A 107,915-nucleotide genomic window follows, 5' to 3' on the forward strand; every position below is an offset into this window, starting at 1 on the left:
CCGCGCCGCCACTGCTCACGCAGCCTTCCTCGCGGCGCGCTTCGCCTGGTGCGCCGAGGCCGCCTCACGGACCCAGGCGCCGTCCTCCCACGCCTGGCGGCGCGCGGCCATGCGCTCGCGGGCGACCGGGCCTTCGCCCTTCACCACCGCGTAGAACTCGTCCCAGTCGATCTCGCCATAGTCGTAGCCGCCCTTGGCCTCGTTCCACCGGAGGTCGGCATCGGGCACCTTGAGCCCGAGATACTCGGCCTGCAGGACGCTGATATCGACGAACTTCTGGCGGAGCTCGTCATTGGTCTCGCGCTTGATCCGCCAGCGCATCGACTGCGCCGTGTTGGGGCTGTCGGCGTCGGGCGGCCCGAACATCATCAGGCTCGGCCACCACCAGCGGTCGAGCGCGTCCTGCGCCATCCTTTGCTGCTCGGGCGTGCCGTTCGCCATCGCCATCATCAGCTCATAGCCCTGGCGCTGGTGGAAGCTCTCCTCCTTGCACACCCGGACCATCGCGCGGGCGTAGGGGCCGTAGCTGGTCCGCTGCAGCGGGACCTGGTTCATGATCGCCGCGCCGTCGACCAGCCAGCCGATCGCGCCGATGTCGGCCCAGGTCAGCGTCGGATAGTTGAAGATGGTGCTGTACTTGGCCTTGCCCGAGTGCAGCGCCTCGATCATCTCCTCGCGGCTGGTCCCCAGCGTCTCCGCCGCGCAGTAGAGATAGAGGCCGTGCCCCGCCTCGTCCTGCACCTTGGCGAGCAGGATCGCCTTGCGCCGCAGGCTCGGCGCCCGCGTGATCCAGTTGCCCTCGGGTAGCATTCCGACGATCTCGCTGTGCGCATGCTGGCTGATCTGCCGGGTAAGGGTCCGGCGATAGGCCTCGGGCATCCAGTCCTTGGGCTCGATGAACTCGTCGGCCGCTACCCGCGCCTCGAAGGCGGCAAGCAGCTCGGGATCCTCGATGGCGCGCACCTCGGCGCTCTTGCTGAGCTCGGTCGTGTACATCGCCCCCATGTAGCGACGCCGGGCCGCGCATTCAAACCGGGCGGCGCGGGTTGCGCGGGGTGCATCGCGGGCGCAGGACGGCGCGCATGAAAACCACGCAGCTCCTGAACTTCGCCTTCGACCGCTGGATCGCCGGCGATTCCGCCAGCCTCGTCCCCCTCGCTTCCGCGCTCGACGGGGCGACGGTGGCGACGACCGGCTCGGGCGGGCTCGATTTCGCCGCCATGCTGCGCCACGCCCGCGAGGTCGGCGGCCCGGCGCTGCGGCGGCTGAGCTTCCACGAGCGGGCGCGCATGCTCAAGGCACTCGGCCTCGCGATCATGGCGCGCAAGGACGAGCTGTACGAGCTCAACTACCAGACCGGCGCGACCCGCAAGGACGGGTGGATCGACATCGAGGGCGGCGCCGGTACGTTGTTCAGCTTCTCGTCCAAGGGCCGGCGCGAGCTGCCCGACGCCAGGGTGCTGCTCGACGGCCCGCTCGAGCCACTGGGCAAGACAGGTACCTTCGTCGGCCAGCACATCTACACCTCGCTGCAGGGCGCGGCGGTCCACATCAACGCCTTCAACTTCCCCGTCTGGGGCATGCTCGAAAAGCTCGCCCCGACGATCCTCGCGGGCGTTCCGGCGATCGTGAAGCCGGCGAGCGCGACGGCCTATCTCACCGAGGCGGCGGTCCGGATCATGGACGAGGCGGAGATCCTTCCGCCCGGCGCGCTTCAGCTGATCGTCGGCGGGGTCGGCGATTTGTTCGACCATCTGACCGGGCAGGACGTGGTGAGCTTCACCGGTTCGGCGCACACCGCCGCCAAGCTTCGAAGCCATCCGGTGGTGATGCGCGAATCGGTCAAGTTCGTCGCCGAGCAGGACAGCCTCAATGCCTCGCTGCTCGGCCCCGATGCCGCGCCCGGAACCCCCGAGTTCGACCTGTTCGTCCGCGAGGTGGTCATCGAGATGACGGTGAAGGCGGGCCAGAAGTGCACCGCGATCCGTCGCGCCATGGCGCCGGTCGAGCATCTCGACGCGGTCGAGGCGGCGATCCGCGACAAGCTCGCGTCCCTGAAGATCGGCGATCCGCGTGACGAGGCGAGCCGGATGGGCGCGCTGGTCAGCACCGCGCAGCGCGACGATGTCCGAGCCAAGATCGGCGAGATGCAGGCCGCCGGTGCGAGGGTGGTGGCGGGCGACCCCGACGCGGAAATCGGTCCGGACGGCGGCGCCTTCTTCGCGCCGGTCCTGCTCCGCGCCGACGACCCTTGGGGCTGCGAGGCGATCCACGACGTCGAGGCGTTCGGCCCGGTTTCGACCGTCATGCCCTACCGCGACCTCGACGACGCGATCGCGCTCGCCAATCGCGGCAAGGGCAGCCTCGCCCTGTCGCTGTTCACCCATTCGCCCGAGGCCGCGCGCGACTTCGTGCTCGGCGCTGCGGCGTTCCACGGGCGCATGCTGGTCATCGACCGCGACAACCACCAGGAATCGACCGGCCACGGCTCGCCCCTCCCCGTCCTCGTCCACGGCGGCCCCGGCCGCGCCGGTGGAAGCGAGGAGATGGGCGGGGTGCGCGGGGTGAAGCACTATATGCAGCGCACCGCGATCCAGACCTCGCCGGCGATGATCGCGGCGATCAGCGGCCAGTATATCCCCGGCGGCCCCAAGCATGTGATCGAGGGTTCGCACCCCTTCCGCAAGCACATGCGCGACCTCCACGTCGGCGACACGCTGCGGACCGCGAGCCGCACCGTCACCCTCGAAGACATCGAGCATTTCGCCCACTTCACCGGCGACACCTTCTACGCCCACATGGACGAGGAGGCGGCGAAGGCCTCGCCGATCTTCGGCGGCCGGGTCGCGCACGGCTATCTCATCCTCAGCTTCGCCGCCGGCCTGTTCGTCGACCCCGCGCCGGGCCCGGTGCTCGCCAACACGGGGCTGGAGAACCTCCGCTTCCTGACCCCGCTCTATCCCGGCGATTCGATGCGGGTCGAGCTGACCGTCCGGTCCAAGTCGCTCAAGAGCGAGGAAACCGGCGTGGTCCGCTGGGCGGTCGAGATCTTCAACCAGAAAAACGAGCTGGTCGCGACCTACGACCTGCTGACGGAGAATCTGCCTTAAAGCATGTCCGGAAGCGACCCGGAAGAGACGCACGGACGCAAATCCAGCCGTCACCCTGAACTCGTTTCAGGGCCCATGGTGAAAGCGACCGGTCGGTAAGTCGATGGGTGCTGAAACAAGTTCAGCATGACGGAGCGGGGATGTCTGCTTACGACCCGTTGCGGACATTCGGTGAACGGGGCAGGAGTTCTGAATGGGCAAGCGTTCAGGCGTTCCGCATACGGACGAAGAATTGGCGGCTCTGAGTTTAGAAGAGCTGCAAACCGAGCTTCAGCGGTCGAGGATGCGCCTTTCAATTCCTCAGTCCACAAAGATGTCGAAGCAGTGGCATAAGCGAATTCATTGGCTCGAAAGTGCCATCGCGAAGCGCGTCTGAGCGTCCGCTATCCACCCAAAGCAGACATTTTTCGAGCGGCATGAAGAAGGGTGTGGGACCGGGCGGTCTCGATTTTTAACCGGAAAAACGAACCGGTCGCGAGCTACGGCCTGCTGACGGAAAATCGGCCGTAACCGCTCGTCATCCCGGCGAAGGCCGGGATCTCAGGTGGCGAGGATGTTGCGGCTAGTCTCGCGGGGCCCCGCCTTCGCCGGGGTGACGACCAAGCGTGTTTAGCGCCGTCCCAGCCCGGCGATCGCCTGGTCGACCAGCGCCTTGTCGGCCTTGCCGTCGCCGCGTTCGGCGATGAGGCGGGCGGCGGCTCGGGCGGCGGCGTCGGCGGTCGTGGCGCGCAGCTCGGCGAGCGCGGCGCGCTCCTCGGCGGCGATCTTGTCCTCGGCGATCCGGCCGCGGCGCTCGACCAGCGTCTCGGCGTCTTCCTTCGCCTTGGCGAGGATCTGCTCGGCCTCGTGGTGCGCGCGCTCGAGGAGGTGCCTGGCATCCTCCGCCGAAGCCTGGGCCTTGACCTCATATTCGGCGCGGATGGCCTGCGCCTCGCGTCGCAGCGCGGCGGCCTCGTCGAGCTGCTCGCGGATCGCCGCGATCTTGCCGTCGAGGCTCTTGCCGATCGCGCCCGGCACCTTCTTCCACAGAAGGATGACGATCACGACGACCATCGCCAGCGCGACGATCCCCGGCGCGGCGAGCCCGAAGGCGGTCGCCTCGGCATGCTCACCCGACGGCGCCTCGGTCGATGCGACGTGCGGCTCAGCCATGGACCAGCTCCTGCGAAACGGCGGCACGGGCGGCGGCCGGGTCGACGGCAAAGCCGGCCACCCGCTCGACCATCGCCTGGGTCGCCTCGGCCGCGACCGCCTCGATCTCGGCGAGCGCCGAGCGGTGGCTCTCCGCGATCCGGGCGAGCGCGTCCTGGCTACGACCCTCGATCGAGCGGTCGGCCTCGGTCACCCGGGCCTCGGTCGCCTGCGCGGCCGCGGCCTTGGCGTCGGCCGCGAGCTTGGCGGCGTCTGCCCGGCTCTTGTCCATCGCCGCCCGATATTCTTCCTCGAGCCGGTCGGCCGTCTCGCGGGCCTTGCCGGCTTCCGCGAGATCGCCGGCGATCTTGGAGTCGCGCGCGTCCACCGTCGACTGGATCTTCGGCAGCATGCCGACACCGATCACGACGAAGATCGCGCCGAAGAAGATCGCCAGCCAGAACAGCTGCGATGCATAGACTTCGCCGAGCTGGCTGATCTGAGGCATGGCCGACCCTACCGAGCTTCTATCCGTCGCTTAGGCGACGAACAGCAGGATCATCGCGACGACGAACGCGAGCAGGCCGAGAAGCTCCGACGCGGCGAAGCCGATGAACAGGCGGCCCTGCTGGCTGTCGGCGGCGGCCGGGTTGCGAAGCGCGCTCTCGAGGAACGAGCCGAACACGTTGCCCACCCCGAGGGCGGCCATGCCGACGCCGATCGCGGCGAGACCGGCACCGAGAAGCTTGGCGGCGTTTGCGTCCATGATGTGTAACTCCTGTCTGAAAGGCTTAGTGAAGGTTGATGGCGTCGTTGAGGTACAGCGACGTCAGAAGCGCGAAGACATAGGCCTGGATGGCGGCGACGAGCAGCTCGAGCAGCGTGATGCCGATCATCAGCACGAAGCTGGGGATCGAGACGACCAGCGGCACCCAGCCCGCCGAAGCGTTCATGCCGTTGACGACGAAGCCGGCGAGCACTTCCATCAGGATGTGCCCGGCGGTGATCGCGACGAACAGCCGCAGCCCAAGCGAGAAGGGCCGCATCAGGAAGCTGACCAGCTCGATGGGGAAGATGGCGGCGGCCATCGGTCCCTTGACGCCGTGCGGCACGAACAGGCTGAAGAAGTGGAAGCCGTGCTTGGCGAAGCCGACGATCAGGACGATCGAGAACGACAGGATCGCGAGGATCCCGGTGACCGTCAGGTGGCTGGTGACCGCGAACGGATGGTAGCCCGGGACCAGCGCCACCGGCAGCATGCCGAGGATGTTGGCGAACAGGATGAACATGAACAGCGAGAAGACATAGGGCACGAAGCGACGGCCCTTGGGCCCGATGTTCGTGTCCATCATGTTGGTGATGAAACCGGTGAAGCCCTCGACCGCGGCCTGCCAGCGGCCGGGCACCAGCTCGCGGCGCATGCCGCCCATCATGAAGATCCACAGCGCGACGAACGTCAGCGCCATCCACAGCGCCGAGTTGGTGAAGGCGATATTGTGACCGGCAATCGTCCAGTCGCGACCGAACAGGGGTTCGATCATGAACTGGTGCATCGGATCGATCTTGCCGCTTTCGGCCGCCACGCTTTAGTCCCTCTACGCGTTTGGCCGGCGCGCCCTAGGGCCGCCGGTTCGCAAGCTTGAAGATGCTCCAGAAGCCGCCCACGGTGCCGAGCACCAGGAAGACCACCAGCAGCACATGCCCAGTGTGGAACAGCCGATCGAGCACCCAGCCGATCAACGCTCCGCCGACGAGACCGCCGATAAGGGTCGAAAGGACACGCTGGCCGAGCTGCTCATTGGCATCCGCGGCCGGCGCCCTGCCGGTCCTCACCGCTTCCTCCCGTTTCGCCTTCTGCAAGCGCTGTTCAAGCGCATCCAGCCGGGCGTCCGGGTTCAGCTTCGGGTCCTGCCCGGGCTCCTCGACTGCCATGATCCGTGTCTCCCCTCATGTGCGCGCCCGGGTCCGGATAAGCCGGTCGGCGGCGCGAAGGCGGTCAGGAACATGGCGGCGTCCAGGGGCCCGCCAAGGCGCCGCCCCTTTATGAACCGGGCGCGCGCTAGTCAACCGCGAGTCTGGCCGGTTGGACCAACGGACGGTAGAAGTAGGCGCATGCGCCGAGTGTCGATCGTCCCGCTTCTCCTCGCAACCGCGGCTTGCGGGCAACAGGCGGAAAGCCGCAACCGCGCCGAGCCGGTGCGCGCCACCGCCGAAGCGCCACGGGCCAGCGGGGCGCGACCCGACGCGGTGGCTCGTGCGCGGGCGCCGTCCCCGGCCAGCGCCCGGTCGGCCAAGGCGGTGAGCATCGACGACGATGCTCCGCTGCTCGACTTCCATTATGCGTGGCCCGCCGAGGCGAGCGCCATTCCCGAGCTCGCGCGCCGCTTCCGGCTCGATGCGGAGCGGACCAAAGCCGCGGCGCTCACGGCCGCGGCGCAGGACCGGAAGTCCGCGCAGGCCGACGGGCGCGAGTTCCACCAGCACCTGCTCCACCGCGACTGGACGATTGCCGGCGACAGCGCGTCGCTGCTCTCGCTGCGCGGCTCGATCGAGACTTTCACCGGCGGCGCGCATGGCAGCCATGGCACGCTCTCGCTGCTGCGGAACCGTCGCCAGAACCGCGAGGTCGGGATCGAGACCCTGCTCGCCCCCGGGCAAAGCTGGTCCGGGGCGATCCGCGCCCCCTTCTGCGTGCTGCTCGACCGCGAGCGGGCGAAGCGTCGCGGCGAGCCGGTCCGCAAGGGCGACCTGTTCGGCGACTGTCCCAAGGCGAACGAATTGCGGCTGCTGCTCGCCGATGGCGACGGGGATCGCCGCTTCGACCATGTGCTGGTGGTGGCCGACGAATATGTCGCCGGCCCCTATGCCGAGGGTCGCTACGTGATCCCGTTGCCGATCACGGCCGCGATGGCGGCGCGGATCCGGCCCGAGCTGCGCGCCGAGTTCAGGCCTCAGCCGCCGGTGCAGTAGCTCGGCACCGGCGCGGACTCGCCCGGCTGGCGGCGGCGCCAGACATTGTCGGAGAGGAGATAGGCCTCGCCCACCTGCACGCGGGCGAGCAGGGTGCAGCCGGCGGTGATCCCGACCTCGGCGGGCGAGACTCCGCGCTGGGCGGCAAAGCGGGCGTAGAGCGTGCGCCGGCGGATGTTCACCCCGTCGGTCGCCGAGCGGACGATCCCGCCCTGCGGCTGCACCGTGCCGAGGAACCCGTCATAGCGTTCGCCCACCTGCCCGGCCAAGCGGGCGGCGGCGATCACCGGCGAGTTCTGGGCCGGCGCCGGCCCGGCGAGAAGCGCCACCGCACCGGCCGCCAGGAGCAGCGCCCTGCGCATCAGCGGTTCGTCCCGCCACTCGGCGGAGTGGTCGTCGTGGCTGGCGGCGTGGTCGCGCCCGGGAAGGCCTGCGGGTTGGAGTTGATGAGGTTCTCGACGTCGCGCTGCAGCCGGACCAGCACCTCCTGCCGGATGTTGACGTTGAGGTTGATCTCGATCGGCTTCTCCGGGGTCTTGACCGAGATGCAGCCGGCGAGGGCCGGCGCCAGCACCGCGGCCGCGACGCCGCCCCTGATCAGCTTGTTCATCGCTGGGTTCCATTGTCGTTGGGGGTGGGAGTGACCGTCACCTGGGTGGTGGCCGGCGGAGTCTGCGTCTGCTGCTTCTGCTCGGTGATGTTGCGGACGTCGGTGGCGATGCCCGGCACCTGGTCGAGCGGCCGCGGCAGCGCGTCGCCGATCACCGAGCGCGGGTCGCGCAGCGACTTGGCGGTGGCGATGAGGGCGCGGAAGGGTCCCTTGATCGTGACGTTGAACTTGAGCGGCAGCTTGCGGGTGAAGGAGCGCAGCAGGTTCGCCGACCCGCTGGTCCCGAGCGAGACTTGGTCGATCGTCAGCCGGGTCGCGAATTCACCGGCCAGGTCGCCGTCGAGGCGGATGATCATCGAGCGATAGTTGATGTCCTTCAGCGCATCGAAGGCGAACTTGGCGACGAACCCGAGGTTGGCGCGGTTGACCGCCCCGGCGAAGCTCAGGCTGCCGCCCGGCGAGCGCGAATCGAGCCGGCCGCCGACGATCCGCCCGCCATTCTCGTCGAAGATCATCGGCAGCACGCCGTCGAACCGGCCGGTCGCGCCGATCCCCTGGTAGTTGAAGCTCTGAACGAACCGGTTGGCGTCCAGCCCGACCACCTCGAAGGTCAGCCGCTTGGCGGTCGGCCGGCCGAAGTTGAGCACCGTCTCGCGGAGGTTGAGCCGGCCGCCCATGAACGGCCAGGTTCCCCGCTCGACCCGCACGAGCTGGTCGCGCAGCAGCTGGAAGCTGATGTCCCCGTCGAGCACCTCGATGCCGGGATTGATCGAGGCGACATGGACCTTCTGCCCCGGCGGGGTGTGGAGGCCGAGCAGGTCGTCGAAGTGGACGGTTCCGGTCAGGCCGCTGACCGGGCCGAACGGCGCCGCCAGGTCCATCCCGGCGGTCGAGAAGTCGCCGGTCGAGGTGACCTGCTCGCCCGCCCAGCGGATCCGCCCCTCGCCCCGCAGCGTGCCGTTGACGAGCGCGATGACACCCTCGGTCAGGCGGGTCAGCTGGTCGGGCTGGAGCTGGTTGCCGAAGGTCAGGCCGGGCACCTCCAGCAGCGCCTGTCCGCTCCCTGCCGCGAGGTGGTGCTCGATCCGGACGTCGGTCACCCGCACGCCCGTTCCCGGGTGGCGCAGCGAGCCGGCGGCGCGGATGAGGTCGCCGCCGAGCGTCAGGTGGAAGTCGTTGCTGTCGAGCGGGAAGAAGCGCGGCGCCGGGTCGCGATCCGAGACGGTGAGCCCACCGTCGACGCTCAGCGTCGAATTGCCGAAGCGGAACGCCGCGTCCGACTTGCTGATGAGCAGCGGCACCTTGCCGATGATCCCCCGCCCGTTCTGGTAGGTGCCGCTGATGACCGGCCCGGCGAACTGCCCCTGCAGCCGGTCGGCGGCGAGCTGGACCGGCGCCTGGGGGTTGCCGAGGCGGATCGCCGCCTGCTCGAGCGCGAAGCGGTTGCCCTCGGCGTAGCGGGCGGTGGCGGCGGTGATCAGCGCGGGCGAACTGCCGATGTGGCCGGCGAGCCGGAGGTTGCGCGTCTGCGCCGCGACATGGGTCGTCCCGCCGGGCGCCTTCCACACCAGCGCCGGCCCGGTCGCGCACAGCGGCAGCGCGGCATTCTCGAGCCGGATCGAGCCCGTCTGCACCAGACGGAAGCTGGCGGTCACGCAGCCGCGTCCGAAGGCGAAGCCGCCGCCCGGGTTGAACGTCCCGGCGACCGGCACGCGCAGGCCCTCGATCCGCCCGCCCGAGCCGAGCGGCCCGTCGAGCGTCACCACGGTCGCAAGATCGGTGCTGTTGCCGGGTCCCGGTCCGAACCGCACCGGCTCCAGCGCGAGGCGCGAGCCGGCGACCGCATAGGGCTGCATTTCGAGGACACCACTCAACGGACCGCCGCCGCGCGGCTGGCGGACCGTGAGCCGAGCGGTCGGCAGTCCGCCCCCGCTCGTCGCGACATCGCCGTCGATCCGGATTCGGCTGCTCGGCCAGTAGTAGGTGACCCCGTCCCCTCCCGAGACCCCGATGTGCGCGCCCGCCGGACTGTTGGCGTTGGCGGTCTCGATCCGCACCGCGCCGCCGCCGGGCATGTTGACGAGGCGCAGCGAACCGTTGGCGTCGAAGCGCTGGAAAGTGCGGCTGAACGCCCCCGCGATGTTGGTCGCGATCGGCCCGACCGGCGTCCCCTTCGCCGCGTCGAGCGCGCCGGTCAGGCTTCGCACCACGGCGGGGTCGAGCGAGGTCCCGGTCGCGCCATAGTCGGCGACCAGCACCGCCCGGCCCTCGTTCGCGCTGAGGAAATAGCGACCCTTGAGCCGGGTCGAATCGGCGACGATGCTCGCCATCCGGGCACGGCGCGCGTTGAGGTCGATCGCCCCGCGGGTCGCCGCCGGGCTGCCGTCGAAGCTCAGCTTGCCGGCGATGTCGGCCAGCCCGTTGACCCCGGTGACGAGGCTGGCGACCTGCATCCGTCCCTGGCCCGTGTAGCTGCCGAAGCCTTCGGAGAAGCGGGCGTCGACGTCGAACAGCGGTTGCTGGAGCGCGAGCCGGCTCTTCGGACAGGCGAAGCGGTCGGCGGCGAGCGGGCCGACGATGCGCGGCCGCCGGGCGTCGATCGACACCGCGACATTGGCGTGCATCCCGACCAGTTCGCAGGCGCCCGGCGCGATCCGCGAACTGGCGGCGGCGAGCCGGCCCTTGAACCCGCCGGTGAGATTGCCCGTCCCGGCGACCGCGATGCCGAGCGGCCCGTACGGGGTCTGCAGCGAGACGCTGGTGTCGGCGACATCGACCGCGATATCGGGGAAGGCGAATGGCTTCTTGGAGGTCGAAGGCGCCGGGAGCAGCTTGTCGAGGTCGCCCCAACTGACCCGGTTGCCCGCGACCAGCTTGCCGTTGAGGCGGACGCCGCGGGCGACGATCCGGTAGACGCGCACCGTCCCGTTGAGGCGGATGCGCATCTGCACCCGGACCCGCTCGGCGGTGAGGTCGGGCCGCCGCAGATCGCCGATCACGAGATTGCTGATCTCCTGCGTGCGCAGCCCGATCTTGTCGAGGTGGTAGGAGGCGCGCACTCCGCGCTTCTGCATCTGGCGGGCGAGGATGTCGGTCGCGATCGGCTTCCGCTCGAGCCAGGCAGCGGCGATCATCAGCCCCGACAGGATCAGCAGGCCGACGAGGATGCGCGAGACGATCCGCCCCATGCGGCGGCGATGGCGGACGACGACCACCTCCTCGGCGTCGCTCTCCGCAACCGCCCTCTCGCTCTCGTCCACCGCCATGCTACGCTTGTGAACCCCTTATCGGCAACGTCGTTCCGCGAGCGGCACGAGAGGCGTTGCTCCGCGATCGCGTCACCATTATCCTATATCACCATGGGCACCATGCCGAAGGCGTCCGAGGGACATCGCGCCCGCCTTCGGCAACGGCTGCTCGAGGGCGGTGGCGACGCATTGCTCGACCATGAGCTGGTTGAATATCTCCTGACGCTCGCCATTCCCCGCCGCGACACCAAGCCGCTCGCCAAGCGGCTGCTGGCAAGCTTCGGCGGGCTCGGTCCGCTGCTTTCCGCAAGCCCGGACGCGCTCCGCCGCGAGGGACTTAGCGACGGGGTGGTCGGCGCGCTGAGGATCGCGCAGGCCAGCGCGCTGCGATTGCTCGAGACGCGCGTGGAGGGGCGCCCGCTACTGTCGAGCTGGGATGCGCTCGGCGATTATTTGCAGGCGGCGATGGCGCACGAGAGCGTCGAGGAAGTGCGCGTGCTGTTCCTTAATGCCAAGAACATCCTGCTCGCCAATGAGGCGATGTGGCGCGGCTCGATCGACGAGGCGAGCGTCCATGTGCGCGAGGTCATCAGCCGCGCGATCGCGCTCGGCGCGGCGGCGATCATCCTCGTCCACAATCACCCATCGGGCGATCCGACCCCGAGCCAGGCCGACATCCGCCTGACCCGCGACATCATCGATGCCGGGCGGCACATGAAGGTGACGGTGCACGATCATGTGATCGTCGGCGCGACCGGCCGGACGAGCCTGCGAGGTCTGGGGCTGATCTGACCGGGCGGTCAGCGGGCAATGCGATCCGGCCGGTGGGGAACCCGCACCACCTCGCCCTTGATCAGCTTGGAAGCGAGTTGGCTGCGGGCGCGGCGGGCGCCCTCGCTGCTCATGCAGACGAGGCGCACCCCGCCCGAGGTCAGCGGCTCAAAGGTCGAGATGCCGATGCCCATTTCCTGGCATTTCGCCGTGACCGCCCGAGGGGTCATGTTCAACAGCAGGACTCGGCTCATCGACTTCTCCAATCATGGACGGGTTCGCCACGGCGTCCCCGTTGCGCTCTGCCGCGGGCGCGACGAGTTCGCGCTCCTGCTGGCGGGCGTAGAAATTCTGCTCCAGGCGGGTCAGCAGCGCTGCGCGCCGATCCCACTGGAGGGCGCTCCCCTCGTAGCGTTCACGCGCATGGGCGGTCTCGGCGGCAGCGGCGCGCTGCCGGTCCGCGGCCGCGTTCTCGTGGCAGGCCGACGCGCTTTCGTTCGCCCGGTTGGCGAAGTGCAGGCGCTGATCGCCCGCACCCTCGGCACCCGAACGGCGCCGCGGAACGACCGGCTCGTCCCGGTCGGGTGACGACGCCATGCTCATCGGCCCGGGGCGAAGTCGGCGCGACGGCGATCGATCAGGCTGCCGTAGAAGCCGGCCAGCGCCCGGTTGGCCTGACGCTCGGAATGGCCAGTCGCGAAGTCGGCGCGCAACAGCGCGACCTGCTGGCGATGGTAAAGATAATTGAGGTCCACGTCGGGGCTCCTGGCTTTCTTCAAGCGGGAGCGCGATGGTCTCTCAGCCTGCCGTTGCTCGTTCACTCGGCGGTCAGGTAAGTAACAGATAGGCGCTGCGGGCCCAAATACAAGCGAGTAGCGAGGCGGTCGGATGATCTCCGCGCCCGATTGTTCGCTTGGGGACTGCTCAGGCCGAATTCGAACGCGATCTTCTATTCGGGAGCAAGAAGTGCCGCTCCTTGTCGAGATGAGCGCGTCAGGCGGTCAGGCGCGGGCGGCCGGACGTGGTGACCACGGTGCGGCCATGCTCCAGCAGCATCTCGCCCGCGCGGTCGGTCGCCCGCTTGGTGTCGGCCGCGAGCTTCTTGACCTCCTGCGCCACGACCGCAAAGCCGCGCCCGGCCTCCCCCGCGCGGGCCGCCTCGATGGTCGCGTTTAGCGACAGGAGGTTGGACTGGCGCGCGATCGAGCCGATGGTGGAGACGATCGTCGCCAGCTGGTCGAGCGTCAGCTGCAGCTTGCCACGCTGCGCCTCGAGTTCGGAATGGACGCGCTCGGTCTCCTTCAGCCGGGTCTGGACCTCCTGCTCGAGCCGAACCTGGCGGGTCACGTCGCTGGCGATCTTGATCACCTTGCGCGGCCGGCCCTCGGCGTCGAGAATCGGATTGTAGCTCGCCTGGATCCATACTTCGCGGCCGTCGCGGCCCTGCCGGCGGAAGCGTCCGGCCTCGAATTCGCCGCGACCGAGCCGGCGCCAGAACTCGGCATAGTCGGCGGTACTGGTCACCTCCGCCGGGCAGAGCAGCCGGTGGTGCCGGCCGACCACCTCTTCCCGCCGGTAGCCGAGGCTACCGAGAAAGTTCTGGTTGGCGTCGGTGACGATCCCGTGGAGGTCGAACTCGACCACCGCCTGCGACCGGTCGATCGCCCGCAGCCGGCCCTCGGTGTCGGCTTGCTTCTCCTTCTCGCCCGTCACGTCCATCGCGAACTTGACGATCTTCACCGGGCGTCCGTCGGGGTCGAGGATCGGGTTGTAGGTCGCCTGCAGCCAGACCTCGCGCCCGTCGGCGGCGATCCGCTTGTAGACGCCGGAATCGAAGGCGCCGCTGCCGAGCTTGCGCCAGAACTCGCGGTAGCCCTTGGTCTCGGCCTGCGCGGCGGTGCAGAAGATCCGGTGGTGGCGGCCGACCACCTCCTCTTCCGAATAGCCCATGAGGGCGAGGAAGTTGGCGTTGGCGCTGAGGATGGTGCCGTCGAGCGCGAACTCGATCACCGCCTGGCTGCGATCGATCGCTTCCGAGCGGGCCTTGTGGTCGGCCTCGTGGCGGCGGGTGGCGGTGATGTCGGTCGCGAACTTGACGATCGCCACCGGCTTCCCCGCCGAATCGAGCACAGGGTTGTAGGTCGCGCGCAGCCAGACTTCATGGCCGTTATGGGCGATGCGACGATATTCGCCACTATGAAACTCCCCCCGCCGAAGCCTCCCCCAAAACTCGGCATAGGCCGAGCCGGTACGCTCGATTTCGCTGCAGAAGAGGCTGTGATGGCGGCCGATCACCTCCGCCTGATCATAGCCCATCAGCGCAAGGAAGTTGCGGTTAGCGGCGACGACGTGACCGTCGAGGTCGAACTCGACTACGCACTGCGAGCGGTCGAGCGCCGCGAGCATGGCGTCGGCACTATCCTGACGCGGACTGTCGTGAAGCTCTTCGCGATCGATCAGGCTGATTGGTTTCACGCTGCTACTCACCTCTTCGACGGAAAGTTATAAACCGAAGTCGTTAACGGAAGGTCGCCTACAGCTCGCTCGTTGGCTGATTTCTCCTGAAAAGAGGTGCCTTGCGCGGTTCCCTAGAAGCAGTTGCCGAGCGGTTCGATTGCGACGGCCGCCCGCCCCTGCTAACCGGCCGCCCCATGGTCCCCCGCTACTCCCGCCCCGCCATGGCCGCCATCTGGCAGCCGGAAAACCGCTACCGGATATGGTGGGACATCGAGGTGTTCGCGGCCGAGGCAATGGGCGAGACCGGCATGATCCCGGCCGAGGACGCGCAGAAGATCAGCGCCGCGCGCGAGGGCTGGGCGATCGAGCCGATCGACGTCGAGGCAATCGACAAGATCGAGTCGGTGACCAAACATGACGTGATCGCCTTTCTTACCTGGGCGGGCGAGAAGCTCGGCCCCGAACGGCGCTGGCTGCACCAGGGCATGACCTCGAGCGACGTGCTCGACACTGCGCTGGCGGTCCAGCTGACGCAGGCGACCGACCTGCTGCTCGCCGACCTCGACGAGTTGCTCCAGGTGCTCCGGCGCCGGGCCGAGGAGCACAAGCTCACCCCGACCATCGGCCGCAGCCATGGCATCCATGCCGAGCCGGTGACCTTCGGGCTGAAGCTCGCGCAGGCCTATGCCGAGTTCGACCGCAACCGCATGCGGCTCCGCGCCGCCCGTGCCGAGGTGGCGACCTGCGCCATCTCGGGCGCGGTCGGGACCTTCGCCAACATCGATCCGCGGATCGAGGAGCATGTCGCGAAGCGGCTCGGCCTGCTTCCCGAAGCCACTTCGACCCAGGTCATTCCGCGCGACCGCCATGCGATGTTCTTCGCCACCCTCGGCGTGATCGCGTCCTCGGTCGAGCGGCTCGCGGTGGAGATCCGGCATCTCCAGCGGACCGAGGTGCTGGAGGCGGAGGAATATTTCGCGCCCGGTCAAAAGGGCAGCTCGGCGATGCCGCACAAGCGCAATCCGGTGCTGACCGAGAACCTGACGGGCCTCGCCCGCGTGGTTCGTGGAGCCGTCACCCCTGCGCTGGAAAATGTCGCGCTCTGGCACGAGCGCGATATCAGCCATTCCTCGGTCGAACGTTTCATCGGGCCGGACGCGACCATCACGCTCGACTTCGCGCTCAGTCGCTTGACCCAGGTTGTCGACAAGCTGCTGGTCTACCCGGAAAGGATGCAGAAGAATATCGACCGGATGGGCGGCCTCGTTCATTCTCAAAGGATACTGCTGGCGCTCACCCAAGCCGGGCTCAGCCGGGAGGAATCCTACGCCATCGTCCAACGCAACGCGATGAAGGTGTGGGAATCGGACGGGAGCCTGTCGCTGCTCGAATTGTTGAAGGGGGACCCGGAAGTGACTGCTCGCCTGTCACCCGAGAAACTCGAGGAAAGCTTCGACCTTGGATATCATCTCAAGCATGTCGACACGATTTTCGAGCGGGTCTTCGGGCGGAGCTGAGCGGGTGGACGGAGTCCAGAACGACGGACTGCTCCTGGTCCTTTCGCCGGACTGGATCATCCGTCGCGCCTCCGAGAACGCCCACAAGCTGATCGGCCGAAGCCATGTCCAGCTGGTCGACGAGCCGCTGTCCAAGATTTTTCGCGCCGATCCGCTCCACTCGCTCCGCAACCAGCTCGGGCGACTCGGCGGCATGCCCGGCACAATGCGGGTCTACGACACGCTGCTGACCGACGCGCTCGACCGCTACGACGTGGCGATGACGAGCGACGAGCGCAGCGTGCTGTTCGAGGCGGTGCCGACGCAGTCCGATCCGGGCGAGCTGCTGGGTTCCGTCGGGCATGTCGCGGCGCGGCTCGACGGCGTGAAGCCGGAGAAGATCTATCTCGAAGGTGCCCGGCGGCTTCGCGCGCTGCTTGGCTACGACAGCGTCGCGCTGGTCGGGATCGGTGGCGATTGCCTCGGCGAGTCGCTGCGTGGCGGATTGAACGACGCGACCTGCTCGACCCAGCCGGCATGCAGCATCGACGATCATATCGTCGCCGTCGGTGACCTGGAAGGGCCGGTCGTCCCCGTCTTTCCTCGATTGAAGGATGGCCAGTCCGCTCCGTTCGCCACCTTGCGGGTGTTAGGCGACGAGGTCAGCGACACGCTGCTCGCGGAAGAGGTCAAGGCCGTGCTGCAGATCCCGGTGCGAGTCCAAGGCCGGGTCTGGGGCGCGTTCGTCTGCCAGCACCGCCGGCCGCGCCCGCTGCGGTTGGAGGAACAGGCGGCGGCCGAGCTCTACGCCCAGTTCTTCGCGCTGCACCTCCAGGCCGCCGGCAAAGCCTAGGCTCCGAGCATATCCTTGATGCGGGTGAAGAAGCTGCGGCTCGCAGGGCATTCCTCTCCCGTCTCCGTATCACGAAACGCCGCAAGCAGTTCCTTCTGCTTGGCGCTGAGCCGGGTCGGAGTCTCGACATGGATGCGGGCGACCAGGTCGCCGCGTCCGCGTCCGTTGAGGATTGTCATGCCGACACCGCGCTGGCGCAGCTGCTCGCCCGACTGGATGCCTGGCGGGATTTTCATCTCGACCGGCTTGCCGTCCACGCCGCAGATGGTCATCGCGCCGCCGAGCGCCGCCGCGGTGAAGCTCACCGGGCAGTCGGCCACCAGCGTCGTGCCCTCGCGCTCGAAGATTGGATGCCGCTTCATGTGGACGAAGATGTAGAGGTCGCCCGCGCCGGCGCCGCGGATCCCCGCCTCGCCCTCGCCCGCGACCCGGATCCGAGTACCCTCGTCGACCCCAGCCGGAATTTGGACGTTGAGCGTGCGCTGACTCAAGGTCCGCCCCTCGCCCTCACACGCCAGGCATGGATCGGCGATCACCTGTCCGCTGCCCTGGCAGCCCGGGCAGAGCCGCTCGACCATGAAGAAGCCCTGCTGCGCGCGGACCTTGCCCATGCCGCCGCAAGTGGAGCAGGTCGCCGCCCGCGCGTCACCGCGCGAACCGCGGCCCTCGCAGCCTCCGCACCGGGCCAGCGTCTCGACCTCGAGCCGCGCCTCCTTGCCGGCAAAGGCTTCCTCGAGCGTCAGCTCGAGATCGTAGCGAAGATCGGCACCCCGACCGGCGTTCTGGCGCTGGCCGCGCGGGTCCATGAACTCGCCGAAGATCGACGAGAAAATGTCGGAGAAGCCGTCGAAGCCCTGCTGGCCGAACGGGTTGCCGCCCCCGCCGCCGTTCTGAAACGCGGCATGGCCGAAGCGGTCATAGGCGGCGCGCTTCTGCGGATCCTTCAGGCAATCATAGGCGGCGGTGATTTCCTTGAACCGCGCCTCATTGTCCTTGCAGCCGCCGGTGCGATCGGGGTGGCACTCCATGGCCAGCCGCCGGTAGGCGCTCTTGATCGTTCGGTCGTCCGCCGTCCGCTCGATCCCAAGCAATTCGTAAAAGTCGATCTGAACCATGTTACGCCACATCCCCCCGGATGCGCGCCGCCCCGGCGCCGAGCGGGGTGCCGGACGCTCCCGGAACCCCGATCTTCGCCGGGACGACTACGTTTTTCAACGCCTTAAGCCTTCTTGTCGTCGTCGACCTCGGAATATTCCGCGTCGACCACTTCCTCCTGCTGGGCCTGTCCGGTCTCCGCCTCGGCGCCGCCCTCCGGAGCGCCACCGGCATTACCCGCCTGCTGCGTCTCATAGATGGCCTGGCCGAGCTTCATCGCGGCCTGCGCCAGCGCCTGGCTCTTGGTCGTCATCGCCTCGGCATCGCCGCCCTCGACCGCCGACTTGGCCTCGGCAATCGCGGTCTCGATCTCGGACTTCACCTCGACCGAGACCTTGTCGCCATGCTCGGCGAGCTGACGCTCCGTCGAGTGGATGAGGCTCTCGGCCTGGTTCTTGGCCTCGGCCGAAGCCCGCCGCTTCTTGTCGTCCTCGGCGAACTGCTCGGCCTGCTTGACCATCTGCTCGATGTCATTGTCCGAGAGGCCGCCGGACGCCTGGATGCGGATCTGCTGCTCCTTGCCGGTGCCCTTGTCCTTGGCCGAGACGTTGACGATGCCGTTGGCGTCGATGTCGAAGGTGACCTCGATCTGCGGCACGCCGCGGGGCGCCGGCGGGATGCCGACCAGGTCGAACTGGCCGAGCATCTTGTTGTCCGCCGCCATTTCGCGCTCGCCTTGAAAGACGCGAATGGTAACGGCGTTCTGGTTGTCGTCGGCGGTCGAGAAGGTCTGCGACTTCTTGGTCGGGATCGTCGTGTTGCGATCGATCATCCGGGTGAAGACGCCGCCCAGAGTCTCGATGCCCAGCGACAGCGGGGTGACGTCGAGCAGGAGCACGTCCTTGACGTCGCCCTGCAGAACGCCGGCCTGGATAGCCGCGCCCATCGCCACGACTTCGTCCGGGTTGACGCCGGTATGCGGCTCCTTGCCGAAGAACTCCTTCACCACTTCGCGGACGCGGGGCATGCGAGTCATGCCGCCGACGAGGACGACCTCGTCGACCTGCTTGGCGTCGATCCCGGCGTCCTTCATCGCCTTGCGGCAAGGCTCCAGCGTGCGGTCGATGAGCTCGGCGACCAGCTTCTCGAGGTCGGCTCGGCTGATCGTCTCCACCAGGTGGAGCGGGGTGGTCGCGCCGCCTTCCATGCGGGCGGTGATGAACGGCTGGTTGATCTCGGTCGTCTGCGCCGACGACAGCTCGATCTTGGCCTTCTCGGCGGCTTCCTTGAGCCGCTGCAGCGCGAGCCGGTCGGTGCGGAGGTCGATGCCTTCCTTGGCCTTGAAGCGGTCGGCGAGATAATCGACGATCTTGGCGTCGAAGTCCTCACCTCCGAGGAAGGTGTCGCCATTGGTCGACTTCACCTCGAACACGCCATCGCCGATCTCGAGGATCGAGACGTCGAACGTGCCTCCGCCGAGGTCATAGACCGCGATTGTCTTGCCGTCGTCCTTCTCGAGCCCGTAGGCGAGCGCTGCCGCGGTCGGCTCGTTGATGATGCGGAGCACCTCGAGCCCGGCAATCTGCCCGGCGTCCTTGGTCGCCTGGCGCTGCGCGTCGTTGAAATAGGCAGGAACGGTGATCACCGCCTGGGTGACGGTCTCGCCGAGATAGGCCTCGGCGGTCTCCTTCATCTTCTGCAGGGTGAAGGCGCTGATCTGCGACGGGGAATAATCCTTGCCGCCGGCGTTGACCCAGGCGTCGCCGTTTGAGCCGCGGACGATCTTGTAGGGCACCAGCTCGGTGTCCTTTTTCGTCACCGGGTCGTCGAACCGACGGCCGATCAGCCGCTTGACCGCGAAGATGGTGTTGTCGGGATTGGTGACCGCCTGACGCTTGGCCGGCTGGCCGACAAGACGCTCGCCATCCTTGGCGAAGGCGACGACCGACGGGGTCGTCCGAGCGCCTTCCGAATTCTCGATGACCTTGGGCTTGCCGCCCTCCATCACCGCCACGCAGCTGTTGGTGGTGCCGAGGTCGATCCCGATCACTTTCGCCATAGTTTCTAACCCTCTCACTAGCCCCCGGGCGCCCCGTCAGGCACGCCCGTCCAATTCAAGTTTCGGGGGCGATATAGGTGCGGTTCCTTGCCCGACAAGGAGTCTGCCCGCGGCCACGAGTTGCACGGCGCGCCGCTCCGTACCATGGGGCGGCGATGACACTCGCCGACCGGATCCTGTTCATCGACGCGGAGGCCTTCGTGCTGGACAAGCCGGCCGGGCTTCCCGTCGACACGCCCAGGCGCGGCGGGGACAGTGTCGAGAAGCACCTTGGCGAGCTGAGGATGGGCTTCATGCGCCCGCCCACCCCGATGCACCGGCTCGACCAGGATACCTCCGGTTGCCTGTTGTTCGCGCGCAATCCGAGCGCTCGCGCCGAGCTGCAGCAGGCATTCGAGGGCCGGCAGGTCGAAAAACACTATCTGGCGGTGATCGCCGGCGAGGTGGTCGACGCGGAAGGCGAGATCGACCTCCCGCTGGCCAAGAAGAGCAGCGCGGAAGCCGGCTGGCGCATGGTCGGCGACCCCGCCGGGCAGCCGGCGCAAACCCGCTGGCGGCGGCTGGCGGTGCGCGACGGGCGGAGCCTGGTTGAGTTCGTCCCGGTGACTGGCCGAACGCACCAGATCCGCGTCCATGCGCGCGAGGCGTTCGGGGTCGGGATTGTCGGCGACCGGGTCTACGGGACGCCCGGCGGCGCCATGCTGCTGCACGCCTCGCGGCTGGCCCTCCCGCGCCGGGTGAAGGACGGAATCGACGTTAGCGCGCCGTTGCCGCCGCACTGGGGCGAATGGCGCGATGAAGCTTGAGGAGGTCCACATTCCGGAGACGGCACTGAGCGAACGCTTCCTCGCCGCGACCGGGCCGGGCGGGCAGAACGTCAACAAGGTTGCGACAGCCTGCCAGCTGCGGGTGGACGTGTTCCGGCTGGGCCTGCCGCCGCATGCCTATGAGAAGCTGAAGAGCCTAGCCGGATCGAAGCTAACCAGTGGCGGAGAGCTGATCATCACCGCCCGCAATTATCGCACGCAGGACGCCAATCGCGAGGACGCCCGCCGCCGTCTCGCCGAGCTGATCGCCGCCGCGCACGAGCGGCAGGCGCGGCGGCGTCCAACCAAGCCCAGCCGCTCGGCCAAGGCGAAGCGGGTCGACGGCAAGAAGCAGCGCAGCGCGGTGAAGGCCGGGCGCGGCCGGGTCCGCGCGGACTGACCCCACAGGACCGTCATCCCCGCGCAAGCGGGGGGACCCAGCTTCTTTTCGTCGGGAGCAGCCGGTCTGCTCGATAGCGGCAAGGGAACTGAACTCCCGCGTTCGCGGGAGTGACGGACCGAGGATGCGTGACTACATGCGCGCCATGTACGACTTCAACCTGTCCGCCGCCGACAAGCCCACGCTCTACCGCGATCTCGCCGCCGCGCTTGAGAGCTTGGTCGCGGGCGAGCCCGACCCGATCGCCAACATGGCCAATGCCTCGGCCCTGATCATGCAAAGCCTGCCCGACCTCAACTGGGCGGGGTTCTACCGCAACGTCGGCGGCGAGCTGGTGCTGGGACCGTTCCAGGGCCGCGCGGCTTGCATCCGGATCCCGTTAGGCAAGGGCGTGTGCGGCGCCGCCGCGACGACGCTGCAGGTTCAGCGGGTCGATGACGTTCATGCTTTCCCCGGACACATCGCCTGCGACGCGGCCAGTGCGAGCGAGCTGGTCGTCCCGATCGTCCGCGACGGCAAGCTGCTCGCCGTGCTCGACCTGGACAGTCCGAAACAGGCCCGCTTCGACCCGGAGGACGAAGCGGGCTGTGTGGCGATTAGCGCTGTGCTGGCGCGGGCGCTGTAGCCGGGGCGGCGGCCTCGATCACCGCCGCTGCCTGCGGAGCGACGGCTGCCGGTGCCGGAGCACTGGCGACCTCGATCGCGATCGGCTCCTTAGTCAGTGCTTTCCATTCGGATCCCTGAGCCGCGATCGCGCTGTGACCCGTTACGAACAGGCCCCCGATGACGCCCGCGGCGACCACCGCGCCGACCGTCGCGCCGGTGTTGCCGTCGCCCGCGACACGGTGATGCCCGGCGAGCGGGATGGTCCGGCCATTGAGGTTGACCGCGTCGAGATCGAACTCGAGCTTCGCCGACTTGCCGAACACGCCCTTGCCGCTGCGCATGCTGATATGGCCGGTGGCCGGGGTCCCGCGCGGGATTACGACATAATTGCCGAGCATGACGTCGCGCGCGACCTTGAGCGAAATGGTATCTCCTTGCTTGACGTGCTTGGAGTTCATCTCCGAATCGAGGGTCAGCCAGACGTCGCTGTTGCTCGGCAGAAGGGAGCCGCTGCCGACCGCGGACGGCTGCTGGACCATGATCGGCACGGCCGGCGCGGCGGCGACGGGAACCTGCGCGGCGACGGCGGTCGAGAACAGCGCCGCGGCGACGCCGCCGGCGAGATACTTATGGATGATCATTTTTTCCCCCAAGTACAACTAGTGCCCGACGGATCGGGCAAGTCGAACTATGACACCGCTCCGTTATGAAACAAGTAAATGGTGAGGTTAACCGGCGTTAACGCGCCTCGATCAACTCAGCAGTTCCATTCGCTCTTCGTCGATGCTGCCGGGGATGATCATCACCGGGCATGGCAGTTTGCCGGCGTCGTTGCCGGTGAAGTCGGCGACCAGGACGCCCGGCGAGCCCGCGGGAGCGGCTCCGAGGACGAGCGCGTGGATGTCGTCGCGAGTGCCGATCAGCGCGCGGACTTCCTGGACGGGGTCGCCGGTGCGCACGCTGATGATCGGCTTGATGCCGGCGGCGTCGACGATCTCGCCGACCGACGCGGCGACGCTCGCCTCGATCCGCAGCCTCTGCTCTTCCTCGATCGCGGCCTGGACCCCGCCCCACTGAACGAAGTCCTGCGCCTCCATCACCGCCAGGATCTCGATCGCCCCGCCGGTCTTGACGGCGCGGCGGGCGGCGAAGCGGAGCGCGGTGCGCGCCTCGGCGCTGTCGTCGATCACGACCAGATAGGTCCGCTTGGCTGGCTCCCCCATGGTCCGGGAGACTGCGCATAGTCGTGCGCAAAGGGCAAGCCGCGAGCTTCCCGCGCCGGCACGTGCTTGACCCGGGCTGGCGCATGGTCTTTGTGCCCATGCGTTTTCCAGTCAGGCGAAATCAGTCATGCCCATCGAACTCAAGATGCCCGCCCTCTCTCCGACCATGGAAGAGGGCACGCTCGCCAAATGGCTGGTCAAGGAAGGCGACGAAGTGAAGTCGGGCGACATCCTCGCCGAGATCGAGACCGACAAGGCGACGATGGAATTCGAAGCGGTTGACGAGGGCAAGGTCGCCAAGATCATCGTCCCCGAGGGGAGCGAAGGCGTGAAGGTCGGCGCGCCGATTGCCATTCTCGCCTCCGACGGAGAGGATGCGAGCGCCACTGCTTCGGCTGCCACGCCCGCCCCGGCACCGGCTGCCGCCGACGAAGCTGCGGCCGCGTCGGCTCCCGCTCCGGAACCCGCCGGGGCGACGGCATCAGCGCCGCCACCGACGGCACCCGTCGAGACTCCCGCCGCGCCGGCCCAGCCGGCCGCAGCACCTGCCGCTTCGGGCGACCGGGTGAAGGCCTCTCCCCTCGCCCGCCGGCTCGCGCAGGCGCAGGGGATCGACCTGTCGACCATCACCGGCTCGGGCCCAAACGGCCGCGTCGTTCGCGCCGATCTCGGCTTGGCCGCCGGGGGCGCTGCGGCCAAGGCTTCGCCAGCGGCCGCCGCGCCGGCTCCAGCGGCGGCTGCCGCCGCTCCAGCGCCAAGCCCCGCGGCTCCCGCCGGGATCGCGCCGGAGATCGCCAACATCCCGCACGAGGCGGTCAAGCTCAGCGGCATGCGCAAGACGATCGCGCGCCGCCTGACCGAATCCAAGCAGCAAATCCCGCACATCTACCTGACGGTCGACGTGCGCCTCGATGCGCTGCTCAAGCTGCGCGGCGAGCTCAATGCCGGGCTGGCCTCCCGCAACGTCAAACTCAGCGTCAACGACATGCTGATCAAGGCGCTCGCCCTGTCGCTCCTCGAAGTGCCGGAGTGCAACGTCAGCTTCGCCGGCGACCAGCTGGTCAAGTTCAGCCGCGCCGACATCGCGGTGGCGGTCAGCATTCCGAACGGGCTGATCACGCCGATCGTCGCCGACGCGGGCTCCAAGGCGATCAGCAAGATCTCGACCGAGATGCACGACCTCGCCAGCCGCGCAAAGGACGGCAAGCTCCAGCCGAGCGAATATCAGGGCGGCACCGCGTCGCTGAGCAACATGGGCATGTTCGGGATCAAGCAGTTCGAGGCGGTGATCAACCCGCCGCAGGGCATGATCATGGCGATTGGCGCGGGCGAGAAGCGGCCCTACATCGTTGACGACCAGCTGGGGGTCGCCACCATCATGACTGCCACTGGCAGCTTCGACCACCGCGCCATCGACGGCGCCGACGGGGCGAAGCTGATGAAGGCGTTCAAGCAGCTGTGCGAAAGCCCGCTCGGCTTGGTCGCGTGAGATGAAGTGGCTGACCGCGCTACTGCTCGGCGGTCTGGTCGGCTTCATCCTGCCCATGGCGTTCGGCGGACAGGAGGGCGACTGGCTGCATAGCTGGGCCGGGGCCGGCACGGTGCGTCCGCTTCCCGGTTCGCCCGGCTTGCTGCTGTCGATTCCGGCGGCGCTGCTGACCGCGGTTGCCCTCCGACTTTTCTTCAATTGGCACCGAAACTGACGGGAATGCGGGCGCCCCTCATCCGCACCACGGCCATGCCGACCGACACCAACCCCTATGGCGGGGTGTTTGGCGGCTGGCTGATGGGGCAGATGGGGCTCGCCTGCGGCTCGTTCGCCTCGCGCCATACGGGCGGCAAGGCGATCCTCGTCGCCGCCGACGAGCTGACCTTCCCCGGCGCGATGCAGGTCGGCGACGAGCTCAGCGTTTATGTCCAGCCGGTGAAGCAGGGCCGTACGTCGCTCCGCCTGCGCGCCGAAGCCGTCGGGCGGGAGCGCGACGGCGACCGGGAGACGCTCGTCGCCACCGGCCTCTTCACCTTCGTCGCGCTCGATGCCGAGGGTCGGCCGCGCGCCATTGAAGCGGCATGATCCCGGCCAACGACGATCCGCTGCCCGACGGTCGCCGCGCGCTGCTGCAGCGAGCACAGATGGCCGGCGGGGGGCTGCTCGCCCTAGTGGTGCTGCCGGTCGGGCTGGCGCATTGGCTGGTGGGAACGCCGCTGCTGGTCGCGCTTGCGATCGACGCCTTCTGGCTGATCCTGCTCGTGGTGCTGATCTTCCGCCGCGAGACCGATGCGGAGGGGCTCGGCTGGGCGGGCATGCTGGCGCTGTTCACCGCCACCCCCGCGACGCTAGTGCTCGCCCTACTTTACGGGATCGCCGCTTCGTGGTGAGGCCCGAAAAACGGCTACAGGAGATGCGCGCATGAAGATCGACGGAATCGCAGCGGTAGTGACCGGGGGCGCGTCCGGCCTGGGCGAGGCGACCGCCCGCGAACTCGCCTCGCGCGGGGCTAAGGTCGCCATCTTCGACCGCGATCCGGACAAAGGGGAGAAGGTCGCGGCCGAGATCGGCGGCGTCTTCTGCGAGGTCGACGTGACCAGCGACGAGAAGGTCGCCGCCGCCTTCGCGAAGGCGCGCGAGGCGCACGGGCAGGAACGGGTGCTGGTTAACTGCGCCGGGGTCGCCAACGCGGTGAAGACCGTCGGGCGTGACAAGGAGACCGGCGCGGTCAAGATGTACCCGATTTTCCAGTTCGAGCTCGCCATCCAGATCAACCTGATCGGCTCGTTCCGCTGCATCGCCCACTCGGCGGCCGGGATGGTTGACCTCGATCTGCTCGAGGATGGCGAGAAGGGCTGCATTATCAACACCGCCTCGGTCGCCGCCGAGGACGGGCAGATCGGCCAGGCCGCCTATTCCGCCTCCAAGGGCGGGGTGCTGGCAATGGCGCTGCCAATCGCGCGCGACCTGATGGGCGAAGGCGTCCGGGTCAACACCATCCTCCCGGGCGTGTTCAAGACGCCGATGGTCGCGATGATGCCGGAGAAGGTACAGGACGCGCTGGGCGCCCAAGTGCCCTTCCCCAAGCGGCTCGGCAAGGCCGAGGAATATGGCAAGCTCGCCGCCTTCATCGTCGAGACGCCCTATCTCAATGCCGAGAGCATCCGGCTCGACGGCGGGATCCGGATGGCGCCGCGCTGAGCATGGCCGACCGCGCGCTGCTCACTGCGCTGGCCGAAACGGCGCGGGCCGCTGGCGAGGAAATCCTTGCCCTCGTCCGCCGCGGCTTCGAGATCGAGCAGAAGCGCGACCAGTCCCCAGTTACCGTCTGCGACCGCGCCGCCGAGGCGGTGATCCTCGACGCGCTGGCGCGCCTCGCTCCCGACGTTCCGGTGATCGCGGAGGAAGAGGTCGCGGCCGGGCGCATCCCGCTGCACGGCGACACCTTCTTCCTCGTCGATCCGCTCGACGGGACCAAGGAGTTCGTGCGTGGGGGCGACGACTACACGGTGAACATCGGCCTGATCGAAGCCGGCGCGCCGGTGCTCGGGGTCGTGTTCGCACCGGCGACCCAGATCCTGCACGCCGGCCGGGTCGGGGACGAGGCATGGGTCGAGACAATCGCCGGGCGCGCTGCGATCCGGACCCGGGCGCGGCCGGAGCAGGTGACGGCCGTCGCCTCCAAATCGCATCTCACCCAGTCGACCGTCGACTATCTCGCGGCGGTGGGGACCGCCGGGCATGTCTCGATCGGCTCGAGTCTGAAATTCTGCCTTCTCGCCGAGGGCCGGGCAGACCTCTACCCGCGACTGTCCCCGACCAGCGAGTGGGACACCGCCGCCGGCCATGCGGTGCTGCTCGCCGCGGGTGGCCGCTGCGATGCGCCGGAGGGCGGGCCGCTGCGCTATGGCAAGCGCGGCTTTATCAACCGCGGGTTCCTGGCGACGGGCGGGTGGGAAGCCCCATCGCTCGCCCCTTTCCTGGCTGACTTCGCCGGCGGCGGGGACCGGCCGCAAGGCGTTTAGCGCCGGCGCCGGTCGCCGGTGCGAAGCAGTTCGCTCCAGAACGGCTCATTTGCCTTGCGATCTACGGGCGCGCAGTGAAGCTGCAGTGCCCCGGCATGACAGCGCGCGCGGGCGATGTCGGCCCGCAGCCGATGGCAGGTGTCGCTGTCCACACCGCCCGCCAGAAGATGGTCGACGGTCCTTCCCGCCTGGCGAAGCGCGACCTCGAGCTCGGCCAGCCACGCCGCGAAACTCTCCTCCGGTGATCCTGCCTGTGGGTTGCCCATGTCCATCGTCCGCTGCACGCCCCATCAACTCCCCGCGTGGTTGATCGCAGCCGAACATTCGGTCCGCAGCGGACGGGAAAGCGAGTGACAACTCCGGATTGCCGACTAATCTGGTCCGGCTCGGTTTGGTTGACATGGGGGTGTCATGACCGCTGCGACTTGGGCCAAGGCCGCCAATGATTTTTGGGGCGAAGCGCCCGTCCTTCTCGCCGCCGATTCGCTGCTGTCCGAACAGCGGGCGCGCCGAACGCTGGAAGCCAGTGGGCTGCGCATCACCGGCCCGGTCGACTTGCTTGCCGCGCCCCAGCGGTTGGCCGAGCAGGCACGTGCCAGCGCGGTGTGGGTAGAGCTCAGTGTCGACGGCGGCGCACCGATGGACCGGCTGCTCGAGCGGCTCGACCAGGATGTGCGCGACGGCCGTTATCCCGCGGTCGTCTCCGCCCCTGTCGAGCTGATCGACGCCGTCCTTGCGATCGCCTCGGGCGCCGATATCCAGCTGGTCGTCGACGGCAGCGAGGCCGAGCGGCTGACGGCGCTGGCGATCGCGCGCTCGGGTGCCGGTCGGGCGAGCAGCGTCCATGACGCCGCTGCGGACTCCCAGTCGAACCGGCTCCGCCAACTGTCGGACGAGGTCAGCCGGATCGCCGCGACCCTTGCCCGACTGTCGACCGGGCCGGGGGCCGTCGGGCTGGCCCCGATCGCACTGGCGCCGCCGGGGGATGCCCCTCCCTCGGTTCAACCCGAGCAGCTTCGTGCAATCATCCGAGCGCGCCGGCTCCGCGCAAATTATTTCAGCGCAGACCTGTTTGCCGATCCCGCGTGGGACATGCTGCTCGACTTGCTGCAGGCGGAGATCGCGCAGCATCGGGTGCCCGTGTCGAGCCTGTGCATCGCCGCGGCGGTTCCGTCCACGACAGCGCTCCGCTGGATCAAGACGATGACGGACAGCGGCCTGCTCCATCGCCGTAACGACCCGCACGACGGACGGCGGGTGTTCATCGAACTGGCGCCCGCGACCAGCCAGTCGATGCGCCGCTATTTCGCCGAGGTCGGGAAGATGCTGCCGATCTGAGCGGCGATAGCTCGGGCGCGCACGACGGTTCGGGCGGACGATGGTGGGCGCTGACGGGTTCGAACCGCCGACCTACTCGGTGTAAACGAGCCGCTCTACCAGCTGAGCTAAGCGCCCGACATGCGGAAGCGCGGAAATAGGAGGTTTTGCGCCCCCGTCAACTCGGCGGGGACCGCAGCGCTTGGGCATGATGGCGGGGCTGCCCTGCTCGTCTGGAATGGCGCTGCGAGTTCCACTCCCTGCGTCGGTGCCGCGAACGTGGTGCCGAGGCCAGGGCCGGCATCGTCAGAGCGTGCGGAGCAGGCGAACGGCGACCGCCCCCCACGGCGGATCGCTGATGACGAGCTGTCGGGCGCCGACCCCGACCGGGAGCAGGTGGAGCTTGCCCGCCTCGCGGCCGATCAGGCGACCGAACAGGAAGCGGCCGGCCGGTCGCGGAACCAGCACGTCGCGGTTGAGCGCCTTGCCGAAATCGTCCGGGCCCAGCCGGTCGCACCAGATCTCGTCTCCCGTGCGATACTCGCCAATGCTGCCCGCGACGGTGATCGCGACCTGGCCCGCGGCGGGTCGCGGCGCAACGAGTTCCACTGTGCGCCGGGGGGCCGCAGCGCCGCTTCCACCCAGCACCGCGACGACCGGCACCTCCTGCCGTTCCGGGTGATCGACGAGGTCGCCGGCATCGACCCCCAGTGCGTCCGCGATGCGGTTGAGCCAGCCGACCGACACGGTCCGGGTGCCCGTCTCCAGCCGACCGATCGTCTGCGCAGTCGTCGGTGGCCGACAGCGATGGCCGACTTCCTCGAGAGTCAGTCCCTTCGAGCGGCGGACTTCCCGGATGCGCGTGATCATAAGACCCCCAGATATAACCATATCGGTTTTCCTCTGTCCTACAGATTTGCCATTGTGGCAACCCCCTCCTTCCTCGATTCGCGGAGATGGGAATGGCACGACGGGACCATGGCCGATTGCTGGTAGAACGCGCCCTGGACGGCAATGACCGGGGAGGGCGCGCAGCGAAGCAGCGGGCGATCCCCGCCCGCTCGGTCACGGTGAACCTCGCCGAATCCCCGCTTGGATGGCTGTTCGCCCACAAGCAGATCAGCGAGCGCCAGTTCGATGCCGGGGAGCGGCTGCGGGACGACTATGAACGCTCGCAGCTAGGGGCTCGGATCACGATGGACTGGAGCGGCGCGCCGCTTGCGCAAAGCCGCGGCGGCAGCGCGGAAGCGCTCGACTCCACCAGCGCGCAGGTCGAGGCCAGGCGGCGGTTCGATGCCGCGCTGGCCGCCGCCGGACCGGGCCTGTCGGACATCCTCTGGCGGGTGGTGTGCAGCGGCGACGGGATGCGTGAAGCAGAGACGGCGTTGGGCTGGCCGGCGCGCGCGGGCAAGCTGGTGCTTTCGCTTGCCCTCGATCGCGTGGCGGACTTCTACCGCATCGGTTGAGGCCGGCATGCTTGCGGGTCTGGGGACGAGCCGTCATTCTGCCGACCCACCGGGCTAATGAGCATCGGCCCTTTACAGGAGCGTTGTTCGATGATCGTCTATGGCTCGCCGCTGTCGCCGTTCGTCCGCAAGGTGCTCGCCTTCTGCGCGGAGAAGGGGATTGTGGTTGAGAACCGCCCGACGCGGATCGGCGATACCGACCCGGCATTTCGCGCCGCCTCGCCGTTCGGGAAGATGCCAGCGCTGGTCGACGGCGACTACGCCCTCGCCGACAGCTCGGCGATCATCCACTATTTCGAAGCGCTGCACCCCGAGCCGGCGCTCATCCCGGCGGAGCCGCGGGCGCGCGGCAAGGTCGTATGGTTCGAGGAGTTCGCCGACACGATCCTGTTCGGCTGCGGGCAGAAGATGTTCTTCAACCGGATGGTTGCGCCGCGCTTCCTCGGGATCCCGGGTGACGAAGCTGCCGCGGCGAAAGCCGAGGCGGAGGAATTGCCGCCGATCCTCGACTATCTCGAGACGGTCGCGCCGGACGGAGACGGCTATCTGGTCGGCAATGCGCTGACCCTCGCCGACCTCGCCGTGGTGAGCCCCTTCGCCAACTTTGCCCATCTCGGAATTCGGGTTGACGAAGGCAGCCATCCGCGGCTCGCCGCCTATGTGGCGCGGATCCTGTCCCGACCCAGCTTCGCCGCCTCGATCGAGAAGGAGCGCGCGACGATCGCACGCTTCGCAGCCTAGGCTGCACCGGAACGGACCTGTTCTCGCGACAGCCGGTCCGAAGCGGATCCGAAGCGGGCTGAGGGCAGCGTGTGGGCGCGCTAGCCTTGTCGCATGCGGTACCAGCCCGCCCTCCCCGCCACTCTCGCCGGCAGCCACGCCGCCCGCGCCTTCTTCGCCGACTGCTTCGCCGGCCTGACCAGCGAAGCACTATGGGTCGCCCACCTCGACAACAACACCAGATGTATCCACCTCAGCCATCATCCGGGAGCGGAAGCGATGGTCGAGCTTCCAATCCGCCAGATCATCGCGGACGCGGTACGCTATGGCAGCACCGGTATCGTTCTCGCGCACAATCATCCGAGCGGCGACGCGCGGCCCAGTGCCAGCGACCGCGCCGCGACCCGCCGCCTCGCCTGCGCGGCCGAGGCGATCGATCTGACCCTGCTCGACCATCTCGTCTTCGCTGGAAGCGAGTGCAGCAGCTTTCGCCGTCTCGGCCTACTTTGAAAGATTCAATTAGAAGGCGAAACGGTCTGGCAACGAGGCGCGCCACGCGATGATCCCGCCAAGACGAGACCTGACTTTAGTAGGATCGATCGTGCGCCGGAGCGTAGCCGCGCCAGCCTAAAAGCCAGGGTACACACAGAGGCTTGATGCAAACGGCACCAAGCCGCTTCAGGCTGCCGGGGCCTCGCGGCAAGGTTTGATCTTTTCCGGCACCGGCTTGGCCGCGGTGGCGGCGAAGGCGGCGAAATAGCTGTCGGTGCCCTCGATCCGCTGGAAGCGGGTCATCGACAGCCCGACCGCGCCGAACTCGCAGCGCAGCAGGTCAGGGGGCGTGCCATGGCGACGCGTCGGGCGCTCGGCGTCGACCACCACGGCCTCCCCACCCCTCTTCAGCCCGTCGCGCATGTGCCAGAGGAAAGCGTAGGGGCTCTCCACCTCGTGGTACATGTGGACCATGAAGATCCGGTCGAAGCTGCCCGGCGGCAGCTTGGGATCGTCGGGCAGCCCGAGCCGAACCGCGACATTGTCGAGGTTCTCGCGCTGAACCCGCTCGGCCAGCGCGTCGCGGGTTTCCGGGACGATGTCCTCGGCCAACACCCGCCCCTTGGCGCCCACCACGGGCGCGAGCCGGACCGTGTAGTAGCCTTCGCCGGCGCCGATGTCCGCGACCTGCATGCCCGGGCGCACCCCGGCCATCTGCATCACCATCTCGGCCTCGCCGGCGCGATCGCGGGCGTCCTCGGTCGAGAAGCTGTCCGAGACGATCGGCGCGACCGCGCGCTCGGCTGCGGGAAAGCCCTGCCTCGCCGTCGGTCGTGCCTGGCACGAGGCGAGCCCCGCCAAGAGCGCGAGCGTAGCGAGGGCGCGTTCGTTCAAGCCGCTATTCGACATCCTCGACCTCGACCTTCTCGCCGGTGACCCGCTGCGACAGCGCCGCGGCCATGAACCGGTCGAGTTCGCCGTCGAGCACGTCGCCCGGCGCGGTCGAGGTAACGCCGGTACGCAGGTCCTTCACTAGCTGATATGGCTGGAGGACATAGGAGCGAATCTGGTGGCCCCAGCCGATGTCGGTCTTGCCGGCGTTCTGGGCGTTGGCCTCGGCCTCGCGCTTCTGCAGCTCGGCCTCGTAAAGACGCGCCTTGAGCTGCTTCATCGCCTCGGCGCGGTTCTTGTGCTGCGAGCGCTGGTTCTGGCAGGCAACCACGATCCCCGTCGGGATGTGAGTGATCCGCACCGCGCTGTCGGTCGTGTTGACGTGCTGCCCGCCCGCGCCCGACGAACGGTAGGTGTCGATGCGGAGGTCCTTTTCCTCGACGGTTATGTCGATGTCCTCGTCGACTTCCGGATAGACCCACACGCTGGCGAAGCTGGTGTGGCGCCGCGCCGAGCTGTCGTAGGGGCTGATCCGAACCAGCCGGTGGACCCCGCTCTCGACCTTGAGGTTGCCGTACGCGTTCTCGCCCTTCACCAGCAACGTCGCCGACTTGATGCCGGCCTGCTCGCCCGAGTGGAAGTCGACCAGCTCGACCTTCATGCCATGCCGCTCGGCCCAGCGCGAATACATGCGCTGGAGCATCGAGGCCCAATCCTGACTCTCGGTTCCGCCGGCGCCGGCGTTCACCTCGACATAGCTGTTGTTGGCATCCGCCTCGCCCGCCAGCAGAGCCGCGACCTTGTCCTTCTCGGCCCGGTCGGCGAGGTCGGCGAGGCTGCGCACCCCGTCGTCGACCAAACTGTCGTCGCCTTCCACTTCGGCCATCTCGATCAGCTCGACCGTGTCCTGAAGCTCGGTCTCGAGCTTGCGGGTGGCGCCGATCGCCTCGTCCAGCCGGCGCCGTTCGCGCATGACTTCCTGGGCCGCCTTGGGATCGTTCCACAGCGACGCATCCTCGACCTTGGCGTTGAGCTCCTCCAGCCGACGCAACGCGCGGTCCCAGTCGAGGAAGCGGCGCAGCAGCGCGGTCGCGGCGTTGATCTGGTCGACGTGGGCTTGCGCTTCGGCGCGCATGGGCTTCTCCGCAGCTACCCGGCGGGTGCCGGGGCAAAACATGTCGTCACCCGACACCCGGCCTCGGCCGGGACCCGGGCGATCCTTCGCGGACGGCCTAGTAAATCCCGCCCTGCTTTTGCAAGAAGTCGCTCTCGTCCGACTTGGGCCTGGTCGCGACCGCGACCGCCGGTGCACGGCGCGGCCGGGCCTCCCGCGGCGCCGACGCGCGCCGGGTCGGAGCCTCGGCGGCCGACGCGACCTCCTGCCTCGTTCCGACCGTCCGCCGCGGCTCGGTCTCGGGCTGGAAAGCCTCCCAGATGACTTCGCTCTTGGGATCCTCGTTGACCGGGAACGTGCCGTAGACCTTGCGCCCGCTGGCGCGGTCGATCCGCACCATCCGGATACCGGGCGGAGCAATGAAGGGCACGGCCGGCTGGTCCTTGAGCGCGATCTGCGCCCACTGCTTGAAGATCGGCGCGGCAGTCCGTCCGCCCTGCGCATAGCCGCCGAGTGAGCGGGGCTGGTCGAAGCCGAGATAGGTGCCGCTGACGATCTCCGGCGTGCCGCCGACGAACCAAACGTTGGTCGGGCCGGAAGTCGTGCCCGTCTTGCCGAACAGCGGCCGGTTCAGATCGCGCAGGACGGTCGCGGTGCCGCGCTCGATCACGCCCTCCATGATGTGCACCATCTGATAGGCGGCCATCGGGTCGAGCAGCTGCCGGGTGCGCGAGGGCGGCCGCGGCATCGCCTTGCCGTCCCATTCCGCCATGTTGCAATTGTCCATCACCGCGCAGCGATTGTCGCTGCGGAAGATGACCTTGCCGTCGCGGTTCTGGACATAATCGATGGTGGTCTGGGTCACCGACCGGCCATGGTTGGCGAGGATCGCGTAGGCGTTGACCAGCCGGGCCACGGTGGTCTCGCCGGCGCCGAGCGAGAAGGCGAGATAAGGCTGGTAGTTGCCGACCCCGAGTTTGGCGGCGGTCGCGACGACCTTGGGCATGCCGGTCTGAAGCGCAGCGCGCAGGGTCATCAGGTTGCGCGACTGTTCGACACCCCAGCGCATCGTCTTGGGTCCGGCATAGCTGCCATCGAAGTTACGGAAACATTTGTCGGGCAGACCCGGACCCTGGGTCGCGCAGAGCGGCGCGTCGAGGAGGATGCTGGCCGGATTGAGCCCGTTCTCCAGCGCCGTCTCGTAGACGATCGGCTTGAACGAGGAACCCGGCTGGCGGAGCGCCTGGGTCGCGCGGTTGTAGCTGCTGTTCTGGACGTCGAAGCCGCCCTGCATGGCGAGCACGCGGCCGGTGCGGACCTCCTGCGCGAGCATTCCGCCGCCCACTTCGGGCAGCGAGCGCAGCGCGAAGGTCGAACCGCCGACCCGCTTGACGATGATCACCATGCCCGGACGCAGGGAGCCGTAGGCCGCGCCGCCGACCCCGCGTTTCGGCATGACCGCGTTGCTGGCCGGGAGCGATCCGGTCGAGCCGTCGGGAAGCCCGATCTGTGCCGCGCCGCCTTCCTTGCTCAGCACCACCGCCTTGTACCAGTCGGGATAGCCGGTGCCGACCGGCGCCGAGAGCAGCTGCCCGCGCCAGTCGCGGTCCATGTCGATGCTGAGCTTGAGATCGGTCCAACCGCGCCCACCGTCGTAGCGAGTCATGCCGTCGCGCAGCGATTGCGCCATCGCGGTCTGCATCGCCGGGTTCATCGAGGTGCGCACCCACAGGCCGCCGCCGTAGACGCTGTTCGGTCCGTCCTTCGCATTCTCGCCGAACTTCTTGATTAGGGCGCGCCGCACCTCTTCCATGAAGTAGCCGCCCTGGTCGGCGAACACGGCATTGCTGCCGTACCGGACGGTGTCGAGCGGCTGCGCCTGCGCCTCCTTCCACTGTGCTTCGGTGATGTAGCCGTTCGCCGCCATCTCCTTCAGCACATAGTTGCGCCGGTTCAGCGCCCGTTGAGTGGCACGATCGGGGTCGTAGTTGCTGGGGGCCTTAGGCAGCACGGCGAGATAGGCGGCCTCGGGCAGGGTCAGCTGGTCCACGTCCTTGTTGAAATAGGCGCGCGCCGCCGCCTGGATCCCATAGGCGTTCCGGCCGAGGAAGATCTGGTTGAGGTAGAGCTCGAGGATCTGCTGCTTGCTGAGCGTCGATTCGAGCCGGAACGCGAGAATCGCCTCGCGGATCTTGCGGCCGACGTTGTAGCTGTTGTCCTGCAGCAGCGCCTTGGCGACCTGCTGCGTGATGGTCGAGCCGCCGCGTGCCCGTTCGCCCGTGGTCGCCTTCTTGCGCGCATAGTCGAACACCGCTCCGACCAGTCCGGGATAGTCGATCCCGCTATGGGTGAAGAAGTTCTTGTCCTCGGCCGAGGTGAAGGCCTGGACGATCAGCGGCGGGATCTCGTCATAGGCGAGCTCCACCCGACGCTCGCGCGCGAAGGTCTGGACTGGCTGCCCGTCGTAGCCGCGCACGTTGGTGGGAAGCGGCGGCTTGTAGGCGAGCAGGGTTTCCTCGCTCGGCAGCCCCGAGGCGAAGAAGATCCAGGTCGCGGTGACCAGCGCCCAGCCGAGTGCGATCGCGATGACCAGCGCCTTGAACCAGCCTCGTTGCCACTGACGATGGTACCAGTCGCTGGCGCGGCGGGTCGGACCGGTGAGGTCCGGGAAGCGGTTCAAGGTGAAGGCAGCCATGGAACGCCTGCTCTAGCCGCTCCCGACAGGCGGATAAAGCGGCTCTCTTCTAACGGCTTGCGACGGACTGGCGGGCGAGCTCGGCCTCGATCGTCTCGGCCAGTGCGGCGGCGATCCGCTCCCGTCCTTCCGGCGAGGCAAGCATCTTCTCGTCGTCGACGTTGCTGAGGTACCCGGCCTCGAACAGCACTGCCGGTGCCCGCGCGCTGCGCAACACCCGGAACGAGGCGAAGCGGTGGGGATCCGGGCGGAGCGCGACGCTCGAGGCGGCGGCACGGCGGACCAGCCGAGAAGCAAAGTCGGCGCTGTCCTCCATCTCATCATGGACGGCGAGCCCGGCAAGCAGCGCGCGGACCGACCCATCCGCCTCGGTCGACACCGGCTCGCCGGCGTTCTGGTGGGCGGCGAAGCGTGCGGCATCGGCATCCGAGGCCACGTCAGACAGCGAATAGACGGTGGCGCCACGTGCCAGCGGGTTGGGCGCGCTGTCGGCGTGAATGGAGAGGAACAGCCCGGCCCCAAGCCGCCGAGCGATCGACGCGCGCTCGTCCAGCGTCAGCGTGTCGTCCGCGCTGCGGGTCAGGGCGATCCGCACCCGCCCGTTGCGCGCGAGCCGATCGCGCACGGCCTCGGCGAGCGCCAGCGTGACCTGCTTCTCGCGGAGGCTGCCGGAAACCGAGGTTGCGCCCGGGTCGTGCCCGCCGTGACCCGCGTCGACGACGACCAGGGGTCGGCCGGCAACCCGGGCCTGGATCACGGCGACGCCGGACACGGCGGGCGCAAGCGCGAGGGTCAGCGATCCTTGCCGCGCTTCGCCTTCGGCCGCCGCGGCGTGAGCCCCCGCCGCGCTCGACCGCGCACTGCCGGACAGGGCTAGACTGACGACGAGCGCGGCCGCGGCGATGCCGCCGGCAACCCACCAACCGCGATGTCTCAACCGTTCCGTCACGCCCCGCCCCTAGTTCCGCATCGCTTATAGCACGGTTAACCTGCTATTTAGCATGGATTTCAGGATTTCCGGCAAAGCTGCGACGCTCAGCTTGTCCTTGACCTGCGTCAATGCTAGTCCAATGTTGTTCCGACGGCATTCGCCGGAACCGCTCACTACGGCGATTTTCCGTCCGTTTAGCGGTGTTTTGCAAGGTTGACGCTGCATGAGGTCCAAGACGTTCCGTACCCCGCTCCTCGTCGAGCTGGACGGACGTTTCCCGGAAGGCACCGGGGCGATCGCTGCAGCAGAGGCACACTCAGATACAATCGCCATCCGCCGCCCTAGCGCGCCGCCGATGGCCACAACTCGCGCGCGCCGCCCGGCCTCCACGCCCGCCGCGCGCGCCCGGAGACAATTCAATGACAATGCGCATGCTGATCGACGCGCGCCACCCGGAGGAAACCCGGGTCGCCGTCGCCAAGGGGAACCGGATCGAGGAGTTTGACTTCGAGTCTGAGGAGCACAAGCAGCTCAAGGGGAATATCTATCTCGCCAAGGTGACCCGCGTTGAACCGTCGCTCCAGGCGGCGTTCATCGAATATGGGGGCAACCGCCACGGCTTTCTCGCCTTCAGCGAGATCCACCCGGACTATTACCAGATCCCGAAGGCGGATCGCGAAGCGCTGCTTCGCGAAGAGGCCGAGCATGCCGCCGAGGAAGAGCGGTTGCGTGCCGCCGCCGACGACTATGAGCCGATTGACGGTCACCACGACGACGACGGCCTCGACGACCGCCCGGAGGAACCCGGCGATGAGCTCGAGGGGGACGACGATGCGGCCGAGCGGCCGAGCGAGGTCGGCACCGGATCGTCCCGCTCGCCGGTGGACGAGAGCGCCGCGGACGAGCTCCGCAAGAAGCGTCAGGCACTGCGCCGCCGCTACAAGATCCAGGACGTTATCCAGCGCCGTCAGGTGCTGCTGGTCCAGGTCGTCAAGGAAGAGCGCGGCAACAAGGGCGCGGCGCTGACCACCTACTTGAGCCTCGCCGGCCGCTATTGCGTGCTGATGCCCAACACGTCGCACGGCGGCGGGATCAGCCGGAAGATTTCCAACGGCGCGGATCGCAAGCGGCTCAAGTCGATCATGGCCGACCTGCAGTTGCCGCAGTCGATGGGGCTGATCGTGCGCACCGCCGGCCTCCAGCGGACCAAGACCGAGATCAAGCGCGACTTCGACTATCTCGCCCGTCTCTGGGACGAGATCCGCGAGAACACGCTGAAGTCGAGCGCACCGGCCCTCATCTACCGCGACAGCGACCTCATCAAGCGCGCCATCCGCGACCTCTATCACCGTGAGATCGACGAGGTGCTGGTCGAGGGCGAGGACGGCTATCGCGCGGCGCGCGGCTTCATGAAGCTGCTGATGCCGAGCCATGTGAAGCGCGTCCAGCTCCACGCCGAACCGACCCCGATCTTCCAGCGCTACGGGGTCGAGGACCAGCTCAACGCCATGTACCAGCCGCTGGTGCAGCTGAAGTCGGGCGGCTACCTCGTCATCAACCCGACCGAGGCGCTGGTCTCGATCGATATCAACTCGGGCCGCTCGACCCGCGAGCACAATATCGAGCAGACCGCCTTCGCCACCAACCTCGAGGCGGCGAACGAGATCGCTCGCCAGCTTCGCCTGCGCGACATGGCCGGACTTGTCGTCATCGACTTCATCGACATGGAACAGAACAGCCATGTCCGGAAGGTCGAGAAGGCGATGAAGGAAGCGCTGAAGAACGATCGGGCGCGCATCCAGATTGGCCGCATTTCCAGCTTCGGACTGATGGAGATGAGCCGCCAGCGGCTCCGCACCGGCGTTCTCGAGGCGTCGACCAAGGCCTGCCCGCACTGCGAGGGTACCGGTCTGATGCGCACCGCCTCGTCGGCGGGGCTGAGCGCGCTCAGGATCATCGAGGACGAAGCCGCCCGCGGCCGCGGCGAGCGGATCTGCCTGCGTGCGGGCCGCGAGGCCGCGATCTACGTGCTCAACAAGAAGCGCGCCGAGCTGGCCGACATCGAGGCGCGCTACGGCGTTACGGTTGAAGTGCTGGTCGACGAGACCTTCGAAGGCGCCCGCATGACCGTCGACAGCTCGGGCCCGCGCCCGGTTGCGCCACGACCGATGCCGGCTCCCGTCGCCATCCTGGATGACGAGGACGAGCCGGCGGTCGACGAGGTCGATGTCATCGAGGATGACGAGGAGCTCGAGTCCGCCGACGACGGCGATCGCGAGGAGCGCGGCGACGATGGCGAGCGCAACGGGCGTCGGCGTCGCCGACGGCGACGCGGCGGTCGCGGCCGCCACCGCCACGAGGAAGGCGACCAGTTCGCCGCCGCAGCGATGGATCAGGAGAGCGGCAACTCGATCGAGGCCGAAGCGCTCCAGGCCGACATGGACGAGGCGGATGCCGCCGAACCCACCGACGCCGAAGCCGGCGACCTCGAGGGGGAGGAGCGGAAGCGGCGGTCTAGAAGGGGTCGCCGTGGCGGTCGCCGTCGGCGCGAGGAGCTGCCGGGCGAGTTCCAGGCGGCCGAGACGTCGGGCGACGAGCAGCAGCCCGAGACGGCGGACGAGCAGCGCGAGGCTCCGCCGGCACCCGACGAGGCGCCGATGAAGGAGCCGGTTCCGTCCGAGGACCCATCGCCCGACACGGTCGAGGCGCCCGTCGAGGAGAAGCCCAAGGCCCGCCGCCGCCCGCGCGCCCGCAAGGTCGCCGAAACGGCCGCCGAGCCGGCCGCCGACACGGCGGACCAGCCGACCGCGGCGCCGGCCGTGACCGAGGCGGAAGCCCCGGTTGCGGCGGAAGCAGAAGCGGAAGCACCGGCCAAGCCGAAGCGCCGCTCGCGCGCCAAGAAGTCGGCTGACCCGGTTACCGCCCCGGCCGACGAGGCCGCGGTTGCTGACGCCGGGTCCGTCGCCGCCCAGCCCGCCGAAGCGGAACCCGCCGTCGCGGCGGCCCCGCCGCCGGTGGTGGGCGAGCCGATGGTCGAGGCCGCGGACGGCCCGATCGCCGACGGCATCGCCGAAACCGATGCCGGGGAAGCCCCGGCGGCCGACAACGACAGCAGCGAGGCCGCGTCGCCGCGGCGCGGCTGGTGGCAGCGAACCTTCGGCTGAGCCAGAACCAAGGGCGGTCGTTCCCGGCCGGGGATGACCGCCTTTCCATCCCTCTTTCACCCTGCGTTCAGCGCCCGGGTGGGAACAGGCGGAGGATGACGCGACATCCCCTGCTTTCCCGGGCCGCTCTCGGGCTCGCGCTCCTGTTCGCCGCGGCCCAGCCGGCGGCGGCCCAGAGCATCCTTCGCGACAGCGAGACCGAGGCGCTGTTCGCCGACGCGACCAAGCCGCTGGTCCAGGCCGCGGGGCTCAACCCCCGCAACGTCAACGTCGCGCTGATCAACGATCCCGAGATCAACGCCTTCGTCGCGACCGGCCAGACCGTCTACATCCAGACCGGCCTGCTCGAGGCCGCCGACAATGCCAACCAGCTGCAGGGCGTCATCGCGCACGAGCTGGGCCACGTCACCGCCGGCGACTCGATCCGCGCCGGCGAGGGCATGAAGCAGGCGACCGGGATCTCGATCCTCAGCCTCGTGCTCGGCGCCGCGGCAATGGCCGCGGGCGGCGGCGAGGCGGCGATGGGCGTCATGGCCGCCGGCCAGCAGGCCGCGCTCGGCAACCTCCTCGCCTTCACCCGGGTCCAGGAGACCAGCGCCGACCTCGCCGGCTCGCGCTTCCTGTCGGGCGCCGGGATCAGCGGCAAGGGCAGCATCGCCTTCTTCAAGAAGCTGCAGAACCAGGAATATCGCCTCGCCATCCCGCAGGACGACGCCTACGCGCGGACCCACCCGCTCTCGAGCGACCGGATCCAGACGCTGCAGGCGATCTACCAGAAGGACCCGGCTTGGAACCGGTCGACCGACCCCGTGCTCGAGGCGCGCTTCCAGCGGGTCAAGGCCAAGCTGATCGGCTATCTCGATCCGCAGCGCGCGACCCAGCTCTATCCCGAGACCGACCAGAGCGTCCCGGCGCACTACGCGCGGGCCTATGCCTATCACCAGGGCGCCTATCTCGACAAAGCGGTGGCGGAGGCCGACGCGTTGCTCCGGACCGCGCCCAACGATCCCTATTTCAACGAGCTGAAGGGCCAGATCCTGCTCGAGAGCGGCAAGCCAAAGGAGGCGCTCGAGCCGCTCCGGCTGGCAGTGCGCAATGCGCCCGACAAGCCGATGATCGCGGTGATGCTCGGCCATGCGCTGGTCGAGACCAACGACGCCAAGAACATGACCGAGGCCAAGTCGGTGCTGAAGGCGGCGGTCAACCGCGACAACGACAACCCGTTCGCCTGGTACCAAATGGGCGTGATCTACGAGCATGAGGGCGACGAGGCGCGCGCCTCGCTGGCGACGGCCGAGCGCTCCAACCTCGAGGGCGACGCCAAGCTGGCGCTCACCAGCGCGCGGCGGGCCATGGCCGGCCTGCCGCAGGGCACGCCCGACTATTTGCGCGCGCAGGACATCGCTATGGTCAGCGAAAGCGCGGCCAAGAAGGGCAAGAAGGGACGTTAGTGGCGAACGACGGGGGGAAATTGTGGGGCGCGGCGATCGGTGGCGGCATTGCCGGCGCGCTGCTGACGGCGGGCGCGGGTCTGCTGGCATTGCAGAGTGGCGCGGGCGACCGGCTGGTCCGAAGCGCGCTGCTGCGCCATCCCGACATGCTGGTGGAAACGGCGGACGCGCTGCGCGACCGGCAATATGCCCCGGTGCTCGCGGCCCAGCGCGCGGCGGTGGAGACCCCGTTCGGCTCATCCTGGCAGGGCGCGGCCAAGCCCGAGGTCACGCTGGTCGAGTTCTACGATTATGCCTGCACCTACTGCCGGGCCAGCCTGCCGGCGATCGCGCAGCTGCTGAAGGAGGACAAGGGCCTGCGGGTCGTCTACCGCGAGCTGCCGATCCTCGGACCGCAGAGCGTCGAGGCGTCGCGCGTGGCACTCGCCGCCAGCCAGGCCGGCCGCTTCAAGCAGTTCCACGACGCCATGTACAATGCGGGGCGCCCTGCGCCCGAGACCATTGCGGTCGCGGCCAAGGCCGCCGGCGTTCCGGCGACGGCGAACCAGGATCCCGCCCACGAGGCGGAGCTCAGGAAGAACTTCCAATTGGCCGGGCAGCTCGGCGCCACCGGAACCCCGCTGTTCATCGTCGGCGACCGGGTGATGAACGGCGCCGTCGGCTATGAGGTGCTGAAGAAGGCCATCGGGGACGCCCGCGCCGGCCGGAGCTGATCGAGGGGCGACGCACCGGCGCCGCCCCCCTTTTCAACTAGCGGTAGTAGCAGCGGCGCGAAGCGGTCGCGCTGCGATCGATCGCGCGCCCGGCGAGCGCACCGCCAGCCGCGCCGACCAGGGTGCCGGCGAGACCGCCGCCAATCAGCCCGCGGCCGAGCAGCGCACCGGCCGCACCACCGGCGATCAGCCCGGTCGTACCGGACGAGTGGCGGCAATATTTGCGGACATAATGGGTCCGGCTGGAATAGCTGTAGTAACCGTGGCGGCGATGACGCGCCTCGGCCGGGACCGCCACCGAGGTGACGGTCGACGCGGCGATCGCGGTCGCCATGATCATCTTCGAAATCTTACGCATGGTTTCCCTCTTGTTTGCGTCTCTGGAACGAGCCGCCAAAAAACTTGGTTCCGGGCCCATGAACGGGGACTGACGGGGTACGTCGGTAACGATGAGCCGAGCGTAGGGCAGCGGTGAGGCGCGCCCCGTCCGGATCCCTTCCGCGCGTTTCCTTACAGAGGATTTGCATGATGCCTCGCCACGACCATGCGCACCCGATGGCCAATGGCGCTTTAACCCTGAGCCTGGCTGTTAAGAGCGGTTTTCCGAGGGAGTGAGGGCGATGGCGAAGTCTGGCCTGATGGCGTTGGCAATCTTCCTGGCGGGGTCATCCGCCTCCGCCCAGACCGGGGCCTACTCCGGCCCCTACAACCTCAATCCCGGCGTCACCTGGAATGGCTCGCGCCTGTCCCCGGATGGGACGCGGCTGACGCGCTACACCGACCGGATCGCGATCGCCCTCCCCGGCCTGCAGCTCGCGATCACCCGGGACGGACTGGGCAAGGTCCGGTACGCATGGTCGGGCGAGGCGAGCCGCCAGCCCTTCATCAGCTGGGCGTGCGCCGCCGATCGCAGCCCGGCCCGGGCCGCCACGCTGCGCCATATCGTGGACGAGCTGCCGCTGCCGCGCGGGTAACCGCCGGGCGAACAGCCCAGCGGAGATGCGTCAGTCGCCGTCCGCCTCCGCGCGGCCCTTGAAGCCCTGCGCCACGACATACCGTTCGCTCGAGTCCTTGCGGCTGGCGGGCGGCTTGGCATGGCGGACGGTGGCGAAGTGACGCTTGAGCTCGGCCAGCAGCTGGTTGTCGGTCCCGCCGGCGAGCACCTTGGCGACATAGGCGCCGCCCGGGCGCAGCACCTCGCGGGCGAACTCCAGACCCGTCTCGACCAGCGCCATGGTGCGCAGGTGATCGGTCTGCGGATGGCCGACAGTGTTGGCGGCCATGTCGGACAGGACGAGGTCGACCGGCAGGCCGTCAAGCGCCTCGCGGAGCCGCTCCGGCGCCTCGTCAGCCATGAAGTCCATCTGCAGGATGGCGACCCCGTCGATCGGGTCGGTCGGCAGCAAGTCGATCCCGGCGACCTTCGCGGCGGGCGCCTTCTTGCGCACCACCTGGCTCCACCCGCCGGGCGCAATCCCGAGGTCGATCGCGGCGCGCACCCCGCGCAGCAGCCCGAACTTCTCGTCGAGCTCGATCAGCTTGTAGGCGGCGCGGCTGCGGTAGCCCTCGGCCTTGGCGCGCTTGACATAAGGGTCGTTGAGCTGCCGCTCGAGCCAGCGGGTCGAGCTGACCTTACGCCCCTTGGCGGACCGGAGGCGAGTCACAGGACGAAGCCGTCGCGGGCCATCATGCTGCGCAGGATCCCCTCGCGGATGCCGCGATCGGCGACGCCCAGACGCTCGGCCGGCCAGATGTCGAGGATCGCTTCGAGAATGGCGCAGCCGGCCACCACCAGGTCGGCGCGCTCGTGGCCGATGCAGGGCAGGCTGGCGCGCTGCGACAAGTCCATCGCGGCGATGGTGGTGCTGATCTCGCGCATCGCGTGGCACGGCACCTGGAGCCCGTCGATCGCCCGGCGGTCGTAGCTGGGCAGCGCGAGGTGGACGCTGGCGAGCGTGGTGACGGTGCCGCTGGTGCCGAGCAGGCGGATGTCGTCCGCGTCGCGCGGAAGCACCTCTGCGAACTGGGCGAAGGCGCGCTTGGCCCGCTCGCGCATGCGGCTGTAGGCGGACAGCCGGTCGGGCCCCTCGATCGCCTCGCGGCCTTCGCTTTCGGTCAGGGAGACGACGCCCCACGGCGCGCTCCACCAAGCCTTGATCCGCGGCGTCGGGTCGCCCGGCTCGACCAGCACCAGCTCGGTCGAGCCGCCGCCGATGTCGAAGATCAGCGCCGGGCCGTCGCCAGGGTCCAGCAGCTTGTGGCAGCCGAGCACCGCGAGCCGCGCCTCTTCCGCCGGCGGGATGATCTCCAGCGCGATCCCGGTCTCCTCGCGGACCCGGTCGATGAACTCGCCGCCGTTCTCGGCGCGGCGACAGGCCTCGGTCGCGACCGAGCGGGCGAGCGTCACCTTGCGCCGCTTGAGCTTGTCCGAGCAGACCCCCAGCGCGATTACTGCGCGGTCCATCGCCTCCTGGCTGAGCCGCCCGGTCTGGGCCAGTCCCTCGCCCAGTCGGACGATGCGCGAGAAGGCGTCGACCACGGTGAAGCCGCCGTCGCTCGGACGCGCCACCAGCAGGCGGCAGTTGTTGGTGCCGAGATCGATGGCGGCATAGACGCCGTGGCGGTTCTCCCGCCGCCCGGCGGGCCATCTGGCGTCGGCCGCCCGTTCCGTCTGGGCGGAAGCGGGAGGCGCACTGGCGGCATTCTGCTGCGCCACGTTGAGCCCAATCTCGATCTGCACCGTCGCCACCCGACAGCGGGCGAAAACGGCTGACTTGGCGTGGGTTTAACCGGAAGTTGCAGCGACTGGCAAGCGCCGCAGACGTTGACAGCGCGCCGCCCCCTGCCTAGTTGGCGGCGCGCAGCGGCGATTGCCCGATCGTCTAATGGTAAGACTACGGACTCTGACTCCGTCAATCGTGGTTCGAATCCACGTCGGGCATCCACTGCTCCCCTGCTCCGCTCCCGCTTGATCCGGCGCTCTCATCGTCGCACAGCGTGCCGATGCAGGTCATCGGCAGCTTCGTCAGTCCCTATGTCCGCAAGGTGCTCGTCGCGCTCGAGCTCAAGGGGCTCGACTATGCGGTCGACCCGATCACCCCCTTCTTCGGCAACGCGGCGTTCGAGCGGCTGAGCCCGCTGCGCCGGATCCCGGTCCTGATCGACGACGACGGCACGGTCGTGAACGACAGCAGCGCGATCCTCGCCTACCTCGACGAGACGCGGCCCGAGCCGCCGCTGCTGCCGACATCTCCAGCCGAGCGCGCGCGGGCCCGCTGGCTGGAGGAATATGCCGATACGCGGCTCGGCGACCTGCTGGTCTGGGGCCTGTTCTACCAGCGGATGGTGCGGCCCCGCGTGTGGAACGAGGAAGCCGACGAGGCGCGCGTCCGCCGCGTGCTCGACGAGGAACTGCCGCGCGAGCTCGACTATCTCGAGCGCGAGTTGCCGGCCGGCGGGTTCCTGTTCGGCGAGCGCCTGTCGAGCGCCGACGTCGCGCTCGCCAGCTTCTTCCGCAACGCGCACTATGTGGACGTGGCGATCGATGCGCGGCGCTGGCCGATTGCGGCGGCGTTCGTCGACCGCGTGCTCGCCACTCCGCCCTTCGCCAGGCTCCACCGCCTCGAGCTGATCCAGCTGAGCGCCTCGATCAGCGGGCGGCGGCAGGCGCTGCTCGATGCCGGTGCCCGGCTGGTCGAGCCGAGCCTCGGCACCCGCGAGCCGCGGCGCGGGGTCATGCCGCTGTAGCCTGGGCCTTGCCGCCGGGCGGTCCGCTGCCGTCGGCCGGGGCGACATCGCGTGCGACCGGCTCGGCGTCGTGGAAGCGATTGTAGTCGATGGTGCGGATGCCGTCCTCCGCGACGCCGAGGATGTCGACGAACCGGTAGCCCCACAGAATGTCGTCCGCGTTATAGGCCCAGCGGCCATGAATGATCTGCCCGGTCCGATCGTCGGTTCCGGAGAGGACGACGATCAGCTCGCTGCCCGGCGGAAGCCGCTTCGCTTCGAGATAAGGGGCGAGCGGACTGTCCTGGTCGATCGGATGGATGATGGTCCAGGTCAGCGCGAACACCGGATTGGCCTCGCGGACAAGGTGCAGGTCGCTGAAGCGGCGCATCGGACGGCCGTCGAGCTTGGTGTCGATCAGCAGCGACATGCTCGCGCTCGCCTCGAAGATTAGGTTGTGGCGCTGGTTGGCGGCACGGAACATCAGCTTGGGCTGGCCGCCGATGTCGTTCACCACCATCGGGCGGCTGAACAGGATCAGCGCGGTCGGGCGCGAGAAGCGTGCGAAAGCGATGCCGGTGATCAGCGCCACATAGAGCATGCCGAGCGCGATCTCCGCCACCGCGACGAGATTGGCGTAGCCGGTGATCGGGACCATGTTACCGTAGCCAACCGTTGCCATCGTATCGACGCTGAACACGAAGTCGCGCCAGAAGGGAGGTCCGGCGATCGGCCGCTGGCCCCAGTCCACCCCGCCCGGCTGAAGCTCGTAGAGAAAGGCGAACAGCAGGTTGAAGCCGACGAAGCTGAGCGCGAACATGGCGAACAGCTGCGGCCAGGTCGCACGCAGCATCGCATGGTAGAAGTCGACCAGCGTCTTGCGGCGGCCGAGCGCGCGAACCCGCAACTGGCCCTGGGTCTTGAGCATGCGGCCGAGCGTCGGGGGCTTCCCCTGCCCGCCGCGCTGACGTTCGTCCTCGGCCATCGCCATCCTTCGCCTGCACTGACGAGGCGCTAACGGACGGGCGGCCGATCGGACCCACCGACCGTCCCCTTCCCGTACGCGGCGGAAAGGACCGGAACGGACGCGGAAAGCTTTCGTTAACCAATAACAGCCACGCAGGGGATGAGCCGATGACCGTCCGACGGATGGCCCGCCGCGACCGGGCCGGCGATGCGAGCCCAGCCCTGCGCGAGCGCGCCTATTTTGCCCGCAAGCACGGGATCAGCTGGGAGCAGGCCCGCATGCTGCTGCGGGAACGGGACCTTGAGCGGCTGGTCGTGGGGCAGGCGCCCCTCTGAAGCCTATTGCTGAGTGCCGGCGATCCAGTGCTCGAAGCGGGTCTTGAGGGACCGCTTGGACGGGATGAACGCGGACTCCAGCACTTCTTCCTCGAGCAGGTCGGGTTCGTAGAGGCGGAGATTGTCAGGAGTCCGGCGAGCCGTGTCGCGGCCGCGCATCAGGTCCTCCGCGGCGGCTAGACTGCGGTGCACATCCTCGGCGGTGAACGGCTTCATCAGGCAGCCGAGCGCCAGGTCCGGCATCGAGAAGCCCGGTGCCTTGCCGCTGACGAAGAGGCAGGGCACGTCATAGTCGCCGAGTCGTACCGCCGCGGCAAAGCCGGTCGAGCCGCGGGCGAGCTGGAGATCGACCAGCGCAAGGTGAGGGCGATGCTCCGCGGCGGCGTTGAGCGCGCTCGTCTCGTCGTCGGCGATGGCGACCACGCGATACCGAGGATTGTCCTCGACGAGATATTTCAGGGTGACCGCGAGTTGCGCATCATCCTCGACGATCAAGATCTTCAGCACCATGCCCTCCCCGGCTTGCGCGAAAAAGTCCTGCTTTTCCGGTGACATGCTGCAACGTTTTAGACGGAATGCGAATCCCGCACCGGCTCGTTATCGGCGAAACGATTCCTTCGAGCGCCGGAATGAGCCGCTTTCTTTACGCACGATAAAAGATGTGCGCGCCGATCTTCTCGACCCGGCTCAGCCGCTGCCGCCAGTTCGGCGCGACGTACGAGGCATGATACCACAGCACGTCCTGCGGAACCATCGCCGCGAGCCGCTTGGAAGCGATGCGGGCGATCGCCTGCGCCTTCATGTAGGCGGTGCAGCCCGGGTCGACGTAGGGGAACTCGCCACCGCTGTGGACGAAGCTGAACTGCGCCGGCTGCTTGACCACCGCGCACCAGCTGGTGGGATAGCGGCCCGAGGCGGCGCGGTTGATCACGACATTGGCGACGGCCAGCTGGCCCTCGAGCGACTCCCCGCGCGCTTCGAAATAGACGGCGGTCGCGAGGCACTGGGTCTCGGCGTCGAGCGGCGTGTTCGACCAGTTCGCCACCATCAGATTGTAGAGCGAACCGGGTTGGCCCGCCGGAGCGCCGGTAAAGCCGGGCTGCTGGAAGGCGGCGGTCGGCTGCGGCATGACGACGGTCACGGCCGGCGCCGGGGCAACCGGAAGGACCGCCGAGCGGACCATCGTCGCCGAGGACTGGGTGACGACCGAGCCGGCGATCGGGTTGGCCAGGCTTCCGGGAAGGGCGGTGGTCGGCAGCACCGGTCCCGCCGGCACCTGCGCGATCGTCTGAACCTGCGCGTAGGCGCCGCTGGATCCGCCGACCGTGGTCAGCATCAGAGCACCGAGCGCGGCAGCACCGCGGCTTCCCAGAAGTCGGGTCAAATCAATCTCTCGAACCTGCGGCCGCACCGGCATCGAAGAAAAGCCGCCCGAAACAGGTGGGCGGCGGTGATGCAATCTCGGCGTCCGTCTTGAGCCCCGGAGCTTCCCCCGGGAGCGGCTCCCCGCCGCTGCCCTCCGAAGCTCGCTCGCTCTCGCTTGCTGAAGTGCAAATGCAGGATCATTGCCCCGATCTCAACCCCGTGACCGACGAGGCGAGCACCAGCCGGGACGAATCGTGGGAACAAATCTCTTTGAGGGACAAGGGGTTAGAGGCAGATGAACATTGGCTGACAAGCGGCTGCTTGCCTTTCCGCCGGTCTCCTCCCTAGGGCGGCGGGACGAGGAGCGGCATGAACCATTGGCTGATCAAATCCGAGCCGGCGAGCTATAGCTGGGACGATCTGGTGCGCGACGGCGGCACCGAGTGGGATGGGGTGCGCAATCCCACCGCGCGGATCAACCTGCGCGCGATGGCCGTCGGCGACCTCGCCTTCTTCTATCGCTCGGTAACCGAGCCGGCCGTGGTCGGCATCGTCCGGGTCTCGCGCACCGCGCAGCCCGATCCGCGCGACGACAAGTGGGTGTCGGTCCGGGTCGAGCCTGTCCGGCCGCTCGCGCCGGTCACGCTGAAGACGATCAAGGCCGACCCGGCACTGGCCGCGATGGAGCTGCTTCGGCAGTCTCGGCTGTCGGTCGCACCCGTGCGCCCGGAAGAGTGGACTCATCTAAAGGGGCTGGCCGAGGCAGGCTAACCGGGGCGCCGCCCCGGCACAGGCCGGCCCGCCGCCACTGCGCATAACCGTTCACCGGCAGCTTGGGCATCGTCTTCAGGAAAGCGACGAGCTGCCAGGTCTGCTGCGGCGACAGCGTGTTCTGCCAGGAAGGCATGGCGGTCATCTTGATGCCGCGCCGAAGGATGCTGAACAGCTCGGCATCGTTCCACTTGTCAGGCTGGCTGATCAGGTAGGGCGGGGTCGGATACATGCCGTCCGCGAACTTGGCGCGCGCGACCCCGGCCGCCCCGTGGCACGCCACGCAATGGGTGTCGTAGGAGCAGAAGCCGGCGGCGAGATCGGCCGCGCTCATCCGCGCGGGCACGGCGAGCCCGTCCGCGCGGTCGCGCACCGAGTGGATCATGGTGTTGTGGACCATGTAGGCGACCAGCGGCGAGTGCGGCACCGTCGCGGCGGTGTCGAACAGTCCGGTCAGCGGATAGAGCAGCGCGCCGACGCCGATGGCGGCTACGGTCAGCGCGCCGCCGAGCGCCACCAGCTTCAGTCGAGACCAATCCACGAACCGCCAACGCGCGGGACGCGGATCGGTCCCCCCAAATCAGGCAGCTTCCATCTTGCGCGACTGGCGCTTGCGCTCGTGCGGATCGAGGTGGCGCTTGCGGATGCGGATGACCTTGGGGGTTACCTCGACCAGCTCGTCGTCCTGGATGTAGGCGATCGCCTGCTCGAGCGTCATCCGCTTCGGGGGAGTGAGGCGGATGCCCTCGTCCTTGCCCGAGGCGCGGAAGTTGGTGAGCTGCTTGGACTTGAGCGGGTTGACCTCGAGGTCCTGCGGCTTGGCGTTCTCGCCGATCACCATGCCCTCGTAGAGCATGTCGCCGGGCGAGATGAACAGGATGCCGCGATCCTCCAGCGCGTTCAGCGCATAGGCGACGGCGGACCCGGTTTCCATCGAGATGAGCACGCCGTTCTGGCGGCCCTGGATCGGGCCCTTGTAGGGGCCATACTTCTCGAACAGGCGGTTCATGATCCCGGTGCCGCGCGTGTCGGACAGGAACTCGCCATGATAGCCGATCAGCCCGCGCGACGGAGCCGAGAAGGTCAGCCGGGTCTTGCCGCCGCCCGACGGGCGCATGTCGGTCATCTCCGCCTTGCGCAGCGCCATCTTATCGATGACCGTCCCGGAGAACTCGTCGTCGACGTCGACCACGACCTGCTCGTACGGCTCCTCGCGGCCGCCCGGGCCGTCGCGGAACAGCACGCGCGGGCGGCTGATGCCGAGTTCGAAGCCCTCACGGCGCAAGGTCTCGATCAGCACACCAAGCTGGAGCTCGCCGCGACCCGCGACCTCATAGGCCTCGCCGCCGGCGGTCTCGGTGACCCGGATCGCGACATTGCCCTCCGCCTCGCGGTTCAAGCGGTCCTTGATGACCCGGCTCTGCACCTTGTCGCCGTCCTTGCCGGCATAGGGGCTGTCGTTGACCGCGAAGGTCATGCTGAGCGTCGGCGGATCGATCTCGCGGGCGTGCAGCGGCTCGCTGATCTGCGGGGTGCCGATGGTGTTCGACACGGTCGCCTTCACGAGACCCGCGATGGCGACGATGTCGCCCGCCCTGGCGCTCTCGACCGGAACGCGCTCGAGGCCCTGGAAGGCGAACAGCTTGGTCACCCGGCCGTCCTCGACGACCTTGCCGTTGACGTCCATCGCGCGAATGGGGTCGTTGATGTTGAGCGTGCCGCTCTCGATCCTGCCGGTCAGGATACGCCCGAGGAAATTGTCGCGGTCGAGCAGCGTCGCGAGCATCTTGAACTCGGCCTCGGTGTCGAGGCCCGGCGCGGGCACATGGTCGACGATCTTCTGGAACAGCGGGGTGAGATCGCCCTCGCGCACCGTGTCGTTCTCGCCCGCATATCCGGCGCGGCCCGAGGCGTAGAGCACAGGGAAGTCGAGCTGCTCGTCGTTGGCGTCGAGGTTGAGGAACAGTTCGAACACCTCGTCGAGCACCTCGGCCGGGCGCGCGTCGGGGCGGTCGATCTTGTTGACGACGACGATCGGGCGAAGGCCGAGGCCGAGCGCCTTGCCGGTGACGAACTTGGTCTGCGGCATCGGACCCTCGGCCGCGTCGACCAGCAGGATCACGCCGTCGACCATCGAGAGGATTCGCTCGACCTCGGCGCCGAAGTCGGCGTGGCCCGGCGTGTCGACGATGTTGATGTGGGTGCCGTGCCACTCGACCGAGGTGCACTTGGCGAGAATCGTGATCCCGCGCTCCTTCTCCAGCTCGTTCGAGTCCATCGCCCGCTCTTCGACGCGCTGGTTCTCGCGGAAGGTGCCGGACTGACGGAAGAGCTGGTCGACGAGCGTGGTCTTGCCATGGTCGACGTGGGCGATGATCGCCACGTTGCGAAGAGACATCGATTTTTCCTGGAAGAGAGTTCGCGCGCCCCTAGCCGAAATGCTGCGCTGCGGCAACCGTCAGGCGCAACCCTCCAGCGTCACGTCGCGAACGCCCTGCTGGCGGCAATGCCCGGCGAGCAGCCGTTCGATCCGGCGCACCCGCTCGAGCCGTTCCGAACGACCGCGATCGCCCTTAAGCCGGTCGGGTGCGGGAAGCATCGCGACCAGCTCGATCCACTCGCGGTCGGTCAGGGTGGCGAGCGGCTTGCCAAGCCAGGTCCGGGCGCCGTCGGCGAAGCCGGTCACCGGCCGGCCGGCGTCCGATCCGAAATAGGCCAGCGCCAGGAACGCCTTGAGGATGTCCGGCTTGGAGACCTTCGGCACCAGCGCGAAGCGGGTCGTCGCCATCAGCGGGAACTTGCGCAGGCCCGGCTGGAAGTGCCGGAAGAAGAGCTTCTTGCCGACGCTTTGCGCGACGGTGGTCATCCTGGCGTCGGGGCCGGTCAGGGCAACCCCGCTGCCGCTCCAAAAGCCGGGGTCCTGAACCGCCAGCAGCATGGCGACCCGCCGCGGCGGAATGGCGAAATTGGCCTGGTCGGCGGTCGCGATGACCCGGTCGACGTCGGCGACCACATGGGCGCGGGCCTCCGCCACCGTCCAGGAGAGATAGAGCAGGCAGGCCAGCAGCAACGCTCCGAGCGCCGCCGCGACCCGGCGGATCAACGCGGCATCCGCTCGAGGATCTCGAGCGCGCGTTCGAGCGCGCGAAGCTCGCTCTGCGCGACCCGCGAGAGCCGCTCGGCGAGGCGGCTGTTGGTAGCCGGGGGCTGCTGCAGCAGGGCGCGTCCATCGTCCGACAGGCGCAGCTGGAGCTGACGGCGGTTGTCCGGATCGGGCGTTCGCTCGACCAGCCCGGCACGGACGAGGGCGTCGACCGCGCGGCTCATTGCCGGCGCGCCACGCCCCATCCGCTCTGCGACCGCACCGAGGGTTGCCGGCTCGGTCGCAGCAATGGCGGCGAGCAATTTGCGCTGATTGCCCGCCGCGCGGTCCTCGCTCGTCGCGGGCACCAGCACTTCGGCCAGGGTGGTGAAGCGGGCGGCGAGCGCCTGCGGAGACGCGTTCGGGAACATGGTTGCATGCTAGCAAAGATTGGCAGCTGCGCAATGTTGCCCTAGCACATCGCGATGGCTGCCCGTCCCCCGCTTCCCCGCACCGTCTGGGTGCTCGGCTTCGTCAGCCTGCTGATGGACCTGTCGAGCGAGGTCTATCACGCGCTGCTGCCGCTGTTCGTCACCATGACGCTGGGCGCATCGGTGACGGTGCTCGGGGCGATCGACGGGGTGGCGGAGGCGACCGCTAGCTTCGCCAAGCTCGCCTCCGGACGCCTGTCCGACCGGCAACAGCGACGCAAGCCGTGGATCCTGCTCGGCTACGGCATGGCGGCCCTGTCCAAGCCGCTCTTCCCGCTCGCCTCTACCCCGCTGACGGTGCTCGCCGCGCGCTTCTTCGACCGTGTCGGCAAAGGGATCCGCGGCGCGCCGCGCGACGCGATGGTCGCCGACGAGACGCCGCCCGAAGTCCGCGGCGCCGCGTACGGCCTGCGCCAGTCCCTCGACACGGTCGGCGCCTTTCTTGCGCCGCTCGCCGCGGTCGGGTTGATGCTGCTGCTCGCCGACAATATCCGGCTGGTCTTCTGGATCGCCGCGCTTCCCGCGCTGCTTTCGGTCGGACTGGCCTGGGTCGCGCTGCGGGAGCCGGCCCGCCACATGCCTGCCAAGCCGGCGCCGCTGATGCGCGGCTTCCGCGAGATCGCCCCCGAGACCCGCCGCCTGGTGCTGATCGCGTCGATCTTCAGCCTCGCCCGCTTCTCGGAGAGCTTCCTCATCCTGCGCGGCGTCGACGCCGGGCTCGCCCCCGCCCTCGCCCCGCTGGTGCTGGTGCTCTTCAACTTCGCCTATCTTGCCCTGTCTTACCCGGCCGGCGCGCTCAGCGACCGCAGCGACCCGCGCCAGATCCTGCTGATCGGGATCGCACTGCTGGTCGCCGGCGATCTGGTGCTGGCGCAGTCGTGGGGGCTGTTGGGGCTCGCCACCGGGGTGGCGCTGTGGGGCGCGCACATGGCGCTGACGCAGGGGCTGTTCGCGCGGCTGATCGCTGACAGCGCACCCGACCACCTGCGCGCGACGAGCTTCGGCGCCTATAATTTCGCGGCGGGGATCGCCGGGCTGCTGGCGAGCCTCGGCGCCGGCCTGATGTGGGATCGCAGCGGGCCCGCGCTCACCTTCACCGCGGGCGCCATCGCCGCGGGCATGGCGGGCTTCATGCTTGCCGTCATGCCCGCCGAGGCACCAGTCAGGGATTAGGCACCGGCACCTCCTCGGTGCGCGGCTGGAACGGCGGCATCCGCCCGGCGGTGCGGCCCGGGCGGTCGTAGAACTGCTGCTTGAGCGCGGCGCCGACGTGCAGCACGAGCAACGCGATGGTCACCAGCACCAGCGTTCCGTGGACGTCGCCGATCTTCTCGCTGAACTCGGCCGACACGCCGGGGATGACCGGGAACGGGATGCCGCCGATCAGCGGGGTCGTCGCGCCCTTGGCGTGGCCCGACACCGCCAGCAGGCCGGTCAGCGGAAGCACGAACAGCAGCAGGTAGAACAGCCGGTGGTTCCAGGTCGCGGCGATCCGTTCCCACCGCGGCAGCTCGGGTGGGAAGGGCGGCGGCGGGTTCGCCAGCCGATAGCCCAGCCGCACGAAGGCGAGCAGCAGGATCGTCGCCCCGACCGTCTTGTGCCAGGTGAACAGCTGATCGCGGCCCGGCCCCCTGGTCATGTCGGCGAACTGGAAGCCGAGCCAGATCTGGACGAGGATCAGCGCGGCGGTAACCCAGTGGATCACCACCGCGCCGTTCGAATAGCGACGGATCGGGTCCTGCTCCTGAGCCTCTGGGACCGTCGCCATATTCGTCTCTCCTGCCGTTCGACCGCTGAACGTTGCGCGGCTGGAAAGGTTCGCTCCCGCTACCGGGTGAACTTCTCCTTCTTCTCCGCCTTGTCGAGCAGAAGCTTGGAGAAGGTGAAGTCGGGCATGCGCTCCTGCTGGGCCTTCAGTCCCTCGACGATCTTGGGCAGCCCCTCGCCATCCGCCCAGTGCATCGGGCCGCCGCGATAGACCGGCCAGCCGTAGCCGTAGATCCACACGACATCGATATCGGACGCGCGCTGGGCCATGCCCTCCTCGAGGATCTTCGCGCTCTCGTTGACCATCGTGTAGAGCGTGCGCTCGACGATCTCCTGGTCCGAGATCTCGCGCTTCTCGACACCCTGCTTCGCCCGGAAGTCGTCGATGATCTGCTGGACCACCGGCGACGGCGTCGGGCGGCGCTTCTCGTCATAGTCGTAGAAGCCGGCGCCCTTCTTCTGGCCCCAGCGATCGATCGCGCAGAGCGCGTCGCGGATATTCTCGACCCGGCCGGGATCGCGATGCCAGCCGATGTCGACGCCGGCGAGATCGGCCATCTGGAACGGGCCCATCGGCATCCCGAAATCGGTGTGCACCTTGTCGACCTGCGCCGGGGTGGCGCCCTCGAGCAGCAGCTGCATCGCCTGGGTCTGGCGCGGGATCAGCATGCGGTTGCCGATGAAGCCGTAGCAGACCCCCGCCACCACCGCGACCTTGCGGATCCGCTTGGCGAGCTGCATCGCGGTGACCAGCACGTCGGGCGCGGTCTTCGCGCCGCGCACCACCTCGAGCAGCTTCATGATGTTGGCCGGCGAGAAGAAGTGCAGCCCGACCACGTCCTCGGGCCGCTTCGTCACCGCGGCGATCTCGTCGATGTTGAGGTAGCTGGTGTTGGAGGCGAGAATCGCGCCCGGCTTGGCGATCCCGTCGAGCTTGGTGAAGATCTCCTTCTTCACGTCCATGTTCTCGTAGACGGCCTCGATGATGAGGTCGCACTCGCCCAGCGCGTTGAGGTCGAGCGTCGGGTTGAGCAGCCCCATCGCCTGTTCGACCTGTTCGCCGGTCAGCCGGCCCTTGGCGGCGGTCGCCTCATAGTTCTTGCGCATGACGCCGGTCCCGCGGTCGAGCGCGTCCTGCTGCATCTCGACGATCGTCACCGGGATGCCGGCCGACAGGAAGTTCATCGAGATGCCGCCGCCCATCGTGCCCGCGCCGATCACCCCGACGCGGTTGATCGCGCGCGGCTGGACGTCCTTGCCGACGCCCTCGATCTTGGCCGCCTGCCGCTCGGCGAAGAAGAAATATTGCTGGGCGCGAGACTGGCCGCCGCTCATCAACTCCATGAACAGCTGGCGCTCGGTCTTGACCCCCTCGGCGTAAGGCAGGCGGGTCGCCGCCTCGACGCACTGGATGTTCTTCTCGGGCGCGTCGAATCCTTTGAACTTGCGGGCATTGGCCTTGCGGAAATCATCGAAGGTCGACGCCTCGACCGCCGCCAGCTTGTCCTGCTTGGTGCTGCTGATCGGCAGCGGGCGGACGCTCTCCACCTCGTGCGCATAGGCAACCGCATGCTCGAGCAGGTCGCCCTCGATCAGCCGGTCGACCAGCCCGGCCTCATAGGCCTGCTTCGCCCCGATCGGATTGCCCCCCGCCGTCATCTCCAGCGCGAGCGGAACGCCCGCGACGCGCGGCAGGCGCTGGGTGCCTCCGGCACCGGGGAGCAGCCCGAGCTTGACCTCGGGGGTGCCGAGCTTCGCGCTCGGGACGGCGACCCGGTAGTGGCAGGCGAGCGCCACCTCGAGCCCGCCGCCTAGCGCGGTGCCGTGGATCGCCGCCACCACCGGCTTGGTCGTCGCCTCGATCCGGTCGACCACCTCCGGCAGCCAGGGCGAGACCGGCGGCTTGCCGAACTCGGTGATGTCGGCGCCGGCGAAGAAGGTCTGCCCGTCGCAGTGGATCACCACCGCCTTGACGCTGTCGTCGCCGTCAGCCTGCTCCATCGCGGCGACCAGCCCCTGCCGGACCGCAGCGCCGAGCGCGTTCACCGGCGGGTTGTTGGAGGTGACGATCAGCACGTCGCCATGCTTGCGGGTCGAGATGGGTGAAGTCATGCCGAGGTCACTCCATAGGCTTGCTTGTTGTAGGGATGGGAGACGCTGAGACCGCCGTCCACGACGAGCGCGTGGCCGTTGACGTAGCTGGAATCGTCCGACGCGAGGAACAGGGCGGCGCGGGCGATCTCCTCCGGCTCGCCGCCGCGCTTGAGCGGGTTGAGCGAGCCGAGCCGGCTCTCCTTTCCGCTGGCCCGCGCCCAGTCGTAGAAGGGCTTGGTCATGCCCGTCTCGATCAGCCCGGGGCAGATGGCATTGACCCGGATGTTGGCGCCAGCGAGCTGGGTCGCGGCGACCTCAACGAGGTTGATGACGCCCGCCTTGGATGCCGAATAGGCCGGGCCGCCCGCCCCGGCCCGCAGGCCGGCGACGCTGGCGGTGCAGATGATCGAGCCGCCACCGCGTTCCTTCATCAGCGGCGCGGCATGCTTGATCGCGAGGAACGGCCCGATCAGGTTGACCCGGAGAATCTCCTGCCAGTCGTCGGGCGACTGTTCGAAGATGGAGGCAAGCCCGCCCGAGATGCCGGCGTTGGCGAAGAAGGCGTGCAGCGCGCCATGCTCCTCGCGCGCCATCTCGACGAGCCGGACGACGTCGTGCTCGTTACCGGCATCGGCGACATGGTCGGCGCCCTTGAGGTCGGCGGCGATGACGGTCGCGCCCTCGCGGCGGAACAGCTCGACGCTGGCCTGGCCGATCCCCGAGCCGGCCCCGGTCACGATGATCGTCTTGCCCTGGAGCCGGCCGGGCGCGGGAGGATGTTCGGGGTAGCTCATCGTTCCTTCTCCTCAGAAGCCCGCGCCGAAGGTCGAACCACCGTCGACCACCAGCGTCTGCCCGGTGACGAAGCTCGCCGCGTCGCTGGCGAGGAAGCAGGCGGCCCCCGCCAGCTCGCGCGGCTCGCCGATCCGCCGCAGCGCGGCATGCGCGGTGACGCTGGCGAGAATGGCGGGGTTCTCCCATAGCGCCCGGGCGAAGTCGGTCCGCACCAGCCCCGGCGCGATGGCGTTGACCCGGACCCCGCTCGGCCCGAACTCGGCCGCGAGATTGCGGACGAGCTGGAGGTCGGCCGCCTTGGAGATGTTGTAGGCCCCGATCACGGTCGAGCTGGTCAGGCCGCCGACCGAGCTGACGACGATGATGCTGCCGTTCTTCCGCTCAACCATCTCGGGGGCGACGAGCTGAACCAGCCAGTGGTTGGCGAGGACATTATTGTCGAGGATCTTGCGGAACTGCTCGTCGCTGATCCCGGCCATCGGCCCGTAGTAGGGGTTGGACGCCGCGTTGCAGACGAGCACGTCGATCTGCCCGAATCGCGCCCGGGTCTCGGAAACGAGGTCCTCCAGCGCCTGCTTGTCGGAGATGCTGGCGGCGATCGCAGTGGCGGTGCCCTCCCCGTGCCGGTTGTTGATCTCGGCGGCGACCGCCTCGCAGGCATCCTGCTTGCGGCTCGAGATGACGACCCTGGCGCCCTGCTCGGCGAACCCTTCCGCGATCGCCCGCCCGATCCCGCGCGACGAGCCGGTGACGATGGCAATCTTGCCGGTCAGGTCGAACAAGCTGGTCATCCTTCGCTCCTGCCAAGCGCCACGAGGACGGCGGGCGCAGGGTGATTCGGGTGTCGCCGATACCCGCGAAGGACCCATTCCCTAACGTCGCTTCGCACCCCGCATTCTCCTTGCGCAAGCGCCATTCCCAGCCGCATTACGCGGCTAGGACGTGGTGACCGGAAGGGCAAGATGGTCGGGTCGGTCGCTTTTTCAAACGCTCGGTGGTGATCGCGGCTGACCTCCCGGCGCAATGGCCGCCGTCGGTCGAGCTGCGCCGGGTCGAGGCGGCCGAGGCGCGGCAGGGCGTGGTCGCCGGCGAGCGCGAGCTGTTCGCCGTGTCCGATCGCGCGATCGGCCGCTACGACCGATCGACCGGGCGCCGCACCGGAATGTGGCGTGCACCGCCGGGAAGCGGGATCAGCCACGTCAACAGCTGCATCCTGCGTGCCCGCCTGCTGGTCTGCGCGGTCTCCAACTATCCCGCCCTGCCCCAGCGCAGCCATCTGCTCTGGATCGATGCCGACACGCTGATCCTGCGCTCGGCGCGGTCGCTCGATGGACCGGGCTCGCTGACCTTCGCCGACTGGCACGCGGACAGCTGGTGGGTCGGCTACGCCAATTACGATGGCCGCGGCGGGATGCCCGGGCGCGATCACCGGGCGACCCTCATTCTCCGCCTCTCGCCGGACTTCGTCGAGCGGCAGCGCTTCACTCTGCCCGCCACGCTGCTCGCCCGGATCGCCCCGCGGAGCGTGTCGGGCGGCGCCTGGCGGGGAGACTGGCTGCTGTTGACCGGTCACGACCGCCACGAGGGCTTCGCCGTGCGCCTGTCGCCCGATGGCCAGCGGCTGGTCCATGTCGCGACGGTGCCGCTGCCCACTCCCGGGCAGGCGATCGCCTGGGATCCGGGCGGACATCTCTGGTCGATCGACCGCCCCCGCCACGCGCTGGTGGAGAGCCTCGCGCCGCCGCCGCTCGGAACCCCGCGCTGAGCCCCCTCAGGCGCGCTCGAGAAGGAAGTTGATCCGGCCGCCGGCGATCGGCCGGTCGGGATCGTCCTGCCAGGCGAACGCCTCGACATTGGCGATCCGCTTGCCGAGCCGCTGCACCTGCGCCGCCGCAAAGGTGTCGACGCTGCGCCCGCCGCGGAGGAAGTCGACCGTGACGGTCACCGGCTTGCGCGCCACCGTCTCGTCGCCGATCTCGCCGGCGAGCGTCTGGTAGGCCGCGATCTCGAGCAGCCCGGCGATCGCGCCGCCGTGGACGAAGCCGGGCCGGCCGACGACCTCCTCGTGGAACGGCATGACGATCAGCGGCCGCCCGTCCCGTTTCTCGACGCGCAGCTTCAGCAGGTCGGCATAGGGCGGCAGCAATGTCATGCAGCCGACATGCATGGCCGCGGCGGCGAGCACAAGCAGCCTGCTTTTCGCCGCATTGCATTGTCAGTGATTGGCCGCCCCACTAGGACGTCCGCCCATGACCGACCGCGACCAGCGCCGCGAGCGCATCCTTGCCCTGATCGAGCCGTACAACAAGAAGGGCGTGGAGGTGACCGACGCCACCCGCTTCGCGCAGGACCTCGAGTGGGACAGCCTGACGGTGCTCGATTTCGTCGCGGCGATCGAGGACGAGTTCGACATCATCATCACCATGAACCAGCAGGCCGAGATCGAGACGGTCGGCCAGCTGATTGACGCGGTCGGAGCGCTCGAGGCCAAGAAGTGAGCGACCTGTTCGACAAGTTCCAGCCGCTGATCGACCAGCGCGAGGCGCTTCTGTCGAGCGGGGTCACCGATCCGTTCAACCTCGTGATGGAGAAGGTCGAGAGCCCGACCGTCGCCATCTGCAACGGGCGACGGACGATCCTGCTCGGCACCTACAATTACATGGGGATGACCTTCGACCCCGACGTGGTCGAGGCCGGGCAGCAGGCGCTCGCCGACTATGGCTCGGGGACGACCGGGAGCCGGGTGCTGAACGGCACCTACGCCGGGCACAAGGCGTGCGAGGAGGCGCTCCGCGACTTCTACGCGATGGACCATGCGATGGTCTTCTCGACCGGCTACCAGGCCAACCTCGGGATCATCTCCACGATTGCGGGGAAGGATGACTACATCATCCTCGACATCGACAGCCACGCTTCGATCTACGACGGCTGCGCACTCGGCAACGCGCAGATCGTGCCGTTCCGCCACAACGACGTCGAGGCACTGGAAAAGCGGCTCAAGCGGCTGCCGCCCGAGGCCGGCAAGCTGGTCGTGCTGGAAGGCGTCTACTCGATGCTCGGCGACATCGCGCCGCTGAAGGAGATGGTGGCCGTCTCCAAGGCGGCCGGCGCGATGGTGCTGGTCGACGAGGCGCATTCGATGGGATTCATCGGCGAGCATGGCCGCGGCGTCGCCGAGGAGCAGGGCGTAATCGATGACATCGACTTCATCATCGGCACCTTCTCCAAGTCGGTCGGCACGGTCGGCGGCTTCTGCGTCTCGAACCACCCCAAGTTCGAGATCCTCCGGCTGGTCTGCCGGCCCTATGTGTTCACCGCCTCGCTCCCGCCGAGCGTGGTGGCGACGGCCGCCACCTCCATCCGCAAGCTGATGCACGGCTCGAACAAGCGCGCGCACCTGTGGGAGAACTCGAAGCGGCTGCACGGCGGCCTCCGCCAGCTCGGCTTCACGCTCGGCACAGAGGAACCGCAATCGGCGATCATCGCCGTCATCATGCCCGACCTCGAAAAGGGCGCGGCGATGTGGGAGGCGCTGCTGAACGAGGGCGTCTACGTCAATCTCGCGCGGCCGCCGGCGACCCCGGCCGGCATGACCCTGCTCCGTTGCTCGCTGTGCGCCGAGCATTCAAGCGAACAGGTGGAGGAGATCCTCGGCAAGTTCGAGCGGGCCGGCCGTGCGTCGGGGTGCCTCGATACGCACTAAGCGCCCTTTCGTTCCCAGCGGCTTGTGCCTAAAGTGAGGCCATGACCGCCATCAGGTACGCGGACGAGACTCGCTTCGATTGGCGTGGCACGGGCGCCGCCGCCGGCGGGCTGGTCGCGGTCCTGATTCTGCTCGGCATGGTCGTGATGGTGGCGCTCACCAACGAATCGCGTGAGCGGGCGCTTGCCGCCGAACGCCACGCCTACGACGTGGCGCTGGTTGCCCGCAGCGCCGACACCAGCATCAACCGCGCCGAGGCCGCGCTCGGCCGCTTCGTGCTCGACGAGGATACGCGCGGCAGCGGCAACATCTATCTCAGCCAGTGGCGACTCGCCGACCGCCAGATCGACGACCTCGAGCAACTCGTCCGCAAGAGCCCGGCGCAGCGCGCGCGCGTCGCCGAGCTGCGCCGCCTGTTCGAGCAGCGCAACCAGGAATTCTTCCCGGCGGCGCGCTCCGCCTCGACCGCCAAGGGCGAAGGCGGCACCGCCTGGTTCTTCGCCGCGGCGAAGAGCGGAACCGGGCTGCAGCTGACCCGCAAGCTGAACGAGATCAGCGCCGCCGAGCGCGACGCGCTGCGCGCGCGCATCGAGCAGAGCCAATTTCTGTCGGGTGAGGCCGACCGGCTCACCGGCTATCTGAGCTGGCTTGGCGTGCTGGTCGGCTTCGCCGCCATCTTCATGGGCGCGGTGGCGGTCGAGGCGATCCGCCAGAACGCGGCGGCCCGCAAGGAGGCCGAAAGCGAGGCCGGCCGTGCCTCCGAGCTCGAGAATGCGGTGCGCGAGCGCACGCAGGAACTGTGGGACGCCAACCAGCGGCTCAAGGCCGAGGCGCAGGAGCGCGAGGCGGCCGAGGCGCAGCTCCGCCAGGTCCAGAAGATGGAGGCGGTCGGCCAGCTCACCGGCGGCATCGCGCACGACTTCAACAACATGCTGGCGGTGGTCGTCGGCGGGCTCGATCTCGCTCGGCGCCGGCTCAACGGGCCGCGCCGCGAGGTGCTCATCCACCTCAACAATGCGATGGAGGGCGCCACCCGTGCCGCGGCGCTGACCCGCCGGCTGCTGAGCTTCGCCCGCTCGGAGCCGCTGCTCCCCGCGCGGGTCGACACCGCCGAGCTGATCGGCGGCATGTCCGACCTTCTCGACCGCACGCTGGGCGAGCGGATCCAGATCGAGCTGGAGCTGTCCGCTGCGCCCTGGCCGGTGTTCGTCGACGGGCACCAGCTGGAGAATGCGATCGTCAACCTCGCGGTCAACGCGCGCGACGCGATGGAAGGCCAGGGCCGGCTGATCATCCGCTCGGACAATGTCACCGTCGCCAACAACGAGGTCGGCGACATCCGCGGCGGCGACTATGTCCGCATCTCGGTGGTCGACAATGGCTCGGGCATGTCGGCCGAAGTGCTCGAGCGCGCGTTCGAGCCCTTCTTCACCACCAAGGCGGTCGGCAAGGGCACCGGGCTCGGCCTCAGCCAGATCTTCGGCTTTGCGCACCAGTCTGGCGGCGAGGTCGGGATCGAGAGCGAGATCGGCCGCGGCACGACCGTGTCGCTCTATCTGCCGCGGACCCATGTCGAGCCTGCGGAGGTGCGGATGCACCCGGCCGCGCTGCAGCGGATCGAGGCCGAGCCGTCGGTTCCCGGCGCACGCATCCTGCTGGTCGAGGACGACCCGCGGGTCCGCGCGGCGACGATCGGCGCGCTCGAGGACCTCGACTATGAGCCGGTCGCCTGCTCGAGCGGCGCCGAGGCGCTGGTCGCCTTCGAGAAGGAGCGGTTCGAGCTGGTCATCAGCGACGTCATCATGCCCGAGATGACCGGCCCCGAGCTGATCCGCGTGCTGAAGCGCCGCCGTGAGGACTTCGCCGTCCTGTTCGTCACCGGCTACGTCGGCGAGGGCGAGGGGGAAGACCTGCGCGGCTACGAAATGCTGCGCAAGCCATTCACCGTCGGCGCGCTCGCCAATGCGGTCGCCTCGGCGATCGGGCGCATGCCGCGCCAGCCTGACGAGGCGGCCGCCTGACCTAGCGGATCGCGCGCGAGCGCAGCAGCGTCGGCAGGAGCGTGATCGCCGCGAGCAGCGGGTGCTTCTTCTGCCACGGCTTCAGCTCGAGCCTGGTCCCGGCATGTCGGTTGATCTTCCACGCGATATAGTCGGCACCGCCCGCATAGGTCGCGCTCGCCTTGGCGAGGCGGACGACCGAGAGCATCTTCCCCTCGACCCGCCGCCGGGTCCAGCTTGCGTGGCGCGGGCGCTCGAGCGCGTGGAGCGCCGGGTCGGTGAAGCGCCGGTAGCGCTCGGGATCGGCATCGACGACCGACCCCGCCCGCCCCTTCTTCTCGGCGCGGAGCTCGGCCCCGTAGGTCAGCCGGAACGCGTCGCGCCACAGGTCGAGCGGGTCGTCGGTCGGCTCGATCGTCGGCAGCGCCGCGGCGAGCAGGGTCGGTGCGGCACGGGCGACGGCGCTCACCGCCCGCTCGCCCGCTGCCGGGTCGCTGGTCCACACCAGCCGCGAGGGCTGGGCGAAGCGGGCCCAGACCGACACGCTGCGGGTCTCGGGTCCGTTGAGGCGATGAAAGTCGGCCTCGCTCAGCACCGCGAATTTGGCGCGCAGGCCGTCATGCTCGAACGGGAAGACGTTCGGCGGGATCAACCCGTTGGCGACTCGCAGCCAGCGCCGCGGATAGGCTTCGCGGTAGCTCGACACGATCAGGTAGAAGTCGAGCATGAGCCCATCGAGCTGCCGCTCGCGAAGGCAGCTGCCGTAGAACAGGACCGCGCGGCTGGCGGTACCGTGCTCGGCAGCGATCGCCGCCGCCATGGCGACCACGCGGGGGTCGACGGGCTCGGCGAGTTCGGCGCGGACGAGGTCGCGCAGCTCGGTCATGGCGGTAATCTTACGCGGCGAGCTTGACGAAGGACAGGGGCGTCGCGGAGGTCAGGTGGATCGGCCGCCCCGGCGCGGTCGAGAACATCTCGCCGTCGAGGATCACGTTGCTGTTGCTGCCCTCGATGCTGATCTCGTCCGCGCGCTCAAAGTGGACGCCGTCGACCGGCGCGTGCCCGAGCTTGCCGAGGAGGCTCGCGAGCAGGCCGCGGAACACGCTTCCGCGCCGCTCCTCGACCGCGATCAGCTTGAGCGTGCCCTGCCCCGAGTGGCCCAGCTCGCTCTTGAACAGCAGCTTGTCCAGCGTGGTGACGAGCAGCAGCGCGAACTTGCCGCTGATCTGCCCATCGCGGCGGACCCGGACGTTGAGCGGCTGCGGATCGGGCGGAAGGAAGCTGGCGCGCAGCCCGAGCAGCTGGCGCATCACCACCGCCAGCGCGGTGATGACGTGGCTGAGGCCGTTCGGCAGGCCAAGCGGATAGATACGATCGCGGCAGTAGAGCATCGTGTCGGCGAGCCCCGCCCCGCCGAGGAACATGCCGATGACCGGCCGCGCGTCGGCGCCGTCGCCGCAGCGCAGCGCGATCAGCTCACGCGGAACGATGTGCGCGCTGAGGTCGGTGTGGGCGAAGGCGAGCAGCCGCTCGAGCGCCTCGATCGGGTCGCCCTGCGCGCCGAGGTCCAGCGCGATCAGGTTGGTCTTGCCGTTGGGAAGCACCGCCACCGGGGGCGGCGAGTCGCCGAAGTGGGCACCGTTGTGGATCTCGGTCAGCGCGGTCTGAACCGTCCCGTCGCCGCCGTTGATGACGAGCATCTTGGGTTTGACCCGAGCGATCGTCCGCAGCGCCTCACCGATCTGGTCGGCGCGCTCGACCTCATAATGGAAGATGTCGGGGTGATCGGCGCAGAAGGCCCGCACGCGCGGCAGCTGGGCGAGATTGCCGGTCGACTTGGGATTGGAAAGCAGCGCGATCCGGGCCTTTTCCATGCTCAACCCCGTCGTGCCCCCGTCAGGCACGCAGCCACCGACGCCGGGCCGAAGCTATGAAGTGGGTCGGGGTTAGGACGAATCCGCATGGCAACGGGGCACCAGATCGTTATAGGCAGTGCGGGCGGCGGGCCGTGCAAACGGTCAGCATCCCATTGCTCCTCTGGTCGGCCATTGCGGCCAAATCATGGTAATCCGGCGACAGGAAAGTGCGCGGACTCTCGCTCATCGATCGCTACGTCGCCCGGTCCATCGCCGTGCCGCTGCTCGGCACGCTGGTCCTCGCCGCCATGCTGCTCGTTCTCGACAAGATGCTTCGGCTGTTCGACTTCGTGGTGAACACCGGCGGTCCGGTCAGCGTGGTGTGGCGGATGCTCGCCAACCTCCTGCCCGAATATCTCGGGCTCGGCATCCCGATCGGGCTGCTGCTGGGCATCCTGCTCGCCTTCCGCAAGCTCGCCACCTCCTCCGAGCTCGACGCGTTGCGCGGAATCGGGGTCGGGTTCGGCCGGCTACTGCGCGTCCCCTACATGTACGCCACCGCGCTGCTGCTACTGAACCTGTTCATCGTCGGGTGGCTGCAGCCTTGGACCCATTACGGCTATGAGCGGCTGCGCTTCGACCTCAGCTCGGGCGCGCTCGGGGCGTCGATCAAGGTCGGCGAGTTCAACACGCTGGGCAAGCGGCTGACGCTGCGGATCGACCGGTCCGAGAAGGAAGGCACCCAGCTCCACGGCATCTTCGTCTCGATGCAGCGCGGGAACGGAATGACGCTCTCGGCCACCGCGGAACACGGGCGTTTCCTCGCCACCGACGACGCCAACACAATCCTCTTCCGGCTGCAGAACGGCCGGCTGATCCAGGACGCACCCAACTTCCGCTTCCCGCGGACGCTCGCGTTCAACCTCTACGATCTGCCGGTCAGCCTGCCCAACATCGACAGCTTTCGCCAGCGCGGGTCGCAGCAGTCGACCGACGAGCTGACCATCCCCGAGCTCCTCTACCAGAGCTACGGGGGCGGCCATTTCACCCGCAAGCAGAACCTCGCCGCCCGCGCCGACCTCCACTTCCGGCTGGCGGAGGTGATCATGATGCTGGTGCTGCCGCTGCTCGCGGTGTCGCTCGCCGTTCCGCCCAAGCGCAGCAGCTCGGGGATCGGCATCTTCGTGGGGATCGTGATCGTGGTCGCCTACCACAAGGTCAACCAGTACGCCTCCTCGATGGGCGCGCACGGCAAGTTCATTCCCGAGGTGGCGCTCTACGTGCCGTTCGCGCTGCTGATCCTGCTGATCGTCCACATGTATCGCACCCTGGCGACCAAGCCGGGCGGCCAGCCGATCGGGGCGCTCGAACGCGCGGCCAACCGGGTCGCGGCGCGCATCCGGCGGCTCTTGCCGCAGTTCGGCAGCGAGGCGGCGGCCGGGGCATGATCAACTTCGACTTTTTCCCGTCCAAGCGGCTCGCCTTCTACATGGCGAAGCTGTTCCTCACCCGCTCGCTGGCGGTGGTGCTGAGCCTGGTGCTGGTCCTCCTCGCGCTCAACCTGCTGAGCGAGTCGGGGGACATCCTCGCCGCGCCCGGCAACGGCGAAGGAGCGCTGTGGCACTATGCGACCCTGCGCGCGCCCCAGCTGTTCGCGTTCGCGCTGCCCTTCTCCACCCTGCTCGGCGCGCTGATCGCCTTCGCGGCGCTCAACCAGAACAGCGAGGTGATCGCGATGAAGGCGGCCGGCATCTCGGCCCACCAGATCATCGCTCCGATGGTCCTCACCAGCATCGCCATCGCCGTGCTCAGCTTTGGCTTCAACGAATTCGTCGTGACCAAGTCCAACCGGGTGCTCTCGGCCTGGCAGAACAACGACTACAAGCCGGTCCCCGCCGACAGCGGGATCAGCAGCAACGTCTGGCTGACCGCCGGGACCGACCTCATCCACGCCCGGCTGGTGGTGCGCGGGCCGCAGGGCGCCCGCCGGCTCGAGGGCCTCACCATCTACAGCCGGCCGAACGGCGTCGAGATGCAGTCGGTCGTCAGCGCGGAGCGCGCCTACCCCGTCGCGGGCGCCTGGCGTCTCGAGCAGGTGAAGCGCTACGACAGCATCGCCAACGTCAGTCGCTTTTTGCCGGTCGCCACCGCCATGGCGGGGATCGATCCGGAGCGGTTCGCGCTCGCCAAGGTCACCCCCGACGAGCACGACTTCTTCGACCTGCGCCGGCTGATCGCCCAGTTGCAGGGCGCCGGCCGCGCCACCGGCGAGGTCGAGGCCGGACTGTGGCACAAGCTGGCGGAGCCGCTCTCGACCGTGCTGATGCCGCTCCTCGCCGCGACCGCCGCCTTCGGGCTGGCGCGCTCGGGCAAGGTGCTGGTCCGCGCCGCGATCGGCATGGCGCTGGGCTTCGCCTATTTCGTGGTCGACAATTTCGCGCTCGCGCTCGGCAATCTCGGCGCCTACCCGCCGCTGCTCGCCGCCTGGGCACCCTTCCTGCTGTTCCTGCTGATCGGCGAGGCGGTGCTGGTGCGAAGCGAGGAATGATCGCCTCCGCACAGCTTCTGTTCAGCCCGGCTGGGTTGAGCAGCAACCCGCCCGGTACACGGAGATGACCATGCGCCCTGCCCTAGCCGCCTTTGTCGCCGCCTCGCTCGCGGCCGTCTCCCTTGCCCCCGCGGTTGCGGCGCCTCCGACCCGCCAGTCTGCGCCCGGCGCCAACTGGCTGGCGGTCCAAGGCGCAACCGCGACGGGCTTCCGCGTCGGCAACCCCCGCGCCGCGCACACGCTGGTCGAATGGGGCGCGCTCAACTGCCCGCACTGCGCGCATTTCGCCGCGACGGTGATGCCCAGCATCATGGCCGCGGTGAAGGCCGGGCGGCTGCAATATGAGTATCGGCCGATCGCCATCTTCCCGCACGATCCGGCGGCGAGCCTCATCCTTCGCTGCACGCCCGCGCGGCAGAAGATGGCCTTCATCGAGGATTATTACCGCTCCGCCGGCGACCTCACCAAGAAGCTGCAGGCGGCTGCGCAGGACCCCAAGGTCCGCTCCGACTTCGAGGCGGCGGCCAAGGCCAGCCCGGCCGAGGCCAATCGCCGGCTCGTGGCGATGACCGGAATGGGCAGCGTCGCCGCGCGCCACGGCGTGAACGCCGCCGCCGCGGACCGCTGCGTGGCCGACCCGGCCGGGCTCAAGTGGATCGAGGCCAACAACGACGCGTCGCAGGCGGCCGGCGTCCAGGGCACCCCGACCTTCAGCATGGACGGCAACCGGGTCGAGATTGGCACCCCGGCCGACCTCGCCAAGCTGCTCGCCCGCAAGGGCTAGCGGCGCATCGTGCTTGCGGCCAGCCGGCCGACGAGCCGGTGAAGGTGACGGTGGCTGGTCGCATGATAGACCGAGCCTTCGTCGAGCGCGGCGCTGATCCGTCGGTGGGCCTCGCCCAGATTGTGGTAGGGCACCCCCGGCAGCAGGTGGTGCAGCGCGTGGTAGCGCAGGCCGACCGGCGCCCATAGCGCGGGCAGCAGCCCGGGCGGGGGCACGTTGACGCTATCGAGATACTGGGCGGTGACGCTCATTGGCTCGCCCTCGTTCTCCCACAGGTGCGCGACCAGGGTCCGGACCTGGTTGAGCAGCAGGACGCCCGACGTCACCGCCAGGAAGACGAGAAAAACCTTGAGCGGTACGGTCCCGGTCGCGACCAGCGCGACGATGGCGATCGACCAGAGGCAGCAGGACGCCTCCATGATCCGCCAATCGCGGGCGAAGTCGCCGGTCGGTGCCGGGCGGTCGAATTTGGGGTTGATCTGCAGCCCGGACAGCCGCGCGACCACGAAGCGACGCAGCGGCGGGACCAGCAGCGAAAGCGGCGTCAGCACCGCCCAGCGGAAGATCAGGGCAACCGGCGCCAGCACCGCGGTGACGAGGAAGATCGGCAGCGTCCACGGCTTCATCAGCGCGAGCGGCAGATATTCCGGGTCGTCGACCGTGCCATAGTAGGTCTTGGCGTGATGCTGGTTGTGGACGCCCTCGTACATGAAGCTCGGGATCAGCAGCGGCACGCCGACGACCGCGTTCCACGCCGCGCGAAAGCCCGGCAGCGCGCTCTTCTTGAAGTGGGTGAGCTCGTGGATGAAGCTTCCCGCCCGGTACAGCGCCAGGATGGCGACCAGGCCGGCGACAACCGCGAGCGCGGCCGGGCGGGCGACCATCGCGGTCAGCAGGCCGGCATAGCCGAGTGCCGCCGAGCCGAGCATGTCGGCCCAGTAGATGCGCGCGTCGGGCTGGTTCAGGTCGCGGGTCAGCTGCGCCGCCGCCTTCAGCATGGCCTTGTCGTCGCTGCTCGCCCGAACGGCGGCAGACGGGGCCGGAGCCATGTCGCGCAACGGCGCGTCGCTGATTGACAGATCGGTCATAAATGCTTGTCCACGCTCGCCTTTGCCCGAAGATAGTGGCGCGATCATGGCGCTTCCATAGGGCAAGTCCCGCGCTCGCGCGCGACAAGATTATCGGTGACTGTAATCGGCTCCGGCAATGAGCCGCTATCCACCGATCCATGGCTCGGCTAGGCCCGGCGGATGAGCAGTGCGCCCGTCACCATCCGCAAGGTCGAAGGCAAGGCCGACCGCAAGCGCTTCGTCGACTTCGCCTGGGAGGTCTACAAGGACGACCCGGCCTGGGTGCCGCCGCTCAAGGACGAGGTGATGGGGCTGATCACCCCCGGCAAGAACCCCTGGTTCGGACATGCCCGCGCCGATTTCTTCCTCGCTGAGCGCGCGGGCAAGCTCGTCGGGCGGATCAGCGCGCAGGTCGACAGCCTGGTGCTCGAGCATATGGAGCCCGGGCTCGGCAACTGGGGCATGTTCGAGGCGCTCGACGAGGAGGCGGCGCTGGCGCTCATCCGCCATACCGAGCAATGGCTCCGCGAGGCCGGGATGACCAAGGCCATGGGGCCGATGAGCCTTTCGGTGTGGGACGAGCCGGGCCTGGAGATCGAGGGTTTCCAGCAGGCGCCGACCGCGATGATGGGCCATCACCGCCCCGCCTACAAAGGCTGGATCGAGAAGGCCGGCTACGCCAAGGCCAAGGACCTCGTCACCTACTATCTCGATATCAGCGACTGGCGCGACCCCAAGATCAACCGGCTGATCGAGAGCGGCGAGCGCAATCCCCGGATCAACATCCGCAAGGTGGACGTGAAGCGTTTCGACGAGGAAGCGGCGCTGATCCTCAACCTGCTCAACGACGCCTGGTCGGACAACTGGGGCTTCGTGCCGCTGACCCCGGCCGAGATCGCCTATGCCGGCAAGAAGCTGAAGCCGATCATCTACCCCGAACTGGTCCGCATCGCCGAAGTGGACGGCGAGGCGGTCGCCTTCATGCTGACCATCCCCGACATCAACGAGCTGACCCGCGACCTCAACGGCGAGCTGTTCCCGTTCGGGTTCGCCAAGCTGCTGTGGCGCCTGCGCAAGCCGCGCGTGACCCGGCTTCGGGTGCCGCTGATGGGCGTCGCCAAGCGCTTCCAGAGCAGCCGGCTGGCCAGCGTGCTCGCCTTCATGATGATCGAATATACCCGCCGCGACGGAACCCGGAAGTTCGGCGCGACGCATGGCGAGTTCGGCTGGATCCTCGAAGACAACAAGGGGATGCTGTCGATCGCCCAGCTGCCCGGCGCCTCGGTCAACCACCGCTACCGGATCTTCGAAAAGGCGCTGTGAGCGACATCGCGAGCGGATCGACGCCGGACGAGGCGGCGCTCAACGCGCTGCTCGATCGCGAGCCGCGTTCGGTGGACGGCTGGATCGGCAAGGGCGACTGCCGGCTCGCCGCACGCGACGTCGGCGCCGCCGCCTACTTCTACCGGACCGCGCTGCGCCTTGCGGCGGAGCAGGGCATGGCGGTCGAGAATTCGCGGCTCTCCCGCGCCGCCGAGCGGCTGGCGACCATCGAGCATGAGGGTGACGAGCAGCGAACCGCGCTGATGCGGAGCCGCGGCGCGCCGCCGGAGGGCTGGAGCTCCCGCTTCGCGCAGGCGATGGACCATGCGGCCGGCCGCCGCCGCCGCTTCCCGCAGGATCCGACCGCCTTCTTCTACCCCGGTCTCCCGACGATCGAGTTCTTCGACCCCGCCGCGTTCGCCTGGACCGCGGCGGTCGAGGCGGCGGCGCCGGCGATCAGGGCGGAGCTGCTGGCACTGATCGCCGCCGACACCGACTTCCGCGCCTATCTCGGCGACGATGTCGGGGCGGTGCCCCTCGGCGACAATCGCCGGCTCGTGCTCAACAAGGACTGGAGCGTGCTCGCGCTGTGCGAAGCGGGGTGGGTCGACCCGGCGCTGGTCCAGCGCTGCCCGGTGACCTGGTCGACCCTGCTCGCGGCGCCCATCCCGCGGGTCTCGGGCTGGGGCCCGACGGTCACCTTCTCTCTGCTAAAGGCCGGCGCGCACATCGCGCCGCACACCGGCATGCACAACAGCCGGCTGATCTGCCACCTGCCGCTGATCGTGCCCGAGGGCTGCCGCTTCCGCGTCGGCAACGAGGTTCGCGAATGGGTCGAGGGCAAGCTCTTCATCTTCGACGACACGATCGAGCACGAGGCGTGGAACGACGGCGGCGAGGATCGCATCGTCCTGATCTTCGATATCTGGCGCCCCGAGCTCAGCGAGCAGGAACGGGGCGAGCTGACGCGCCTCTTCTCCGACTAGTCGAGCAGCACCCAGGTCGGCGCATGGTCGCTGGCCTTCTCCTCGCCGCGCGCCCAGCGGTCGACGCCCGCCCCGACCAGCCGGTCGGTCGCCACAGGCGAGAGGAGCAGGTGATCGATCCGGAACCCCGCGTCGCGCTGCCAGCAGCCGGCGGTATAGTCCCAGAAGGTGTAGAGCTTGTCGTCCCGTGGGTTGAGCGCGCGCAGCGCGTCGGTCCATCCCTGCCAGCCGATCTGCCGCCACAGCGCGCGCGTCTCGGGCTGGAGCAGCGCGTCGTTCGCGGCCGCCTTGGCCGAGAAGACGTCCCGGTCCTCGGGCACGACGTTCCAGTCGCCCGCCAGCACCACGCTTCGCTCATCCTCGACCAGCTCGGCGGCGTGCAGTCGCATCCGCTCCATCCAGGCCAGCTTGTAGCTGAACTTGTCGGTGCCGACCGGATTGCCATTGGGCAGGTAGAGCGACGCGACGATGGTGCCGTCGACCTCGGCCTCGATGTAGCGGCTGTGACTGTCGTCGGGGTCGCCGGGCAGCCCGACGCGGCGCAGGTCGGGCGAGCGGCCGCGGGTCAGGATCGCGACCCCGTTGAAGCCCTTCTGCCCGTGCCACACCGCGCCGTAACCCGCCGCCTCGATGTCCGCGACCGGCAGTGACTCGTCGGCGCACTTCAGCTCCTGCAGGCAGGCGACATCGGGCTGCTCGCGCTCGAGCCACTCGAGCAGCCGCGGCAGGCGGGCGCGGATCCCGTTGATGTTGAAGGAAGCGATCTTCATGAGGCGCGGGCTTAGCGTCTCGCCCCCTCCCCGTCATGTTGAACTTGTTTCAGCACCCATCCCGCCGCGACCGCCGGCGTTTCGAACATCGGTCCTGAAACAAGTTCAGGACAGCGCAGACAATCAGACCGAGAAGCTCGATCCGCAGCCGCACCCGCTCGCCGCATTGGGGTTCTCGACCTTGAACGCCGCACCGCCCAGATTCTCGACGAAGTCCACCGCGGCGCCCCGGACGAGGTCCAGGCTGACCGGGTCGACCACCAGCTTGACGCCGTCGGTTTCGGCCACCGCGTCGTCGCCCTCGGGCGTGCCCAGCTCGAACTTGTAGGTGAAGCCCGCGCAGCCGCCACCGTCGACGGCGAGGCGCAGGACCGCGGGCTTGCCGGTGCGCTCGGCAATCGCAGCGACGCGCCGGGCGGCGCTGGAGGTCAGGAGAATGTCGGACACGTGGAGAGAGGTAGGCGGCGGGCCAACGACCCGCAAGAGATCAGCGCTTCGGGCCGCCCATCGCGACCTGGTCCATCGAGCTCGTCCCCGCCTTCTGGATCGCGAGCAGATAGTCGGTCGACTTCATGAAGGGGATCGGGTTGACCGCGCGGCCGTCGATCCGGACCTCGTAGTGGAGATGGCTTCCGGTCGAGCGCCCGGTCGAGCCCATGCGGCCGATCAGCTGGCCGCGGCTGATGTGCTGGCCGGCCGAGACGAGCACCGCGCTCATGTGGCCGTAGCGGGTGGCGATGCCCTTGCCATGATCGATCTCGACGAGATTGCCGTAGCCGCCCGCGTTCCACCCGGCGCGCATCACCGTGCCGTCGGCGGTGGCGTAGATCGGCGTTCCGATCGGCCCGGCGAGGTCGATCCCCGGGTGCATGGCGGCGCGCGCCTGGAACGGGTCGGAACGGACGCCGAAGCCGCTGGTGAAGGCGACGTTGGACTTGATCGGCTTCTCGCTCGGGATGGCGATCACGCCATCCTGCAGCTGGTCGAGCTTCTTCCAGCTGTTGAACAGCGCCTTGAAGGTCGGGTTGGCCGCCTCGAACGGGCCGCCGCGGCCGTCGGCGCCGACCCGCGCCGGGGTGAGGCCGAGCTTCTTCAGCTCCTCGGCGGTGACCTGGTAGCGGGTGTCCAGCGCCTTGGCGAGCAGCGCCGCCTGCTGCAGCTGGACGTCCTCGACCTTGGCGAGCGGGCCGCTGGCGACCAGCCGGCCACCCTCGATCGCGGCGAGCAGCTTCGGGTCGACCTTGCCGGCCAGGATCTGCTCCATCAGCTGCTGGCGCTGCTCAATCTTGCGAGCGCGTACTTCGGCATCGGAAGAGCCGGTCGGGATGGCGATCTCGCCCGCGGGAGCGCTGAGCAGCTTGGCGGCCGAATAGCCCGACCAGGCGACGAGACCGAGAATGACGGCGAGGAAGAAGGCCTGAACCGGGGCGGAGAGACGAACGCGGCGGAGCTGCGAACCATCGTGGATGAAGAAGTCCCGGTCGCGGAACAGGCTCTTCGTCGCGGTCAGCGCTTGGGCCATTCGGATCGTCGCTCCAATCAACAGCGATGGCGGCCGCGCTAGCGCCCGTCACCTCGGATACAGTCTCAGGAGCTCCCCAGCCCCCGTCAGCAAACGGACTTGCCCCTCCGCTTGCGACACGCAGAAAAGACCTCGGGTGGTTAATTCTTTCAATCCCACCGATCCCGACTCGGGACGAACGGTTGGGCGACCCGGATGAATTGAGGAAAGAATCTAATCTGGGTTGCCCAAGCGATGGATCGAATTGAAGAATTCACGTGAGCGAATCCGACGATGGCCTTCGCGGAGGCCCAGCGCTAAGGCCATCGACGGGCCACGCCGTCCCAACGCGGCGCGTGCTCTCTGCAAGGAGAGTTGAATTGACGACCCCACTACCCGCGACGCGTCCCGCGCGTCCGTTCTTCTCGTCCGGTCCCTGCGCCAAGCCGCCGGGCTGGTCCCCTGACAGGCTCGCTACGGAATCGCTCGGTCGATCGCATCGCTCGAAGCTCGGTAAGGCGCGCCTTCAATACTGCATCGACCTGATGCGCGAGCTGCTCGAGCTTCCCGACACCCACCGGATCGGCATCGTGCCGGGCTCCGATACCGGCGCCTTCGAGATGGCGATGTGGACGATGCTCGGTGCCCGCCCGGTCACCACGCTTGCCTGGGAAAGCTTCGGCGAAGGCTGGGTGACCGACGCGCTCAAGCAGCTGAAGCTCGATCCGACGATCCTGCGCGCCGACTATGGACAGCTGCCGCACCTATCGGCCGTCGACTGGTCGAACGACGTGTTGTTCACTTGGAACGGCACGACCTCGGGCGTCCGAGTGCCGGACGGCGAGTGGATCGCCGACGATCGCGCCGGCCTGAGCTTTGCCGACGCGACCAGCGCCGTCTTCGCCTATCATCTCCCGTGGGAGAAGATCGATGTCGCCACCTTCTCCTGGCAGAAGGTCCTCGGCGGGGAGGGCGCGCACGGCGTGCTGATCCTCGGGCCCCGCGCGGTCGAGCGGCTGGAGAGCTACACGCCCGCCTGGCCGCTCCCCAAGGTCTTCCGGCTGATGGCCAAGGGCAAGCTCGCCGAGGGCATCTTCAAGGGCGAGACGATCAACACGCCCTCGATGCTCGCGGTCGAAGACGCGATCTTCAGCCTCGAATGGGCGAAGTCGGTCGGCGGCGCCAAGGGCCTCCAGGCGCGCTCGGACGCCAACGCCGGCGCGCTCGACCGGATCGTCAAGGAACGCGACTGGCTCGGCCATCTCGCCGCCGCCGTCGCCAGCCGCTCGACCACCTCGGTCTGCCTGACCGTCGAGGGCGCGGACGAGGACTTCATCAAGAAGTTCGCTGCCCTGCTCGAGAATGAAGGCGCGGCGTTCGACATCGCCGGCTACCGCGACGCCCCGCCGGGGCTTCGCATCTGGTGCGGAGCGACGGTCGACACCGCCGACATCGAGGCGCTCGGCCCATGGCTCGACTGGGCCTGGAATCAACTCAAGAGCTAAGCGTCACCCCCGCGAAAGCGGGGGTCCAGCTACTCTCCCACGCGACGAAGCGGGATCCCCGCTTTCGCGGGGATGACGAAGGAAAATATCACCCATGACCACCCAACCCAAGGTCCTCATCAGCGACAAGATGGATCCCCGCGCCGCCGCGATCTTCCGCGAGCGCGGGATCCAGGTCGACGAGATCACCGGCAAGACACCCGAGGAGCTCGCCGCGATCGTCGGCGACTATGACGGGCTCGCCATCCGCAGCTCGACCAAGGTGACCCCCAAGATCCTCGCCGCCGCCACCAGCCTCAAGGTCGTCGGCCGCGCCGGGATCGGCGTCGACAATGTCGACATCCCCGCCGCCACGGCGCGCGGCGTGGTGGTGATGAACACCCCGTTCGGCAACTCGATTACCACCGCCGAACACGCCATCGCCCTGCTCTTCGCGCTCGCCCGCCAGCTGCCCGAGGCCGATGCCTCGACTCAGGCCGGCAAGTGGGAGAAGAACCGCTTCATGGGGGTCGAGGTCACCGGCAAGACGCTGGGCCTGATCGGCGCCGGCAACATCGGCTCGATCGTCGCATCCCGCGCGCTCGGCCTGCGCATGAAGGTCGTCGCCTTCGACCCCTTCCTCTCGCCGGAGCGCGCGGTCGAGATCGGGGTCGAGAAGGTCGAGCTCGACGAGCTGCTCCGCCGCGCCGACTTCATCACGCTGCACACGCCGCTGACCGACCAGACCCGCAATATTCTTAGCCGCGAGAACATCGCGAAGACCAAGAAGGACGTCCGCATCGTCAACTGCGCGCGCGGCGGGCTGATCGACGAGGCGGCGCTCAAGGATGCGCTCGACAGCGGCCAGATCGCCGGCGCCGCACTCGACGTGTTCGAGACCGAGCCGGCCACCGCCTCGCCGCTGTTCGGCACCCCGGGCTTCATCTCCACCCCGCATCTCGGCGCCTCGACCAACGAGGCGCAGGTCAACGTCGCGATCCAGGTCGCCGAGCAGATGAGCGACTTCCTCCTCCTGGGCGGGGTCACCAACGCGATCAACGTCCCGAGCCTCAGCGCCGAGGAGGCGCCGCGCCTCAAGCCCTACATGGCACTGGCGGAAAAGCTCGGCAGTCTGGTCGGCCAGCTCGCCCGCGGCAGCATCGCCGGCCTCTCGATCGAGACTGAGGGCGCCGCGGCGGAGCTCAACATGAAGCCGATCACCGGTGCGGTGCTGGCCGGCTACATGAGGGTTCACTCGGACACGGTGAACATGGTCAACGCGCCCTTCCTCGCCAAGGAACGCGGGCTCGACGTCCGCGAGGTGCGCCACGACCGCGAGGGCGACTATCACACACTCGTCCGGGTCACCGCGCACACCCAGGCGGGCGATCGCGCCGTCGCGGGCACGCTGTTCGGCAACGCCGCCCCGCGCCTCACCGAGCTGTTCGGGGTCAAGGTCGAGGCCGACCTCGCCGGCGACATGCTCTACATCGTCAACGAGGACGCGCCCGGCTTCATCGGCCGGCTCGGCACGACGCTCGGCGAAGCGGGGATCAACATCGGCACCTTCCACCTCGGCCGGATCGACGCCGGCGGCGAGGCGGTGCTGCTGCTGTCGGTGGACGAGCCGGTCGGCGCCGAAGTGGTCGCCCGCATCGAGCAGCTCCCCGGCGTCAAGCAGGTCCGCCCGCTCAAGTTCTAGCGTCGGCCAGCGTCATTCCTCCCCTGAGCTCCGCTCGGGGGAGGGGGACCATGGCGCGCAGCGGCATGGTGGAGGGGCCCGGCGCCACCATCGACTCTCCGCTCGCCCTCCCTTAGGGAGCCCGCGCAACAGGCAAGGAAGCAGGACCGTGGGCAACGTCACCGTCATCGGCGCGCAGTGGGGCGACGAGGGCAAGGGGAAGATCGTCGACTGGCTCGCCAGCCGCGCCGACGTCGTCGTCCGCTTCCAGGGCGGGCACAATGCCGGCCACACGCTGGTCGTCGGCAACCAGACCTACAAGCTCAGCCTGCTCCCGTCCGGCATCGTCCGCGGCACGCTGTCGATCGTCGGCAACGGCGTGGTGCTCGACCCCTGGGCCCTGAAGAGCGAGATCGAGCGGATCGCCGGCCAGGGCGTCGCCGTCACCCCCGACGTGCTGATGATCGCCGAGACCTGCCCGCTGATCCTTCCCATCCACCGCGACCTCGACGCGCTGCGCGAGGACGCCAGCGGCGCGGGCAAGATCGGGACCACCCGCCGCGGCATCGGCCCGGCCTATGAGGACAAGGTCGGGCGCCGGGCGATCCGGGTCTGCGACCTCGCCCACCTCGACCAGCTCGACCCGCTGCTCGACCGGCTCTGCGCGCACCATGACGCACTTCGGGCCGGCTTCGGCGAGCCGCCGGTCGATCGTGCCCGCCTCAAGGCCGACCTCGGCGAGATCGCCGGCTTCGTCCTCCGCTTCGCCAAGCCGGTGTGGAAGACGCTCGACGAGGCGCAGCGCGCGGGCAAGCGCATGCTGTTCGAAGGCGCGCAGGGCGTGCTGCTCGACGTCGACCACGGCACCTACCCGTTCGTCACCAGCTCGAACACGGTCGCGGGGACCACCGGCAGCGGCAGCGGCACTGGCCCGTCCGCCGCCGGCTTCGTGCTCGGGATCGTCAAGGCCTACACGACCCGGGTCGGCTCCGGCCCCTTCCCGACCGAGCTCGAGGACGAGACCGGCCAGCGCCTCGGCGAGCGCGGCCACGAGTTCGGCACGGTCACCGGCCGCCGCCGCCGCTGCGGCTGGTTCGACGCGGTGCTGGTCCGCCAGGCCGCGGCGGTCAGCGGCATTACCGGAATCGCGCTGACCAAGATCGACGTGCTCGACGGGATGGACACGGTCCGCATCTGCACCGGCTACCGGCTCGACGGCGAGCTCACCGACCACCTCCCGCCGCACGCCGCCGACCAGGCGCAGGTCGAGCCGGTCTACGAGGAGATGGACGGCTGGCGCGAGAGCACCGCCGGCGCGCGCAGCTGGGCCGAGCTCCCCGCGCAGGCGATCAAGTACATCCGCCGCGTCGAGGAGCTGATCCGCTGCCCCGTCGCGCTGGTGAGCACGAGCCCCGAGCGCGACGACACAATCCTGGTGAGAGACCCGTTTGCGGGGTGACATTCGCACGAATGTTACCGTTCGTGGAGCGATGTCGCTAACGGCCTGAACCCTGGCCAAGCTCGCGGAAAGGCCCGCGAACACTTTCGCGGAAGCGCGAGAGAAGCAGGCGAAATCCTGTCCCGCAAGGGTGGGCGAAAGGTCCGCCGTGGGAGAAGGCCGACACCGAAAAACCTCCCCGTCGCAGACGGGGAGGGCGACCGCCGCCGCAGGCGGTGGTGGAGGCGCCAGCACCGTCTGAATGAAGCGCGGCCCTTCCACCATCCCGCTGCGCGGGACGGTCCCCCTCCCCATTGCTGCGCAACGGAGAGGTATTGGATGTTCGCCCTGGGTCGTCAGCAGACACCCCGCTCCGTCTTGCTGAACTTGTTTCAGCACCTCTCCAACCAATCGCAGGAACGTGCGGAGATGGGCCCTGGAATGAGATCAGGCTGACGGGCACCGATCAGCCGCGCCGCTTGGCAAACCTCATGCTGGTCCGTTCGTAGCCGAGATGGCGGTAAAAGGCGTGGGCGGCGGTCAGCCGGTCGTTGCTGGTGATCTCGATCAGCCCGCAGTCGGCATCCCACAACCGCCGCTCCGCTTCTGCCATCAGCAGCCGGCCGAGCCCCTCCCCGCGCGCCGCCTCGGCCAGCACCAGGATCGTCACTCGCCCGACCGGCCGGTCGCGGTGGATGTGGGTCTCGACGTCGAGCCCGCACAGGCCGACCACCGCCTCGCCGAGCGTCGCCACCAGCGTCGGCGCGGCGATCGCGGCAAGGCGCTTCCTGACCTCCCCGGCGCTGGTCTCGTGGCCGAGCAGTGCGACCAGCCCGGCGATCGCCTCGGCATCGCCGGCGTCCGCCGCCCGGACGGCGGGCGCAGGAGGCGGTGGCGGTTCCGGCTCAGGTTCGGGCTCGGGCTCAGGCTCAGGCTCAGGCTTTTGCCGCGCCTTGCGCCGGGGCGCACCGGTGGAGGATCGCGGCGGAGGCGAACCCGCCTCGTCGTCGCGCTTCTTCCGCGGTCGCGAGACCAATGTCGTCTCCGCGGCTTCGATCGACCGCGTCCAGTCCTGCGTGTTGAGCCCGCGCAGGTGCGCCTCGACCTCCGCGGCGGTGGCGGTCAGCCCCTTTTCGCCAATCCCCAGCACCGCCGCGCCGGCGGCGTCGGTCAACCCGAACTTGCCGAAGTCGCCTTTGCCCGGGGTCCTCACCCGCGAGCGCCTGAGCCGCAGCCCGCGGTTCCGCGCCAGTTCCGTCAGCGCCTCGGCGGCGGGATCGTCGCTCACAGCGTGTCGAGGAGGTGCAGAACTAGTCCGACCGAACCGCCGACCAGCGTCCCGTTGATCCGGATATACTGGAGGTCGCGGCCGACCGCGCTTTCCAGTCGGGCGGTAACCGTGCGCGCATCCCAGACGCGGATCGTGTCGCTGACCAGCCGGACGATCGACCCGCCATAGCTCGCCGCCATCCCCGCCACCGCGCGGCGGGCGAAGCGGTTAATGACGATGCGCAGCCGCGGGTCGCGCTCGAGCGTCTGGCCCATCGACTTCAGCACCTCGCCGAGCCGCCCCGCGAGCACCGCGTCGGGATTGCGCGCCGCCTTGACCAGCGCCGCGCGTCCCTTCTGCCAGAGGCTGTCGATCCACTGCGCGACGCTGGGATTGTCGAGCAGGTCGTTCTTCATCTGCTCGACCCTGGCGCGCGTCTCCGGCTTGGTTTGCAGGTCGTTGGCGAGGTCGGCGAGCGCCTGCTCGATCTTGGCGCGAACCGGGTGGGTGGGGTCGGTCGCCATCTCGAGCGTCAGCTTGCGCAGCCCGTCGATGATCGCGTCGGCCATCTTCTCGTCGAGCCCGGCGAGCTTCACCACCCAATTCGCCCGCTTCTTCACCATTTCGCGGATCATCGGCTCGTTGTGGTCGAGCACCCGGGCGCTCCAGCGGATCGCCGTCTCGAGCATCGGCACGTGGCGATCCTCGTTGATCGCCGAGGCGAGCGCATGGCCGAGGACCGGGGCGATCTCGACGGCTCGGATGCGGGTCGCGACCGCGGTCTTCACCATCCCGCCCAGCCGCTCGTCGTCGAGGCTCTCGAACAAGTCGGCGATCATCCGCGAGGCGCCCTGGCGGATCCGGGTCGCCTCGCCGGCCGGGGCCTGGAGGAAGCGGCCGGCGGCCGTGGCGATGTCGATGTGGCGCATGCGCCGGGCGACCACGCTGGCGATCAGAAAATTGCTCTGGAGGAAGTTGGCGAGGGCGTCGCCGATCCGGTCCTTGTTGCGCGGGATGATCGCGGTGTGGGGGATCGGCAGCCCGAGCGGGTGGCGGAACAGCGCGGTCACCGCGAACCAGTCGGCGAGCCCGCCGACCATTGCCGCCTCGGCGAAGCTCTTGACGTAGGAGAGCCAGGGATGACCGGGCTCGAAGGCGCGGGCGACCACGAAGATCGCCGCCATCACCAGCAGCAGCCCGGTCGCGGCGACTTTCATCCCGGCCGCCCCCGGCTGGGCCGGGTTGAAGCGGCCGAGCGGCGAACGGGCGGGAATCGACAGGGTCTCGGCGCGGTTCATGCGCCTTCAATAGACGAGCGCGGCGTGAGGTTCACGCGCGCGCCGTCTTACTCCGCGGGAGTGAGGACCGGGCCCTGCGCCGGCTGGTGCGGTTCGCCATTGTCGAGCACCTTGCGGAACTTGCGGCTGATCCACGCCTCAATGTCGGTCGCCAGGCTGAAATAGGCCGGCACCAGCAGCAAAGTGAGCAGGGTCGAGAAGAGCAGGCCGCCCATCACGGTGATGCCCATCGGCGCGCGCCAGCTCCCGTCGCCCGACAGCGACAGCGAGACCGGGACCATGCCCGCGACCATCGCCACCGTGGTCATCACGATCGGCTGCGCGCGCTTGTGCCCCGCCTCGAGGATCGCGGCGGTCCGCTCCCAGCCATGCTCGATCATCTCCACCGCGAAGTCGATCAGCAGGATCGAGTTCTTGGCGACGATTCCGAACAGCATCAGCAGCCCGATGAACACCGGCATCGACAGCGGCTGCTGCGCGATGTGCAACGCCAGCGCCGCCCCCAGCGGACAGAGCAGGAGCGACCCCATGTTGACGAACGGCGCGAGGAAGCGGCGGTAGAGCAGCACCAGCACCGCGAACACCAGCAGCACGCCCGACAGCAGCGCGAGGATGAAGTTCTTGACCAGCTCGCCCTGCCATTTCTGGTTGCCGAGCGTCAGCACCGACACGCCCTGCGGCAGGTTCTTCATTCCCGGCAGCGCGTTGATCTTCTTCCATGCATCACCGCTCACCACCCCGGGGGTGAGGTCGGCGCCGATTGCCAGCCGGCGGACCTGGTTGGTCCGCTGGACCGTCGAGGGGCCCGACCCGAACCCGATATCGGCGACCGCCTTGAGCGGCACCGAGCCGCCGGCGGTGGTCGGCACCGGCAGGTTCTCGAGCGTCGAGAGGTCACGGCGCTCGAGGTCGGAGAGCGAGACCATGATCGGGATCTGGCGGTCCGACAGCGAGAATTTCGCGCTGTTCTGCTCGATGTCGCCGAGTGTCGCGATGCGGATCGTCTGGCTCAGCGCCTGGGTCGTCACGCCGAGCCGCGCGGCGAGGTCGAAGTGCGGCTTGATCGTGATCTCCGGCCGCGCCTGCTCGCCCATCACCCGCGGCGCGCGAACCTCCTTGAGCGATCCCATCTCCTCGGCGATCTTGCTCGCCGCCTGGGACAGTAGCGCCGGGTCGGAGGAGCCGAGGAACAGCATGATGTCGCGGCCGCCGCCGCCCGGGCCGCCGCTGTTGGGCGAGATGACGGTGACCTGCGCGTCGGGAATGGCTGCGAGCTGCGGACCGATATTGCGGTTGAACTCGGACGAGGTCCTCTTGCGATCGGCCTTGAGCACGATGTTGAGATAGCCGCTGCCAACGTAAATGCGCTCGAACACCCGGTCGACGTCCGGGTCGGCGCGGATGATCCCCGCCGCGCGATCCATCACCGCCTCGGACTGCTGCAGGGTCGAGCCCGGCGCCATCTTGACGTTGACGTTGGAGAAATTGTCGTTGGTCTCGGGCTGGAAGGTCATCGGCAGGGTGGCGATCAGCAGGACCGTCAGCGCGAAGGCGAGGAAGCCCACGCCCATCATCCACACCCGGTGGTCGCGGAAGATCGAGATCGTTCGGCCCCAGGCGCCCGGGCGGCGCTCGCGGGAAGCCTGCGCCCCACGCGTGTCGAGTGTCCAGCGCAGGATCCCGAGATACCAGTCCATCAACCGACCCGAGGCGTGCGCCTGCTCGCCGTGGCTCTTGAGGAAATAAGCGGCGATCAGCGGGGTGATCATCCGCGCCACGAACAGGCTCAGGAGGACCGACACGACGACCGTATAGCCAAAGCTCTTGAAAAACTGACCCGAGATCCCCGGCATCAGCGCGACCGGGAGGAAGACGGCGACGATCGACATGGTGGTGGCGAGCACCGCCAGCCCGATCTCGTCCGCCGCGTCCATCGCCGCCTGATAGGCGGTCTTGCCCATTCGCATGTGCCTGACGATGTTCTCGATTTCGACGATCGCGTCGTCGACCAGCACGCCCGCGACCAGGCTGAGCGCGAGCAGCGAGAGGAAATTGAGGTTGAGGCCCAGCAGGCTCATGAACCAGAAGCTGGGGATTGCCGACAGCGGGATCGCCAGCGCGGAAATGGCGGTCGCGCGCCCGTCGCGGAGGAAGAGGTAGACGACGAACACGGCGAGGATCGCGCCTTCCCACAGCGCCTCGATCGAGCTGTGGTACTGCGACTTGGTATAATCGACGTTGTTCGAGATCTCGCTGAAGTGAATCCGTGGATTCTCCTTCTCGATCTTGTGCATCTCCTCCCACACGCCGTCGTACACCTTGAGGTCCGACTGACCGGTGGCGCGCTGAATGTTGAAGCTCACCACCTGCTTGCCGCCGAGCTTGGCGAGGGTGCGCTGCTCGGAATAGCTGTCCTCGACGTTGGCGATGTCGCCGAGCTTGACCGTCCGGCCACCGGCCACGTTGATGTCGGTCTGCGAGAGGTCGTAAGCGGAGTGCGCGTTGCCGAGCACCCGGACCGACTGCTCGGATCCCGCGATCTCGGCCCGGCCGCCGGTGGCGTTGGTGTTGACCGCCCGGAGCTGGGCGTTGACCTGCGCCGCGGTGATGCCCTGCGCCTGCAACGCCGCCGGATTGAGGATCACCCGGATCTGCCGATCGACGCCGCCCTCGCGGCTGACCGAGGCGACGCCCGCGACCGCGCGCAGGCGGCGCGCCACCGTGTCGTCGAGATACCAGCTGAGCTGCTCGAGCGTCATGTCGGTGGTCTGCGCGGCGACATAGACGACGGGGTCGCCGCTGACGTCGACCCGGCTTACCTGCGGCTCGAGTATCCCCTCGGGCAGATCGCCGCGGATCTGCGTAACCGCGTCGCGCAGGTCGTTGACCGCGCGGTCGGTTGGCGTGCCGATCTGGAACTGGACGAAGGTCTGGCTATTGCCCTCGCGGACCGAGCTGTTGATCTCGTCGACGCCGTTGATGCTGCGCGCCGCCGTCTCGACCTTCTGCGTGACCTGGGTCTCCATTTCGGCCGGCGCGGCGCCCGGCTGGCTGATGGTGACGATCGCGGCGGGAAAATCGATGTCCGGATTGTTGGTGACGCTCATCCACGAGAAGGAGAGCAGGCCTGCCAGCATCAGCCCGATGAAGAAGACGATCGGGGGCACCGGGTTCTTGATGCACCACGACGAGATGTTGCGAAAACTCATGGCTCGACTTCCCGCCCGCTGGAGGGCTGCTGCTTAACGGACCGCGGCCTGTCGGCGCGGCTGGATCTTCTGGCCCGGGTTGAGGAAGGGTCCCGCCGAGAGCACGACCGACTCCTGCCCGCTGAGGCCGGCGGCGATCGTCACCCCGCCCTCGGTCACCGACCCGATCTTGATCGAACGCCGCTCGACCTCGTTGCGGCCGTTGACGACGAAGACATAGTTGCCGTTCTCGTCGCTCAGGACGGCGCTCTGCGGGAGCTGGGGGGCGGTGGTGCTGCCCGCGGCGATCTTCACGTCGGCAAATCCACCCGGCTTGATCGCGGAATCGTAGGGAATGGCGATGCGGACCTCGCCTTGGCGGCTCTGCGGGTCGATCACCGGCGCCACCTGCCAGACCCGGCCGGTGTAGCTGCGGGTCGAGCCGAGCGGAGTGACGGTCGCCGACATGCCGGTGCGGATGCTGCCGAGGTCCTGCTGCGAAAGGGTTGCGCGCATTTCCATCTCGCCGTCCTTGGCAAGACGGAACAGCGCGCCCGACGCCGGGCTGACGATCTGCCCGACTTCGATCGCGCGGGCGAGGACCAGCCCGCTGGTCGGTGCGCGGACATCGAGCTGGCCGATCTGGGCCCGGGTCGCCCCGAGCTGAGCCTGCGCGACCTGGACCTGCGCGGCGGCGGCGTCGCGAGTCGCCCGCTTGTTGTCGAGGTCGGCCTTGGACACGAACCCGCTGGAGACCAGCGAGGCCGAGCGCTCGTAATTGCTCTGCGCGAGCGCGAGGTTGGCGCGGGCCGCGGTGATCTGCGCCGAGAGCTGCGCCGCCTGCTGCGACTGGACGCTGCGGTCGACCGAGGCGAGCACCTGGCCTTGGCGGACCCAGGTGCCGGCGTCGACCAGCACCGCGGTGACCCGGCCGCCGGTTCCGGCAACCCCGACCGGCTGGTCGCGGCGGGCGGCGAGCGCGCCGCTGCCGGTGACTATCCCGGCAACCTGGCTCTGCCCGGGAACCACCACGGTTACGACCGGGATTTGTCCGTTCTTGCCCTTGCCCGCAGCCGCTGCTGCGGCGGGGCCGGAAGCCTGGTTGCGGTTGCCGAGGAACATGACCCCCAGAGCGACAGCCGCGATGACGACCACGGCGACCGCGATGATCAGGTTGCGCCGACGCCGCGAGGAGTCGACCACGACCAGCGTGTCCGAGCGGTTGAAACTGGCTTCGCGGTTCATGCCGTCCATCTTTCCCTGTCGCGCCGGGTTGAGCGCACTGTATTAAACCCCTAAGTCACCTCTGGCAACAAGAATGCCGTTAATGGAAGGCTTCCAGCGATTTTCGACCAAGTGGCCCCCTTGCACCGCAAACGGCCGATGCGGCAGTGTTTCGGCGGGAACAAGATTCAACAAGGAGCGCAACCATGATCTTCGGGACGACGAACTGGCTGGCGTGGATCATCCTCGGCGGCCTCGCCGGCGCAGTGGCCAAGCTCATCACCCCGGGCCGTGACCCCGGCGGCTGCCTGGTCACGGTGGTGCTCGGGATCGCCGGTGCGCTGGTCGCCGGCTGGCTTGGCCGCGCGCTCCACTGGTACGGGCCGAACGACAGCGCGGGCTTCCTTGCCGCGATCGTCGGCGCGATCATCCTGCTCGTTGCCTACCGGCTCATCTCGCGCCGTCGCTGAGCCGTTCATCGCCGCGCCAGCCGGCGGCTGCGACACGAGGCTTTTCCATGGTTGTTACAGGAACGACAAGATGCGCAGACCCTTGCTGGCCGCCTTGCTGATCACCATCGCGCCACTGACGCTCGCGCCTGCCGCGACAGCGCAGCCGGCACCTGCCGCGCCGCTCGCCGGGACCCGGCTCGACCTCAGCGTAACGGGCGAGGTCAGCCGCGTTCCCGACGTTGCGGTCATCTCCGCGGGAGTGGTCAGCCGCGCCCAGACCGCGACCGCCGCCCTCACCGATAATGCGGCGCGAATGGAACGGGTCCGTGCCGCCTTGCGCCGCGCCGGCATCGCCGACCGCGACGTCCAGACCAGCTCGATCAACCTCAACCCCGACTATCGCTACGACCAGAACCAGCCGCCCGTCCTGACCGGATACCAGGCGAGCAATTCGCTGAGCGTCAGGTTCCGCGACCTTCGCAACGCCGGGCGGATCCTCGATGCGCTGGTCGCCGAGGGCGCCAACCAGATCAACGGGCCGACCCTCTCGCTCGACAAGCCCGATGCCGCGCTCGACGAGGCAAGGACGCGGGCAATCGCCCTCGGCCGCCAGCGCGCGGATCTTTACGCCCGGTCACTCGGGATGCGGGTGGTTCGGCTGGTCTCGGTCAGCGAGAACGGGTCCGGCGGGATGCCGCCGGGGCCGGTGCCCTATGTGCGGGCGATGGCGGCAAAGGCCGACACGGTCGTCGAGCCGGGGGAGCAGCAGCTGCAGGTCAGCTTGGCAATGAGCTTCGAGCTGCAATAGGCATGAAAAAGGCCGCGCCGACTCCCGTCCAGCGCGACCTTTCCATGTTGCGGTCGGCAGGTCGCCTTAGCGAACGGTCCCGCGACGAACGAGGTTGACGATCGCCAGCAGAACCACCGCGCCCAGCAGCGAGTAGAGGAAGCTGGTCAGCGTGATGCCGTGATTGAGGTCGGCTCCGCCGCCGAGCAGGAAGCCGGCGATCGCGGCACCGACAATACCGACGATGACGTTGAGAATGATGCCCTGCTGCCCGTCGGTGCGCATGATGATGCTGGCCAGCCAGCCACAAACGCCACCAACGATGAGCCAGATAAGAATGCCCATGGTGTTCCCTCCTGTCTGTCGCCGCTCCGTGCGAGCGGCCATGCGGATCGGGATACGCGCAATGGGGCCGAACGGTTCCGAACACCGTCCGATAATAAACCGCTACGATCCCGCAAGGATCAAGGAGTTGTGCGGGTTCTTACGCTGGCGCAGGTCCGAAATCAGTAACGCTGTTGGCGTTCGTAGACGGTGCGATAGTGTTGGATGCGGGTCACGCGCAGTCCCGGCATGCCGCTACGGTCGACCGCGCGCTGCCAGCCGGCGAACTCTTCGAGGCTGAGACCGTAGCGAGCGCACGCCTCGTCCACGCTGAGCAGACCGCCGGCGACCGCCGCAACAACCTCGGCCTTGCGCCGGACCACCCAGCGGGTGGTGTTGCTCGGCGGCAGGGACTCGAGGGTCAGCGGCTCGCCGAGCGGGCCGATCACCTGGGCTGGCCTGATCTTCTGGTTCTCGAGCATTCTTAAACCTCAAACGCGGATAATGTTCTGTTGATCTGCCCCGTTTACGCCGTGGCCCTTGAACGAAACCTCAAATGCAAAGGTAAACTGGCCGGTTACTCCTCCTGCTCGCTCCTTAACCCTGGCGCGGGAGTGGCGAACGTGCCGCCAAGCTGGCGCAGCGCCATCTCCCAGCCTTCCTCTCCGCTGAGGAAGCGGGCGATCGCCTCGCTGCGGTCCCGGTCGGTCGGAGGCGCTCCGAACGAGCGCAGCAGCGCCCCGATGTTCGCCGTTCCTTCCGCCACCAGTTCGCCGTCTTGGCGCGACACCTTCATCCCCCAAGGCGGAACCCCCCGCCTGCAGCCGGTCTAGCGAGATAGGGTGAACTTCAGGTAAAGGCCGTCACCATGCCGGTGAGTTTCGACCTGAACAGCGCGGGCCGCGCGCGCATCGTTGTCGCCATGTCGGGCGGCGTCGACAGCAGCGTCGCCGCGGCCCTCGCGGTGCAGAGCGGGGCCGAGGTGATCGGGGTCACGCTCCAGCTCTACGATCACGGCGAGGCGGTTAAGCGGAGCGGCAGTTGCTGCGCCGGGCAGGACATCTACGACGCGCGCACCGCCTGCGACCAGCTCGGCATCCCGCATTATGTCCTCGACTATGAAAGCCGCTTTCGCGCCGGCGTGATCGACCGCTTCGCCGACGACTACGCCCGTGGGCGCACGCCAGTCCCCTGCTCGCTGTGCAACCAGGGGGTGAAGTTCACCGACCTCGTCGCCTTCGCTCGCGAGCTTGGCGCGGACGCGCTGGCGACCGGCCATTATGTGCGGCGGGTGGTGAACGTCGGCCGAACCGAGCTTCACAAGGGTGCCGACCCGGCGCGCGATCAGAGCTACTTCCTGTACGGCACGACCCGCGAGCAGCTCGACTTCCTGCGCTTCCCCGTCGGCGACCTTCCCAAGAGCGAGACCCGCCGGTTGGCCGGCGAGTTCGCCCTGCCGGTCGCGAACAAGCCGGACAGCCAGGACATCTGCTTCGTTCCCGACGGCGACTATGCCGGGCTGGTCAAGCGGCTACGGCCGGAGACCGCCGCCCCGGGCGAGATCGTGGACCTCTCCGGGCGCGTGCTGGGCGAGCATCCGGGCGTGGTCCACTTCACCGTCGGGCAGCGCCGCGGCATCACTATCGGCGGGCAGAAGGAACCGCTTTACGTCGTCCGCATCGACCCCGAGGCGCAGCGACTGGTGGTCGGACCCAAGGCGGCGCTTGCAGTCAGCGCCGCCACGGTCGGAGCCATCAATTGGATCGGCGAGGAGCAGCGAACGGTCGGCGTGAAGGTCCGCTCGCTAGCCCCGCCCGTCGCGGCGATCCGCAGCGGCGAGCGCGTCCTGTTCGAGCGCCCGGAATATGGCGTCGCACCCGGCCAGGCGGCGGTCTTCTACGACGGCAGCCGCCTGCTTGGCGGCGGCTGGATCGAAGCGACGGAAGCAGCGGCTCCCGCGGCGGTCGCGGCCTGATGGCCGCACCGACGAGTGCCGGAGTCCTGCTCTACCGGCACTCGGCCCGCGGGCTCGAAGTGCTCCTGATCCATCCGGGCGGTCCGTTCTGGCGGCGGCGGCGGCCCGGCAGTTGGATGATCCCCAAGGGCGAGATCGAGCCGGGCGAGGCGCCCGCCGAAGCGGCGCTGCGCGAGTTCGAGGAGGAAACCGGCGCCCGGCTCGACTCCGTCCCGCTCCGGCTGTGCGAGGTCCGCCAGTCCGGGGGCAAGCGGGTGGCCGCCTTCGCGGTCGAGGGTGATTTCGACACGGCGGCGCTCGACAGCAACCTGTTCACGCTCGAATGGCCGCCGAAGAGCGGGCAGATGAAGCAGTTTCCCGAAGCCGAGGAAGCGCGCTGGTTCACGCTCCCCGAAGCCCGCGTCGAGATGCTGGCGAGCCAGCGGCCCATGCTCGACGCGCTCGAAACCCAACTGAAGGATTGAGGCGATGCTCCTGTTGCTTGCCGCGCTCGCCGCACAGACTCCCTTGACGCCCTCTCCGCGGACCTCGCCGCCGCCCGCGCGGCACTGGCCGGTTCGCGAGGGCGACGTGGTGCTGAAGGATTTCCGCTTCCGCTCGGGCCAGTCGCTGCCCGAGTTGCGGATGCACTATCGCCTGCTCGGCACCCCTCATCGCGACGCCGCGGGCCGGATCGACAATGCGGTGATGGTCCTGCACGGCACCGGCGGGACCGGCGCCCAGTTTCTCTCGCCGCAGTTCGCCGACGAGCTCTATGGTCCCGGCCAGCCGCTCGACATCCGCCGCATCTTCGTGATCCTGCCCGACAATCTCGGGCACGGCGCCTCGTCCAAGCCGTCGGACGGCCTCCACATGCGCTTTCCGGCCTATGACTACGACGACATGGTCGAGGCGCAGCGGCGGATGCTCGCCGACGGGCTCGGCGTCACCCACCTCCGCCTGATCATGGGCACCTCGATGGGCTGCATGCACAGCTTCGTCTGGGCGGAGGAGCATCCCGACGCCGCCGACGCCCTGATGCCGCTCGCCTGCGAGCCGGTCGAGATCGCCGGCCTCAACCGCATGTGGCGCCAGCTGGCGATCGACGGGATCAAGGCGGATCCGGCCTGGGCCGGCGGGGAGTATCGCCAGCCGCCGCTGCAGGGGTTGCGCACGGCGGAGTCGCTGCTGTTCATCGCCGGTTCGGCGCCGCTCTACCTCCAGGCGACCTATCCGACCCGCCCGGCGGCGAGCGCCTACGCTTCCGGCCGGGTCACCGCCGGCCTACAGGGGCTGGACGCCAACGACCTCGTCTACCAACTCGACGCTAGCCGAACCTACAATCCCTGGCCGCGGCTGGAGGCGATCCGCGCGCCGATGACGTGGATCAACTCGGCCGACGACTTCATCAACCCGCGCAATCTGCCCTTCCCGCCTGCCGCGCTGAAGCGGATGCCGACGGTTCGCTACCGGCTGATCCCGGAAAGCGCCGAAACCCGAGGCCATGGCACCCACACCTGGGCCAGGTTCTGGAAGGCCGATCTCAGCGCGCTGCTGGCGCGGACGGCGCCGGCGTCAGGTCGTACGCGGAGACATGGTTGAGGGTGATCAGCCAGCGGCCGCTGATTTTCTTGAACAGGCGGGTGTTGACCCCCTCCGTCACCCGCCCGGTCCGCTCCAGCCGGTAGCGGCCGACCAGCATCGCCGCGGTCGGCGAGAGAAGGTCGACCGTCATGTCAGAGAAATGTAGATGCCCACGGGTGCCGGCGTTCGCGCCATGGTCGCGAATATAATGGTCGAGCGTGCCCTGCCACCCGTCCTGGAACTTGCCGCCCGACACGAACACCACGTCGGGTTTCTTGAACCCCGCCATGTAGCCCACGAAGTCGCCGCGGTTCCACGCCGCCTCCATCCGTCCGATGGTGGCGAGGATCGCCGCGCGGTCCGTAGCGGGGCTGGCGGAGGCCGGTGCGGCAAGCGTCAGCAGCAGCGCCGCGAGCGCGGCCCTCACAGCTGGAAACTGCCCTCGATCACCGTGAAGCAACGCCCGCCCAGCACGACCCGGTCGCCGCGCAGCTCGCACTTCAGCAGTCCGCCGCGCGCGCTGACCTGGTGGGCGCCGAAGCTCTGCCGGCCCAGCCGCCCTGCCCAGAAAGGCACCAGCGCGGCATGCGCTGATCCGGTGACCGGGTCCTCGTCGATCCCGTGGTAGACGGCGAAGACGCGGCTCGCCACGTCCTGCTCGAGCCCCGAGGCGGTGACGATCACCAGCGAGTCCCACGCCTTCAATGCTGGGAAGTCCGGCGCGACCGCGCGCACCGCCGCCTCGCTCTCGAGCAGCACGATGAGCGCGCCGTTGCCGCCGCGACCGCGGAAGATCTCGCCGTGCTCGAGCCCAAGTGCGTCGAGCAGCCCCGCCGCCTCGGCCGGCTCGACCGTGCTTGCCGGCAGGTCGAGGCGGAGCAGTTCGCCGTCGCGCTCGACCCGGAGGATGCCGGAGCGGGTGCGGAACCGCACCGCCCCCTGGTTGAGCAGGATGTGACCGCTCGCCAGCGTGGCATGGCCGCACAGGTCGACCTCGGTGGTCGGAGTGAACCAGCGGAGATGATAATCCGCCTCCGGGTCTTCGGAAGGCACGGTGAAGGCAGTCTCGCTGAGGTTGTTCTCGGCGGCGATAGCCTGGAGCGTCGAATCGTCGAGCCATTGCTCGAGCGGCATGACCGCCGCCGGGTTTCCGCCCAGCGGCCGTTCGGCGAAAGCATCGACCTGGAAGAAGGGCAGAACGGTCATACGGTCAGCTCCTTAACCGCCGGATGGCCGAACGGGACGGGGTGGATGAGGATGTCGGCGCCGGGAAAGTCGGCGCGGATGGTCGCCTCGATCTCGTCCATCACGTCGTGCGCCTTGGCGACCGACAGCAGCGGCTCGAGCGAGATCTGGAACTGGATGAAGTCGTGCCCGCCCGAGGTCCGGGTGCGCAGGTCATGGATTCCCGCCATCTCGGGGTGGCTCTGAATCAACGCGATCAGCTGCGCACGCTTCTCGTCCGGCCACTCACGGTCCATCAGCTGGTCAAGCGCGTGGCTCGACGACTGCCATGCGCCGAAAACGAGAAACGCCGCGATCGCGAGTCCGAACCAGGCGTCGGCGCCGGCGAGGTGCCAGAACTGCTCCAGCCACAGCGCCGCGATCACGGCCGCGTTCAGCAGCAAGTCGGACTGGTAATGGACATTGTCGGTCTTGATCGCGACCGAATTGGTGCGCGCGATCACGCGTCGCTGATAGGCGAGCAGCCCGACCGTCAGCGCCATCGCGAACAGCGACACCCCGATCCCCAGCTCGGCGTCGGACGTGGCCGAGCCGCTCACCAGCCGGTCCGCAGCGCGCCACGCGATCCCGACCGCCGACACGGCGATCAGCATCACCTGCGCCATGGCGACCAGCGCCTCCGCCTTGCCGTGGCCGAAGCGATGGTCCTCGTCCGCGGGAATGGCGGCGATCCGCACCCCGGCCAGAGTGAAGATGCTGGCGATGAGGTCGAGCCCGGTGTCGGCGAGGCTGCCGAGCATGGCGGTGGAATCGGTCTTCCACGCCGCATAGCCCTTGATCAGCAGCAGCGTGGTGGCGAGTCCGACACTCGCCAGCGCGGCCCGCGACGACAGGGTCGCCCTTTCCGCGCCGATCGCCCCGCTCACGGGTAGAGCAGTCCTTCGCTCCACCCGTCTTCGGTGCGGGTGAACAGCCGCCGATCATGGAGCCGGAACTGCCGGTCCTGCCAGAATTCGATCTGCTCGGGGACGCAGCGAAAGCCCGACCAGCGCGGCGGCCGCGGCACCGTGCCGCCCTCAAAGCGCTGCTGCACCTCGGCGAACCGCTGCTCGAAGGTGGTTCGGCTGTCGAGCGGGCGCGACTGGTCGCTGGCCCAGGCGCCGAGCTGCGAGTCCCGTGCCCGGGTGGCGAAGTAGGCATCCGCCAAGCTATCCTCGACGCGCTCGACCGGCCCCTCGATGCGGACCTGCCGCCGCAGGCTCTTCCAGTGGAAGAGCAGGGCGGCGCGCTCGTTGGCCTGCAGTTCGCCGCCCTTGCGGCTGTCGAGGTTGGTGTACCAGACGAAGCCTTCCGGCCCGTGCCCCTTGAGCAGCACCATGCGGACCGACGGCCGGCCGTCGGGCGTGGAGGTCGCCAGCGCCATCGCCTCGGGGTCGTTGGGCTCGCTGGTCTGCGCCTCGGCAAGCCAGCTGTCGAACAGGTCAAGCGGATCGTCGGCCATTTCTCTTGCCCTTTGGACCCCCCCGCCTTGCCTCGCAAGCGACTCAATCCCTAACTAGCGCTCGAGCAAACTCTCCGGCATGACCCCGAGGATTATGGATCTCTATCAACGACTGGGCGTGAAGCGCGGCGCGAGCGAAGCCGACATCAAGAAGGCCTACCGCAGCCTCGCCAAGCAGCTCCACCCCGATCGCAACAAGGACAATCCCAAGGCGGCCGAGCGCTTCTCGCAGGTGACCAGCGCCTACGACCTTCTGTCCGACGCCGACAAGCGAGCGCGGTACGACCGCGGCGAGATCGACGAGGAGGGCAACCCCAAGATGCCGTTCGGCGGCGGCTTCGGCGGCCAGCGCGGCAGTAGCGGCCCAGGCGGCGGGTACGACGGTTTTCCGGGCGGCGGCTTTGCCGGGGGTGCCGAGACCGCCGACCTCTCCGACCTGTTCGAAGGGATCTTCGGCGGGGGGGGCGGCGGGCGCCGCTCCGGCCCGTTCGGCGGTTTCGGCGGCGGTGGTCGCCAGCAGCGCGCCCCGCAGAAGGGTGCCGACGTCAGCTACCGCCTGGCCGTGCCCTTCCTCGACGCCGCGGCGCTCAAGCCGCAGCGGGTGACGCTCGGCGACGGCAAGACGATCGACCTCAAGCTGCCCGGCGGGGTCGAGGACGGCACCAAGATCCGCCTCGCCGGCAAGGGCGAGCAGGGCGCGGCCGGACCCGGCGACGCGATCGTCACCATCGCCGTCCAGCCGCACCGCTTCTTCACCCGCGAGGGCCGCGACATCCGCCTCACCTTGCCCGTCACGCTGAGCGAGGCGGTGCTCGGCGCCAAGGTGAAGGTGCCGACCGCCGACGGCACGATCATGCTGACCGTCCCCAAGGGCTCGTCGTCGGGCAAGGTACTGCGGATCAAGGGGCGCGGTTTCAGCGGCAAGGGCGGACAGCGCGGCGACCAGCTGGTCATTCTCGCCGTCGACCTGCCCGTCGACGATCCCGCGCTGGAACGCTTTGCCGTTGACTGGAAGGATGGGCGCAACCCGCGGGCGACGCTGGGCGTCTGACCTAAGCCAACCATGCAGACCGTCTCCCCCCAGTCGCCCGAAGCGCGGCGAAAGCGGCTCGCGACCCTGCGCGCCCGCTTCGGCGAGGAAGTCGTCGATCGCATCCGCCCGGGGACCCGCCCGTTCGAGGTCGTCAAGCGGGTCGCCATCGGGGTCTACTCGGATGGGTTCATCCACGCCGGCAACCTCGCCTACCTCTCGCTACTGGCGATCTTCCCCTTCATCATCGTCGCCGCCGCGCTCGCCCATCTGCTCGGGCGCAGCGAGGACGCGCAGCTGGTCGCCATCAACCTCATCGCCCGCCTGCCCCCCGACGTCGGCTCGCTGCTCAAGGACCCGGTCGAGGCGGTGCTGAGCGCGCGTCACGGGCCGCTGCTGTGGTTTGGCGGGATCGTCGGGCTATGGACCGCGGCGAGCTTCGTCGAGACGATCCGCGACATCCTCCGCCGCGCCTACGGCGTGACCTTCTGCAAGCCCTTCTGGGAATATCGGCTCGGGTCGATCCTGCTGATCATCGGCGCGGTGCTGCTGATGATGACGGCCTTCGCCGCGCAGGTCGTGCTGACCGGCATCCACGATCTCATCCTGCACCTCTTCCCCTTCAGCGAGGGCGCGGCGCACCTGATCGGCTTCTACCGCTTCGCGCCGGCCATCCCGTTGTACGTTACCTTCTACGCGCTGTTCGTCTCGCTGACTCCGGCTCGCTATCGCAGCATCCGTTGCCGCAAATGGCCCGGCGCCCTGCTGGTGACCCTGTGGTGGTTGCTGATCGCCGAGCTCCTGCCCCGCGCCATCGCGCTCGCCGGCGGCTATTCGCTGACCTACGGCAGCCTCGCGGGCGTGATGGTCGCGCTGCTGTTCTTCTTCTTCATCGGTCTTGGCGTGGTGATGGGCGCGGAGCTCAACGCGGCGCTGGCGGAAACCGGCGGGAAGGCGCTAAGGGGCGAGGTCTATTCGGGGCCGTTCAGCGACAAACTGGAAGTCGAGGAGCCGCAGCCCGGCGAGGACGTGGCAAAGGAAGAAGGCGGAGGGGTAACGGCGTGACGGGGCTGATGCAGGGCAAGCGCGGGCTGATCATGGGCCTTGCGAACGACCGCTCGCTGGCGTGGGGCATCGCCAAGTCGCTTCGAGCGCAGGGTGCCGAGCTCGCCTTCTCCTACCAGGGCGAGGCGCTGGAGAAGCGGGTCCGCCCGCTCGCCGCCGAGCTCGGTTCCGAGCTGCTGATCGACTGCGACGTCAGCGACATGGCCGCGCTCGACCGTGCCTTCGACCATCTCAAGGGACAGTGGGGGAAGCTCGACTTCCTCGTCCACGCGATCGGCTTCTCCGACAAGAACGAGCTGCGCGGCAAGTTCGTCGACACCAGCCTCGACAACTTCCTGATGACCATGAACATCTCGGTCTACAGCTTCGTCGCCGTCGCTAGGCGCGCCGCCGCGATGATGGAGGCGGGCGGTGCGATGGTCACCCTGACCTACTATGGCGCCGAGAAGGTCATCCCTCACTACAACGTGATGGGCGTCGCCAAGGCTGCGTTGGAAATGTCGACCAAATATCTCGCGGCCGACCTCGGCCCCGAGGGGATCCGGGTCAACGCGATCAGCGCCGGCCCGATCAAGACGCTGGCCGCGAGCGGGATCGGCGACTTCCGCTACATCATGAAGTGGAACGAGTATAATGCGCCGCTCCGTCGCAACGTCACCATCGAGGACGTCGGTGGCGCGGGGCTCTATCTCCTGTCGGATCTCGCCAGCGGCGTCACCGGGGAGATCCACCATGTCGATGCCGGCTACAATGTCGTCGGCATGAAGGCCGAGGACGCCCCCGACATCACGGTCGCGGGATGAGCGGCGCGCGGCGGGTCCGCGTCCGCGGCACGGTGCAGGGCGTCTTCTATCGCCAGTGGACCGCCGACCGCGCCCGCGCGCTGGGAGTCTCCGGCTGGGTCCGCAACGACCCCGACGGATCGGTCGAGGCGCTGCTCGAGGGTGAATCGAGCGCGCTCGACGTGATGATCAGCGAGATGCGGCGCGGCCCCGACGGCGCACGCGTCGACCGGCTCGACAGCGAGGACGCTGCGGCCGAGCGAACGACCGGCTTCGAGGTCCGCCACTGATCTGTCCGGGCCGCGGCTCAGCCGCCGCCGCGCCGCTCGATCGTCGCGCCGACCGCGCTGAGCTTCTCTTCGAGCCGCTCGTAACCGCGGTCGAGATGGTAGACACGAAGCACCTCGGTCTCCCCCTCCGCCGCTAGACCGGCGAGGATCAGGCTCATCGAGGCGCGCAGGTCGGTCGCCATCACCTGTGCCCCGGTCAGCTTCTCCACTCCGTGGACCAAGGCCGAGCGTCCGTGAATGTCGACGCTCGCGCCCATCCGTCGCAGCTCGGGGACGTGCATGTAGCGGTTCTCGAAAATCGTCTCCTCGAGGAAGCTCTCGCCCTTTGCCAGGCACAGCATCGCCATGAACTGTGCCTGCATGTCGGTCGGGAAGCTGGGGAACGGCGCGGTCGACACCGCGAGCGGCTTCAGCGGCTTGTCGGCGGTGACCTTGATCCCCTTGTCGTGGAGCTCGACCATCAGTCCGGAATGACTGAGCGCGTTGGTGATCGCCAGCATGTCCTCGGCCCGTGCGCCGACCAGGTCGAGCGAGCCGCCGGTGATCCCCGCGGCGCAGGCGTAGCTGCCTGCCTCGATCCGGTCGGGCATGACCGCGTAGGTGCAGCCGTGGAGCGCCTCGACTCCCTCGATGATGAGGTGCGAGCTGCCGATGCCCGCGATCGTCGCGCCCATGGCTACCAGCATGTTACAAAGATCGACGATCTCCGGCTCGCGCGCCGCGTTGAACAGCTGGGTTCGGCCCGCCGCCAGTACCGCGGCCATGACCGCATTCTCGGTCGCGCCGACCGACACCACCGGGAAACTATAGTCGCCGCCCGGGAGCCGACCCTGCGGCGCGCTCGCCTTCACATAGCCGGCGGCGAGCTCGATCTCGGCCCCCATTGCCTCGAGCGCGCGAAGGTGAAGCTCGATCGGCCGGTCGCCGATCGCGCAGCCGCCGGGCAGCGAGACGGTCGACTCGCCCATCCGCGCCAGCATCGGCCCCAAGACTAGGATCGAGGCGCGCATCTTGCGCACCATGTCGTAGGGCGCGACGGTCGACTGGATGTCCGACGCCTGCAGCGTCATCCGCCGCCCATATTCGCCCTTCCGAACGCCCTCGACCATCGTCGAGACGCCGAGCTGGTTGAGAAGATGGCCGAACGTGTCGACATCGGCGAGCCGCGGGAGGTTGGCGAGGGTCACCTTCTCGTCGGTGAGCAGCGCGCACGGAAGCAGGGCCAGGGCGGCGTTCTTCGCGCCGGAAATCGGGATTCTTCCTTCGAGGCGCTTGCCGCCGACGATATGTATCGAGTCCATTGCCGGGCCTTAATGAAAAGCTCGGCGGACGCCAATCGGACCGGTCAGGCCTTCTCCAGCGTGCACTGGAGCGGGTGCTGGTTCTCGCGGGCGAAGTCGATGACCTGGCTGACCTTGGTCTCAGCGACTTCGTAGGTGAACACGCCGCACACGGCCACACCCTGCTGGTGGACCTGAAGCATCACCCGAGTCGCATCCTCGACGCCCATGCTGAAGAAGCGCTGCAGGCACAGGACGACGAACTCCATCGGAGTATAGTCGTCGTTGAGCATCAACACCTTGTAGTTGCTCGGCTTGCGGGTGCGCGGACGCGTGCGCGTGACGACGCCGCGCTCGATCTCCTCGACGCCGTCGCCATTGCCGCCGGTCCCGGGCTCGTCCTTGCCCGCCATGAGGATCGGTTCAATCATAGAGGCCCGTAAATAGGGTCGTGGGCGAACAAACGGCAAGGGCGCGCTGTCCGGAACCCGTCCCTTTGGCGCACAAAAGAAAGCGGCCGCCCCGGAGGAGGGGCGGCCGCGGTCACAACCTGACTGGAGGAGGAGAGAGAGGTCAGGCGGTGATCTTGTTGAGGCGCTCCGCAGCAACCGCCACGCGGCTGGAGATCGGCTGGACGGTCTCGCCGGCGAGCTTCACCATTTCCTCGGTCAGACGCGAGGTCTCGGCGACCATCTTGTCGAAGGAGGTGCGGGCGAGATCGCTCTGGAGCTGGAAGAACTCGGTCGGGCTCTTCGCCTCGGCCAGGCTCTTGACCACCTCGCCGGCCTCTTCGACCGACGCCTTGCCGCGCTCGAACATCGAGCGGCCGAGCGTCTGCGCACCGGTGGCGGCGATCTTCGCCGAGCTCATCATCGCCTCGACGTTGCCGCGGGTCAGCTCGGCCAGGTCCTCGGCGGCGGCGCGCGACCGCTGCAGGGCTTCCTCGCCCTTGGCGCGGGCCTCCCCGAAGAAGTTGGTCATCTGCTCGGCGCCCGGAAGGGCCGAAACGTCACCGAAGCTGTTCATCCAGTTCGTCGCATCATAGTTCATGGGCTTGTCCTTCTTGGTTTCGATGGGAGCCGCCGCCTCGGTGGCCGCCTTGCGGCCGCGGGGCTTCCGTTCGGTCTTCACCCGGCGGGCGTTGATTGCCTTCACTTCGGCCACGACCTCCTCGGTCGCGACCTTGGCCTGCTTGCGGCGCGGCTTGGGGGCGACCTGGACAGCCGCATCCGCGACCGGCGAAGTCACCGCTTCGAAAGCGTCGGTCGCGACGTCCGTCACGGCCGCGACCGCCTGCTCGGCCGCATCGACACCGGTCTCGACGTTTTGGTTTTCGACGTCCATTGCTACACCCATCGTTTATGTTGCACTGCACAATATAGGACGAGCCTAGCCGTTTCAAGTTCATTTTTTTGCAGTGCAGCATGGTCTGCTTGACGGAGCGTTCTCCGACCCGCCATGAGCGGCCATGGACCGCAACGTCGCCTCAGCCGCCGACCAGCGCAGCCGCCGCGGGCTGCTCATCGTCCTTTCCTCGCCATCCGGAGCGGGCAAGTCGACCATCAGCCGAATGCTGCTCGGCGCCGATCCCGAGGTCACCATGTCGATCTCGGCGACGACCCGGCCGCGCCGGCCGGGCGAGCGGGACGACCTCGACTATCATTTCGTCGACAACGAGCAGTTCGACGCCATGATCGAGCTGGGCGACTTCGTCGAATGGGCCCCGGTCTTTGACTATCGCTACGGCACGCCCAAGGCGCCGGTGAAGGCCGCGCTGAAGCTGGGGCGCGACATCCTGTTCGACATCGACTGGCAGGGCACCCAGCAGCTTTACGCCGAGATGGGCGAGGATCTGGTGCGGATCTTCATCCTGCCGCCCTCGATGGCGGAGCTGGAGCGGCGGCTGCGCTCGCGCGGGACGGATAGCGAGGAGGTGATCGCCTTCCGCATGCAGCGCGCGGCGAGCGAGATCAGCCACTGGGCCGAATATGACTATGTGCTGGTCAACCGCGACATGACCACCTGCCTCGAGCAGGTGCAGGCGATCGTCACCGCCGAGCGGATGAAGCGGCAGCGCCAGGTCGGGCTGGTCGCCTTCACCCGCGACCTGGTTGCCGGCCGCTAAAGCAGCGCGAGGAAGCGCGCGGCGGCGAGCCAGTCCCGCTCGCGGTTGCGCAGCGCCATCAGCGCCTCGGGGTCCTCGCCCCAGCGCTCCAGCTGCCAAGCCTCGTCGAGGCTCACCGCCGCCCAGCCCTGCTCGGGCGTGACCTTTCCCTCGATCACCGCGAGCGCGACGACCAGCGAACCGCCGATCGTCACCAGCGGCGAGAGGCCGGCGAGTCGGAATGGATCGAAGGCCCGCACCGCCGCGCCGAGCCGCTCCACTGCGTCGGCGGATTGGCGGACCGGCGAGATCCCCACGGTCACCATTAACTCCGCGCCGTGGCGGTCCCGCGCCCAGGCAAGCAACGGATCCCACAGCCCCGCCTGCCGCTCGACCAGCGCATCGGGGTGCTCGGCGCGGTAGGAGAGAAGGTCGCCCTCGGCATAGCGTGCGAGCCCGGCGGCGAAGGTCTCCGGATCGGGCGCCACCCGGTCGAGCGCGGCATTGGCGAGCCCGGTCAGCGGCATGACGCGCGGGTCGACCCGCTCCCCCACCCCGTCCCATTCGGCCGCGACCGCGTCCGCAAGCGTGGCGGTCGGCAGCACCAGCTCCGCCCGCGCCGGGGTCCGGACCGGGCGCCCGTCGAGCAGCACGCGCCCGCCCGCGTCGACCGCCGCCTCCTTCCAGAAGCGCTTCACCGCCGGCCGGCCTCCTCGTCCTGGCGACGGTAGGCGGCCTTCAGGATGCGCGGAACGAACAGCGCGTCGAGCGCACCGACCAGGACCAGCGGCAGCCCGAACGGCAGCGAGCCGCCGGGCCGGACCAAGTCACCCAGTGCGATAGCGATGCCGGCGAACACCATCCCCACCCCGAGCAGGCGGAAGATCGCGAACACCATGAACCGCTTGCGCCACAGCGCATGTTCCTCTTCGGGCGTCATCGCTCCTCCCCCACCATCTGCTCGGCCATGGCGGCGACCTCCAGCGGCGCGCGCGCGATCGCCTCGGCCCCGGCGCGGAGCAGCTCGGCCTCGTCATGATAGCCCCACAGCGCGCCGATCGCCCGGGCGCCGGCGGCCCGCGCCATCCCCATGTCCCAGGCGGTGTCGCCGATCACGACCGAGCGCCCCGCTTCGCAGCCGCTGTCGGCCAACGCCTGCAGCACCATCGAGGGGTGGGGCTTGGACGGGTGCGTGTCGGCGGTCTGGAGCGAGACGAAGCGGGCATGGATGCCGTGGCTCTCGAGGCAATGCTTCAGCCCGCGCATAGACTTGCCGGTGGCGACCGCGAGCAGCCAGTCCCGCTGCTCCATCCGGTCGAGCAGCTCGAGCACGCCGTCGTAGAGCGGCTCCTCGACCCGCCCGGCCCGGCGCATGGTCGAGAAGGCGTCCTTGTAGGTGGTCGACAGCGCCTCATGCTCGTCGCGGTCGGCGTCGGGCGCGAGGGTCGCCATCGCCTCGACGAGGCTGAGGCCGATGACCTTGCGCGCCTGCGCCGGGGGGAGCGGGTCGCGGCCGTGCGCGTAGAAGGTGGCGGTCAGCGCACGGTGGATGGTCGCGCCGCTGTCGACCAGGGTCCCGTCGCAGTCGAAGATGGCGAGCCGGCTCACCGGCCGCGGCCCCTGGCACCGGCCCGGCCGCGCCGCTCGCCCTTCCGCTCGCGCCGCTTGGTCTTAGCCGCCGCCGCCGCGCGCTTGGCCCTGGCCTCCGGGCTCTGCGCCGGATCGATCGTCTCCAGCGTCAGCGCGTCGCCATCGTCCTCGCTGAAGCCCAGGCTCGCCAGCGACTCCGTGAAGTGCTGCGGCAGCTCAGCCCGAGCGTCGATCAGCCCGTCGGGCGAGTCGATCCGAAGCCGCCGCGCGTGGAGGTGGAGCTTGCGGCTGATCCCCCCGGTCAGGAAGGCCTCCGCCCCGCCGTACTTGGCATCGCCGACAATCGGATGGCCGATCGCCGCGAGGTGCGCGCGGAGCTGGTGGGTACGGCCCGTGAGCGGCTGCAACTCGAGCCAGGCGGCGCGATTGCCGGCGCGGTCGATCATCCGCCAGCGGGTCTTCGCCGCCAGCCCGTTCGCCTCGTCGACGTGCATTTTCTCGCCACCCGTTCCCGGCTGCTTGGCGAGCGGCAGGTCGATCAGCCCGCCTTCCAGCGAGGGGACGCCGGTGACGATCGCCCAATAGACCTTGCGCGCGGTACGGCCCGAGAAGCTCTTGGAGAAGAAGCTGGCGGCGCGGGCGTTGCGCGCGACCAGCAGCACGCCGCTGGTGTCCTTGTCGAGACGGTGGACCAGCTTGGGCCGGTTGCCCCGCGCATCGGCAAGCCCGTCCAGCAGCCGGTCGAGATGCTGCTTGGTCTTGGTCCCGCCCTGCGTCGCGAGACCCGGCGGCTTGTTGAGGACGAAGGCGTCGGCGGTCTGGTCGATCACCATCCCGCGCACGAAATCCTCCTCTTCCTCGGTCAGCGGGTCGCGCCGGGGCTCCGCCTTGGCCGGGCGGTCCGCCTCGTCGGGGAAGGGCATCGACAGGACCTGGCCGGCCTCGACCCGGTCGCCGGGCACCGCCTTCTTGCCGTCGAGCTTGAGCTGGCCCAGCCGCGCCCAGCGCGAGACCATGTTGAAGCTGGTGTCGGGGAGGTGCCGCTTGACCCAGCGGTCGAGGCGGATGCCGTCGTCCTCGTCGGCAACGGAGAAAGTGCGGGCGGTCTCGGCCATGCGCGCGCCTCTAGCGGAACGGCCGGGCCGGGGCAAAGCGGTCATCTCCCCGCTTCCCATCCGGGGCATCGCCTTGTAATTGCACGCCCATGGTCGTCGCGAATGACTATTATGCGATCCTCGGCGTGGCGCCGGACGCCGACGGCGCCAAGATCCGCAACGCCTACCGGCTGCTGATGCGGCGCTACCACCCCGACGTGAATGCCTCGGCCGAGGCGATGGCGCTCGCGACCGCCATCAACGAAGCCTATGCCTGCCTGCGCGACGCCTCGAAGCGTGCCCACTACGACCGCTTGCGCCGGCGTCGCCCGGATCCGCGCCGGACCGCCCGCCCGGCGCCGCCGCCGACCGCGCCGTGGCAGCCGGGCCATGTCTCGACCGCCGGGGTCGAGCGGCAGCCGTTCCGGTTCGAGCCGAGCTGGAGCAAGGCCGCGATCGTCGCCATCGCCGCGCTGGTCACGATCGTCACCTTCGCCCTCACCTCCGCCACCCCGCCACGCGATCCGGTGGCGCCCTGGCCGGCACGCGCCGAGATGGTGGGACACGAAGCGCTGCCCGAAATGAGCGGCGGCACGGGCCCGGGCGACCAGGCGACGCGAGCGCCGAAGTAGTCGGCCCGATCAGTCCGGCGGCCGCCGGCTCCAGTAGCGGAACGCGGCGGACTGCAGGCGCTTGACCAGCGTCTTTGCCGCCGCGCCTTCCCAGCTTCCGCGATGGCCATGTTTCTCGGCGCCGCCGGCGACCCACCAGCCCTGCCCCGGCAGCCCGTCGGACTGGCGGACGACGAGCACCGCCAGCTCGGGCTCGCCGCGCTCCGCCGCCTCCGCGTCGACCGCGCCGAGCGTCTGGCACAGCGCGCGCATCTTGGGGCGGGAAAAGGCATAGCCGAGATGGTTGAGCAGCTCGGAATAGGTGATCGCCGTCCCGGCCGCGGCTGCGGCGACCAGATGGGCGCGGACGATGTTCGGGTCGGCGAGCGGCTCGCTCACGCCCGCGCCGCTCACTTGGGCTGTTCGGCCACCGGGGTCAGCTCGAACACGTCGAGCTTGGACTGGCTGCGCGGCCAGGGGATGACGAGGCGCCACTGGAACGCGCCGATGCGCTGGAACACGCCGGCCATGTTGCGTGCGCTGCTCTCGCCATAGGCGAGCGGCTGGTCCTCGCTGCCCAATGCCAGGCTGCCGAGATAAACGAGGCGGTCGGCGCGGTCGTCGGCGTAGAGCCGGCCGGCCGGACGCTGGCTTCCGGTCTGCTTGACGATGGTCAGCTCGTCCCCGTCCACCTCGACATAGCAGAAGAAGGGCTTGAACCGCTCGAACGCCTTGGTCTTGCGAGTATAGTTGCCGACCTTGACCAGCCGGCAGTTGTAGCTGCCCGGGGTCGGCGCCGGGCGCGGCAGCGCGGCGGCCGGCTTGAGCAGAAGTCCTTCCTTGGAGATGTCGTCGGCCGCACCGCCCGCGCGGGCGTCGGCGAGTGCGGCGGTCCAGGCGGCCTCGACCCGGGCGATGCGGTCGCGATCGTCGGGATTGGCAAGGCCGATCCACTTGTCCGACGGGCTTGGCGGCTCCACCGACACGGAGGGCTTGGGCTTGTACGGGTGCTTGCCCAGCGTCTCGCATCCGCCCAGCGCCAGTACGCCGCTCACCGCGATTGCCACCGCGATACCGCGCCCCACCATTCCTATTCCCCTAACCATCCGAGACTAGGCCCCCCACAGGCGCTGAATCAATTTAGACTTCGTTAACGTTGTTTGCCGGGGAGCGGCTCGCTAGCGACCGGCGCGATGAACAGCCCCGGACCCGCGCCCACCGCCCGATCAGACCAACGGACCGGAGTCCTGTTCGGGCTGATCGCCTATCTCCTATGGGGCCTGTTCCCGATCTACTTCAAGGCGCTCGGGGCAATTCCGCCGATCGACATCGTCGCCCACCGGATCTGCTGGTCGCTGCTCCTGGTTCTCGCGCTGGTGGCAGCCAGCCGGAGTGGCAACCGGCTGCGGGCGATCGGCCGCCAGCCGCGCCTGCTGTTCGCGCTGCTGCTCACCGCGCTGCTCGTCGCGGTCAACTGGCTGGTCTACGTCTATGCGGTGAACAGCGGCCATGTGCTCGCGGGAAGCCTCGGTTATTATCTCAACCCGATCGCCAACATCCTGCTCGGCCGCTTCGCGCTTGGCGAGCGGCTGAGTGGCCGGCAGTGGGCGGCGGTGGCGATCGCCGCGGCGGGGATCCTCGCGCTGGCGGTCGAGGCCGGCGCGACCCTGTGGATCAGCCTCGTCCTGTGCGTCAGCTTCTCGCTCTACGGCTTCCTGCGCAAGGTGCTCGACGTCGACGCGCTCGGCGGGCTGACGATCGAGACGCTGTGGCTGGCACCGGTGGCGCTCGGCTGGCTGCTGCTGTTCGGCGGCGCGCACGGCGGCGAGACCTTCGGCCGTCATGCGAGCACCAGCCTGATGCTGGTCGGCACCGGCATCGCCACGACGGTGCCGCTGCTGCTGTTCACCGGCGCGGCGCGGCGCATTCCCTATTCGACGCTGGGCATGCTCCAGTTCATCACCCCAACGCTGCAGTTCCTGCTTGCGGTGGTGCTGTTCGGCGAGCGGTTGACGACGCCACATGCGATCGCCTTCAGTGCAATCTGGGCGGCGGTACTTATCTATGTCGCGGAACTGCTCCGGACCCGGCAAAGCGCCGACCCGGAGCCGCCGGTGGAAAGGAAGGACCTGACTTGCTGAACCTCATCTCGATCCTGATAGGCCTGGTCTCGCTGGTAATGGCGGTGTTCGCCTTCATCCCGCTGCTCGGCTGGGCCAACTGGTTCATCCTCCCGCTGGCCTTACTCGGCGCGGGGATCGGCGCACTGGCGATCGGTAAGACCGGGCGCAACCTCAACCTGCTGGTAATCGTGATCGGGGTCGTCCGGCTGATCCTCGGTCACGGCATCCTGTGAGCCGAAGCGCCGCGGTCGACGACTATGTCGCCGCGGCACCACCGTTTGCGCGGTCGATCCTCGAGCATGTCCGCGGCCGGGTGCACGCCCTCGTCCCCGACGCCGAGGAAGCGATCAAGTGGGCCAAGCCGGCCTATCTGGTCGGTGGGCGGATCCTGCTCGTCACCGCCGCCTTCAAGGCCCATGCAGCGCTCAGCTTCTGGCGTGCCGGGACAGCGCTGCCCAACGCGGAGACCAGCGCGATGGGACAGTTCGGACGGCTTACCGCACTCGCGGACCTGCCCGACGATACGCGCCTCGACGCACTGATCGTGGAGCTCGCCGAGGCAGCGCGGACACCAGCGACGGCTGCCCGCCGCAGTCCGGCGACGTCGCGCCCTGCGCTCGAGCCGCATCCCGCCTTCCTTGCCGCGCTTGATTCGGAGCCCGCCGCGCGGGCGCAGTTCGACCGCTTCAGCGACAGCTGCCGCCGCGAATATATCGAGTGGATCAGCGAGGCGAAACGCGACGACACCCGGGCACGGCGGATCGCCGAGGCGACCGGCTGGATCGCGCAGGGCCGCAAGCGCAACTGGCGCTACGAGCGCTGATCCCCGGCGCGCCCGCGGTGCCAGGCTTCGCGGGCCAGCTGCAGCGCCATCAGCAGGATTCCGAACGCCGCCAGCGCGTTGCTGATGACCAGCGCGGCGGCGAGCCACAGCAGGGGTGAGCGCCGCTCGTCGAGCAGCATCGCCGCCGCGGCCAGCGAGACCCCGGCCAGGTCGTAGTTGAGCGTGTAGGGCGACAACAGGATGGTCGAGCAGGCGAAGGCGGCGTAGCGGTCCACGACCGGGGCCTCGCCGCGGAACACTAGCGCGGTCGTCGCCAGCCCGACCGGAATCCCCAACGCATAGCTCCAGCCCGGCAACCCGAGCCGGAGCGCGAGCCCGTAGAGGCCGACGTCGAGCCGGTCGACGTGAAGCTCGGCCAGCACCGCGGGAAAGCGCCGCACGCAGTCCTGCCAGCGCGGCCACAGCTCGGCGCCGAACAGCGCGACCGATACGAGAAAGATCAGCAGGCTGGCGAGCATCGCCCAGGCGATCCCGCGCCAGTCGCGCCGGACCAGCATCGCGACCGGCGCGGCGAGCAGGGTCTGCGGCTTGATCATCGCCGCGGCGGCGAGGAACGCGCCGCGCCAGCGCGGGTCGGTCGCGGACAGGCCGGCGATCACCAGCGCGCCCATGAACAGCCCGGTCTGCCCGGCAATGAGGACGCAGACCCCGGCATTGGTGACGAACCCTAGCGCGATCGCCGGGACCGGGATCATCCGACGCGCCGCAAGCAGCATCGCCACTGATCCGGCGATGCACCAGGCGATTAGCGAGGGCCAGAAGGGCAGCAGCCCGAATGGCCGGACCAGGATCAGCGACGGAGGCGGATAGGGGAACTGGGGATAGCGATAGATGAAGTCGAGCGGCGCCGCAGCGATGGTCCAGAAGATGGTGTAGTCGCCGAGATAACGATGGAAATAGATCATCGACCCAATCGGCGAGATCAGCGTCCACCAGCTCATCGCCAGCCCGAAGGCGAGCATTGCCCGGCGCAGCAGCCGGCGGCTCTCGGCCGAGGCAAACGGCCCCGACTCTCCGTTCCCGTCAGCGAGCCGTAGCGCGCCGGCGTTCAGCACGAAGCGCCCTCAGCGCGTCCTGACGTAGCGGCCCGGTGCCTCCTCGAGCGCGGGGAGCTTGCCCTCGCCAGGCTGGCGCGCACCGGTCGCGGGCACCTCGTCGGCGCCAAGCGAGCGGATCCACTCCACCCAGTCGGGCCACCAGCTGCCCTTGTGCTCGGTGGCGTGGGCGATGAATTCGTCGAGGCTGGGCTGGTCCTGGTCACAGGTCCAATATTGATACTTCTGTGCTGAAGGAGGGTTAACGACCCCCGCGATGTGCCCCGAGCCGGCGAGCACGAAGCGCTTCGGCCCGGCGAAATGATCCATCACCTTCCACACGCTCTCGGGCGGCGCGATATGGTCCTCGCGCCCGGCCTGAATGTAGCTCGGAGTCCGCACGGTCTTGAGGTCGACTGGCGTCCTGTCGATGCTCACCCCGCCGCACTCGACCAGCTTGTTCTGCTTGTAGAGCGTCTCGAGATAGTCGCGGTGCCACTTGGCGGGCAGGTTGGTGGTGTCGCTGTTCCAGTGGAGCAGGTCAAACGGCGCCGGCTCCTCGCCGAGCAGGTAATTGTTGACGACATAGTTCCAGACGAGGTCGCGGCCGCGCAGCGCATTGAAGGTCGCGGCCATGTAGCGCCCGTCGAGGAACCCCTTCTCGGCAGTGAGCTGGGAGTGGAGTCCCATCACCTCGTCGCCGAGAAACAGCTTCAAGTCGCCCGCCTGGGTGAAGTCGATCTGCGCGGTGAAGAAGGTCGCCGAACGGACCTTGGCCGCCTCGCCCTTCGCCTGAAGATAGGCGAGCGTCGCCGCGAGCGTCGTGCCCGCCACGCAATAGCCGATCGTATGGACGCTCTCGACCCCGAGGAGGTCACGGATCGTGTCGACCGCGTCGACCTGTCCGCGCAGGACGTAATCGTCGAGCACGACGTCCTTCATGCTCTCGTCGGCCGACTTC

General features: G+C 68.7%; 120 protein-coding genes and 2 tRNA genes (2 of these 122 cut by a window edge). 54 read left to right on the plus strand and 68 right to left on the minus strand.

Features of this window, described 5'->3' with window-relative positions; all coding sequences use genetic code 11:
- Together paaB and paaA are read right to left on the minus strand one after the other, a co-directional pair.
- Positions 1 to 19 carry the 5' end (the start) of a 1,2-phenylacetyl-CoA epoxidase subunit PaaB gene (paaB, locus tag HMF7854_RS14320; protein WP_126719819.1) on the minus strand. 284 nt of this gene lie to the left of the window's left edge, so only the first 19 of its 303 coding nucleotides appear in the window; the start codon lies at positions 17 to 19; its stop codon lies off the left edge, out of view.
- Positions 16 to 996, minus strand: a complete 981-nt coding sequence (gene paaA / locus HMF7854_RS14325) for a 1,2-phenylacetyl-CoA epoxidase subunit PaaA (RefSeq protein ID WP_126719820.1) — start codon at positions 994 to 996, stop codon at positions 16 to 18. Before paaA ends, paaB begins: the two co-directional genes overlap by 4 nt.
- An 86-nt stretch (positions 997 to 1,082) precedes the next feature.
- On the opposite strand from paaA, the gene paaZ reads away from it, so the two are divergent.
- Positions 1,083 to 3,110: a phenylacetic acid degradation bifunctional protein PaaZ gene (paaZ, locus tag HMF7854_RS14330; protein WP_126719821.1), complete on the plus strand. Its 2,028-nt coding sequence runs from the start codon at positions 1,083 to 1,085 to the stop codon at positions 3,108 to 3,110.
- A gap of 193 nt (positions 3,111 to 3,303) precedes the next feature.
- Positions 3,304 to 3,486 (plus strand): hypothetical protein, encoded by a 183-nt coding sequence (locus tag HMF7854_RS14335; RefSeq protein ID WP_126719822.1) that lies wholly within the window; start codon positions 3,304 to 3,306, stop codon positions 3,484 to 3,486.
- A gap of 233 nt (positions 3,487 to 3,719) precedes the next feature.
- Here the strand turns inward: HMF7854_RS14335 and HMF7854_RS14340 are convergent, their stop codons facing one another.
- The 5 genes from HMF7854_RS14340 to HMF7854_RS14360 are packed head-to-tail and all read right to left on the minus strand — an operon-like array spanning position 3,720 to position 6,173.
- Positions 3,720 to 4,262, minus strand: coding sequence for a F0F1 ATP synthase subunit B family protein (locus tag HMF7854_RS14340; protein ID WP_126719823.1), 543 nt, complete (start codon positions 4,260 to 4,262; stop codon positions 3,720 to 3,722).
- Positions 4,255 to 4,749, minus strand: coding sequence for a F0F1 ATP synthase subunit B family protein (locus tag HMF7854_RS14345; protein ID WP_126719824.1), 495 nt, complete (start codon positions 4,747 to 4,749; stop codon positions 4,255 to 4,257). Before HMF7854_RS14345 ends, HMF7854_RS14340 begins: the two co-directional genes overlap by 8 nt.
- A 30-nt stretch (positions 4,750 to 4,779) precedes the next feature.
- Positions 4,780 to 5,007 carry a F0F1 ATP synthase subunit C gene (locus HMF7854_RS14350; protein ID WP_126719825.1) on the minus strand — a complete coding sequence of 76 codons (228 nt, stop codon included), beginning with the start codon at positions 5,005 to 5,007 and terminating at the stop codon, positions 4,780 to 4,782.
- A 25-nt stretch (positions 5,008 to 5,032) separates the two neighbouring features.
- A complete protein-coding gene (locus tag HMF7854_RS14355) occupies positions 5,033 to 5,824 on the minus strand; it encodes a F0F1 ATP synthase subunit A (RefSeq protein ID WP_126719826.1) in 792 nt (263 codons plus the stop codon).
- A 34-nt stretch (positions 5,825 to 5,858) separates the two neighbouring features.
- Positions 5,859 to 6,173: an AtpZ/AtpI family protein gene (locus HMF7854_RS14360; RefSeq protein WP_126719827.1), complete on the minus strand. Its 315-nt coding sequence runs from the start codon at positions 6,171 to 6,173 to the stop codon at positions 5,859 to 5,861.
- Positions 6,174 to 6,353: 180 nt separating this feature from the next.
- Here HMF7854_RS14360 and HMF7854_RS14365 point away from each other — a divergent pair, with 180 nt between their 5' ends.
- Positions 6,354 to 7,211, plus strand: a complete 858-nt coding sequence (locus HMF7854_RS14365; RefSeq protein WP_126719828.1) for a PdaC/SigV domain-containing protein — start codon at positions 6,354 to 6,356, stop codon at positions 7,209 to 7,211.
- Here the strand turns inward: HMF7854_RS14365 and HMF7854_RS14370 are convergent.
- The 3 genes from HMF7854_RS14370 to HMF7854_RS14380 are packed head-to-tail and all read right to left on the minus strand — an operon-like array spanning position 7,193 to position 11,087.
- Entirely contained in the window at positions 7,193 to 7,573 is a 381-nt protein-coding gene (locus HMF7854_RS14370; protein ID WP_126719829.1) for a YdbL family probable chaperone protein, read from the minus strand. The genes HMF7854_RS14365 and HMF7854_RS14370 overlap by 19 nt on opposite strands.
- Positions 7,573 to 7,821, minus strand: a complete 249-nt coding sequence (locus tag HMF7854_RS14375) for a YnbE family lipoprotein (RefSeq protein WP_126719830.1) — start codon at positions 7,819 to 7,821, stop codon at positions 7,573 to 7,575. The genes HMF7854_RS14370 and HMF7854_RS14375 overlap by 1 nt, the downstream gene beginning before the upstream one ends.
- Positions 7,818 to 11,087, minus strand: a complete 3,270-nt coding sequence (locus HMF7854_RS14380) for an intermembrane phospholipid transport protein YdbH family protein (protein ID WP_126719831.1) — start codon at positions 11,085 to 11,087, stop codon at positions 7,818 to 7,820. Before HMF7854_RS14380 ends, HMF7854_RS14375 begins: the two co-directional genes overlap by 4 nt.
- Before the next feature lie 102 nt (positions 11,088 to 11,189).
- Between HMF7854_RS14380 and radC the strand changes: the two genes are divergently transcribed.
- The gene (gene radC, locus HMF7854_RS14385) at positions 11,190 to 11,861 is read left to right on the plus strand and encodes a RadC family protein (RefSeq protein WP_239017002.1); all 672 of its coding nucleotides are present in this window, start codon (positions 11,190 to 11,192) and stop codon (positions 11,859 to 11,861) included.
- An 8-nt stretch (positions 11,862 to 11,869) separates the two neighbouring features.
- On the opposite strand, the gene HMF7854_RS15875 is transcribed toward radC, so the two are convergent.
- The 4 genes from HMF7854_RS15875 to HMF7854_RS16225 form a co-directional block, all read right to left on the minus strand.
- Positions 11,870 to 12,034, minus strand: a complete 165-nt coding sequence (locus tag HMF7854_RS15875) for a hypothetical protein (protein WP_185829297.1) — start codon at positions 12,032 to 12,034, stop codon at positions 11,870 to 11,872.
- A complete protein-coding gene (locus HMF7854_RS14390; protein ID WP_126719833.1) occupies positions 12,009 to 12,437 on the minus strand; it encodes a hypothetical protein in 429 nt (142 codons plus the stop codon). Before HMF7854_RS14390 ends, HMF7854_RS15875 begins: the two co-directional genes overlap by 26 nt.
- A gap of 2 nt (positions 12,438 to 12,439) precedes the next feature.
- Positions 12,440 to 12,595 carry a hypothetical protein gene (locus tag HMF7854_RS15880; protein WP_185829298.1) on the minus strand — a complete coding sequence of 52 codons (156 nt, stop codon included), beginning with the start codon at positions 12,593 to 12,595 and terminating at the stop codon, positions 12,440 to 12,442.
- A gap of 238 nt (positions 12,596 to 12,833) precedes the next feature.
- Positions 12,834 to 14,315, minus strand: a complete 1,482-nt coding sequence (locus HMF7854_RS16225; RefSeq protein WP_126719834.1) for a methyl-accepting chemotaxis protein — start codon at positions 14,313 to 14,315, stop codon at positions 12,834 to 12,836.
- A gap of 176 nt (positions 14,316 to 14,491) precedes the next feature.
- Here HMF7854_RS16225 and purB point away from each other — a divergent pair, with 176 nt between their 5' ends.
- A complete protein-coding gene (gene purB, locus HMF7854_RS14400) occupies positions 14,492 to 15,814 on the plus strand; it encodes an adenylosuccinate lyase (protein WP_126719835.1) in 1,323 nt (440 codons plus the stop codon).
- A 4-nt stretch (positions 15,815 to 15,818) separates the two neighbouring features.
- Entirely contained in the window at positions 15,819 to 16,646 is an 828-nt protein-coding gene (locus tag HMF7854_RS14405; protein WP_185829299.1) for a GAF domain-containing protein, read from the plus strand.
- Here HMF7854_RS14405 and dnaJ read toward each other — a convergent pair.
- Positions 16,643 to 17,761, minus strand: coding sequence for a molecular chaperone DnaJ (gene dnaJ / locus HMF7854_RS14410; RefSeq protein ID WP_126719837.1), 1,119 nt, complete (start codon positions 17,759 to 17,761; stop codon positions 16,643 to 16,645). The genes HMF7854_RS14405 and dnaJ overlap by 4 nt on opposite strands.
- Before the next feature lie 104 nt (positions 17,762 to 17,865).
- Entirely contained in the window at positions 17,866 to 19,800 is a 1,935-nt protein-coding gene (gene dnaK / locus HMF7854_RS14415) for a molecular chaperone DnaK (RefSeq protein WP_126719838.1), read from the minus strand.
- A gap of 155 nt (positions 19,801 to 19,955) precedes the next feature.
- Between dnaK and HMF7854_RS14420 the strand changes: the two genes are divergently transcribed.
- The 3 genes from HMF7854_RS14420 (at position 19,956) to HMF7854_RS14430 (ending at position 21,631) form a co-directional block, all read left to right on the plus strand.
- A complete protein-coding gene (locus HMF7854_RS14420) occupies positions 19,956 to 20,606 on the plus strand; it encodes an RluA family pseudouridine synthase (RefSeq protein WP_126719839.1) in 651 nt (216 codons plus the stop codon).
- Positions 20,596 to 21,006, plus strand: coding sequence for an alternative ribosome rescue aminoacyl-tRNA hydrolase ArfB (gene arfB / locus HMF7854_RS14425; protein ID WP_126719840.1), 411 nt, complete (start codon positions 20,596 to 20,598; stop codon positions 21,004 to 21,006). The genes HMF7854_RS14420 and arfB overlap by 11 nt, the downstream gene beginning before the upstream one ends.
- Before the next feature lie 145 nt (positions 21,007 to 21,151).
- Positions 21,152 to 21,631: a GAF domain-containing protein gene (locus HMF7854_RS14430; RefSeq protein WP_126720255.1), complete on the plus strand. Its 480-nt coding sequence runs from the start codon at positions 21,152 to 21,154 to the stop codon at positions 21,629 to 21,631.
- On the opposite strand, the gene HMF7854_RS14435 is transcribed toward HMF7854_RS14430, so the two are convergent.
- The gene (locus HMF7854_RS14435; protein ID WP_126719841.1) at positions 21,603 to 22,253 is read right to left on the minus strand and encodes a hypothetical protein; all 651 of its coding nucleotides are present in this window, start codon (positions 22,251 to 22,253) and stop codon (positions 21,603 to 21,605) included. The genes HMF7854_RS14430 and HMF7854_RS14435 overlap by 29 nt on opposite strands.
- A 111-nt stretch (positions 22,254 to 22,364) precedes the next feature.
- Positions 22,365 to 22,835, minus strand: a complete 471-nt coding sequence (locus HMF7854_RS14440; RefSeq protein WP_126719842.1) for a universal stress protein — start codon at positions 22,833 to 22,835, stop codon at positions 22,365 to 22,367.
- A 127-nt stretch (positions 22,836 to 22,962) separates the two neighbouring features.
- Here HMF7854_RS14440 and HMF7854_RS14445 point away from each other — a divergent pair, with 127 nt between their 5' ends.
- Genes HMF7854_RS14445 through cysQ form a run of 6 tightly spaced genes read left to right on the plus strand, consistent with a single transcriptional unit; the run spans position 22,963 to position 26,849 of the window.
- Complete coding sequence (locus tag HMF7854_RS14445; RefSeq protein ID WP_126719843.1) at positions 22,963 to 24,324, plus strand: pyruvate dehydrogenase complex dihydrolipoamide acetyltransferase; 1,362 nt, start codon at positions 22,963 to 22,965, stop codon at positions 24,322 to 24,324.
- Position 24,325: 1 nt separating this feature from the next.
- Positions 24,326 to 24,538 (plus strand): hypothetical protein, encoded by a 213-nt coding sequence (locus HMF7854_RS14450; RefSeq protein ID WP_126719844.1) that lies wholly within the window; start codon positions 24,326 to 24,328, stop codon positions 24,536 to 24,538.
- Positions 24,539 to 24,543: 5 nt separating this feature from the next.
- A complete protein-coding gene (locus HMF7854_RS14455; protein WP_239017003.1) occupies positions 24,544 to 24,909 on the plus strand; it encodes an acyl-CoA thioesterase in 366 nt (121 codons plus the stop codon).
- Positions 24,906 to 25,214, plus strand: a complete 309-nt coding sequence (locus HMF7854_RS14460; protein ID WP_126719845.1) for a hypothetical protein — start codon at positions 24,906 to 24,908, stop codon at positions 25,212 to 25,214. The genes HMF7854_RS14455 and HMF7854_RS14460 overlap by 4 nt, the downstream gene beginning before the upstream one ends.
- A gap of 31 nt (positions 25,215 to 25,245) precedes the next feature.
- Positions 25,246 to 26,025, plus strand: a complete 780-nt coding sequence (locus HMF7854_RS14465; RefSeq protein WP_126719846.1) for an SDR family oxidoreductase — start codon at positions 25,246 to 25,248, stop codon at positions 26,023 to 26,025.
- Between the two features lie 2 nt (positions 26,026 to 26,027).
- The gene (cysQ, locus tag HMF7854_RS14470; protein WP_126719847.1) at positions 26,028 to 26,849 is read left to right on the plus strand and encodes a 3'(2'),5'-bisphosphate nucleotidase CysQ; all 822 of its coding nucleotides are present in this window, start codon (positions 26,028 to 26,030) and stop codon (positions 26,847 to 26,849) included.
- Here cysQ and HMF7854_RS14475 read toward each other — a convergent pair.
- On the minus strand, positions 26,846 to 27,133 hold the full coding sequence (locus HMF7854_RS14475) for a hypothetical protein (protein ID WP_126719848.1): 288 nt from the start codon (positions 27,131 to 27,133) through the stop codon (positions 26,846 to 26,848). The two genes, cysQ and HMF7854_RS14475, sit on opposite strands and share 4 nt — an antisense overlap.
- Positions 27,134 to 27,260: 127 nt before the next feature.
- Here HMF7854_RS14475 and HMF7854_RS14480 point away from each other — a divergent pair, with 127 nt between their 5' ends.
- On the plus strand, positions 27,261 to 28,187 hold the full coding sequence (locus HMF7854_RS14480; protein ID WP_126719849.1) for a helix-turn-helix domain-containing protein: 927 nt from the start codon (positions 27,261 to 27,263) through the stop codon (positions 28,185 to 28,187).
- Positions 28,188 to 28,228: 41 nt separating this feature from the next.
- Here HMF7854_RS14480 and HMF7854_RS14485 read toward each other — a convergent pair.
- Positions 28,229 to 28,304: transfer RNA gene (locus HMF7854_RS14485), tRNA-Val, on the minus strand.
- A 168-nt stretch (positions 28,305 to 28,472) separates the two neighbouring features.
- Positions 28,473 to 29,036, minus strand: coding sequence for a helix-turn-helix domain-containing protein (locus HMF7854_RS14490; RefSeq protein ID WP_126719850.1), 564 nt, complete (start codon positions 29,034 to 29,036; stop codon positions 28,473 to 28,475).
- Positions 29,037 to 29,128: 92 nt separating this feature from the next.
- Between HMF7854_RS14490 and HMF7854_RS14495 the strand changes: the two genes are divergently transcribed.
- The 3 genes from HMF7854_RS14495 to HMF7854_RS14505 all read left to right on the plus strand — a co-directional run bounded on the left by HMF7854_RS14495 (position 29,129) and on the right by HMF7854_RS14505 (position 30,862).
- Complete coding sequence (locus HMF7854_RS14495) at positions 29,129 to 29,632, plus strand: DUF6456 domain-containing protein (protein ID WP_221766454.1); 504 nt, start codon at positions 29,129 to 29,131, stop codon at positions 29,630 to 29,632.
- Between the two features lie 90 nt (positions 29,633 to 29,722).
- Positions 29,723 to 30,373 (plus strand): glutathione S-transferase family protein, encoded by a 651-nt coding sequence (locus tag HMF7854_RS14500; protein ID WP_126719851.1) that lies wholly within the window; start codon positions 29,723 to 29,725, stop codon positions 30,371 to 30,373.
- Positions 30,374 to 30,466: 93 nt separating this feature from the next.
- Positions 30,467 to 30,862: a JAB domain-containing protein gene (locus HMF7854_RS14505; RefSeq protein WP_126719852.1), complete on the plus strand. Its 396-nt coding sequence runs from the start codon at positions 30,467 to 30,469 to the stop codon at positions 30,860 to 30,862.
- Positions 30,863 to 31,030: 168 nt separating this feature from the next.
- Here the strand turns inward: HMF7854_RS14505 and HMF7854_RS14510 are convergent, their stop codons facing one another.
- From HMF7854_RS14510 to HMF7854_RS14525, 4 genes are all read right to left on the minus strand, one after another.
- Positions 31,031 to 31,753 (minus strand): methyltransferase domain-containing protein, encoded by a 723-nt coding sequence (locus HMF7854_RS14510; RefSeq protein WP_126719853.1) that lies wholly within the window; start codon positions 31,751 to 31,753, stop codon positions 31,031 to 31,033.
- Positions 31,743 to 32,870, minus strand: coding sequence for a peptide chain release factor 2 (gene prfB, locus HMF7854_RS14515; protein ID WP_126719854.1), 1,128 nt, complete (start codon positions 32,868 to 32,870; stop codon positions 31,743 to 31,745). The genes HMF7854_RS14510 and prfB overlap by 11 nt, the downstream gene beginning before the upstream one ends.
- A gap of 97 nt (positions 32,871 to 32,967) precedes the next feature.
- Positions 32,968 to 35,544, minus strand: a complete 2,577-nt coding sequence (locus HMF7854_RS14520; RefSeq protein ID WP_126719855.1) for a penicillin-binding protein 1A — start codon at positions 35,542 to 35,544, stop codon at positions 32,968 to 32,970.
- A gap of 49 nt (positions 35,545 to 35,593) precedes the next feature.
- Positions 35,594 to 36,493 (minus strand): N-acetylmuramoyl-L-alanine amidase family protein, encoded by a 900-nt coding sequence (locus tag HMF7854_RS14525; protein ID WP_126719856.1) that lies wholly within the window; start codon positions 36,491 to 36,493, stop codon positions 35,594 to 35,596.
- A 401-nt stretch (positions 36,494 to 36,894) separates the two neighbouring features.
- Here HMF7854_RS14525 and HMF7854_RS14530 point away from each other — a divergent pair, with 401 nt between their 5' ends.
- From HMF7854_RS14530 to HMF7854_RS14540, 3 genes are all read left to right on the plus strand, one after another.
- Positions 36,895 to 39,639 carry an Rne/Rng family ribonuclease gene (locus HMF7854_RS14530; RefSeq protein ID WP_185829300.1) on the plus strand — a complete coding sequence of 915 codons (2,745 nt, stop codon included), beginning with the start codon at positions 36,895 to 36,897 and terminating at the stop codon, positions 39,637 to 39,639.
- A gap of 95 nt (positions 39,640 to 39,734) precedes the next feature.
- On the plus strand, positions 39,735 to 41,090 hold the full coding sequence (locus HMF7854_RS14535; protein WP_126719858.1) for a M48 family metalloprotease: 1,356 nt from the start codon (positions 39,735 to 39,737) through the stop codon (positions 41,088 to 41,090).
- Positions 41,090 to 41,803, plus strand: coding sequence for a DsbA family protein (locus HMF7854_RS14540; protein ID WP_126719859.1), 714 nt, complete (start codon positions 41,090 to 41,092; stop codon positions 41,801 to 41,803). The genes HMF7854_RS14535 and HMF7854_RS14540 overlap by 1 nt, the downstream gene beginning before the upstream one ends.
- Before the next feature lie 37 nt (positions 41,804 to 41,840).
- On the opposite strand, the gene HMF7854_RS14545 is transcribed toward HMF7854_RS14540, so the two are convergent.
- Positions 41,841 to 42,161, minus strand: a complete 321-nt coding sequence (locus HMF7854_RS14545; protein WP_185829301.1) for a hypothetical protein — start codon at positions 42,159 to 42,161, stop codon at positions 41,841 to 41,843.
- Between the two features lie 262 nt (positions 42,162 to 42,423).
- On the opposite strand from HMF7854_RS14545, the gene HMF7854_RS14550 reads away from it, so the two are divergent.
- The gene (locus HMF7854_RS14550; protein ID WP_126719860.1) at positions 42,424 to 42,777 is read left to right on the plus strand and encodes a hypothetical protein; all 354 of its coding nucleotides are present in this window, start codon (positions 42,424 to 42,426) and stop codon (positions 42,775 to 42,777) included.
- A gap of 30 nt (positions 42,778 to 42,807) precedes the next feature.
- On the opposite strand, the gene HMF7854_RS16140 is transcribed toward HMF7854_RS14550, so the two are convergent.
- Positions 42,808 to 43,467 (minus strand): RlmE family RNA methyltransferase, encoded by a 660-nt coding sequence (locus HMF7854_RS16140; protein WP_239017004.1) that lies wholly within the window; start codon positions 43,465 to 43,467, stop codon positions 42,808 to 42,810.
- The gene (locus tag HMF7854_RS16145; RefSeq protein ID WP_420822380.1) at positions 43,464 to 44,543 is read right to left on the minus strand and encodes a Ppx/GppA phosphatase family protein; all 1,080 of its coding nucleotides are present in this window, start codon (positions 44,541 to 44,543) and stop codon (positions 43,464 to 43,466) included. The genes HMF7854_RS16140 and HMF7854_RS16145 overlap by 4 nt, the downstream gene beginning before the upstream one ends.
- Before the next feature lie 131 nt (positions 44,544 to 44,674).
- Here HMF7854_RS16145 and HMF7854_RS14560 point away from each other — a divergent pair.
- Together HMF7854_RS14560 and HMF7854_RS14565 are read left to right on the plus strand one after the other, a co-directional pair.
- Positions 44,675 to 44,748 (plus strand) — tRNA-Gln (locus HMF7854_RS14560).
- A gap of 58 nt (positions 44,749 to 44,806) precedes the next feature.
- Positions 44,807 to 45,550, plus strand: a complete 744-nt coding sequence (locus HMF7854_RS14565; RefSeq protein ID WP_126720260.1) for a glutathione S-transferase family protein — start codon at positions 44,807 to 44,809, stop codon at positions 45,548 to 45,550.
- Here HMF7854_RS14565 and HMF7854_RS14570 read toward each other — a convergent pair.
- Positions 45,537 to 46,514 (minus strand): ion channel, encoded by a 978-nt coding sequence (locus HMF7854_RS14570; RefSeq protein WP_185829302.1) that lies wholly within the window; start codon positions 46,512 to 46,514, stop codon positions 45,537 to 45,539. The genes HMF7854_RS14565 and HMF7854_RS14570 overlap by 14 nt on opposite strands.
- 149 nt (positions 46,515 to 46,663) lie before the next feature.
- Here HMF7854_RS14570 and HMF7854_RS15885 point away from each other — a divergent pair, with 149 nt between their 5' ends.
- Complete coding sequence (locus tag HMF7854_RS15885; protein WP_185829303.1) at positions 46,664 to 46,831, plus strand: hypothetical protein; 168 nt, start codon at positions 46,664 to 46,666, stop codon at positions 46,829 to 46,831.
- Between the two features lie 3 nt (positions 46,832 to 46,834).
- Here the strand turns inward: HMF7854_RS15885 and HMF7854_RS14575 are convergent, their stop codons facing one another.
- Together HMF7854_RS14575 and HMF7854_RS14580 are read right to left on the minus strand one after the other, a co-directional pair.
- Complete coding sequence (locus HMF7854_RS14575; protein ID WP_221766456.1) at positions 46,835 to 47,338, minus strand: response regulator; 504 nt, start codon at positions 47,336 to 47,338, stop codon at positions 46,835 to 46,837.
- A 136-nt stretch (positions 47,339 to 47,474) separates the two neighbouring features.
- Positions 47,475 to 48,215, minus strand: a complete 741-nt coding sequence (locus HMF7854_RS14580) for a cell wall hydrolase (RefSeq protein ID WP_185829305.1) — start codon at positions 48,213 to 48,215, stop codon at positions 47,475 to 47,477.
- Positions 48,216 to 48,565: 350 nt separating this feature from the next.
- Between HMF7854_RS14580 and HMF7854_RS14585 the strand changes: the two genes are divergently transcribed.
- The gene (locus tag HMF7854_RS14585) at positions 48,566 to 48,967 is read left to right on the plus strand and encodes an EVE domain-containing protein (protein WP_126719864.1); all 402 of its coding nucleotides are present in this window, start codon (positions 48,566 to 48,568) and stop codon (positions 48,965 to 48,967) included.
- Here the strand turns inward: HMF7854_RS14585 and HMF7854_RS14590 are convergent.
- From HMF7854_RS14590 to HMF7854_RS14605, 4 genes are read right to left on the minus strand one after another with little or no spacing between them, the layout of a single operon-like run.
- Entirely contained in the window at positions 48,852 to 49,508 is a 657-nt protein-coding gene (locus HMF7854_RS14590) for a c-type cytochrome (RefSeq protein ID WP_126719865.1), read from the minus strand. The genes HMF7854_RS14585 and HMF7854_RS14590 overlap by 116 nt on opposite strands.
- A 39-nt stretch (positions 49,509 to 49,547) precedes the next feature.
- Positions 49,548 to 51,365 (minus strand): translational GTPase TypA, encoded by a 1,818-nt coding sequence (typA, locus tag HMF7854_RS14595; RefSeq protein ID WP_126719866.1) that lies wholly within the window; start codon positions 51,363 to 51,365, stop codon positions 49,548 to 49,550.
- A 60-nt stretch (positions 51,366 to 51,425) separates the two neighbouring features.
- On the minus strand, positions 51,426 to 52,070 hold the full coding sequence (locus HMF7854_RS14600) for a transglycosylase domain-containing protein (protein WP_126719867.1): 645 nt from the start codon (positions 52,068 to 52,070) through the stop codon (positions 51,426 to 51,428).
- Complete coding sequence (locus HMF7854_RS14605) at positions 52,067 to 52,480, minus strand: MarR family winged helix-turn-helix transcriptional regulator (protein ID WP_126719868.1); 414 nt, start codon at positions 52,478 to 52,480, stop codon at positions 52,067 to 52,069. The genes HMF7854_RS14600 and HMF7854_RS14605 overlap by 4 nt, the downstream gene beginning before the upstream one ends.
- 54 nt (positions 52,481 to 52,534) lie before the next feature.
- Between HMF7854_RS14605 and HMF7854_RS14610 the strand changes: the two genes are divergently transcribed.
- The gene (locus HMF7854_RS14610; protein ID WP_126719869.1) at positions 52,535 to 53,713 is read left to right on the plus strand and encodes an MFS transporter; all 1,179 of its coding nucleotides are present in this window, start codon (positions 52,535 to 52,537) and stop codon (positions 53,711 to 53,713) included.
- Here HMF7854_RS14610 and HMF7854_RS14615 read toward each other — a convergent pair.
- Genes HMF7854_RS14615 through HMF7854_RS14630 form a run of 4 tightly spaced genes read right to left on the minus strand, consistent with a single transcriptional unit; the run spans position 53,703 to position 57,987 of the window.
- The gene (locus HMF7854_RS14615) at positions 53,703 to 54,308 is read right to left on the minus strand and encodes a cytochrome b (RefSeq protein ID WP_126719870.1); all 606 of its coding nucleotides are present in this window, start codon (positions 54,306 to 54,308) and stop codon (positions 53,703 to 53,705) included. The two genes, HMF7854_RS14610 and HMF7854_RS14615, sit on opposite strands and share 11 nt — an antisense overlap.
- 59 nt (positions 54,309 to 54,367) lie before the next feature.
- A complete protein-coding gene (locus HMF7854_RS14620; protein ID WP_126719871.1) occupies positions 54,368 to 56,419 on the minus strand; it encodes a 3-hydroxyacyl-CoA dehydrogenase NAD-binding domain-containing protein in 2,052 nt (683 codons plus the stop codon).
- The gene (locus HMF7854_RS14625) at positions 56,416 to 57,195 is read right to left on the minus strand and encodes an SDR family NAD(P)-dependent oxidoreductase (protein ID WP_126719872.1); all 780 of its coding nucleotides are present in this window, start codon (positions 57,193 to 57,195) and stop codon (positions 56,416 to 56,418) included. The genes HMF7854_RS14620 and HMF7854_RS14625 overlap by 4 nt, the downstream gene beginning before the upstream one ends.
- 12 nt (positions 57,196 to 57,207) lie before the next feature.
- Complete coding sequence (locus HMF7854_RS14630) at positions 57,208 to 57,987, minus strand: SDR family oxidoreductase (RefSeq protein WP_126719873.1); 780 nt, start codon at positions 57,985 to 57,987, stop codon at positions 57,208 to 57,210.
- A 206-nt stretch (positions 57,988 to 58,193) separates the two neighbouring features.
- Here HMF7854_RS14630 and HMF7854_RS14635 point away from each other — a divergent pair, with 206 nt between their 5' ends.
- Positions 58,194 to 58,961 (plus strand): hypothetical protein, encoded by a 768-nt coding sequence (locus tag HMF7854_RS14635; protein WP_126719874.1) that lies wholly within the window; start codon positions 58,194 to 58,196, stop codon positions 58,959 to 58,961.
- Positions 58,962 to 58,967: 6 nt separating this feature from the next.
- Here the strand turns inward: HMF7854_RS14635 and HMF7854_RS14640 are convergent, their stop codons facing one another.
- Positions 58,968 to 59,348 carry a PaaI family thioesterase gene (locus HMF7854_RS14640; RefSeq protein WP_126720261.1) on the minus strand — a complete coding sequence of 127 codons (381 nt, stop codon included), beginning with the start codon at positions 59,346 to 59,348 and terminating at the stop codon, positions 58,968 to 58,970.
- 97 nt (positions 59,349 to 59,445) lie between these two features.
- Here HMF7854_RS14640 and HMF7854_RS14645 point away from each other — a divergent pair, with 97 nt between their 5' ends.
- The 3 genes from HMF7854_RS14645 to HMF7854_RS14655 are packed head-to-tail and all read left to right on the plus strand — an operon-like array spanning position 59,446 to position 62,920.
- A complete protein-coding gene (locus tag HMF7854_RS14645; RefSeq protein WP_126719875.1) occupies positions 59,446 to 59,694 on the plus strand; it encodes an acyl carrier protein in 249 nt (82 codons plus the stop codon).
- Entirely contained in the window at positions 59,691 to 60,899 is a 1,209-nt protein-coding gene (gene spt / locus HMF7854_RS14650; RefSeq protein WP_126719876.1) for a serine palmitoyltransferase, read from the plus strand. The genes HMF7854_RS14645 and spt overlap by 4 nt, the downstream gene beginning before the upstream one ends.
- 41 nt (positions 60,900 to 60,940) lie before the next feature.
- Complete coding sequence (locus HMF7854_RS14655) at positions 60,941 to 62,920, plus strand: ATP-binding protein (protein WP_126719877.1); 1,980 nt, start codon at positions 60,941 to 60,943, stop codon at positions 62,918 to 62,920.
- A gap of 1 nt (position 62,921) precedes the next feature.
- Here HMF7854_RS14655 and HMF7854_RS14660 read toward each other — a convergent pair whose 3' ends face one another.
- Together HMF7854_RS14660 and HMF7854_RS14665 are read right to left on the minus strand one after the other, a co-directional pair.
- Complete coding sequence (locus HMF7854_RS14660; protein ID WP_126719878.1) at positions 62,922 to 63,785, minus strand: hypothetical protein; 864 nt, start codon at positions 63,783 to 63,785, stop codon at positions 62,922 to 62,924.
- Positions 63,786 to 63,795: 10 nt separating this feature from the next.
- Positions 63,796 to 64,773 carry a diacylglycerol/lipid kinase family protein gene (locus tag HMF7854_RS14665; protein ID WP_126719879.1) on the minus strand — a complete coding sequence of 326 codons (978 nt, stop codon included), beginning with the start codon at positions 64,771 to 64,773 and terminating at the stop codon, positions 63,796 to 63,798.
- A 209-nt stretch (positions 64,774 to 64,982) separates the two neighbouring features.
- On the opposite strand from HMF7854_RS14665, the gene HMF7854_RS14670 reads away from it, so the two are divergent.
- The 3 genes from HMF7854_RS14670 to HMF7854_RS14680 all read left to right on the plus strand — a co-directional run bounded on the left by HMF7854_RS14670 (position 64,983) and on the right by HMF7854_RS14680 (position 68,087).
- A complete protein-coding gene (locus tag HMF7854_RS14670) occupies positions 64,983 to 66,203 on the plus strand; it encodes an LptF/LptG family permease (protein WP_126719880.1) in 1,221 nt (406 codons plus the stop codon).
- Positions 66,200 to 67,303, plus strand: a complete 1,104-nt coding sequence (lptG, locus tag HMF7854_RS14675) for an LPS export ABC transporter permease LptG (RefSeq protein ID WP_185829306.1) — start codon at positions 66,200 to 66,202, stop codon at positions 67,301 to 67,303. Before HMF7854_RS14670 ends, lptG begins: the two co-directional genes overlap by 4 nt.
- Before the next feature lie 70 nt (positions 67,304 to 67,373).
- Positions 67,374 to 68,087, plus strand: coding sequence for a thioredoxin domain-containing protein (locus HMF7854_RS14680; RefSeq protein WP_185829307.1), 714 nt, complete (start codon positions 67,374 to 67,376; stop codon positions 68,085 to 68,087).
- Here the strand turns inward: HMF7854_RS14680 and HMF7854_RS14685 are convergent.
- Positions 68,084 to 69,175 carry a fatty acid desaturase family protein gene (locus HMF7854_RS14685; RefSeq protein WP_126719882.1) on the minus strand — a complete coding sequence of 364 codons (1,092 nt, stop codon included), beginning with the start codon at positions 69,173 to 69,175 and terminating at the stop codon, positions 68,084 to 68,086. The genes HMF7854_RS14680 and HMF7854_RS14685 overlap by 4 nt on opposite strands.
- A gap of 162 nt (positions 69,176 to 69,337) precedes the next feature.
- Between HMF7854_RS14685 and HMF7854_RS14690 the strand changes: the two genes are divergently transcribed.
- Together HMF7854_RS14690 and HMF7854_RS14695 are read left to right on the plus strand one after the other, a co-directional pair.
- On the plus strand, positions 69,338 to 70,480 hold the full coding sequence (locus HMF7854_RS14690) for an N-acetyltransferase (RefSeq protein WP_126719883.1): 1,143 nt from the start codon (positions 69,338 to 69,340) through the stop codon (positions 70,478 to 70,480).
- Entirely contained in the window at positions 70,477 to 71,466 is a 990-nt protein-coding gene (locus HMF7854_RS14695; RefSeq protein ID WP_126719884.1) for an aspartyl/asparaginyl beta-hydroxylase domain-containing protein, read from the plus strand. The genes HMF7854_RS14690 and HMF7854_RS14695 overlap by 4 nt, the downstream gene beginning before the upstream one ends.
- On the opposite strand, the gene xth is transcribed toward HMF7854_RS14695, so the two are convergent.
- The 3 genes from xth to HMF7854_RS14710 all read right to left on the minus strand — a co-directional run bounded on the left by xth (position 71,463) and on the right by HMF7854_RS14710 (position 73,758).
- On the minus strand, positions 71,463 to 72,236 hold the full coding sequence (xth, locus tag HMF7854_RS14700; RefSeq protein ID WP_126719885.1) for an exodeoxyribonuclease III: 774 nt from the start codon (positions 72,234 to 72,236) through the stop codon (positions 71,463 to 71,465). The two genes, HMF7854_RS14695 and xth, sit on opposite strands and share 4 nt — an antisense overlap.
- 123 nt (positions 72,237 to 72,359) lie before the next feature.
- Positions 72,360 to 72,683 carry a HesB/IscA family protein gene (locus HMF7854_RS14705; RefSeq protein ID WP_126719886.1) on the minus strand — a complete coding sequence of 108 codons (324 nt, stop codon included), beginning with the start codon at positions 72,681 to 72,683 and terminating at the stop codon, positions 72,360 to 72,362.
- 40 nt (positions 72,684 to 72,723) lie between these two features.
- Positions 72,724 to 73,758 carry a M23 family metallopeptidase gene (locus tag HMF7854_RS14710; RefSeq protein WP_126719887.1) on the minus strand — a complete coding sequence of 345 codons (1,035 nt, stop codon included), beginning with the start codon at positions 73,756 to 73,758 and terminating at the stop codon, positions 72,724 to 72,726.
- A 335-nt stretch (positions 73,759 to 74,093) separates the two neighbouring features.
- Here HMF7854_RS14710 and HMF7854_RS14715 point away from each other — a divergent pair, with 335 nt between their 5' ends.
- The 3 genes from HMF7854_RS14715 to HMF7854_RS14725 all read left to right on the plus strand — a co-directional run bounded on the left by HMF7854_RS14715 (position 74,094) and on the right by HMF7854_RS14725 (position 78,361).
- Positions 74,094 to 75,242: a phosphoserine transaminase gene (locus HMF7854_RS14715; protein ID WP_126719888.1), complete on the plus strand. Its 1,149-nt coding sequence runs from the start codon at positions 74,094 to 74,096 to the stop codon at positions 75,240 to 75,242.
- Between the two features lie 94 nt (positions 75,243 to 75,336).
- A complete protein-coding gene (serA, locus tag HMF7854_RS14720; protein ID WP_126719889.1) occupies positions 75,337 to 76,923 on the plus strand; it encodes a phosphoglycerate dehydrogenase in 1,587 nt (528 codons plus the stop codon).
- 148 nt (positions 76,924 to 77,071) lie between these two features.
- Complete coding sequence (locus HMF7854_RS14725; RefSeq protein WP_126719890.1) at positions 77,072 to 78,361, plus strand: adenylosuccinate synthase; 1,290 nt, start codon at positions 77,072 to 77,074, stop codon at positions 78,359 to 78,361.
- A gap of 445 nt (positions 78,362 to 78,806) precedes the next feature.
- On the opposite strand, the gene HMF7854_RS14730 is transcribed toward HMF7854_RS14725, so the two are convergent.
- The 4 genes from HMF7854_RS14730 to HMF7854_RS14745 are packed head-to-tail and all read right to left on the minus strand — an operon-like array spanning position 78,807 to position 85,341.
- Positions 78,807 to 79,628 (minus strand): GNAT family N-acetyltransferase, encoded by an 822-nt coding sequence (locus HMF7854_RS14730; protein WP_126719891.1) that lies wholly within the window; start codon positions 79,626 to 79,628, stop codon positions 78,807 to 78,809.
- Complete coding sequence (locus HMF7854_RS14735) at positions 79,625 to 80,908, minus strand: DUF445 domain-containing protein (RefSeq protein WP_420822368.1); 1,284 nt, start codon at positions 80,906 to 80,908, stop codon at positions 79,625 to 79,627. The genes HMF7854_RS14730 and HMF7854_RS14735 overlap by 4 nt, the downstream gene beginning before the upstream one ends.
- A gap of 47 nt (positions 80,909 to 80,955) precedes the next feature.
- Positions 80,956 to 84,117 carry an efflux RND transporter permease subunit gene (locus tag HMF7854_RS14740; RefSeq protein ID WP_126719892.1) on the minus strand — a complete coding sequence of 1,054 codons (3,162 nt, stop codon included), beginning with the start codon at positions 84,115 to 84,117 and terminating at the stop codon, positions 80,956 to 80,958.
- A gap of 33 nt (positions 84,118 to 84,150) precedes the next feature.
- Entirely contained in the window at positions 84,151 to 85,341 is a 1,191-nt protein-coding gene (locus HMF7854_RS14745) for an efflux RND transporter periplasmic adaptor subunit (protein ID WP_126719893.1), read from the minus strand.
- Positions 85,342 to 85,526: 185 nt separating this feature from the next.
- Between HMF7854_RS14745 and HMF7854_RS14750 the strand changes: the two genes are divergently transcribed.
- A complete protein-coding gene (locus HMF7854_RS14750; protein WP_126719894.1) occupies positions 85,527 to 85,790 on the plus strand; it encodes a GlsB/YeaQ/YmgE family stress response membrane protein in 264 nt (87 codons plus the stop codon).
- Between the two features lie 70 nt (positions 85,791 to 85,860).
- A complete protein-coding gene (locus HMF7854_RS14755) occupies positions 85,861 to 86,580 on the plus strand; it encodes an SIMPL domain-containing protein (RefSeq protein WP_126719895.1) in 720 nt (239 codons plus the stop codon).
- Positions 86,581 to 86,646: 66 nt separating this feature from the next.
- Here HMF7854_RS14755 and HMF7854_RS14760 read toward each other — a convergent pair whose 3' ends face one another.
- The 3 genes from HMF7854_RS14760 to HMF7854_RS14770 all read right to left on the minus strand — a co-directional run bounded on the left by HMF7854_RS14760 (position 86,647) and on the right by HMF7854_RS14770 (position 87,673).
- Positions 86,647 to 86,904, minus strand: a complete 258-nt coding sequence (locus tag HMF7854_RS14760) for a GlsB/YeaQ/YmgE family stress response membrane protein (protein ID WP_126719896.1) — start codon at positions 86,902 to 86,904, stop codon at positions 86,647 to 86,649.
- A 161-nt stretch (positions 86,905 to 87,065) separates the two neighbouring features.
- Positions 87,066 to 87,365 carry a CtrA inhibitor SciP gene (gene sciP, locus HMF7854_RS14765; protein ID WP_126719897.1) on the minus strand — a complete coding sequence of 100 codons (300 nt, stop codon included), beginning with the start codon at positions 87,363 to 87,365 and terminating at the stop codon, positions 87,066 to 87,068.
- A 95-nt stretch (positions 87,366 to 87,460) separates the two neighbouring features.
- Complete coding sequence (locus HMF7854_RS14770) at positions 87,461 to 87,673, minus strand: hypothetical protein (RefSeq protein WP_185829308.1); 213 nt, start codon at positions 87,671 to 87,673, stop codon at positions 87,461 to 87,463.
- A 78-nt stretch (positions 87,674 to 87,751) separates the two neighbouring features.
- Between HMF7854_RS14770 and mnmA the strand changes: the two genes are divergently transcribed.
- Genes mnmA through HMF7854_RS14785 form a run of 3 tightly spaced genes read left to right on the plus strand, consistent with a single transcriptional unit; the run spans position 87,752 to position 90,439 of the window.
- Positions 87,752 to 88,858: a tRNA 2-thiouridine(34) synthase MnmA gene (gene mnmA / locus HMF7854_RS14775; protein ID WP_126719899.1), complete on the plus strand. Its 1,107-nt coding sequence runs from the start codon at positions 87,752 to 87,754 to the stop codon at positions 88,856 to 88,858.
- Positions 88,858 to 89,322 (plus strand): NUDIX hydrolase, encoded by a 465-nt coding sequence (locus HMF7854_RS14780; protein WP_126719900.1) that lies wholly within the window; start codon positions 88,858 to 88,860, stop codon positions 89,320 to 89,322. The genes mnmA and HMF7854_RS14780 overlap by 1 nt, the downstream gene beginning before the upstream one ends.
- Positions 89,323 to 89,326: 4 nt before the next feature.
- Positions 89,327 to 90,439 carry an alpha/beta fold hydrolase gene (locus tag HMF7854_RS14785; protein WP_126719901.1) on the plus strand — a complete coding sequence of 371 codons (1,113 nt, stop codon included), beginning with the start codon at positions 89,327 to 89,329 and terminating at the stop codon, positions 90,437 to 90,439.
- Here the strand turns inward: HMF7854_RS14785 and HMF7854_RS14790 are convergent.
- The 4 genes from HMF7854_RS14790 to pdxH are packed head-to-tail and all read right to left on the minus strand — an operon-like array spanning position 90,381 to position 93,107.
- Positions 90,381 to 90,848, minus strand: a complete 468-nt coding sequence (locus HMF7854_RS14790; protein ID WP_239017006.1) for a YybH family protein — start codon at positions 90,846 to 90,848, stop codon at positions 90,381 to 90,383. The genes HMF7854_RS14785 and HMF7854_RS14790 overlap by 59 nt on opposite strands.
- Positions 90,845 to 91,627, minus strand: a complete 783-nt coding sequence (locus tag HMF7854_RS14795) for a PhzF family phenazine biosynthesis protein (protein ID WP_126719903.1) — start codon at positions 91,625 to 91,627, stop codon at positions 90,845 to 90,847. The genes HMF7854_RS14790 and HMF7854_RS14795 overlap by 4 nt, the downstream gene beginning before the upstream one ends.
- The gene (locus tag HMF7854_RS14800) at positions 91,624 to 92,532 is read right to left on the minus strand and encodes a cation diffusion facilitator family transporter (RefSeq protein ID WP_239017007.1); all 909 of its coding nucleotides are present in this window, start codon (positions 92,530 to 92,532) and stop codon (positions 91,624 to 91,626) included. Before HMF7854_RS14800 ends, HMF7854_RS14795 begins: the two co-directional genes overlap by 4 nt.
- Positions 92,529 to 93,107, minus strand: a complete 579-nt coding sequence (gene pdxH, locus HMF7854_RS14805; RefSeq protein ID WP_126719904.1) for a pyridoxamine 5'-phosphate oxidase — start codon at positions 93,105 to 93,107, stop codon at positions 92,529 to 92,531. Before pdxH ends, HMF7854_RS14800 begins: the two co-directional genes overlap by 4 nt.
- A 91-nt stretch (positions 93,108 to 93,198) precedes the next feature.
- On the opposite strand from pdxH, the gene HMF7854_RS14810 reads away from it, so the two are divergent.
- From HMF7854_RS14810 to HMF7854_RS14825, 4 genes are read left to right on the plus strand one after another with little or no spacing between them, the layout of a single operon-like run.
- On the plus strand, positions 93,199 to 94,158 hold the full coding sequence (locus HMF7854_RS14810) for a DnaJ C-terminal domain-containing protein (RefSeq protein ID WP_420822381.1): 960 nt from the start codon (positions 93,199 to 93,201) through the stop codon (positions 94,156 to 94,158).
- 12 nt (positions 94,159 to 94,170) lie between these two features.
- Entirely contained in the window at positions 94,171 to 95,202 is a 1,032-nt protein-coding gene (locus HMF7854_RS14815) for a YihY/virulence factor BrkB family protein (protein WP_126719906.1), read from the plus strand.
- Entirely contained in the window at positions 95,199 to 96,005 is an 807-nt protein-coding gene (gene fabI / locus HMF7854_RS14820) for an enoyl-ACP reductase FabI (RefSeq protein WP_126719907.1), read from the plus strand. The genes HMF7854_RS14815 and fabI overlap by 4 nt, the downstream gene beginning before the upstream one ends.
- Positions 96,002 to 96,274: an acylphosphatase gene (locus tag HMF7854_RS14825; RefSeq protein WP_126719908.1), complete on the plus strand. Its 273-nt coding sequence runs from the start codon at positions 96,002 to 96,004 to the stop codon at positions 96,272 to 96,274. The genes fabI and HMF7854_RS14825 overlap by 4 nt, the downstream gene beginning before the upstream one ends.
- A 17-nt stretch (positions 96,275 to 96,291) precedes the next feature.
- Here the strand turns inward: HMF7854_RS14825 and murA are convergent, their stop codons facing one another.
- The 3 genes from murA to HMF7854_RS14840 all read right to left on the minus strand — a co-directional run bounded on the left by murA (position 96,292) and on the right by HMF7854_RS14840 (position 98,898).
- Entirely contained in the window at positions 96,292 to 97,575 is a 1,284-nt protein-coding gene (murA, locus tag HMF7854_RS14830; protein ID WP_126719909.1) for a UDP-N-acetylglucosamine 1-carboxyvinyltransferase, read from the minus strand.
- 44 nt (positions 97,576 to 97,619) lie between these two features.
- Positions 97,620 to 97,985, minus strand: a complete 366-nt coding sequence (gene clpS, locus HMF7854_RS14835) for an ATP-dependent Clp protease adapter ClpS (RefSeq protein ID WP_239017009.1) — start codon at positions 97,983 to 97,985, stop codon at positions 97,620 to 97,622.
- A gap of 142 nt (positions 97,986 to 98,127) precedes the next feature.
- Entirely contained in the window at positions 98,128 to 98,898 is a 771-nt protein-coding gene (locus HMF7854_RS14840; protein ID WP_185829309.1) for a phasin family protein, read from the minus strand.
- 124 nt (positions 98,899 to 99,022) lie between these two features.
- On the opposite strand from HMF7854_RS14840, the gene gmk reads away from it, so the two are divergent.
- Positions 99,023 to 99,679, plus strand: a complete 657-nt coding sequence (gene gmk, locus HMF7854_RS14845) for a guanylate kinase (RefSeq protein ID WP_126719911.1) — start codon at positions 99,023 to 99,025, stop codon at positions 99,677 to 99,679.
- Here the strand turns inward: gmk and HMF7854_RS14850 are convergent.
- Genes HMF7854_RS14850 through HMF7854_RS14865 form a run of 4 tightly spaced genes read right to left on the minus strand, consistent with a single transcriptional unit; the run spans position 99,676 to position 102,363 of the window.
- Entirely contained in the window at positions 99,676 to 100,356 is a 681-nt protein-coding gene (locus HMF7854_RS14850; RefSeq protein ID WP_126719912.1) for an ATP12 family chaperone protein, read from the minus strand. The two genes, gmk and HMF7854_RS14850, sit on opposite strands and share 4 nt — an antisense overlap.
- Positions 100,353 to 100,598 carry a hypothetical protein gene (locus tag HMF7854_RS14855; RefSeq protein WP_126719913.1) on the minus strand — a complete coding sequence of 82 codons (246 nt, stop codon included), beginning with the start codon at positions 100,596 to 100,598 and terminating at the stop codon, positions 100,353 to 100,355. The genes HMF7854_RS14850 and HMF7854_RS14855 overlap by 4 nt, the downstream gene beginning before the upstream one ends.
- The gene (locus tag HMF7854_RS14860; protein WP_126719914.1) at positions 100,595 to 101,266 is read right to left on the minus strand and encodes an HAD-IA family hydrolase; all 672 of its coding nucleotides are present in this window, start codon (positions 101,264 to 101,266) and stop codon (positions 100,595 to 100,597) included. The genes HMF7854_RS14855 and HMF7854_RS14860 overlap by 4 nt, the downstream gene beginning before the upstream one ends.
- Complete coding sequence (locus tag HMF7854_RS14865) at positions 101,263 to 102,363, minus strand: RluA family pseudouridine synthase (RefSeq protein WP_126719915.1); 1,101 nt, start codon at positions 102,361 to 102,363, stop codon at positions 101,263 to 101,265. The genes HMF7854_RS14860 and HMF7854_RS14865 overlap by 4 nt, the downstream gene beginning before the upstream one ends.
- 89 nt (positions 102,364 to 102,452) lie before the next feature.
- On the opposite strand from HMF7854_RS14865, the gene HMF7854_RS14870 reads away from it, so the two are divergent.
- The gene (locus tag HMF7854_RS14870; protein WP_126719916.1) at positions 102,453 to 102,974 is read left to right on the plus strand and encodes a J domain-containing protein; all 522 of its coding nucleotides are present in this window, start codon (positions 102,453 to 102,455) and stop codon (positions 102,972 to 102,974) included.
- Positions 102,975 to 102,983: 9 nt separating this feature from the next.
- Here HMF7854_RS14870 and HMF7854_RS14875 read toward each other — a convergent pair whose 3' ends face one another.
- Complete coding sequence (locus HMF7854_RS14875) at positions 102,984 to 103,352, minus strand: ribose-phosphate pyrophosphokinase (protein ID WP_126719917.1); 369 nt, start codon at positions 103,350 to 103,352, stop codon at positions 102,984 to 102,986.
- An 11-nt stretch (positions 103,353 to 103,363) separates the two neighbouring features.
- Positions 103,364 to 104,041: a DUF4893 domain-containing protein gene (locus tag HMF7854_RS14880; protein WP_185829310.1), complete on the minus strand. Its 678-nt coding sequence runs from the start codon at positions 104,039 to 104,041 to the stop codon at positions 103,364 to 103,366.
- Positions 104,042 to 104,146: 105 nt separating this feature from the next.
- Between HMF7854_RS14880 and rarD the strand changes: the two genes are divergently transcribed.
- From rarD to HMF7854_RS14895, 3 genes are read left to right on the plus strand one after another with little or no spacing between them, the layout of a single operon-like run.
- Complete coding sequence (rarD, locus tag HMF7854_RS14885; RefSeq protein WP_126719919.1) at positions 104,147 to 105,094, plus strand: EamA family transporter RarD; 948 nt, start codon at positions 104,147 to 104,149, stop codon at positions 105,092 to 105,094.
- Positions 105,088 to 105,309 carry a hypothetical protein gene (locus tag HMF7854_RS14890; protein ID WP_126719920.1) on the plus strand — a complete coding sequence of 74 codons (222 nt, stop codon included), beginning with the start codon at positions 105,088 to 105,090 and terminating at the stop codon, positions 105,307 to 105,309. The genes rarD and HMF7854_RS14890 overlap by 7 nt, the downstream gene beginning before the upstream one ends.
- On the plus strand, positions 105,306 to 105,899 hold the full coding sequence (locus tag HMF7854_RS14895) for a YdeI/OmpD-associated family protein (protein ID WP_126719921.1): 594 nt from the start codon (positions 105,306 to 105,308) through the stop codon (positions 105,897 to 105,899). Before HMF7854_RS14890 ends, HMF7854_RS14895 begins: the two co-directional genes overlap by 4 nt.
- Here HMF7854_RS14895 and HMF7854_RS14900 read toward each other — a convergent pair.
- Positions 105,887 to 106,975: a glycosyltransferase family 87 protein gene (locus HMF7854_RS14900; protein WP_126719922.1), complete on the minus strand. Its 1,089-nt coding sequence runs from the start codon at positions 106,973 to 106,975 to the stop codon at positions 105,887 to 105,889. The genes HMF7854_RS14895 and HMF7854_RS14900 overlap by 13 nt on opposite strands.
- Before the next feature lie 9 nt (positions 106,976 to 106,984).
- A protein-coding gene (locus HMF7854_RS14905; protein WP_126719923.1) for a PHA/PHB synthase family protein crosses the window boundary here: on the minus strand, positions 106,985 to 107,915 show its 3' portion. 803 nt of this gene lie beyond the right edge of the window; only the last 931 of its 1,734 coding nucleotides appear in the window; its start codon lies off the right edge, out of view; it ends in the stop codon at positions 106,985 to 106,987.

Source organism: Sphingomonas ginkgonis, from assembly GCF_003970925.1.
Lineage (GTDB): Bacteria > Pseudomonadota > Alphaproteobacteria > Sphingomonadales > Sphingomonadaceae > Sphingomicrobium > Sphingomicrobium ginkgonis.

Coding starts and splice junctions, on each gene's coding strand:
- paaA (WP_126719820.1), bottom strand. CDS start 996: ATGTACACGACCGAGCTCAGCAAGAGCGCCGAGGTGCGCGCCATCGAG.
- paaZ (WP_126719821.1), top strand. CDS start 1,083: ATGAAAACCACGCAGCTCCTGAACTTCGCCTTCGACCGCTGGATCGCC.
- HMF7854_RS14335 (WP_126719822.1), top strand. CDS start 3,304: ATGGGCAAGCGTTCAGGCGTTCCGCATACGGACGAAGAATTGGCGGCT.
- HMF7854_RS14340 (WP_126719823.1), bottom strand. CDS start 4,262: ATGGCTGAGCCGCACGTCGCATCGACCGAGGCGCCGTCGGGTGAGCAT.
- HMF7854_RS14345 (WP_126719824.1), bottom strand. CDS start 4,749: ATGCCTCAGATCAGCCAGCTCGGCGAAGTCTATGCATCGCAGCTGTTC.
- HMF7854_RS14350 (WP_126719825.1), bottom strand. CDS start 5,007: ATGGACGCAAACGCCGCCAAGCTTCTCGGTGCCGGTCTCGCCGCGATC.
- HMF7854_RS14360 (WP_126719827.1), bottom strand. CDS start 6,173: ATGGCAGTCGAGGAGCCCGGGCAGGACCCGAAGCTGAACCCGGACGCC.
- HMF7854_RS14365 (WP_126719828.1), top strand. CDS start 6,354: ATGCGCCGAGTGTCGATCGTCCCGCTTCTCCTCGCAACCGCGGCTTGC.
- HMF7854_RS14370 (WP_126719829.1), bottom strand. CDS start 7,573: ATGCGCAGGGCGCTGCTCCTGGCGGCCGGTGCGGTGGCGCTTCTCGCC.
- HMF7854_RS14375 (WP_126719830.1), bottom strand. CDS start 7,821: ATGAACAAGCTGATCAGGGGCGGCGTCGCGGCCGCGGTGCTGGCGCCG.
- HMF7854_RS14380 (WP_126719831.1), bottom strand. CDS start 11,087: ATGGCGGTGGACGAGAGCGAGAGGGCGGTTGCGGAGAGCGACGCCGAG.
- radC (WP_239017002.1), top strand. CDS start 11,190: ATGCCGAAGGCGTCCGAGGGACATCGCGCCCGCCTTCGGCAACGGCTG.
- HMF7854_RS15875 (WP_185829297.1), bottom strand. CDS start 12,034: ATGGGCATCGGCATCTCGACCTTTGAGCCGCTGACCTCGGGCGGGGTG.
- HMF7854_RS14390 (WP_126719833.1), bottom strand. CDS start 12,437: ATGGCGTCGTCACCCGACCGGGACGAGCCGGTCGTTCCGCGGCGCCGT.
- purB (WP_126719835.1), top strand. CDS start 14,492: ATGGTCCCCCGCTACTCCCGCCCCGCCATGGCCGCCATCTGGCAGCCG.
- dnaJ (WP_126719837.1), bottom strand. CDS start 17,761: ATGGTTCAGATCGACTTTTACGAATTGCTTGGGATCGAGCGGACGGCG.
- dnaK (WP_126719838.1), bottom strand. CDS start 19,800: ATGGCGAAAGTGATCGGGATCGACCTCGGCACCACCAACAGCTGCGTG.
- HMF7854_RS14420 (WP_126719839.1), top strand. CDS start 19,956: ATGACACTCGCCGACCGGATCCTGTTCATCGACGCGGAGGCCTTCGTG.
- arfB (WP_126719840.1), top strand. CDS start 20,596: ATGAAGCTTGAGGAGGTCCACATTCCGGAGACGGCACTGAGCGAACGC.
- HMF7854_RS14430 (WP_126720255.1), top strand. CDS start 21,152: ATGTACGACTTCAACCTGTCCGCCGCCGACAAGCCCACGCTCTACCGC.
- HMF7854_RS14435 (WP_126719841.1), bottom strand. CDS start 22,253: ATGATCATCCATAAGTATCTCGCCGGCGGCGTCGCCGCGGCGCTGTTC.
- HMF7854_RS14440 (WP_126719842.1), bottom strand. CDS start 22,835: ATGGGGGAGCCAGCCAAGCGGACCTATCTGGTCGTGATCGACGACAGC.
- HMF7854_RS14445 (WP_126719843.1), top strand. CDS start 22,963: ATGCCCATCGAACTCAAGATGCCCGCCCTCTCTCCGACCATGGAAGAG.
- HMF7854_RS14450 (WP_126719844.1), top strand. CDS start 24,326: ATGAAGTGGCTGACCGCGCTACTGCTCGGCGGTCTGGTCGGCTTCATC.
- HMF7854_RS14455 (WP_239017003.1), top strand. CDS start 24,544: ATGCGGGCGCCCCTCATCCGCACCACGGCCATGCCGACCGACACCAAC.
- HMF7854_RS14460 (WP_126719845.1), top strand. CDS start 24,906: ATGATCCCGGCCAACGACGATCCGCTGCCCGACGGTCGCCGCGCGCTG.
- HMF7854_RS14465 (WP_126719846.1), top strand. CDS start 25,246: ATGAAGATCGACGGAATCGCAGCGGTAGTGACCGGGGGCGCGTCCGGC.
- cysQ (WP_126719847.1), top strand. CDS start 26,028: ATGGCCGACCGCGCGCTGCTCACTGCGCTGGCCGAAACGGCGCGGGCC.
- HMF7854_RS14480 (WP_126719849.1), top strand. CDS start 27,261: ATGACCGCTGCGACTTGGGCCAAGGCCGCCAATGATTTTTGGGGCGAA.
- HMF7854_RS14490 (WP_126719850.1), bottom strand. CDS start 29,036: ATGATCACGCGCATCCGGGAAGTCCGCCGCTCGAAGGGACTGACTCTC.
- HMF7854_RS14495 (WP_221766454.1), top strand. CDS start 29,129: ATGGCACGACGGGACCATGGCCGATTGCTGGTAGAACGCGCCCTGGAC.
- HMF7854_RS14500 (WP_126719851.1), top strand. CDS start 29,723: ATGATCGTCTATGGCTCGCCGCTGTCGCCGTTCGTCCGCAAGGTGCTC.
- HMF7854_RS14505 (WP_126719852.1), top strand. CDS start 30,467: ATGCGGTACCAGCCCGCCCTCCCCGCCACTCTCGCCGGCAGCCACGCC.
- HMF7854_RS14510 (WP_126719853.1), bottom strand. CDS start 31,753: ATGTCGAATAGCGGCTTGAACGAACGCGCCCTCGCTACGCTCGCGCTC.
- prfB (WP_126719854.1), bottom strand. CDS start 32,870: ATGCGCGCCGAAGCGCAAGCCCACGTCGACCAGATCAACGCCGCGACC.
- HMF7854_RS14520 (WP_126719855.1), bottom strand. CDS start 35,544: ATGGCTGCCTTCACCTTGAACCGCTTCCCGGACCTCACCGGTCCGACC.
- HMF7854_RS14530 (WP_185829300.1), top strand. CDS start 36,895: ATGACAATGCGCATGCTGATCGACGCGCGCCACCCGGAGGAAACCCGG.
- HMF7854_RS14535 (WP_126719858.1), top strand. CDS start 39,735: ATGACGCGACATCCCCTGCTTTCCCGGGCCGCTCTCGGGCTCGCGCTC.
- HMF7854_RS14545 (WP_185829301.1), bottom strand. CDS start 42,161: ATGCGTAAGATTTCGAAGATGATCATGGCGACCGCGATCGCCGCGTCG.
- HMF7854_RS14550 (WP_126719860.1), top strand. CDS start 42,424: ATGGCGAAGTCTGGCCTGATGGCGTTGGCAATCTTCCTGGCGGGGTCA.
- HMF7854_RS14565 (WP_126720260.1), top strand. CDS start 44,807: ATGCAGGTCATCGGCAGCTTCGTCAGTCCCTATGTCCGCAAGGTGCTC.
- HMF7854_RS14570 (WP_185829302.1), bottom strand. CDS start 46,514: ATGGCCGAGGACGAACGTCAGCGCGGCGGGCAGGGGAAGCCCCCGACG.
- HMF7854_RS15885 (WP_185829303.1), top strand. CDS start 46,664: ATGACCGTCCGACGGATGGCCCGCCGCGACCGGGCCGGCGATGCGAGC.
- HMF7854_RS14585 (WP_126719864.1), top strand. CDS start 48,566: ATGAACCATTGGCTGATCAAATCCGAGCCGGCGAGCTATAGCTGGGAC.
- typA (WP_126719866.1), bottom strand. CDS start 51,365: ATGTCTCTTCGCAACGTGGCGATCATCGCCCACGTCGACCATGGCAAG.
- HMF7854_RS14605 (WP_126719868.1), bottom strand. CDS start 52,480: ATGTTCCCGAACGCGTCTCCGCAGGCGCTCGCCGCCCGCTTCACCACC.
- HMF7854_RS14610 (WP_126719869.1), top strand. CDS start 52,535: ATGGCTGCCCGTCCCCCGCTTCCCCGCACCGTCTGGGTGCTCGGCTTC.
- HMF7854_RS14615 (WP_126719870.1), bottom strand. CDS start 54,308: ATGGCGACGGTCCCAGAGGCTCAGGAGCAGGACCCGATCCGTCGCTAT.
- HMF7854_RS14620 (WP_126719871.1), bottom strand. CDS start 56,419: ATGACTTCACCCATCTCGACCCGCAAGCATGGCGACGTGCTGATCGTC.
- HMF7854_RS14625 (WP_126719872.1), bottom strand. CDS start 57,195: ATGAGCTACCCCGAACATCCTCCCGCGCCCGGCCGGCTCCAGGGCAAG.
- HMF7854_RS14630 (WP_126719873.1), bottom strand. CDS start 57,987: ATGACCAGCTTGTTCGACCTGACCGGCAAGATTGCCATCGTCACCGGC.
- HMF7854_RS14640 (WP_126720261.1), bottom strand. CDS start 59,348: ATGACATTGCTGCCGCCCTATGCCGACCTGCTGAAGCTGCGCGTCGAG.
- HMF7854_RS14645 (WP_126719875.1), top strand. CDS start 59,446: ATGACCGACCGCGACCAGCGCCGCGAGCGCATCCTTGCCCTGATCGAG.
- HMF7854_RS14655 (WP_126719877.1), top strand. CDS start 60,941: ATGACCGCCATCAGGTACGCGGACGAGACTCGCTTCGATTGGCGTGGC.
- HMF7854_RS14660 (WP_126719878.1), bottom strand. CDS start 63,785: ATGACCGAGCTGCGCGACCTCGTCCGCGCCGAACTCGCCGAGCCCGTC.
- HMF7854_RS14665 (WP_126719879.1), bottom strand. CDS start 64,773: ATGGAAAAGGCCCGGATCGCGCTGCTTTCCAATCCCAAGTCGACCGGC.
- lptG (WP_185829306.1), top strand. CDS start 66,200: ATGATCAACTTCGACTTTTTCCCGTCCAAGCGGCTCGCCTTCTACATG.
- HMF7854_RS14680 (WP_185829307.1), top strand. CDS start 67,374: ATGCGCCCTGCCCTAGCCGCCTTTGTCGCCGCCTCGCTCGCGGCCGTC.
- HMF7854_RS14685 (WP_126719882.1), bottom strand. CDS start 69,175: ATGACCGATCTGTCAATCAGCGACGCGCCGTTGCGCGACATGGCTCCG.
- HMF7854_RS14690 (WP_126719883.1), top strand. CDS start 69,338: ATGAGCAGTGCGCCCGTCACCATCCGCAAGGTCGAAGGCAAGGCCGAC.
- xth (WP_126719885.1), bottom strand. CDS start 72,236: ATGAAGATCGCTTCCTTCAACATCAACGGGATCCGCGCCCGCCTGCCG.
- HMF7854_RS14710 (WP_126719887.1), bottom strand. CDS start 73,758: ATGGCCCAAGCGCTGACCGCGACGAAGAGCCTGTTCCGCGACCGGGAC.
- serA (WP_126719889.1), top strand. CDS start 75,337: ATGACCACCCAACCCAAGGTCCTCATCAGCGACAAGATGGATCCCCGC.
- HMF7854_RS14735 (WP_420822368.1), bottom strand. CDS start 80,908: ATGAACCGCGCCGAGACCCTGTCGATTCCCGCCCGTTCGCCGCTCGGC.
- HMF7854_RS14740 (WP_126719892.1), bottom strand. CDS start 84,117: ATGAGTTTTCGCAACATCTCGTCGTGGTGCATCAAGAACCCGGTGCCC.
- HMF7854_RS14745 (WP_126719893.1), bottom strand. CDS start 85,341: ATGAACCGCGAAGCCAGTTTCAACCGCTCGGACACGCTGGTCGTGGTC.
- HMF7854_RS14750 (WP_126719894.1), top strand. CDS start 85,527: ATGATCTTCGGGACGACGAACTGGCTGGCGTGGATCATCCTCGGCGGC.
- HMF7854_RS14755 (WP_126719895.1), top strand. CDS start 85,861: ATGCGCAGACCCTTGCTGGCCGCCTTGCTGATCACCATCGCGCCACTG.
- HMF7854_RS14760 (WP_126719896.1), bottom strand. CDS start 86,904: ATGGGCATTCTTATCTGGCTCATCGTTGGTGGCGTTTGTGGCTGGCTG.
- sciP (WP_126719897.1), bottom strand. CDS start 87,365: ATGCTCGAGAACCAGAAGATCAGGCCAGCCCAGGTGATCGGCCCGCTC.
- mnmA (WP_126719899.1), top strand. CDS start 87,752: ATGCCGGTGAGTTTCGACCTGAACAGCGCGGGCCGCGCGCGCATCGTT.
- HMF7854_RS14780 (WP_126719900.1), top strand. CDS start 88,858: ATGGCCGCACCGACGAGTGCCGGAGTCCTGCTCTACCGGCACTCGGCC.
- HMF7854_RS14785 (WP_126719901.1), top strand. CDS start 89,327: ATGCTCCTGTTGCTTGCCGCGCTCGCCGCACAGACTCCCTTGACGCCC.
- HMF7854_RS14795 (WP_126719903.1), bottom strand. CDS start 91,627: ATGACCGTTCTGCCCTTCTTCCAGGTCGATGCTTTCGCCGAACGGCCG.
- pdxH (WP_126719904.1), bottom strand. CDS start 93,107: ATGGCCGACGATCCGCTTGACCTGTTCGACAGCTGGCTTGCCGAGGCG.
- HMF7854_RS14815 (WP_126719906.1), top strand. CDS start 94,171: ATGCAGACCGTCTCCCCCCAGTCGCCCGAAGCGCGGCGAAAGCGGCTC.
- HMF7854_RS14825 (WP_126719908.1), top strand. CDS start 96,002: ATGAGCGGCGCGCGGCGGGTCCGCGTCCGCGGCACGGTGCAGGGCGTC.
- murA (WP_126719909.1), bottom strand. CDS start 97,575: ATGGACTCGATACATATCGTCGGCGGCAAGCGCCTCGAAGGAAGAATC.
- clpS (WP_239017009.1), bottom strand. CDS start 97,985: ATGATTGAACCGATCCTCATGGCGGGCAAGGACGAGCCCGGGACCGGC.
- HMF7854_RS14840 (WP_185829309.1), bottom strand. CDS start 98,898: ATGGACGTCGAAAACCAAAACGTCGAGACCGGTGTCGATGCGGCCGAG.
- gmk (WP_126719911.1), top strand. CDS start 99,023: ATGGACCGCAACGTCGCCTCAGCCGCCGACCAGCGCAGCCGCCGCGGG.
- HMF7854_RS14855 (WP_126719913.1), bottom strand. CDS start 100,598: ATGACGCCCGAAGAGGAACATGCGCTGTGGCGCAAGCGGTTCATGGTG.
- HMF7854_RS14865 (WP_126719915.1), bottom strand. CDS start 102,363: ATGGCCGAGACCGCCCGCACTTTCTCCGTTGCCGACGAGGACGACGGC.
- HMF7854_RS14870 (WP_126719916.1), top strand. CDS start 102,453: ATGGTCGTCGCGAATGACTATTATGCGATCCTCGGCGTGGCGCCGGAC.
- HMF7854_RS14880 (WP_185829310.1), bottom strand. CDS start 104,041: ATGGTGGGGCGCGGTATCGCGGTGGCAATCGCGGTGAGCGGCGTACTG.
- rarD (WP_126719919.1), top strand. CDS start 104,147: ATGAACAGCCCCGGACCCGCGCCCACCGCCCGATCAGACCAACGGACC.